Raw genomic sequence first — 115343 nt, forward strand, 5'->3', positions numbered from 1 at the left:
CACCTTAGGCTTGGTGTTCTACACCGCTATCAGTACCAAAGTACATGGACCATTAGCAGCCGTTGAAGCGCAGCCACAGCCAGCGCAAGACATCCCTGAGCAGCCACCGAGCAACAGCAAAGCTCGATACATGCTGGTGCCACTGTTGGTGATGGTATTGGGTATGGTGGCCTTTATGATCGGTACCGGTGGCGGCGATATTACCCAAGGTAACGGCTCTAAATCAGTACTTTATGCTACTGGTTTAGCCTGTTTGGTGGCCTATTTAATGCTGCTATTAAGCAAACGCAACCGTCATACCGAGCTGGTCAGCATGGGCTTTAAAGGTATGAGCGAGCTGCTGCCGCTAGTGACTATAGTGCTGCTCAGTCTGGCTTTAGGCAGCAGCTTAAAAGAGCTTGGTACTGGGGTATTCTTAGCTGGCTTGGTAGGTGACTTTCTACCGGTCATTTTAATTGCGCCCATGCTGTTTATTGCTGGTGCGCTGATTTCGTTTACCACCGGCACCTCGTGGGGTACTTTCGCTATTTTAATTCCTATAGCTGCACCGCTAATTATTGCACTGGATTTACCGGCCCCACTGATGCTGGCCGCTGTGCTTGGTGGCGGGGTTTTTGGTGATCACTGCTCTCCAATTTCCGACACAACTGCGGTATCATCGTTAGCCTCAGGTTGTGATTTGCTTGAACACGTGCGTACGCAGTTGCCGTATGCACTGGTGGCGGGCGCTGCAGCCGTGATCCTCTACCTCGTGGCCGGCATGGTCATGCTGTAACTGCTACTACGGAACCCACTAATTTATGGCCAATGGCGTGCATTTTCGTACCACTCGCGCAGAAATTAACCGTGCTGCGCTCACCCATAATGCAAAGATTATGCAAAGCCTGAGCGCGCCAGCTCACCTGCTTGGCGTGGTCAAGGCCGATGCCTATGGCCATGGTATGTTAGTTGCTGCGCGTGCTATTGATGAATACGTTGACGCCTTTGCCGTGGCTTTTATTGACGAAGCTCTACTGCTACGTGAAGCTGGCTTTATCAAACCTATTGTATTACTAGAGGGCTGTTTTTCTGCAGCCGAGCTACCTATTTGTGCGCACTACAATTTGCAGCCGGTGGTGCATGAACAAAGTCAACTAGACGCTATCGCCACCGCTAAACTGGTGCGGCCGTTGTCGGTGTGGTTGAAAGTAGATACCGGCATGCACCGCTTGGGCTGGGACCCAGAGCGCGTGGTTGCTGTTTATGCCGAACTCAGTGCCTGCCCACAGGTGACCTCTATTACGCTGATGTCTCACTTTGCCAACTCCGGTGAGGATGAACATCCAGTCACCCAATTACAACGCCAACGATTTGCTGCGGCCTGCGCACAAACCAAAGTACTGCATCAGAGCTTAGGTAATTCCGCCGCCTTGACCAGCAGCTTGAAAGACTATGAACAGCTGAGCGGCCATTGGCTGCGGGCCGGCGTTACTTTGTACGGGGTCAACCCGGATATGCAAAAGCAGGTGCACGCAGAACTGCGACCAGTGATGCGTTTAGTTGCCCCGGTGATAGCACTGCGGCACATCGCCGAAGGGGAACGGGTTGGTTATGGTAGCGGCTGGATTGCCGAGCGACCATCGCTGATAGCTACCCTAGCCATTGGCTACGCCGATGGCTATCCGCGCCACTGCAAAAGCGGCACTCCAGTGTTGATTCATGGCCAAAAGGCGCCTATTGCCGGCACCGTGTCGATGGATATGATCACCGTGGACGTGACCGATATTGAAGGCATTCAGGTGGGTGACGAGGCCGAACTGTGGGGACCACATTTATCGGTGCACGAAATTGCCGAGCATGCGGGTACTATCGGTTACGAGCTGCTGACCCGGGTCTCAGCCCGGGTACCACGGGTCGAAGTTTAATCGTCGCTTTTACGGGTGAGTTTATCCAAATAGCCCATTGCGAAGGCTGAGCCGACAAAAGTCAGGTGGATAATCACGTACCACTTGATGGTGTCATGGCCCATGTTTTGGGGGTTCATAAACACTTTAAGCAAGTGAATGGACGAAATAGCTACAATGGATGCCGCCACTTTATTTTTTAAGCCGCCTGAGTCAATTTTGCCCAACCACGCCAGCTTTTCTGAGTCGCGATTGATATCCAAGGTCGAGACGAAATTCTCGTAGCCACTGAGCATCACCATCACCAGCAAACCACCGACCAGCGCAATATCAATTAAGGTCAAGGTGAGTAGAATGAGATCTACTTCTTTGATTTCGAAAATAATAGGGACCACATGAAACACTTCTTGGAAGAATTTCAGGCCGAGTAAAATAACCGCCAAACTTAAGCCAAGATAAATAGGAGCTAGCAGCCAGCGCAGACTGTACATTAGGTTTTCTAGGAATCGTTCCATCGGTTGTCTCTCATTAACTGCCGAAAAGTAGGCTCATACTACCAAGCAACACCGCATATCTGCTAGCCTTTCCGATCGTCACCAATAGCAAAAATAGCGCTGCATTGACCCGCATCATACCCGCTACGAAAGTTAGCGCATCGCCAACCAATGGCGCCCAAGTCAGTAGTAACGACCATTTGCCGTAGCGCTGAAACCAGCGCTCCCCACGCTGCAAGCCTTCCGCCTTGAATGGAAACCAACTACGGTCTTGGTAACGCAGTAAATAGCGCCCCATCACGTAGTTCAGCACCGAACCCAGCACGTTGCCGCTGGTGGCTACAGCAAGCAGTAACCACGGGTCATAACCACGCTGCTGAGCTGCTATCAGCAAAATTTCTGAGCTACCGGGCAGCACGGTGGCGGCCAAGAAGGCCGCCAAAAATAGGCTAATTAACATAGTTTACGGGTTCTTACGATAGAGCTTAAACCACGCCAAAGTATGTTCAATTTTGCTGATCATCTGCGATGGCCGCGCGGTGACATTATGCGACGCTCCTGGTACCCGCACCATGGCGGTATCTATTTGGCGTAATTTCAGCGCTTGATAGAACTGTTCAATTTCCGACATTGGCACGCGGCGGTCATTTTCCCCGCTAAACAACAGGGTTGGGGTGGTTACATTGCCGACTAGTGACAGCGGTGAACGTTGCCAATAGTGAGCAAAATCCTCCCACGGCATAGCCGGAAACTGATTGCCGATCTGGCCAATGGAGCTATCTGCAGTGAGGGTCTTACTGATCCAGTTAATAACCGGATTGGTTGCCGCTGCGGCGTTGAAACGGTTAGTCAAACCGACCGCGTAGGTGGTGGCAATACCGCCGGCTGAACCGCCGGCAATAAATAGGTTATTGGCATCAACAAAGCCCTTAGCAATCAGCGCATCAATACCAGACATGTGATCGGCATGGTCACGCTCGGACGAATAGAAACCATCCAACAGCAAGGCGAAGGCTTCGCCGTACGAGGTGCTGCCTCGATAGTTGTTGTAGAACACCACATAGCCTTCAGCAGCGTAGCGTTGTAACTCGGCGCTGAACATCGGCCCGTAGGCTAAATGCGGGCCGCCATGGATCTCCACCATCAGCGGATACTTTTTACTGGCATCAAAATCAGGCGGCGTGAGGTACCAGCCTTGGATCTCGGTGTTGTCAAAGCTTGAGGCATAACGAATTTCATGCACTTCAGCGAGTTCCCGCTGAGTCAAAATGTCTTCATTGAGCGCGGTCAGGTTACGTGCTTTACCGGCTTGCTTGCCGGTGGTGGCAAGCACCGCCACATCGGCCGGACGCTGGGCGCTGCCACGAGTGTAGGCGAAGGTGCCGGTAGCTGGGGCAATAGAATACATGCCGCTGAGATACGGTCGACCCACCGACACACCGCCCACGTCATCGGTCCAGTCACGCAGCTTGCCTTTGCGGGTAACCGTGGCCAACTTGCTGCGGCCCCGATCGCTATACTGAATAACCAGGGTATCGTTGCTCAACCACTGCGGATCATCCACCGAGCGATCAAGCTCAGTGAGCAACTGACGTTGGCTCTGATCGGCCAAATTCAATAACGTTAAACGACTGTTTTGGTACGGTACGGGTTCATTGTTGCGATTTAAAAATGCTAGGGTTTTGCCATCGGGGCTGAGTACTGGGTTCCATTCTCGGCCTGCTGCCTTAGTGATTTGCGTCAGCTCACTGGTAGCAAGGCTCACTTGCCACAGATCACTTTCATTGGGCTGGTATTCCCAATTTGGATGGCGGTTGGTGGAGAATATCAACGCCTGATTATTGGGTAGCCAGGCAAGTGTGCCGCCATGATTGAACTGACCGCTGGTTAATTGACGGGCACTACCGCCCTCGCTGGGAACCACAAAAATCTGCCGATAGCTATTGGGCAAAATACCAGCCCCGTCTTGCTGATAATAGGTACGCTCAATCACTCGTGCTGGTGCTGCCCACTGCGCTTTTTCTGGCTTTTTGGGCTTTTGAATGGCCTTTTCAAAAGCGCTCTTTTCAGCCTCAACGGTCATACTGAACGCTAATTGTTTGGCATCAGGCGACCACGCAAATTGGCTTGGGCTAGACGGCACCTTGGTAACTTGCGCGACAGTTTGTGTCGCAACCCAGTACACGTGGATCTGATTTTGACCGCCACGGTTTGAGCTGAACGCCAACCGGCTGCCATCGGGAGACCAGCTCGGATTGCCGTAACTGAAATTATCAGCGAATAACGGTGTGTGCTGACCGCTGGCCACGTCAATTAACCACAAACTGCGTACGGTACTATCAGTCATTACATCAAAACTGTTGCGCACGTAGGCAATGTGCTTGCCATCTGGCGAGATCTGTACATCATTAGCGAATTCCAGCTGGAAAATATCCTCAGCTTGGAACGGTTTGGTGGTGCTGTGACGATGGTCGTCAGCAACATCGGCTGATGCGCCGAAGCTCATCACCGATACGCCCAATAACAGTGCTATTGTGGTAGCTAATCGCATAGGATCCTCATAAAGTGAACCAAATTGTTAAAGCGGTTGTATCATGGGTATGCTTACAGATACAATGAATTCAGACCAAACTGACAAAAAATCAGAGGTATAGCTCATGCGTGCCAGTCAAGTTTACAGCCTTGCGTTGCTCTGTATCGGTGTGACCACCTTGACGCTCAGCGCTTGCCAACCAGCGCTTGACGCACCAGTGCCTGAAACCAGTGCGGTAACGGCGATTACCAACGTCACCATTGTTGATTTTGATGGCCGCCAGGCACAACTCCTGCCGGGCCAAACGGTACTGGTAGAGGGTGACCGTATTCAAGCCGTGGGCAGCGATCTTGCCATACCGGCGCACGCCACAGAAATTATCGGCACCGAACAGTATTTACTGGCTGGCTTTACCGAAATGCATGGTCATGTACCACCCGCCGCCAGTTTTGGTCAACTTCCCGAGCGGTACTTAAACGATGTGTTGTTTCTCTATGTCGCCAACGGTGTCACCACCGTGCGCGGAATGCTTGGCTATCCGCACCAATTACAGCTCAAACAAGACATTGCCAATGGTCAGCGGCTTGGTCCTACGCTGTACTTGGCGGGGCCAAGCTTCAGTGGTAATTCGATAGAATCGGTGGAACAAGCCACCCAGCGGGTGATCGATCAGCGCGATGAAGGCTGGGATTTGTTGAAAATCCACCCCGGGTTAACACTGGAGCAATACCAAGCACTGGCCTCCACGGCAGCTGCGGCAGACATGGACTTTGCCGGCCACGTACCGGCTGCAGTTGGCTTAGAGCAGGCCTTAGCTGCCGGCCAACGCACCATTGATCATCTCGATGGTTACTTAGAATATGTCGATGCCACGCAGCGCCCCATTACTGCCGCCGAAATCAATCAGCTGGTTGAACTCAGTCTGCGCCACGGCGTGACTGTGGTACCCACCCAAGCACTATGGCAAACCTTGATTGGTGCGGGCAATGCCGAGGCGCTCACTGCCTACCCGGAACTAGCCCTAGTACCTCCGCAAGTACGTCAAGGCTGGCTCGATTTTCTCGACAATCCGCGCACCAGCTATTTCAATGCTGACACCGCACAAATCCAGCATAATAACCGCCAGCAACTGCTGCTGGCCTTGGTTCGCGCCGGTGTGCCTATGGTGTTTGGCACCGATGCACCCCAGCTGTTCAGCGTACCCGGCTATTCCATTCATCGTGAAATTGCCACCTTGCAACAAGCCGGATTTGGGATTGACGAAATTATCTACAGCGCCACCGTGGCCGCCGGTGATTATTTTGCCGAGCAGGACCATTTTGGCCGTATTCAGCCAGGTGCGCGGGCTGATTTTATGCTGTTACCAAGCAACCCACTGACTGATGCGAGTGCTATTGAGCGGCTTGAAGGCGTCATGCTGCGCGGGCAATGGCTTGATCGTGGCACCCTCGACACCCGTATAGCTGAGATTCAGGCGGCCTATCAAGATACAGCGCAGAACTGAGGTTAATATGTCAGCGACCAAATCATGGCTCACCCTGCTCAGTAACGCCTTGTTAGCGTTTGCTTTGCTGCTGTCCAGCTCCGCAGCGGCCCAAGTTGCCAGTGCTGTTGTGGAGCAGCCGCAACTTCGCGCGCAATTGCTGAGTGAAGCCCAGCAGGTTGCCGCTGGCGAGCGCTTTACCGTGGCAGTCAAACTGATGCCGGACGCCGGTTGGCACACCTATTGGGTCAACCCAGGCGACTCTGGTCTAGCGACCACATTGGCGTGGCAATTGCCCGCCGGTAGTGAAGCCGGCGCCATTCAATGGCCGATTGCCCACAAATTTAGGATTGGTCCGCTCGCTAATTATGGGTTTGAAGGTGATACCTATTTATTGACCGATATTGCTGTTCCAGCTGATTACAGCGCCAGCGACTATACCCTGGCGGTACGGGCCGATTGGTTGGTGTGCGAAGACTACTGCATTCCTGGCTTTGCCGAATTGTCGGTGACACTCCCGGTTGGCGCAGAAACCAGCTTAGCACCAAGCCAGCGCGATAGTTTTGCCAGTGCACGAGCGCAACTGCCTGAACGTGCTGATTGGCCAGCAGCCTTTGATATTCAAGCCAAGCAAGTCACTATCGCGGTGCGACATGCTGATGCCGCGGCCATGGCCAGCGATGACAGTTTTTACGCCTTTGTTGGCGCCGGCGAGCTGGTCGAGCACGCCACCGATGGTACGGTCTTTGTCAGTGACGACACCGTCTTCATCCAACGCCCACAGAACACCTTTTACAGCGGTGTTGCCGACACCATTCCCCTGCTACTAGTCAGCGACCAACGCGCCGTACTACTCAACGCCACCCAACAAGCTAAGGGGCAGGCACTTAACGTTAAGGGGCTGGCAGTTAACGCCGCGGTTAAACCGCCTGCCCCTTTAACAAATTTGCCACTGATGCTGTTGTTTGCGGTACTCGGCGGACTGATGCTGAACCTGATGCCGTGCGTTTTCCCAGTGTTATCGTTAAAAGCGCTGAGCATGGCCAATAGCGGCGACCAACGGCGCAGCCATGCGCTGTGGTATAGCGCTGGGGTCATCATCAGTTTCTTAGCCATTGCGGCCGTGCTGTTGGCACTGCGGGCAACCGGCGCAGCCTTGGGCTGGGGTTTTCAATTACAAAATCCATGGCTGATAGCCGCTATGGCATTGCTCTTTACCGCCATCGGTTTGAATTTGAGCGGATTGTACCAAGTAGCCACGCGGCTCATGGGCCTTGGCGGTTCCAGCCAGCCTGAGCATGGCCCGCGTGGCTCATTTGCCACTGGCGTGCTGGCGGTGGTCGTTGCCAGCCCCTGTACCGCACCCTTTATGGGCGTAGCGCTAGGCTTTGCCATTGTGCAGCCACCGCTGGTGGCACTATCGGTTTTTGCCGCGCTCGGCTTCGGTTTGGCCCTGCCGTTCTTGCTGATTGCCTGGATACCGGCGCTAGCTAAGCGGCTACCCCGCCCCGGCCAATGGATGGAGCGTTTTAAGCAATGGATGGCCGTACCCATGTACCTGACCGCGGTGTGGCTGATATGGGTGTTTGGCCGGCAAACCGGGGTGGATAGCATGGCATTACTGCTCATCGCCGCCGTACTAATGGCCACCATGTTGTGGTGGTTGGGCCTACGCCAACTGCAACCGCAACCGAGCATTACCGGCGGACTGCTAACACTGGCATTGATGAGCTTGAGTTTGCTGGCATTGGCCGCTTCATTGCAGTTTGCACAAGCACCAAGTAAAACTGCGACAGCTGCCGATAGCGAGCAGAACTGGCAGCCTTGGAGCGCCGCCAAGCTCAGTGAATTGCAGCAAGCTGGGCAACCAGTGTTCGTGAATATGACCGCCGATTGGTGTATCACCTGTTTGGCCAACGAAAAAGTAGCATTAGACACAGCGGCCACACGAGCGCTGTTCGCCGAACACACTATTGCCTATCTCAAAGGCGACTGGACCCTACAAGATCCCGCTATTACTGAGTATTTGGGCCAATTTTCGCGCAATGGCGTACCGTTATATGTACTTTATTGGCCCGGCCAAGAACCGCAGATACTGCCACAATTGTTAACCCCGGCGATAGTGCGTGAGCATATCACCCAATTTGTATCACCATGAATTTGACCTTGAGGACACGACCCATGTTGAAGCAACTACTGACCCTATTAACCGCAGCCCTGATCACCACCAGCGCTTGGGCTACCCCCGAAATTGGCCAGCCGGCACCAGCTTTTACCGTGATTGACAGTAAAGGCGTCACTCATAGTTTAAGTGACTTTGCCGGCAAAACTGTGGTGTTGGAATGGACCAACCATGACTGCCCGTTCGTGAGAAAGCACTATGAAACCGATAACATGCAAAGCTTGCAGCGCGAAATGACTGGGCAAGGCGTGGTGTGGCTGAGCGTTATATCGTCCGCTCCAGGCACCCAAGGCTTTGTCTCGTCAGCGCAAGCCGACCAACTAACCGCCGATCGCAACGCCGCACCCACCGCAGTGTTATTGGATAGTGATGGGGTAATGGGGCGCGCCTATGACGCCCGTGTGACCCCGCACATGTACGTGATCGATAGCAACGGCGTGCTGCGCTATGCCGGTGGTATTGATAGCTTGCCGACAGCAAAGCATGAAGACGTTGCTAAAGCCGACCCGTACTTTGCCACTGCGGCACGCGCAGTATTGGCTGGTGAAACCGTTGAGCGCAGCATCAGCCGCCCTTATGGCTGCACGGTGAAATACGCTGACTAACTTCACGACCCTGCTGGCGACCGTCGCCGCGCCCACCGTGTTGGTGGATAAGCGCAAAGCGGTGGCTAATATTAGCACCATGCAAGCAACCGCAGCGGCTGCTCAGGTAGCCCTGCGCCCGCATTTTAAAACCCATCAATCGGTGCCTATTGGGGAATGGTTTGGGCCAGCCCCCAGCACCGCTATCGCGGTGTCATCGGTCGCCATGGCTACGCGGTTCGCCACCGCCGGCTGGCGCGATATACTGCTTGCGATTCCGCTCAACCCGGGCGCGCTCAGCCACTATCAACAACTCGCCCAGCAGCTACGATTGGGTCTCACCATAGAGCATGAAGACGCGCTAGACACTGTGGCCGCTGTGCAAGCACCGGTAGACATTTATGTTGAACTAGATGCCGGCTATGGGCGCACTGGCCTAGCGATAACCCAAGTAGCACGCATTGATGCCCTGCTGCACCGCGCTCAGGCGCTCAGCAATGTTCGTCAGTTGGGGCTACTGCTGCATGCCGGCAACAGTTATAGCAGCCGTGGCGACGACGCTATTGCCGCCGTGCATCAGCACAGCCTCAGTGCCCTTGCGCAGCTGCTGGATCAACTCAGCTTTCCGCGCCAGCAATTACGCATTAGTGTGGGTGATACCCCTACCTGCAGCCGTATGCGCGAATTCCCCGGAGCCGATGAAATTCGCCCTGGTAACTACGTGTTCTATGATTTGATGCAACAGCAAATTGGCGCCTGCAACTGGTCGCAGGTAGCCTTGGCACTAGCCTGCCCAGTGATAGCCCGTTACCCAGAACGCGGTGAAGTGGTGGTGCATGGCGGTGCGGTGCATTTTAGTAAGGATTTTGTGCTGATCAACGGCCAGCCGGTTTATGGTCAAGTGATGCAAACCAGCCCCGATGGTTGGGGTGAACCGCTGCCACAAGCACAGCTAATTGGCTTATCACAAGAACACGGCAAAATACGTATGCCGGCTGAACAGATTGCGCAATTGCGTTTAGGTGAGGTGTTGGTGATTGTGCCAGCGCATTCCTGCTTGGTCATGGACGCCAGCCAAGGACAGTGCCAGATCATCAACTGATCTGGCACCGTATTTCTGAATTACTCTGCCGTTGCTGAGTATAATTTGACCCACTCAGTTAACAAGCGTACGCCATAACCATTGGCACCCGCTGGCGCTAAGCCACTGGCGCTCTCACTAAAGGCGCTACCGGCCATATCAATGTGTACCCACGGGGTGTCTTTGGCGAAGTGTTGCAAGAACAACGCACCCGCTTGCGCTCCCGGTGAACCGGTATTTTTGATATCGGCTAAATGGCTACGAATTGGGTTGTTATATGGCCCTAATGGTAATTGCCAAACAATTTCACCCGTCGCTTTGCCCGCCGCGGTGATGGTTGCAAGAATATCGTCATGTGCAGTAAACACCGCCGAATATTCACTGCCCAACGCGCCTACTTTTGAACCCGTTAAGGTGGCGATATCAGCAATGGCACGCGGCTTGAATTTGTCCCGTGCGTACCAAATGCCATCGGCCAAGATCAATCGGCCTTCAGCATCAGTGCTGGCCACTTCAATGGTGGTGCCATCACCCGCTTTAAGCACATCACCAGGCAAAATCGCTTCGCCAGAAATCAGGTTGTGTGACAATGGCACCACACCCACCACATTCACCTCGGCCTGCTGACGCGCTAAAGCTAATACCGCACCAACTACCGCTGCACCGCCAGCTTTATCAGTTTGCATGCGTAAAATAGAACCGCCTGAGGTTTTCAGGTTATAGCCACCGGTATCAAAGGTATTGCCCTTGCCAACCAAAGCAATGGGTTGGTCGTTGCTGCCCTCATAATGCATCACCAACAAATGCGCTTTATGCTGGCTGCCTTGGCTCACCCCATACAAAGAGCCCATACCCGCAGCTTTCACTTGCTCAGGGTTCAACACCGTGACTTTCACTCCAGCAGCTTTACCTGCCGCCGCAGCCATGTCAGCAATGGCTTTTGGATAGCCATCACCACCCGGCAAGTTAGTAATGTCGCGGGCTACAAATACACCCTCAGCAATGGCTGTGGTTTGCTGGTAGGCCGAAGTTGCCGCATCTGGGTCGGCAACCTGCCAATAGATGCTCTGACTTGGCCGCGCTTCTGGTGTGCTCTTGTACCGATCAAAGCGGTAATTACGTAGATCCATGCCGTGCGCAATGGCTGCCGCTAAAGTACTGCTGGTCGCCACATCAGCTACTAAACGCGCCTCAATTTGAACGCGCTCAATACCCTTGCTGCCAGCCATCTTGGCAGCCAAGGTAGCACCCAATAGTTCGGCATCGGCACGGCTCATAGCGCCGCCTTCACCCACACCGACCAACCATACGCGGCTATTAGCCAGGTTAACGGGCGCCAGCACTTCAACTACTTGCTTGGCTTTACCGGTGAACTCAGCAACCGACGCAGCACCTTTGATGTGGTTTTGGGCATTGCTCGGCCAACGCGCAACTACCGGCTCGACGCCCTCAGGAACCAACACAATTAAGGTATCTGAATTACGCTGGTGCACATCACCAAACACATGTTTGGTATTCAAATAATTAGCACTTACTGGCGCCACTAAGGCCAATGCCAGTAGCGCACTAATTGCACGAATGAACTTCATACGGAGCTTCCTCTAGTGATATTTTGTCGCCAAGATTGCGTAATTTGGTCGCTAAAGACAAGCAAATTCGTATGCACACGCGATTAATTGCGTACTCGGTGCGATAGTTATCCGACGCCCTAACATTGCAACCACACGCCGTGATCGGTATGTTGAAGCACCAACCTCTGGGTGAAGGAAAAACTCATGCGTAAGTTAGTTGTGGTGCTACTCGTCGTGGCGCTGGCGGTAGGGATTTTTTATCCGCGCCAGCCAACATCATTTTCGGTACATAGCGTGCGTGACAACGCCCAGCGTGCGCTGCACGATTTTACTATTCCCGGCCTTGCGGTGGTGGTAGTGAAAGATGGCAAGGTGTTAGTAGCTGAGGGCTTCGGTATTCGGAATGTCCAAACCGGCGATCCAGTCAACGCCGATACCCTGTTTGGCGTAGCCTCCCACACCAAAGCTTTTACTGCTGCGGCCATAGCGCAGCTGGTTGAGCAAGGTAAGCTAAATTGGGATGACCGCGTGGTACAACACATTCCCGAGTTTGCCCTGAGTGATCGCACCATCAGCGACCGTATCACCGTGCGCGATCTGCTTAGCCACCGTACCGGTCTGGGCTTAGGCGCTGGTGATTTGATGATTTGGCCGGCCACCGATAAGACCACGGCTGATCTTTTGACCGGGCTTGCCCATGTACCTATGGCCCGCGATCTGCGCCAGGGTTTTGCCTACAACAACCTGATGTTTGTGGTAGCTGGCGAAGTGATCAGCCGAGTGAGTGGCATGCCCTACGCTGACTATGTGCAGCAGCATTTACTGCAACCGGCGGGCATGCAACGCTCGGTGATTGGCTTTTCAAAAATACCCAGCGGCGAGCAAAACTTTGCCATTGGCCACGCCGAAATTCGCGCTGAACAAGGCGATGAACTGAGGCCTTTTGCCCTCGATTATCTAGAAGACTTTGCCGCGGCCGGCGCGCTTGCCAGCAGCGCCAACGACTTCAGCCAGTGGCTGCTGACCCAACTCAACGAAGGTGAGAGCCCAACCGGCAACGCACTTTTTACCCCAGAATCGCAACGAACTATGTGGCAACTCACTACACCGCTGTCCGTTGGCCCCAGCATGGCCGCAGATGGCACTTACTTTCGTGGTGTGGGCCTAGGCTGGTTCGTGAAAGACTTCCATGGTGTGCGGCACATCTCTCACAGTGGCGGTATTCTCGGTATGCTATCGCTGACGACCATCATTCCCGAGCATGACTTTGCCATTACCGTGATGAGCAACCAACAGGCATTTGATGCGTTAACCGCCATCACCAACGAGGCCTTAGAACAGTTGCTGGACTTGCCGGACTACGATCATTTCGCCAGCGCCAAAGCCAGCTACCAAGACATGATGGCAGAGAAAGGGGAATTTGTACTTGCTCCGGGCGATGGCAGCGCAGCGAGCTTAGACATTGCTGACTATAGCGGTTTGTTCAGCGACAACTGGTATGGCGACATCATTATTGCCCAGCATGGCGACGACCAATTGACCATTCGCTTTGCTCATTCGCCGTTGCTACTCGGCACGCTCGAGCACTATCAAGGCGACACCTTTGTTGCACGCTGGAACGAGCGTCTGTTAGAAGCCGACGCCTTCGTCCATTTTGAGCTGCAAGACGGCGAAGTACGCGGCGCCCGCATGGAAGCAGTAGCCCCCTTTACCGACTTCAGCTTTGACTTTCACAATCTTAAGCTGATTAAGCGCTAGTAGCCGCTGCAGCGAACGAATTAGTGGTGGCGAAACTCCATTGTGTTGTATGCTGATGCTCATATCAACATGATGGAGTTTCGTGTTTGCATTTACCCACACTAATTGGCGTCACCTTACTGATTAACCTGTTGCTAGGTGCTTTCATGCTGGTGGTGTTTCAGCTGCGCCGGCAAGTGTGTTTTCGCTACTGGGCGTTTTCATGTTGGGTGTTTGTGCTCGCTGGGATCTTTGTGGCGGCACGAAACTTTATCGACCAGCCATGGTTAACCTACTGGCTGGCCGATTTATTGCTGATTAGTGCGCCGCTATTGGCGCTGCTTGGCATCCTGCAATTTTTCCAAAAACCGCTGTTGCACGCTGCCCGCATCAGCGTTGCCGTGCTGCTTAGCAGCGCCGTCATGTTAGCACTGGTTATTGACGAACTGCGTTACCTAACCAGCTTTGCCTCGCTGGTGATTGCCGGTTGCTTTATTAGCGGCGCATGGCTGGTGCGCTATCAACCGAGTCGCTCTAACTTATCGTTGCACTTACTATTTTGGGTGTACGTGGCGCATGCGCTGGTGATGGTTGGCCAAGCTGTGTTCATGTTGGTTGGTATTACCGAATGGTTCCACGCGGCGGTAGTTAGCCACATTATTTTGACCACCGCCACGGCGTTGTTATTCCCATTGTTGACCTTTGTTCAGCGTGAAGACAGCCTGGCCCGACTGGCCCATTTAGACGACCTCACTCAGCTCTCCAACCGGCGTGCATTTTTTACTGAAGCACCGCTTTTACTGGAGTTGGCCTACGCCAATCAGGACAATGTGAGCCTGATGATGATCGATCTGGACCATTTCAAAGCCATTAATGATCAGCATGGCCACGCCGTTGGCGACCGCTGCTTACGCTGGGTGGCACGGCGCTTAAAGGCGGAATTGCGTGAACACGATCTGATTGGGCGTATTGGCGGCGAAGAATTTGCGGTGTTACTCGGCAAAGCCGACCATGCCCGCGCGCAAGCCATTGGTGAACGCCTCTGTCAGCGCATTCACGCTAGCCCCTATCGCCACGGCGACACCATGATTGCCCTTAGCATCAGTATTGGCGGCGTTTGGGCCGGCACCACTGCGCGGTCGCTGCAAGCGCTGCTAGCCGATGCCGACCAAGCTCTATATAGCGCCAAACAAGCTGGCCGTAATCAATTAGTGATGGTAACTGCGGCCGAACACAGCGAAAACTAGCTGCGCACCAGCGCCAATTGCGAGCTAGACGGTAGACAGCAGCGCGACACGACACTATAATGCCGCTCTCGCTTAATCAACAGGTTAAGCGGCTCCTTTCTAAGCACCCGTAGCTCAGCTGGATAGAGCGCTGCCCTCCGGAGGCAGAGGTCAGAGGTTCGAATCCTCTCGGGTGCGCCATACATAGTAAGTCATTTCAAGATAGTAACCACTAACACTTGTTTTATTGTTTATTCCTGTCGTCTTTTTCCTTTTGCTTCCGGCGTTTTGGCTCTATCACGACGCAACTATTGCCACAGATTCCTGGCGTTGGAAACCATCGATGTTGAAGCACTTTGCCATTGTACCGGTGGTGTTGTGTCTGAGCATTGCGCTCGCACTACTTCCTAGCAGCGACTTTCAGCAGATGTTTTTCTCTTCAGAGCCGGTCGAAACACCATGGCTTATCACGTTAGCTATGGCGTTTGCTTTCTTCTTAGTGGTCTGGTTCATACTCAGTTGCGGCTACGTGTTCAGTATTTTTAGTCGGACACTGGCTTACCACAAAAACATCCGGCTTATCTACGCCGTGGCCAGCAAGAAAATCAAGTGACGCATGTTTAACTATCCTTGTGGCGACACATCACCGTTCCGACCCACACGAACCAAACGATTTGAGTTAATCCAAAGGCTTCTTTCATAAAAGGCAAACTTGGAAAAACCGTAAGGACGCCAAATGCGCCGACGAATAAGCCTACAATACATAGCAACCTTGAAAATATAGGCGAACGCAGCCCAGCAATACTTAAAAGAAGCACCCACATACCGCCGACCACTTCAATTCCACCGCCAAGCGCATTCACAATCATGGTGTAGCTATAAAATAGGACTGCCGCCGCCTGTGGGTCTTTTGCGTACATTGTGATCATGGTGTTCATACCCACCAAGGCAATCATTCCTGCGCACATCATGAGCACGACCCAGATGAAGCCAAATAGACTGGAGCTGTTGAGTAAATGCCGACTTACGCCCGACAACCTGTTATGGATAGCTTGCACCGCAACGAGTAATAAAAATCCAAAAATGAAGTAGCCCAACAGGTAAGCAATACCAATGAGATCCTGCTCGGTCATTACATAAATAATTCTCTCGTTGATATCCGGGCCTTGGGGAATCGCAAGCAATGCGCCAAAGATAATAAACATACCGAGATAGCACACTGGCATTAAAAAGAATGCGAGCGCCCCAAAGCGAGATAGTTTCGAATCACTTACCTGACTGTGACGCATCGTTTCAATCGACATACTGAACCTCATATTCGTTACTAAAAATCAACGTTCATGAGACGATAATACGAGATGGTTGCAGCCCGTTCGTCCTTCCCACGTAGGAAAGACAGTTTGGGCAAGCTCTGTGCTATGCTGATTTTTTTCAGGTAGGTGTACCGACATTTATGTTAGCTATCTTTTTTTCTTCGATAGCCATGGCTGTGGCAGGCTTTGCTATTTTTCATATTCCTAAGCGCCGATCGAGGGGACCTCTGCTCCTGCTTCTCAGTTGTCTTTTTTATTTATCCTCGGGTGCTGTGGTGTTTGAGTTAGCGCCAAATCTTGTACACCTTTACGTGAGTTTTATTCCTGTCGTCTTTTTCCTTTTGCTTCCGGCGTTTTGGCTCTATCACGACGCAACTATCGCCACAGATTCCTGGCGTTGGAAACCATCGATGTTGAAGCACTTTGCCATTGTACCGGTGGTGTTGTGTCTGAGTATTGCGCTCGCACTACTTCCTAGCAGCGACTTTCAGCAGATGTTTTTCTCGTCAGAGCCGGTCGAAACACCATGGCTCATCACTTTAGCTATGGCGTTTGCTTTCTTTCTAATGCTCTGGTTCATACTCAGTTGCGGCTACGTGTTCAGTATTTTTCGTCGGACGCTGGCTTACCACAAAAACATCCGGCTTATCTACGCCGACGAGTCAGGACGCAAACTCAACTGGGTCATTATCACCGCGGCTCTGATGTTCCTGACCTGGATGTACGCTTTGATTGTGCTCACCGTAGAGAATCGACTTGCTCACTTCGGTTTCTCAGAAACCGGAGTGTTAATTCTGTTGTCGCTTATCGTGTGGTTAGTCGCTCACAACGGTATCAAACAGCACCCTGGGTTCAGTGAGACACAGGAAACGAATACTGAAATAGCGCAAGTGATAAAAACACAAGCCTATGAACGCTCGGCACTGCGCAAAACCGATTTGCTGCGAATTGCAGCAAAGATAGAAACCGCAGTAACGCAAGACAAGGTTCATCTGGAATCAGACTTAAGTCTGGTCAAACTGGCGAAACATGTCGCTGAACCACCCCAGTATATTTCCCAAACATTGTCGCAACACCTCGGTACCACCTTCTTTGACTTTATAAACAAAGCCAGAATCGACAACGCGTGCCAGTTGCTAACAACGTCAGATCACTCCGTGCTGGACATTGCCTACGCGACAGGTTTCAACTCCCGCTCGGCTTTTTATAAAGCGTTTAAAAACTACCTGAATCAGACCCCAAGCAAATACCGAGCGAATTGCCCCTAATGCACGCTGTCCTTCCTAGGTGGGAAGGACGAAACGCCTGTTTGCACCCCGTACTATCGCTTCACAAAAAACTGACATTTGCTATGCCACACTCACCGGCTCGCGAAACCGATAAGAAAGAATCATGAAAAAAGTAATCTTAGTTATTCTGGCCTCTACCCTGCTTCAAGCATTGCCAGCAGCCACCCAGACAACCACTCCAAAGGACACTTTTACGCAAGCCATTATCGAGAAAGTGATCGCGGCCTATGGCGGTGATGTGCTCTTACAGGCCGACAGCATTAAAGTAATTGATTACAACAAAGGCCCGTGGCCTGGCGAAGGTGAAACGCCCACTATTCCCGAGTTATGGCGAATCAATGAAGAACTGACAATAGACTTCGTGGGACAGCGCAAAAGCTTGCTGTCTTACCGCGTGCCGCGAACCACCATAGATTTGGAAAAGTGGATTCAGCAAGGTGATCAAACCATCGTTTTCGACATCCTGCATAAAAAATATTCCGAACAAAACTGGGCTACTTTTGCACGCCTTGGAGCGTCACTAGAACGCAGTAGCGATACGTTGCATGCTCGACGCTTGGCGAGTCTGAAAGGTGAGCTAGACTATGCTGGCGATGACTATTTCCGTGGACGCTTGCAACAAAAACTGACCTACGTAACCGACTCCGGCGAGCGCTATACCTACTTCATTGACAACGCAAATGGGCTTATCCACAAGCTGCTGCGCCAGCACCCTCGCGCCGGCGATCTGCTTTATGTTTTTGCCAATCACAGTACCGATAGCAAAGTCGCTTTTGCTCGCGACATGAACTTCTTTGTCAATGGCGAACTGCGCTTAACTTCAGTTCACCGTGCCATTGAACTTGATCCAGATCTCGAAACCGCCTTTCAAGGCTTTGACGATTTTACCCCTTGGGGCGAAACGATTGACGCTTCAGAGTTAACAGCCAAAATGATTTCCGATGGCGTGTATCAAGCTGGCTCAGGTCGCGCACTTACGGTGTTTATTGAACAGCCTGATCATTATATTGCGATGGGTTCCGCAGATGCCTTAGCAGAGAATTTCGCTGCGGTGAAAGAGCTCTCTCAACAAGCGAAACCTCTTAACTACTTTGTCGTCACACATCATCATAATGCCAACGTTCGCGGCTTAGATCACGCCATAGCGCTGGGTGCGACAATAGTGGTTGCTGAACAACATCGAGCGACTATTTTAGGCCATGTGGCTGTAGATGTGACTGACAGCCAAGTCATTGTCGTCCCGCCACGAGCCACATTTTCGTTAGGTGATTTGAAGCTAATTGATATCGCGACCGCACACGCACGCCATTACTTACTAGCCTACCTGCCGGCAGCTAAAATGGTGCTGGCAGAAGACCATTACGTTACCGACTTAAAAACCGCAAAACCACGGATCTATCACGACATGGTGCGCTTTGCTGACGCTCTCGATGAGCTCAATATTGCAGTAGAGACGCTAGTAGATATTCGTGGTTGGCGCCAATTCAGCATGGAAGAATTAACGCAATGGACACGCGATTTTACGCCGAAAACCTGCCCACCAGGCTACACGATTTGCGTAAACGGTTAAGATGTTAGCGATAGGAGCACAAATGAACAAACTGATCTGGGTTGTCGATTCGCCATTCTCACGCTCAATTAAGTGGTTAATGTTGCAAAGAGAAATGGATCATAGTGAGCACTTGCTCACTTGGGATACTCTGAAAAGTGACCGCTTGCTGCTTGAGCATAATCCTAAGTTACAAGTTCCCACGCTCATCACTAAAGAGGAAGTCCTTAGCGACTCGCTGCTGATTATACTGCGGTTGTTGGGACACGACTGGCACCGCACCACGGACGCCAAACTTTTTCGCCTGGGCGATTGCGACTTTGAAGCGACACTGATTTTTTTGTTTCGCGCGAACCTGCTGGAGCGCCAATTTGGCCCCAGCCAAGAAAGTGACTTCATGCGTGAGGCCGGCGTAACGAACTACCAAAAAAGCGTTGATGTACTGCTTGACCATTTGTTGGTTAACACAGGGAAGGTCGAAGTGAACGTGGGTTTAGTTTTGGTTTTCTCGATGATACTCATTGCACGTTTTATCGGCCAATCTGATGCTTTGCATGATTATCGCTTTGAGGAATTACTGCAGCTCAATGATGCGCTAACTGCTGATCCCTATTATCAACAGCTCACGCAAAATTACACTGGTCATAAGGGCCAGCAATGGCCGTTTTTTCTCGTCGCCTAACGCAAAGTCAGCTCCAACGCGCGACAGCGTTCACGAATACGGTCCGTTATCGTTGCGTACATTTGGTCCGGTAGCGGCGTTCGAAAACCACTTTCGATCACCTTTAATAGCTTACCCATGAGCTGTTTGAGTTGTTTCTCCACGAGTGCTTGCGGTAAGCCTATATTCACACCAAGCTGCACGAAGTCGCTTTGGGTATAAAAGCCAAACTGCTCGCAGGAGTCACTGAAATAACCCTCATCACCTTCTTCGGTTGCGAGAACACCAATCGACATAAAGCAAGCGCGATCAAAATTGGGATAGGGTGCGAGGCTAAGTACGTCATAGATGGGCGTTAAATTAACCATCGTTGCGTCTTGTCCGGAAGGTTTGCGCATCAAAGAAAAGTTCTTTAAGTGCAAATCATTGTTCGCAACAAGGTATGAAAAAACGACTTGTAAGAATAGGTTGAGCGTTACCGCTTTGCTGTTTCCTGAGGTCTCACTTAGCCTTTTTAAAACGGTTTCATAACTTAACGCATCGCTGTCCTTATGCTTTGGGTGCACCAAGCATAAAGAAGCGCCATCCTCGACAAAGTAACGCTCATCCTTGCTGAGAATATCGAAACGCTTCGTCACATAAGCGAGTTCCCCGTTTTCAAAGGGTACAAGGCCACATTCAGCCGTCTTCAGGCCAATCTTATTGGCTAAGCTCATGACAAAAAACTCGTTTTCAGGGCAATGCGGAACACCTTCGGGGGCGGGTTTGACAATGTATTGTCCGCCACGCGTCGTTGGCACCAGTTGTTGACCCTCAAGTTTCATCATCAGCTTTCGCTGCACACCTGATATGGAGTGTCCGTTGGCGTGGTCAACAGCGTAGTCATTGAATGAGCGTGACGTGCCAACAATGGTGACGCCTTTGTCTTTCAATGTGCTTGGTTTCGGTATTGGCAGTTGAACAAATCGCTGCCTTGGTAACGTTTCAACCTCACCCGCGACTACTGATACGGCACCAATGAGTTCTTCGCCATTGGCGCACAACAACCCAAATTCATCGCTTTTATCAAGTCGTGCCTTCTGTGCTTGGTGAGTTCTTAGCCAACCTTCTGAGAGTAAATTGGTAAAGAAAGGCGGTAAGGAATCAAACTCATACTGGGCCTTTGCGAGCGGAAGATGATGCCCAATTGGTGCGCCGCCCAGTAAGTATTCTGGTGCATACTCAAACGTATAAGACTCACGAGCAGATAAGTCCTGCGAGGCCCGATATTCGGTGAGTATGCCCGCCTTTACACCGTTGACGAAAACGGTCGCGATACGATTAACGTGCATCGGAGCGGCCAACATACAATTTATAGTTGCCAAATACAGCGATAATTGACTCAATGGTTGAGCACTTTGTTGAGCTTGGTGAATTAAATGCAGCGTAGAGTGTTGTCTTGCTTATCATCGCCAAGTCGCAAAAGGTGTCGATGGTAATATCGTTTTCTTTCACATACTGAGTCACACGATCCTTTAATTCAGACAGCGGAAATAACTCTTTATTTTCAAGCTCGGCTGCCTCGATTCGCTCGAGCTCTTGCAAAAGCCTGCGCGTCTGCTGTTTTAAATCTGTGATGTGACTTTTCATATACTTCACCAACTAAAGTTGTTTTTAATGAACTATGTTATAAATATCTACTATTTAGTTTAATATAGCAAACTTATATTGTATGAAGTACATTAAAGCGTATTTTTATGCGTGAATCTCTATTTTAGTCATTTAAATTGAACTATTATCCGAAAAATTGGCGGCTCAACCACTGTCTCAAGCTGCCATTGCGTGAGCTGACAGATTCGCTTCACTAAATGTAGTCCTTGCCCAAGACCTTGACTAGCAGGCCCTTTTACGCTGGTTTCAGTGACATTTTCTGGAGTTTGATCGCCTACTGGATTGGTCCAATGCAATGCGTGTTCCTTCAGCTCAATATGCAGCATCTGTTCGCTCGCATGCTCTATTGCGTTATTGATGAGGTTGGTCAGCATTAGCTGCAGCAGATTCTGGTTGGCATGAATACGATAGCTACCAGGTACATTGATAGTCAGCTCAAAATCGTCGCGACCTGATAATTTTCGATGCCTCACTACGCAGGCTTCCAGCTCAGCCAACAGGCCTAATGATTCAGTTTTTACCGATTCTTCGCGTGCTAGTGCGAGCAGCACTGTGGTGGTTTCTTCAATACGCGCAACCATTTCTCTCAGCTGCTTGCCCTGCTGTTCACTCAGCCCTTTCGCGTCATCAAGGCGCTCAACCAGAAACCTTAAAACGGTGGTTGGCGTGCGCAGCTCATGACTAATATCGCGGGTAAAATCGGCTTCACGTTGCAGTGCAGCCTGCAGTTTATCGACGCTGCTTTTTACCACCTCTGCGAGATAACCAATTTCGTTAGGTGGTAAATGCGCGGGCAGCATTATCGGCGTGGCGGTGTCGCTTGACGTTTTAAAGCTGTTGGACAAGCGCGTTAATGGTTGGGTGATGCTGCGCCCTAAATAGAAACTCAGTAACCACGCGGCGCCGAGGACGGTGGCAAAGATCAAGCCGATCCAGGGCACCAAGCGTGGTAAATAATCTCGCGACACTTCAAAGCCAGTCACGTCGGCGGCAAGAATCCATTCGTTGCCGCCTAATTGTAGGGCTTGCACATGCAGCGTCCCACCAGTTTCGGTCGGAAACTCAACGCGTTCAGGTGAGCGTACGTGCAGCTCTTGCACGCTCGCCGGCAACTCTTGCCAACTTGCGTAAACCGTCATAAACGGAAAGCGTGGCTGGGCAACCCGGTCCTCCTCGACATAAACTTGCTCAAGATAAGTCGCTTCGCTATTTACGAGTCGATTAAAGACATTGTCCTCAACCACATAGGCGTAGGCGATAAGCAAGCCCACCAAACAGACTGCAAGTATAAGCGCGAAGCTTACGACTGCGGTCTGTAAAGTACGATTGATACTCGTGCTTTTTCCGGTCACATTCACTTTGCTATTCACTCTCACTGGTTTGCAACCGAAAGCCCACCCCATGTAGGGTAGCGAGCATCGGCGTGGCGAAGGGCTTATCCAACGCTTGCCGCAAAGTATAAATATGCGAACGCAACACATCGCTATCAGGCATATCATCGCCCCAAACCTTGCTAATAACTTGCTGCCTACTTACCGCATTTGGATAGGCTCGGACCAACAACAGCAAAATCGCAAAATCCGTGCTGCTCAACTTGAGTAATTGCCCCTCACGTTGCGCCCACTGCTGCCGCTCATTGACTTCGAGTTCGCCTATTTTCACCGTTTGCGCTTGGTGTAATTGTTGCCGACGCGAAAGCGCCTGACAGCGCAGGTAGAGCTCTTGCAAATCAAACGGCTTGGTTAGATAGTCATCGGCACCCGCCGCGAAGCCGACAGACTTATCGGAAATACTGTCACGCGCAGTGAGCAACAGTACCGGCGGTATTGGGTCGCAGGTCAGCTTAATACTCTCGCAGACCTGAATTCCGGTCATGTCGGGCAACATCACATCCAAAATCACCACATCGTAATTTTGCTCTTGCGCTAATTGCAATCCATGCCGTCCGGTCGCGGCAAAGTCGACTTGCACGCCTTGCTCTTCAAGGTAGTCACAAACCTCAGTTGCTATAGCCAAGGTATCTTCGACTAGCAAGACCGTTAATGTGGTCATTGCATCAGCTCCTTTATTTTTGTCAGCGCTGTATCGCTGCCGCTTGCCATGTCGGGCTGTACCATTACATCAGGAACAACAGGCGTAACCTCAGTCGCGCCATTCGGGCGCACCAACAGTCGGGTGGCCACATACGCGCGCAGCTGCGAGTGCGGCAGGTTAAATAAATTCCCTTGTGCGGTTTGATTAGCATAGCCGCCAGTTGGCTCACCAACGAGTGTAGCCATTTCGTTGTCCTGCACTGTCGTTGCGAAAACAATGGCTGCTGAATAGGTTACCGGCCCAATCAGTACATAGACATTGCCGGTAAAGCGCCTTGCTTCGCTTTTGGGACTCACTTCATCAGTCCATGGCGTGCGAATCATGTCACCTGCACTCCCTTTATAGCCGAACCAGCCGCGATTGTCCTCGTTGAGTCGTTCGGTAACGTGCGACACTAGCTTGAAGGGTGCCTCGGCAAGGTAGCTTGCAAGCTCAGTCGCGGTATCGGTGTTACCGCCGGTGTTATCGCGAATATCGATGATCAGATGCTGAATGTTTTGCTGCTTGATAGTCGAAAAGTGATCAGCAATGTCATCAGCGAATTGCTCTGGATCGACATCGAATGAACCCACGCGCAAATAGGCCAGATTAGGTTCTCGGATTTGCAATTCTAAATCGGTGTTAGCAACTTGCCCGGTTTGCGACTGCCACTGTTGATCTCTGTTCACGTCAACCGAGTTTACTTGGGTTTCGTGTTGCACCACCAATTCGAAATCACCAATCATGCCGAACACTGCCCATAGAATATAGGGAAAGCGTGCTGCCACAAAAGCTTCTCGAAGGTGTTGCGTTTCACCGCCGACGAAGTGCTGACCTTGCGCTATGATTTGTTCAGCTGACACGCCATTTATCGAGATAATCCGGCTTCCAGATACAAGCGTTTTAGATTCATTATCAGCAACTAAATTATAATCTCGAGCCAGATACAAAGAACCATCTTGCTCCTTTACCGCAAAAGGAAATGGCTGGATTCCGGCGTCGACTGCTGCAGCGTATTCTTGATAAGGCCAAATTAAAAAACTGTGGCCATCATTAAACAAATGCGACAGTTGCCCGACATAACGAAAAAACTCGACACGAGTTAGTGGTTGATCGATTTGTTGCTTAAGTTTAAGCACACTCTGCTGTATCGCTTGCTGGTCAGCATAGCTGTCGAAATCAGGATGCCTTGCCTGAACACCAGCCACGAATGCTTCAATATCTTGATGAAGTTGTGAGACCGAGATTTTTCGGTCCATTAAGCTAGGGTCTTCTAGCTCCGGAAAAATATCCAAATGGGATTGCGCGCAGCCACCAAGCAGAAAAATTGTGAGAAATAGTATCGCTTTAAATGTGTTCATGATCGTCTCCTGTAGCTTGGTGCATAAGCTACACAAACGTATGTGAAGACTTTGTCGAGGCTGAACAAATTCTCTTCACATTCTCACGACAGCTTCCTAACTAAGATGCTCGAGAATCTTAATCAGGAGACATTCAATGAAAAATGTAATCTTATTTTTAACCGGAATAGCATTGATGCTGGGCAGTTGTTACCTCAGTAGTGCCATGGCACAAACCGCCAGCAAAGAATCTAGTGACAAGCGCGTACTTATGCTGATTTCGAGCAACGGAACTGAACAGGCGCCGGAACTCAGTTATGATCTAGAAGAGCTCGCCCAAGCTTATTTGGTGCTGCACGACAATGGTATTCGGATCGATATCATGACCCCCAAAGGTGGCGCGGTATTGGTGAAGAATAACAAAGACGACTTAGCGTATATTCAGCGATTCAAAAAGCTCGCTTTGAATCAACTCGAGAATACTCTAACGCCGACAGATGTAGACCTTAGCGATTACCATGCGGTCTTTATTATTGGTGGTTCAGGCGCCATGATTGATCTGCCTGCAGATGCCGCAACGCAAAAGCTACTCAGATCAGTGGTCAATAGCGATATGACTATTGCTGCGGTCTGTCACGGCCCGGCCGCGTTGGTGAATTTGCAAAACAACGACGGTAGTTGGTTTGTCGATGGCAAGCGCATGAATAGCTTCACGAATACCGAGGAACATGCATTTTCAGCAGAGCATATCGAGCATTTCCCGTTCTTGCTTGAAGATAAGCTAAAAGAACGCGGATCTATCTTCGTCAATAATGCACCGATGCTGCCCTATATTGCGGTAGACGGAAATTTAATCACCGCGCAAAACCCTGGTTCCGTCGCCAAAGCAGCTGAAGCCACAGTGTTAGCTCTTGACTTGCCACTGCAAGCGCGTCAACCATTCCATGACGAAGCAACAATGACGCTTATTTCTGCTGCTCGCGAGACGGGTTCTGCAACGCTCGACCTAGCACTCGCCCGCAATGTTGATAACTACGACATGAACTATCTGGCTCTGTACGGGTTTTACGCTTACCGCATAGCCGATGAACCGGACAAGCCTCGCGAACTTGTGCTAATGCAAACTATTCGCAAGTACTTCTCGCATCCGGAGTACGACACGCAACTCATTCTTAACTTGCTTGAGCAAGGTCAGCGTGAGCCCGCTCTCGAAATCTTCGAAGAGTTTAAAGCTAAGTTTGCAGGGCATGCGAATCTCGAAAAACTTGAAGCGCTTTTTTGATTTCGGTCTGCCTAGACTCGAATTGCGAAGTACGATCCTTGAAATACATATCAGCGGTGTTTACAGGTGGAATTCATTCCACCTGTAAACTCAGATTTTTCGAAATTCAGAAAGTTTTATATCGCGAGGCAGAGGTCAGAGGTTCGAATCCTCTCGGGTGCGCCATTTACCGCTACAACATAAAGCGCGCATACAGCGGGTTGTGATCAGACACCGTACTGGTATCAATTGCTGCTGCTTGCAGTAGCGACAGGCCACGGTAGAAGATAAAATCCAGCGGATGTTGCCGATAGGCTTTAATGTGCTGTGGGTCTGCCATGATGGCGCGCTTAAGGCCGATACTGCGGCAAAACTGCAGCAAGCGTAGACGGCGTTGACGGCTCCATACGTTGAAATCACCGGCCACAATCAGTGGCCCTCGGTGTGCTAATAACTCGTGTTTGATTAGCTCCATTTCTTGCGAAAACTGCTGGGTACCAACAAAGTTAATGGCGTGCACATTCACCACCAACAATGAACCGCCGGCTGCCAATGCGTGATGCGACAGCATATAGCTTTTATGAGTAGCGAACATGCCTTCGCGTTTTTTACTCAGCCGCGCATGCGCCTCGGTAAACAGATATTGGCTGGCGGTCAGCACGCCATAGGTAAAGCGCCGGGTTTGCATATTCGGTGCCACCGCATACGACCAATGCGGGTGTAGCCAATTTTCTTTGGCGCTCAGCTTAGTCTCTTGCAGCAATAAGAATAAACTCGGAAAGTCAGCTAAAACCCGCGCCAAAGTCCGCTGAAATTGCGGTGTCTCAGTAAGTTTCTGGGTATTCCAGCACAGCACGCCAAAGGCTTCACCTTGAACAATGGGGTGCTCGTGCCGGAACTGCTGAGGGATCACTACTTTGGGTTTGAGCACATTGCCACCTTGTTGAAAAATTAAGCCTTTACCTACGCTTTACATAACCAACGCGGAATAACTCGTCAGGTAAATCGTTATCCTGATGTCATTGTGACATAACAGGAGAAAGACCATGAATACGTTCATTAAACCTAGTGTTTTAGCCTTATCGTTAGCGTTTACTTCTACCTCTGTATGGGCTGACATTGGTTCAGCATCGATCAATGCCTCAGTAACTGGCTCAGCCACGGCTTCGTCTGAACAGTCGGTGCGGGCCGACAGCCAAGACGACCAACAACTGAGCGCCCAAGGTGAAGCCAATGCTTCAGTGCAAGCACAAGCCGCTGCCGATGTTGAAGGCGACGTTGAAGGTGATGGCAGCGATGAGATGGAACAACCCATCGAGCAAGATAACCCTCAACCCGTTGCCCCAGCTCCGCTATTAGATGGCTCAGAGGTATCTGAACTTGAACTATCTGAACTTGAGCTACCAGAACTTGAGCTACCCGATACGGCACTGGCTACTGATGCCTTGGCATCAGCGACCGCAACCACCGCCGTTGCGTTAGATGGCGTCAACGCTGCTATCAACAATAACGTTGATGCGGTTGTTGAATCAACGGTTAATACTGCATCCACTGTAGCGGTGCAAGAACTCGTTGGTGAAACCGTTCAAGGCACCGTCAATACCGTCGTGGAATCAACCATTGATGCCACAATTCGCAATACCATTCGCGGTGGCCTAGGCATCTAACTCGCTCTTGAATCAGGCAGCCGACCACGTTGTCGGCTGCCACTTATCTGCGGAGGTTTTTATGAATCGCCAACTTATTGTTACCGCCACCAGCTCACTACTAACCCTGTTGGGAGCACACACTCTCGTTCACGCCAATGAACCGAATATTGACTGGAACGCTCAGGCCCAACTGGGTTATCAATACGATAGCAATGTGAACATTCGCGAACTTGACCAAAATACCGAACGGGCTGACCAAGCGTTCGTCAGCGAAGCGCAAATCGGTGTGCAATGGCGCCCATGGCAAGCACTCGAAGTCAAAGCGGGTGTTCACCACAGCAACTATGCTTATCAACAATTCGATGAGTTTGACCTAGCCATTACCACGATTAACAGTGACATTAGTTACGACTTAGACTGGGTTAAATTAGGGGTAAGTCGTCACCATGCTAAGGCTAAACTGGCCGCTGAAGACTTTCTTCGCTACCAACAAGATAGCTTTTATCTATCGCGGATTTGGGGGCAACAATGGTTCACCCGACTCGCTTACGACGCCATTGATAAGCGCTTTGCTAACCTGAGTGAGCGGGATGCTACCGCAGACGCCGTCAGCGCAGATATTTATTGGTTTACTGAGTCAGCCAAGAGCTTCATCACCGCGGGCTACAGCTACCACGACGAACGCGCTACTAACCCGCAATTTGACTATACCGGAACCAGCGTGCGTGTGCGTTGGCAGACTCAGGCGCCGCTGTGGGGGCGCGAGCATACCTGGCAGCTGGGTTGGCAGTTAGAACAGCGCGACTATCTTCAATCGATGCCGGATGAAACTTTCGCGCGCACCGAGCAACGTCATACAGTGTCAGCCAAGTGGCAGATCCCGCTGAATGATTCATTTCAACTCATACCGCAGCTGGACTATGTCGACAATCAATCAAACTTTGCTGATGCCGACTATCAAGAAACCACGGCCAGCCTCAATCTAAAAGTGCAGTTTTAGCTGGCAGCAGGCCATGGCCAAAGACTCGGTCATGGCCTGGCTGCCCAACATCCTCGGCAATGCCTTCAAGAAATTCACGTACGTCGGCCAGCGTGGCTTGCGGTTGTTCGGTTAACCAGCAGGCGGCAACTGCTGCGACCACAGGAGCCGCCATTGAGGTTCCACTTTCAACACCAATTTTGCCATCCCGCCTTGCCGTCACTACCCGCACACCGAGGCTGGTGAAATCAATGTGATCACCCTGATTAGCCCATCGATAAATGGCACCATGACCATCACTGGCCGACACCGCGATGACCTCTGGATAAGCCGCTGGGAATAACGCGGGAGCCGCGGGGCCCTGATTTCCAGCCGCCGCTACTAACACTATGTCTTGGCTCGCCAGGTGGCTAACCGCAGTAGCCAAAAGCGGACTATGCGGCCCGGTCAATGACATATTAATGACCTTCAAATCGTGTTCGGCTAGCCAATTCAACGCCTCAAGCAGCGATATCAGGGCAGCTCCCTGTTGCAGCGCATCATGACGATGAAAGATGGCACCGTTATAAACGGTGGCGTTAGGAATTAAGCTCGTGAAACCATCATCACGACCAACCATCAACCCGGCTACTGCGGTACCGTGCGCTTTAGGCTGTTGCAGTCTGCTATCAATAAATGAACGTTGCACAATAGGTTGATGTGCAAAGGCGCCATGCTCAGTCATGATCTGAGTGTCAACCATGCCAATCTTTAGTCTGCTCGCGCAGGCTTGGTTTTGTTCCAGCACTGGCCCGTTGCCATCCGCTGGCGCGGTTTGGCTTTGATAAACGAAATGCCTGCTTAAACTAGCGTGCCCACTGTCCGGCAGATAGTATTTCAGTTGGGCGGCCGAGTCGAGATGCTGTGGCACCCGAAAACGAATCACACGCAAACCAAGTGATCCCAATTGCTTATCACTGACCAAGTCAGCACCAAGGGCGATAAGCGCTGCGTACACCTCAGCGTTCGCTGCAATTAACCATTCTTGGGCAATCACAATATCATCGTTAGCCTGTGTTACCTCCGTCAGTAATGCGTTACCGACATTGTCCCGCAACGTTCTCACGGCACTATCTGTGAGCAATTCCACCACCTGAATTGGGGTTGCCAAACGCTGTTCCAATTCTTCGTTATGCCGCCTTTGATCGCGAATCAAACGCTCGGTTTGCCGACCAATTTGCTCAGTCGTTTTAATCACCTCCGGCAACAACGGTGGTAACGCTTGGGCGCCCGCTAGAGGCACCATAAAAATCGCTATGACCTGGCTGACCGCCAAGGCTATGCCAAGCATCTTTTGCCGTTTTAATTGAGCATCGTTCATCATGTCCCCCAAGGTGCTTTGGTGATTTTAGTCAAAGGATAACGTGCCGGCAGCAAAAAAATTCCCGAATAGTTGGAATAAGTGGTTCACTTAAACGTTATCACCATAGCATAGTGACAATATGCAATGACTGTGAGGCGAAGCAATGAACACCACACCACAATTAAAACAACAGCTCCGTGAACTGCTGCCAGCGCTAAGACGATTTGCCATATCGTTGTGCGGAAGCGCCGCCGATGCCGATGATTTGGTGCAATCGACACTAGAGCGCTTGCTCAGCCGAGGAGTGCCCGAGCAAGCCGAGTTAATGGCTTGGGCATTTACGGTTTGTCGCAATCTCTGGCTAGACGAACATCGAGCGCGGCAAGTACGAGAAAAAGCCGCATTACAACCGGAATTACAAGAAGCCACCTGCGCTGACGGTGAAGCTCAACTCAGCGAACAGCGGGAATTACGCCAAGTCGACGTGGCACTCAATCAATTACCAGCAGAGCAACGCACTATTATTGCTTTAATTGCGGTACAAGGACTGAGCTATCGTGAAGTGGCAGACATACTGGGGGTTCCCACCGGAACCATTATGAGCCGCCTGGCGCGAGCTCGTGTCAAGTTAGCGGAAGTGATGGGGCTAACCACGAGTAGCCCGAATGCACACCAATTAGGAGCCTCGTCATGACTATTGATGCCGAAAAATTATCTGCATTTCTCGACAACGAGCTCGATGCTGAACAAACCAAACACGTCCGCCAATTACTGGAGCATGATGAGCAAGCGGCGGCGTTGTTAGCAGCCATGGTGATGGTGGATGAGCGCATTTACCAACATGTCGAGCAGCAACAGCAAATTCCGATGGCCGATAGCATTCATCAATTGTTGGCAGAACACCAGCCGGCACAGGTTATTGTTGGACCATGGCAGAAAGCACGCCAACTGGCGCAACGTCACCTTGCTATGGCGGCTAGTTTAACCATGGTCGTTGGCCTTGCCGGTGGCTTAGGCTTGGCGCAGATGGCAAACCCCAATAATGATCGACGCATAGCTCAAGCCGTTGAACAGGTCTTAGAAACGCAACCCAGTGGGCAATCGTACCCGCTTGGATCAACGTTAACCATGACACCGAAACTACTGTTTAAGCATCATAACGGCCAGTACTGCCGTCACTATGAACTGGAGAATCAGCAACAACAGAGTATAACCACCGCTATTCAATGCCGTGATAACGGCACTTGGCAGACCGTCGCGTCAGCAACACGCTTTCAGGTGATGGTCAATGAGGGGTATCAAACCGCGTCGAGCGACCAAATGCTTGACCCGGTTTTAGATTCAATAATGGCCTCTGCGCCTTTTACTGAAGCAACAGAAAACGCTGTTATTAACGCCCAATGGGGTGCCAACGCAGCCAAGGAGGAATCACTATGAAAATCATCCAACTGATGTCTGTAAGTATTATAACTATGCTGTTGATGGCTTGTAGTTCGCAACCCGAGTATCGAGCCGCACAGGGCTCTGGCTATGGCTATCAAGCGACTAAGCTCAGTGCTACGCAGCTACGCGTCAGCTTTAAAGCGCGCGGCTCCGATGCTGAAAAAGCCATGGACTATGCGCTATTACGGGCCGCTGAAGTGACGCTAGAGCAAGGCTACGACTGGTTCATCATCACCCATCGCGAGACCCTGTTGAATAATGAGCGGCTCACCACGCGCGCTGGTTTAGGATATAGCAACTCGCGCGATGTGGTGACGCGGTGCGGCTTAGTGTCTTGCACAACCGCCTCATATCCGAGCCAAGAATTTAGCGCCGGTATCCACATTGGCGGCGACCGCTCGGGCGATATCCAAAGTATTATTGAGATAAAACTCGGCCAGGGTATTCGCCCAGATACCGATGCCAGCTTTGATGCCATTGAAGTCATTCGACATCTCAGCCCAAGCGCACAAAGCGAATAAATGCTCTCTATTGATGCGCTAGGTTTAACAACCTAGCGCATGTTATCGACACTGTTCAATGTCCAGTCATAATCCACAAAGCGTAATCGCGTGGTGATTGGCAATTGCGATAATTGCTCATCGGTTAAGATCCGGGCATAAGGCTGAAAATACTGCAACAAGCCAAGCCGACCGCCGGTTTCAAAGTCGTCGTTATACCAGTCAAAAATCTTCGACAGATACAACCCATCGGCGTCGAAGCCGTGATAATCCCGATCACTTAAAAAAGTCACCAGTTGGTCTTCGAGTTGTGACTGTAACACGTCAGCCTGATAGGCTTCTGTACGCAATTTAGGGCAGCTTAAGGCGGCACACACGAGCGCGGCATGAATACGCGGCTCGGTGAAATCGACGCGAATTTTCTCGTGCTCTAGCCAATCTAAACTGCGTTGTTGCCCCAGTAATACAAAGAACTCTTGCTGCCACGGTGAGCTAAACAGCCCACCCAAATCACGAATGGAATCAGCCTCACCGGAGGCGAATTGATCATAGTTTTGCACAATGAATTGCAAGGTGAAGGCGTTATACGCATTGATTAAAAACGCGAGCTGTTGAGCATCGGTCCATTCGTCATAGTGGCCGCTTGAAACCGCCGATAAGCTAGTTAGGTAGCGCTGCAATTGCGTGCTATCAGCCGCTAAGGCGGCATAATCCACCGCTGATTTGCGCTGCTCATCATAGCTAACCACATGCTTCTGCAGCAGTTCTGTGAACTGCTTATGCTGGTGGTCAAAGGCATCTGCCAGGGCCGTGTTAGCGACCAGCAGTAGCGCAAGAATGACATAACGCATACGCCTTAAACCGACAACTTGGTATCGTACTGACGCAACATAAATAATGCGATACACGCCGCCAACATAGGCCATGCCGCGAAGAATAAGAGGTTGTTAAAGGCATCGAGGTAAAGCGGGAACGATGATAATGTTGAAACACCGTGCAACACCAAAATTAGGCCATAGGTGAAGGTTTTCCAGGCACCCGCTAAAAATGCTAAACACAGTGCAATCTGCAAGCCACCTAAGACATTAGCCAAGGTACTCGATAGGTCGCTGATCCCGTAAAAACCTGCAAAAACAGCAGCCGCATGAGCGGGGTTGATGATTTTGTCCAGCGCCCAAATAAACATAACAATGAAAATACCGATACGCAGTCCCAGTAAAGCCCAAGCCAATTTTCGTTCAAGAATACTCGTCATGATGGTTGCTCTTACTGTGGATAATACATAAGTGTTAGTGATACATGGGTATAGCTGCTGATGGGCATTTGTGCAAGCTACGCGTAATGCGCTGCGGCCACATCAGGGTGTGAACGCAAACGACCTTTGAGGACGTTCTCGCCCACTTGCCGAAACAGCGGGTTGGCAGGGTCACTCGCAGGGCCACGGGCTAACTGTTGTAGATGCTCTGGTAGCGCCAACAAGGGTACCTCCGCCGACAACTGCGCGGCCATGAAAAACGCGCACGACAGCCGCTCACTCGCTTCAGCGGGGCTCACTACGCGGTGTGTGGTGGCGCGCAAGTAGCCATTAGAAGCCAGTTCCAGCAATTCACCAATATTCACTACAAAGGCGCCATCGAGCGGTGCCACCGCAAGCCAACCATCGTCGGTGGCGACTTCCAGCCCCGATTGCGTGTCTTGCAACACCAAGGTCAAATAGCCTGGGTCTTTGTGGGCACCTACGCCTTGGGTCTGTTCGGTGCTGGTACGTTGCGGATAGCGAATTAATTTGGTGTGCGTATACGGGCCACCGGCCACAGTGTCGGCAAAGGCGTCGGCCGGTTGCTGCAAGGCCAAGGCAAAAGCTTCGAGCAAGTGCAGGCTGATATCACTGAGCTGTTGCTGCCATGCCAACAGCTCAGAACGCAACTGGGGTAATGCGTGTGGCCACTGGTTAGGCCCGATCATGGCTTGCCACGGAGCGGTTTGCTCGGCACCAGCTATGGCTTGCTGCTCAGCCATGTAATCAAACTGCTCACGCAGATCAGGGGCGCCGCCAGTGCGCTCCTGTTGCACACCGGTGTAGCCGCGAAAATGCGCTGAATTAACCATGGCAATGGCGTGTTTATCTGCATGTGGCAAGGCAAAGAACTGTTTGGCGAGAGCCAGAACATGTTGTTGCTGCGCGCGCTCAACGCCATGTTCAGTGAGATAGAAAAAGCCGATATCGCGCGCTGCCTGGCCCAACTGCGCAATGAATTGCTGCCGTGCAGCGCCACCTGCGTGCCACTGCGACAAAGCCAAAACCGGTAATGACGATGGTACTGATGTGTGACCCATAACCAAGCATGCTCATGACAATAAGGGTCATCATAATAATCCCCGCGTTCATAACTCGTTAGGATTCTATTTTGATTTGATATAGCGTTTAGCTATAACCAGATGGCTAAATGGCCATAATCACCCTAACGCGAATTACTCCGTGGTGGCCGGGGCCCTGCGCCGGCAGGTTTCGGCTTGGGTTTGGGGCGGCGGCTGCGGTGGCCCTCTGGGGCTAAGCCGCTAGAGTGCTCAATGGATTTCATCAGCTCCGCCAGTTCAGCGTCAGTGAGGTTGCGCCATTGCCCGACTTGTAGCTTGCCGAGGCGCACATTCATGATGCGAGTTCGCTCCAACTTGCGCACCTCATAGCCAAAGTATTCGCACATGCGGCGAATTTGCCGGTTTAAGCCTTCAATCAGCGTCAGCCGAAAGCTAGTGGCGGTTAACGCCACCACTTTACATTTTTTGGTGCGGGTACCGAGAATCGGCACGCCAGCGCCCATACCTTGAATAAATTCGCTAGTGATGGGCTTATTAACGGTCACCACGTACTCTTTTTCGTGCTGATTGCCGGCGCGCAGGATCTTGTTGACCAAATCACCGTTGCTGGTCAAAAAAATTAGCCCTTGGGAGTCTTTGTCGAGCCGTCCAATCGGGAAAATGCGCTGCTTGTGGCCCACAAAATTGGTGATGTTATCGCGTTCAGCAGGATCGGTGGTAGACACCACCCCGACCGGCTTATTGAGAGCAATAAAGACGAAGGACTGCTTATCTTGGGCGCCGACTAAACGACCATTTACCCGCACTTCATCGCCGCTGCCGACTTTATCACCGACCACCGCTTTGCGGCCATTCAGCGTGACCTGGCCTTGCTCAATGAATTTGTCGGCTTCGCGCCGCGAGCACATGCCGCTTTCACTAATAAATTTGTTGAGCCGCACGGCTTCACGTTCTTGCATACTGCCTCAAATCTATGGGGATGGTGATAAACCGTTAGCATAGCATTAACTGCCCCGTCGGCGTTACCCGGGTAGGGCTACTATCAGCAATACCGCCCAATATACGGCTAGGCCCATTTGTATTGCAAAGGCGCTAAATCGCAGCGTGACCGCCGGGCTACTCGTAGAGCACAAATGTATCAGCGATTGACTAATGCGAGCTAGGAGAAATATAAGCGCCGTTGGGTCAGTGAGCACCTGCTGGTTGAGCAATATCGCAATCAGCAGCAGCCCGCCAAAGACCAGCAAACAAAGCCCAAAAGAGCCATTAAGGTTGATTAACTGTTTTACTATAGCCCCAAGCTACCCAATCGCAAGTCAGTGCACTCATAAAATAACCTTGCAAAAACGAACAACCGTTCTATATTAATTACATACCAATTTCGTTGCGAGTTGCTATGCCTAAGTTATCTGACCAAGCTACCGAACAGCGCCAGCGTCATATTCTGAATGCGGCGATGCGCTGCTTTAGTCACCTCGGTTATCACGCCACCACCATGCGCCATATTTTGGCTGAAGCGCAGCTCAGTGCCGGTGCGGTGTATAACTATTACCCCAGTAAAGAGGCGATTTTGCAGGCCATTGCTGAGCGCGACCTGCAGCGCAGTCAGCAGGCGATCGAGCAACTGGCGCAGCATAGCAACAACGCCATTGACGCTTTGGTGGGTATTTTGCTGGCGGATTTAAAGCGAATTGAATTGCTCGGCCAGGCAAAAATGAAAGTGTGTATTGCTGCTGAGCAAGCTACTAACGGTGATCTGCAAGCGGCTCTGGCGCCACTGCAACAAGCGCAAATTGCAGCCGTGGATCAGTTACTCAAACAGCCAAGGGCAACCGCACCAAGCCAGGTGCTATTTATGCTGTACTTCGGTGCGGTACAGGCGCTGGCCATTGGCCAAACCATTGATTACCAAGTGCTGCAACAACAACTGCTGCAACTACTAAACGGCTGAGGCTTACAGCGGCAAATGCCCAGTTTTCACGTAGATAATGGTTTCTTGTTCTACCCGCGGGGTATGCAAACTGGCATGCGGGCTGCGCAACCAAGTACCGGCTGGATAGCGGCCATGCTCATCAATGAACTCGCCACTTAACACCAAAATTTCCTCACCACCAAAGTGCCGATGCGGTTTAAACACCTCGCCCGCTGGCCACTTCACCAAGGCCACATGTTCGCCACCGAAATCATGTAATGGCATCACTTGCAGACCACCGTAGCCCTGCAGCCACTCAGTTTGAGAGGTGTTAATACGCACCGTGGTTAAATCGTCCGCGGCAAATTGGTGCAATTTCACAAACAGCACACAGCCTGGCTCACTAAATGGCGCATGAGACGTGCCCGGCGGATTACGCAAATAGCTGCCGGCAGGATAATCGCCCGAGTCATCCGAAAACACCCCCTCGAGCACAAAAATTTCCTCACCCAAGGGGTGTTGGTGGGTGTTAAAACGTGAGCCTGGCTCATAACGCACAATACTAGTGGCGCGGCCACGCTCGGCCTCTTCGCGCTCGAGCAATTTGCGCAACACGCCCGGCGACGGGCTCGGCTGCCATTCAGCGCTAGCGGTTTCAATCACCACCCGCTGGGCAAAGTCCATATTCAGCATAATGGCATACTCCTCCACAAAAACTGCTGTCAGTTACCCGTGGGTAACGGTTTAGGCCATCTGTTACGCCGCGCACGCCAATCTGGTTTACTCTTTACTTTTGCTCGCCACTCAGTAACGATGAATTCATCATTCAAGGAGGCGTCCGTGCACTATTTATCCGCAAGCGACATTGCCGCTGCCATTGCGCGCAATGAACTGACCTCGGTAGCCGCTACCGAGCATTATTTGGCGCGTATTGAGCAGTATAATCCGCAGTTCAATGCGTACGTGCAAGTCTACGCCGAGCAGGCGCTGCAACAAGCCCAGCAACGTGACCAACAAGGCGAGCAGCGCGGGTCGTTGCATGGTGTACCGATCTCGATTAAGGAATGCTATTTACTGGAAGGTACCGGCACCAGCTTAAATTACCCACCGCTGAAGAACTATGTCGGCCAAACTACATCGCCGCTAGTACAGCGTTTGCTTGACGCCGGAGCGGTGATTTTAGGCAAGACCAACGTGCCGCAATTGCTGGCTGATAGCCAAACCTTCGGGCCGCTGTATCCCACCGCTAATAATCCGTTTGACCCGAAGCGTACACCCGGTGGCAGCACCGGCGGTGGTGCGGCAGCGTTAGCGGCAGGCTTAACCAGCTTGGAATTAGGCAGTGATATTGGCGGGTCGATCCGAAATCCATCCAGCTATTGTGGCCTGTTTGGCCTCAAGCCCACCGAGAATGGCCATGCCCATGATGGCCATGTGCCGCCGTTGCCGGAACATCGGCTGGGTATGAGCGTGATGAATTGTACCGGTCCACTCGCGCGCAGTGCTGACGATTTAGCGCTGGCGTATCAGGTGCTTTATCAACCTGCGGCGCCCACCCAACCGCTGCCCACCTTGAAGAATCTGCGAGTGGGTTTACTGTCGAGTTTTCATGGCTTACACCCAGGCCAAGCCGTGCAGCAAGGCCTCAACCGCATGCAACAGCTGCTTGAACGCGCTGGTGCCAGCGTTACCCCGGTGCAGCTCGAGCACTACTTAGCCCAACGCATCATGGCCAATTGGGCTGAACTATTCGGCTATTCGATTGCGCAGAACCTCAGCTGGCCGATTCGCCAACTGTTCTATTGGAAATTCCGCCCAGCCCTGCGCGACAGCTCGTTGCAGGTCATTGCGCCGCTCAAGCGCGGCTTAAGCATGAACTTTAAACACTACAGCCGTGTGTTATTCGAACGGGCGGAACTTATCAGCGAAGTACAACGCAGCTATCAGCAGGTTGATGTGGTGATGAGCGCAACGTCCATGGGGCCGGCGTTTGAGCATAATCATCACCATGGGCGTATCCAATTAGATGGAGAGGCCATCCCTTACATGGATTACTGCTTCCCCTATGTGGCGCTTTATAACCTCACCGGACAACCAGTACTTACGGTTCCCAGTGGCCTCAGTGAGCAAGGTTTACCGGTTGGCATTTCGTTTGCTGGCCGTCATCATAACGAGGCGTTATTGCTTCATCTTGCGCAATTGCTCAGTGAGCATGGCGTACAATTCACCGCACCGGAGTTATCATGAGCTTACAGTTACAGGTCATTATTTGTAGCACTCGCCCGGGCCGCGTGGGCCCGACTGTGGCGGGTTGGTTTCAGCAACAAGCCGCACAGCATGGCGGCTTTAGCAGCCAACTAATCGATTTGGCAGATTACAATTTACCGCTCTACAACGAGCCCAAGCACCCTATGGCGCAACAATACGAACATGCCGCCACCAAACAATGGTCCGCCAGCGTTGCTAAAGCCGACGCATACGTTTTCGTGCTCCCTGAATACAATTTCTTCCCGCCACCGTCGTTCGTCAACGCGGTTGATTTGCTCTTCAAAGAGTGGAATTACAAGCCTTGCTCGTTTGTCAGCTATGGCGGCGCCTCGGGCGGCTTGCGCTCAGTGCAAGTAGCGAAACAGCTGGTCACCACGGTCAAAATGATGCCAATTCCAGAACAGGTGATGGTGCAAGGCGTAGCGAACTTGGTCAAAGACGGCTCATTTCAGGCCCAAGACCCGCATCTGCAATCGGCCAAAACAGCACTCGATGAATTGCACAAATGGGCCACTGCGTTAAAAAGTATACGAGACTAATATCCATTAATTTGTATTTTAGATTTTTCTAAAATACGTGTTATGCTATAGCCCATATGCTATTACGGGGGTTATCTGATGTCACATTGGTCACGAATTACACTACTGAGTGCGAGTCTACTTATCACTGCCAGCGTATCTGCACAGCAGTGGCTCACCGTGGAACAAACGCTGCAGCCGCAGTGGTTAGAGCTACCCAGCCGGGTTGAAGCGGTGGCACACGCCACGGTGTCGGCGCAAACTTCAGGTCGCATTGTTGAGTTGCCGTTTGATGTCAACGATGTGGTGCCGCAAGGCGCGGTGATTGTGCGCTTTACTGATGTAGAGCAACGCGCGCGCTTTAATCAAGCTGAGGCGGCGCTCACCGAGGCCCAAACGCGTGGTGATGAAGCCCGCAAGGAACTTGCCCGAATCACTGAGTTACGTGACCAAGGTTTGGTCGCGGTATCCGCTTTTGATAATGCTAAAGCTAACTTTGATGGCGCCGTTGCCCGTATCAAACAGGCCCAAGCTGCGCTCGCCGCGGCCGCCGAGCAACTTGAGCAAACCGTGGTTCGCGCACCTTATGCCGGCATCCTGCAACAGCGTTTTGTTGAAGTGGGTGAGCTGGCCAGCCCCGGTACCCCGCTGCTACGCGGCTTAAGCTTAGAAGACCTGCGCATGGTCAGCCAGCTGCCGCAATCGCACTTAATGGCCGTCAAAGACAGTTCTGCGGTGGCGTTACGCTTAGCTGATAATCGCATTGTGACGCTCGGCGCCGCGGATATTACCGTGGCTCCAGAAGCCAATAGTGCCAATCACAGCTTTCAGATGCGGGTGCAATTACCGCCAGCCGATTACAGCCAATACGCTCTCTACCCAGGCAGTTGGGCGCGCTTGCGGATACAAATCGGTGAACAACCGCAGTTAATTATTCCACAGCAAACAGTGCTGTGGCGCGGCGAAGTCAGCAGTGTGTGGCTACAACAGGGCGACAACGTGGTACTACAACCGGTTCGTGTGATCCCGCATAACGCCGACAGCTATCAGGTACTATCAGGCTTAACCGCAGGGCAACGCATTGCCAGCAATGGTCTTGCCCAGTTACAAAGCGTAAAGGGCCACAGCAATGACTGAACAACAGCAACCGTTAGGTCTGTCAGGTCGTCTGGCTGACCTGTTCAAGCAAAATCAAATCACGCCGCTACTTGCTTTGGTGGGATTCTTACTGGGGCTGTTCGCAGTGTTGGTAACGCCACGCGAAGAAGAGCCGCAAATTGAAGTCACTTTTGCCAATGTGTTTATTCCTTACCAAGGCGCATCGGCGGCTATGGTGGAACGCCAAGTGGCTATTCCCGCTGAAAAAATTGTCGCCGAAATTGCCGGTATTGAGCATATTTATTCCATTTCTGAGCCAGGTATGGCGCTGTTAACGGTGCAATTCACTGTTGGTGAAGACCGCACCGAGGCGCTGGTGCGGCTGTACAACGCTTTTTATGCCAATGCTGACTGGCAACCACAGGATGCTGGTATCGGTCCGGTGTTGATCAAACCTAAAGGCATTGATGATGTGCCGGTATTTGCGCTGACCTTATGGAGTCGCAATCCTGATCGCAGCTCGGCCGACCTACTCGCTGCCGCCAAGGGGCTTGAGGAGCAGCTGCAACGGACCAACGGTAGTCGTGATATTTACACCCTGGGCGGCTCACAGCCACGGGTGCTAGTGCGGTTTGATAGCGCGCGGCTGCACACCTATGGTTTAGATCTCGGCAGCATTCAGCAAGCGCTGTTGCTAAGCAATCAAGTACAACAGAGCAGCGGATTACTGCAAGCCGACCGCGAAATACAGCTGCACACCGGTGTATGGCTGCGCTCCGCTGAACAGGTGGGAGAACTGATTGTTGCGGTGCGCCAGCAAGATGGTAGCGCTATGCCGGTATATTTGCGCGATGTCGCCACCGTGAGTTTCGCCAGCGGCGAACCACAACACTACGTGCAACACTGGCAGCGCGACGCTAACGGCAGCCTATTACAGAGTCCGGCAGTCACGCTGTATGTGGCGAAACAGCCTGACACCAACGCGGTAGAGGTCACGCAAGCCCTGCAGGCACAACTCGCGCAATTACAACAGCAGTATATCGCTGACGATATTGAGCTGACGGTGAGTCGCAACTACGGCGAAACCGCCGAAGATAAAGCCAATACACTGATTCAAAAGCTGGTGTTTGCGACCATTTCGGTGGTGGTGCTGGTTGGCTTCGCGCTGGGCTGGCGCGAAGCCTTTGTGGTTGGTATGGCGGTGGTGATTACCCTAGCGCTGACCCTATTCGCCTCGTGGGCCTATGGCTTTACCTTAAACCGCGTGTCACTGTTTGCGTTAATTTTCTCTATCGGTATTTTGGTTGATGACGCGATTGTGGTGGTTGAAAACCTGCATCGGCATATGCTGATGGGCAAAAAATCACTGCTGGAAGCGATACCGCATGCGGTGGAAGAAGTTGGTGCCCCCACTATTCTGGCCACCTTTACGGTGATAGCCGCGCTGCTACCCATGGCCTTTGTCAGCGGTTTAATGGGCCCCTACATGAGCCCTATTCCGCTCAATGCCAGTATGGGTATGCTGATTTCACTATTAGTCGCATTTATCTTCACGCCCTGGTTGTTTTATCGGGTGTTTATCAACCACCAAAGCCATAGCGATGCAACTGCAGATGATGACAACGGCGGCCGCGCGGAAACGCTATTCCGCCGGCTAATGAGCCCTTTTTTAGCGGCTGCAGCGGGTCGCGGTAATCGTATTAAATTACTCGTCAGCTTGCTGGTCTTAATTGCCGGTTCAGTGCTGTTGGTGGTGAATCAGAACGTGGTGCTGAAAATGCTGCCGTTCGACAATAAATCTGAGTTTCAGGTGGTGGTCGATTTACCAGAGGGCTCAACCTTGGAGCAAACCCAAGCGGTACTTAACCAAATCAGTACCATCATGCTGGCTGAGCCCGAGGTCACCCATGTGCAGACCTACGCCGGTACCGCGGCACCAATCAATTTTAATGGTTTAGTGCGGCAGTATTATTTGCGCCAATACCCATGGCAAGGCGATGTGCAGGTCAATCTAGCGCACCGCCTTGACCGTGAACAGCAAAGTCATGCTATCGCGTTGCGGGTGCGCCCGGCGTTACAGGCTCTTGAACAACAAACCGGCTATAGCATTAAGCTAGTTGAAGTGCCGCCTGGTCCACCGGTGCTGGCACCGCTCGTTGCTGAAGTGTATGGCCCAGACTACGCTCAACAATTAGCTGCAGCCGAGCAATTTAAAGCGGTGTTTGCCGGCGCCGAGCAAGTGGTTGACATCGACTCCACTATTGAAGCACCACAAGCGCTTTGGCAACTGCGTGTGGACCAACAAAAAGCGGCTGAGTACGGCGTCTCTGTGGCGGCCATCAATCAGGCTATTGCGATTGCTATCGATGGCCAGAATGGTGGTTATTTGCGTGAACCAACCAGCTATCAACTGATCCCCATTGAGCTCAAGCTGCAAAGCGCTGATAGCGCCAATTGGCAAGCCTTGGGGCAATTACCGGTAATGAGCCAAGCTGGTGAACTGATTGCCCTATCGGAGCTGACCTACCGCGTTGATGGGGTGCGTGAAAACGCTATTCACCGCAAAGACCTGCGCCCGGTGGTATATGTCACTGCTGACCTAGCTGGCGGGGTCGATAGCCCGTTATACGGCATGATCGACATTCATGCGCAATTAGCGCAACAAGGGGTCACGCAGAATTTGATTGCAGCGCCTAATAACACCGATGAAATCAGTGTGAAGTGGGATGGCGAATGGCAAATTACTTACGAGACCTTCCGCGATATGGGCCTGGCTTATGGCGTTGGCTTGATCATGATTTACTTGCTGGTGGTGGCGCAATTCCATTCCTATGGCGTGCCGCTCATCATTATGGCGCCGATACCACTCACCCTGATCGGCATCATGCCTGGCCATTGGTTGCTTGGTGCTCAATTCACTGCAACTTCAATGATTGGCATGATTGCCCTTGCCGGTATTATCGTGCGTAACTCAATACTGTTGGTGGACTATATTCAGCAGCAAACGGCGCTTGGAGTGAAACTAGAAACCGCAGTGATCCATGCCTCGGCGGTGCGCGCGCGGCCTATCATTTTGACCGCATTAGCAGCGATGATGGGGGGCTTCTTTATTCTTGATGACCCGATTTTTGGCGGCTTAGCGGTATCACTGATCTTCGGTATTTTGGTGTCGACCTTACTGACCTTAGTGGTGATACCGGTGGTGTATTACGCCTATAACTATCGTAAGTACGTGAGCTAAACGCTCACGTACTGATCGTAATGCGCCAGCAATAAGCTTTGCGCACGTTGTAAGGGTTCAGCGTGCGCAATAATTTGGTCTTTGTGCGCTGCCAGCAAGCGAATCATCACTTCGTTATCTTCATCACCTTGCCACATTTTCACATAGGTGCCCTGCTTATAGCCGCGCAATTGGCGCACATTGTTCAAAGCGTTCTTACCGATATAGGTTAAATATACGCTATCGGCATCGCCATAGGCATCAATCAGCATTTGCATCAGCACCGCAAAAAACTTATCTCCGCAGCGTAGTGGGTGCTTACTATCACCATCTTCTGCCAGAGCCGATACCAGCTCCTTGGCATCTTCAATCAATAGCTCTTCAGCCGCACCTTGTAGAATCAAATCCCCCACCGCTTGCGCTGGCTCTTGCCCTGCTGCACACGCATGCTCAATGGCATCGGACATGGCAAAATGCAGAATATCAATCAGCTCCATATTGGCCTGCGCCCAGTCAGCCGTCTGCTTTTTCCACCACTTGTAGCCGGTGTGATCAAAGTACTCGCCCAATTCAACCAAAATGGCTTTCACATCATCACGTTTTACTTTGGGTGCTTGCGGGTAGTCTGGGTCAATCACCTGGTTAAAGGCAATTTGCATTGCCACCAACTGCTGGGCTTGTTGTGGGGTCATGGAGAGTCCTTAAATTACGCTATATTTAGCATGCTGCTGAGAGTTTTTACCTTACCACGAAAGGCATGAAAACACCTACGCCAATATGACAAATGGTATACTTGTCCTTGCCTCTCAATATGCCTATTGTAGTCACCTAACGCATGACGCCAGAATGGCGGCTCACCTTTCTGCAGGAGGTCATTATGGCCTGGCAAGCAATAGTGCCCATCATCATCGCCTCGGTGCTGGTGTTTGCTGCGTTGTTTATTTATTTAATTCGCTTGCAAAACTTCAATCAGCAAATCCAACAAGCCAATAAACGTCTCGCCTTAGCTGAGCATGAGTTGCGCGAAAAAAATGTGCTACTCCACCAAGTATCGGTCACCGATAAGCTCACTGGTGTCTATAATCGGCACCACCTCGATACGGTTTTAGCGGAAGAATTTGAACATGCGCGCCGCTACCACCGCCCACTTTCGCTGGTACTGTTTGATCTGGATCGCTTCAAACGTATCAACGACCAACATGGTCATCAAGTGGGTGATTATGTCCTCACCCAGTTTGCTCGATTAGGCCGTGATAATGTACGTCGAAGCGATACCTTTGGCCGTTGGGGTGGCGAAGAATTTCTGCTGATCTGTCCCGAACTCACCGCGCCGCAAGCCGCCGAAGTTGCTAACAAGATACGGCAGTTGCTCGCCGACCGCCAATGGCAATTAGGCTTCACGCAAACGGTCAGTGCTGGGGTGTGCGAGCGCGGCGATTTACAATCCGTAGACCATTTTATTTCTGCCGTTGACCGGCAACTCTACCGAGCCAAAGCCAGCGGACGTAACACCGTATGTTCTGACAGCAATCAGCCTGTTCCTCACTAATTTTCGTCGTTAAGTTTAGCTTAAGTTTTGCGCGCTACGCTGCACCCATCTTAGTTGATGAGGTGTTTTATGTTGTCGTCTACCGTTGTTAGCGCAAATAGCTCATACCCGCAGTCCATAACTGCCCAGTATGGTTTTCACTATATCGGCCCAAGTCATCCACTGCGGGCGACCATTGAACAATTCATTTGCGCCAAATACTGGCTGTCGTTCGCCGCCTGCCTAGAACAGCTCCCGCTACACCTGATTGCTATTCTTGATCAGCAGCAACAACCGGTTGCCGCCTGTGCTCTAACGCCAGCCGCCGAGCAATCGCTATTCTGTGAACATTATTTACCCCAGCCCGCTGAGCAGCTGATTACTGCTTCGCCACAACAGCCAGTAAGCCGTCAACAGCTGCTGGAGGTAGGCTCCATGGCCTGTGTGGACCACCGTTACTTACCGCTGCTGTTCACCGCGGTCATTCACGCTGCCAATGAGTTGCAACGGCCATGGTTGGTATTTACCGCCACCACGCCGCTGCGCCGTCATCTCAAGCGCTTCAATTTGCCCACCACCGTACTCGGGCAGGCGCTCGATAGTGCGTTACCAACCACCCAACACCAACAGTGGGGCCGTTATTACAGCACCCAGCCATTAGTGGTGAGCGGACACGTTGCGGCCGGTCAATGGCTCTATCAACAGCTTAGCGATCAGGTTGTGTGGGAGTCGTTATGACGCGTGACCAATTTTTCAGCGCTTTACAACGTCACCGCAGCAGTCCAGCAAGACTCTCTGATGACCAGCGCAGCATCAGTTACCAACAGCTGCTGGAGCATGTTGCTCAGCTAGCTGACTGGCTACAAGCACAGCAAATAGAACGCCTCGGCCTGCTCGCTGAAAACAGTCTGGACTGGCTGATCCTCGACTTAGCAGCGTTACAGGCAGGCATTACCTTAGTGCCGGTACCGCCATTTTTTACGCCGACACAGCAGCATGAATTGCTTGAACATGCACAGGTATACCACCTGTTTAGCGACCAATGGCATCGCACTGATCATTGGCAAGCCAGCGCGGCGCCAGCACCGCTCGCTTTAACCTTATGGCATCAAGGCATTTCGAGTGCAGCGGCAGATAGCTGTAAAGTCACCTACACCTCGGGCAGTACCTCGGCCCCCAAAGGTGTGCGCCTCAGTGCGCAGGTGCTGCTACAGACCGTCAGCGCTATTGATCAGGTGCTCCCAGAAGCTATCGCCCAGCGACATTTATGTGTGATGCCGCTGGCGGTGCTGCTGGAAAATATTGCCGGCTGTTGGCTGGCGTTATGGCGCGGTATGAGTATTCATCTGCCGGCGCCGCAATCGGTGGGCTTACTCGGCTCGTCGCAGCTCAATGTCGGGCAATTTTGGCAGGCCATTGCGAACTTTAATGCTGACAGTCTGATCACCACCCCAGCGTTGGCGGCAGCTTTACTTCATGGCATAGCGCAAGGCCAATTAACCGCACAACAGTTTGGTTTTATCGCTGTAGGCGGCGCGGCCGTGCCGCAGCAATTATTAGCCCAAGCGCAAGCGTTACAGGTACCGCTTTATCAGGGCTATGGCCTGTCTGAATGTGGCTCGGTGGTGTGCTTGAATACTCCTAGCGCAAACCGTCCTGGTAGCGTTGGCAAGGCATTACCCGGGCTTTGCTTGAGGTTACACGAGGGCGAATTATTGGTCACCGGGAAGAGTATGGATGGCTATCTGGGCAGCACCAATGAGCCAGCTACCACCCTAGCAACTGGCGATATCGCCAGCATTGATGATGACGGTTATGTCAGCATTCAAGGGCGCAAAAGCAATCTACTTATTACCAGCTTTGGTCGCAATATCTCACCGGAATGGGTCGAAAACTTAGCCGCCCACTCAGCACTATGGTCACAGTTTATGGTGTGTGGTGATGGCTATCCGGGCGTGGTCGCACTGCTCACGCCGACACCAAGCGCTAACCACCAAGATATCGACAGCGCCATTGCAGCAATTAACCATCAGCTGCCTGACTATGCGCAGATCCTGGCATGGCTACCAACCCGCGAACCCTTTAGCGAACGCAATCAACAACTCACCTTTAACAATCGCTTTCGGCGTCAACACATCGTTGCCGCGTATCGCGACTCAATCAACCTGATTTTTGGAGTGTAATATGGCCTTTTTTGAGCAACTTTGTCAGCAAACTAGCACTGAGCAAAACTATCTTTTAGCCGCACCAGCTATTACTGATGCACTGAATGGCACTATTTCAGTAGAGCGCTATGTGGCTTTTTTGACCCAAGCCTACCACCACGTTAAACACACCGTGCCGTTACTCATGGCCGCCGGTGCACGTATGGCCGACCATGAAGAATGGCTGCGTGCTGCCATCGTTGAGTATATCGATGAAGAGTACGGTCATCATGAGTGGATCCTCAACGATATCAAAGCCTGCGGCGGTGATGTTGAGGCGGTACGAAAGTCACAACCACATGCTACTACAGAGCTGATGATTAGCTTTGTTTACGACCAAATCAACCGCAGCCATCCAGCCAGCTTTTTTGGTATGGCGCATGTGCTTGAAGGCACCAGTGTGGCCTTAGCCAGCCAAGCCGCGGCACAGATTCAACAGCAGCTTGGCTTACCTAAGGGCGCCTTTACCTACCTGAATTCTCATGGCGCACTGGACCAAGATCACGTGGCATTCTTTGCTGATTTGATGAACAAATTAACCGACCCGGTGGCACAAAAAGCCATCGTACATACCGCCAAGCGGGTGTATCAGTTGTACGGCGATATGTTCCGCGCCCTACCGCAATAAGGAGATGTGCTGATGAGCCAACTCGATTTTAGTCAACATCATGTGTTGCTCACTGGCGCCAGTGGCGGTGTTGGGCAAGCCCTAGCGACTGAATTGGTGCGCCGCGGTATGCGGGTCACCTTGGTTGCCCGCCCCAGCAGCGCACTGCAGGATTTGGCACAACGGTTAAACCAACAGGTTATTGAACTAGACTTACTCAACGCTGATGCGGCGCAGCAATTACGCCAGTATGCACAACAGTCATTGTCTACCACCCGACCGGTTACCGGCATTATTCATAATGCCGGCAGTGCTTACACACGGTTATTTGAGCACAGTGATTGGCCACAACAGCAGCGTCTGCTGATGCTCAATTTGATGTCTCCCATGGCGATCACGCATGCGTTATTGCCTTATTTAAAGCAGCGCCCTGAAGCCCTAGTTATGACCATTGGCTCAGTCTTTGGTGCTATTGGCTACCCGAGCCAAGCCGCTTACTGTGCCAGTAAGGCCGGCTTGCAACGCTTTACCGAGGCATTGCACCGTGAGTGCAGCGATAGCACCGTGCAGGTATTTCATTGCCAGCCGCGCGCCATCGAAACTGCACTGAACCACGGCGCTATGGCGCAGTTAAACCAGCAACTCGGTAGTGCTGTAGATAGCCCACAATGGGTTGCCCAACAAATTTGCCAACAGCTTCAGCACGGCAAACCGCGCCGAGTGCTTGGCTGGCCAGAGCGTATTTTTGTGCCATTAAACGCGTTATTTCCACGACTGGTTGATGGCGCTTTACGTAAGCCCTATCGGCTGATTTCACAACTACTTAAGGAGCATTACTCATGAATCGTTTGGGTCATTTCATCATTGCTATCGGCCTTAGCTGTGGCGTGTTTTCGAGCTCTGCCAATGAGACCTTTGCGCAGCAACTCCTGCAACTACAAACCGACTGGGCTATCGCTAATTACCAGCAACGCGATGACGCGCAAGAAGCGGCTTTTCAACAGCTGCAACAACAAGCTGCAAGCTTTGTCGCTAGTTATCCGGAGCGTGCTGAAGCCTATATTTGGCAAGGCATTATCTTAAGCACCCAAGCTGGCGTGGTGGGTGGTCTTGGGGCATTGGATTTAGCCGAACAATCGAAGGCCGCGCTTGAACAAGCATTAACTATCGATCCGCTGGCATTAGACGGCTCGGCGTATACCAGTTTAGGCACACTGTACTTCAAAGTACCGGGCTGGCCATTTGGTTTCGGTGACGATGAACTTGCCGCTCAATACTTACAAAAGGCCTTAACCGTCAATGCTAACGGTATCGACGCCAATTACTTTTATGGTGAATTTCTCTATGAAGAAGGTGACTATGCAGAGTCTGCCAAGCACTTAGAAGCAGCGCTTGCAGCTCCGCCGCGGCCGCAGCGCGAGCTAGCCGATCAGCAGCGGCAGCGGGAAATTCGTGAGCTATTAGCCAAGGTTGAAAAAAAGCTCAACAAAGGAAAAGGCAGAAGCTAAGCCCAATGGGCTTAGCTTTTTGGCATTGGACAGGTCGACACGCCAAGTAGCTTATACAAGCCACAAAAGCGAAATACTGCTGTGCCCAAAATCACTAAGCCCAAAATCCACCAGTAATTCCCGTAGACTACGCCGAAAGCAATTAGAGCAAGACCAACAATGGCTCGCAACAGCCGATCAATACCGCCAACATTTGCCATAACAGACCCCTTTAAATTGGTTAACTACCACACCATATATAGCACATAATACCGACTACTATCATCGTGACTGAGGATTATTTATGGCGACTATGATCGTTGCGTGCCCACACTGCCACAGTAAAAATCGCTTACCTGTTGATAGGCCCAAAGCTGACGCCCAATGCGGTCGTTGCAAGCAACCGCTATTTACCGGCAAAGCCTTTGCCGTGACGGCTGATCAGTTACCGGCACATCGCGATAGTGATTTACCCGTGGTGATTGATTTTTGGGCGAGTTGGTGCGGTCCCTGCCAGCAACTTGCGCCGATATTCGAACAAGTTGCAGCTAAATTTTCCGAACAGGCGCGATTTATCAAGATCAGTACGGAGCAACAACCAACCGTAGCTCAGCATTTTGGTATTCGTAGTATTCCAACCTTGTTAGTGCTTAAGAACGGTCAGGAAATTGCCCGTCAAGCAGGAGCTATGTCGGCTAGCCAGTTCAGCCAATGGTTGGGGCAGGTATTACGCTGACCGCGTCGGTATCGCACTGCGGATGATAAATGGCATAACTATAGCCGCCCACCTGTGCCAGCGAAGCATGCGCCAGCAGTGGCTCTGATTGACGTTGTAACACCTCAAGTAACTTACCCTGCTCAGCCTTAACCACCGCTTCAGCCAAATTCCAGCGCTGGGCGCGCGCCAAAGAACTACTGCCGACGTTGTGCATCATGCCGTGCTGATATTTAGCCACGACTGGGCTAGTTTGCCAGCGCGCGGCATCAACACGTTCAATATCAAGCCCAAAGGGCTGCTGGCCATCACTCAGTCCCACCAGTACTGCATTATCGGTGTGCGCAATTGAGCAACTCAATAGCTGTTCGCCGAGCAGCAAATAGGGCGCTCCACTGGGGTATTTGCGGATCTCTAACGGCAACTCGGTGGTGACGAATTCAGATACCAGCCAGCGCAATAGTGCACGTGCAGCAAGAAACTGCTGTTGCCGCGGTGGGTGGGTATAGCGCTGTGCCTGCTGCTGATCAGCGGCGGTGAGGTGACCACCAAGCCAGGCTTGCTGCGCCGCAATATCAATACAGTAGCACGCCATAATGGCCATAATCGAAACACTCAGTGGCTGCAAATATGCGCCTAAACTAGCGGCTTCGGTAGCTTGTGGTCAAGTCTCTATTCCCAGCGCAAGGTAATACCAAGTTTGATGAGCTGCTTGGTCTCGGCAGCTAAGTCAGCAATCAACGTTGGATTAGCCCGCCCCTGTGGCGTTAACGTCAGTAACAGCACATCTTTGCTGGCAAAGGTTTTGAACAATAACTGCGAGGTTTGTCGGTCGGTATTAAAAATCACCGCTAAGCGCAACAGGGCTAATAAGCGCAGCACATCATGTTGGTGATACAGTTGCAGCTCAGGAATATCAATCAGCTCAACTTTCTTACGATAATGGCGCACCAACGCCGCTAACAACGCTTGCTGTTCTTTGTTAAAGCCCGGCATATCACTGTTCTGTAAAATATACCCAGCATGACGCTGTCGCGCACTAAAGTTAATTTGCAAACCAACCTCATGCAGCAGTGCACCCCAACTGAGTAATTGCCGCCATTGACTATCCTGCAAACGCCATTCTTTAGCCACTTGTTCAAGTAAATCTAAGGCGGTTTGTTGCACCCGCGTAGCTTGCTCGCGGTCAATACTGTAGCGCAGTGCAAGGCTTTCAATGGTGCGTTGACGCACATCATCGTGATGCAGCACCTGCTCGGCCAACTCATACAATACACCTTCACGTAACGCCGCATCATGTGGTTCCAACTGGTCAATATCGAGCTCTTCCATAAGACCTAGCAAAATCGCCAGACCACCGGCAATCACGCCAATACGCTCGCCATCTACACCAGCTAGTTGCATGCCCTCAAGTTGGCTATGCGATAGCAATTCTTCGGCACAGCTATGCAGCCCCTCACGGGTAATCAAATGACTAGTTTGCCCAGCTTTACTGCCGGCCCACTGGGCAATAGCACGAATAGTACCTGAGGTTCCGATCACCTGATCTTTGGCGAATTTGCGCAGTTCAGCGGCCACTGGCTCAAGGGTTCGGCGCGTTGCTACCAAGGCTTTATCAAAGCGCTTTTTGGTGATTTTACCGTCGGCGAAGAAGCTCTCGGTATAGCTGATACAGCCCATGCTCACCGATACCAACTTAGTCGCATTGAAGCCTTTACCGCCGGCGAACTCGGTACTGCCACCGCCAATATCAATGACTAAGCGCTTACCCTCACTGACCGTAGTTTGCGCCACCCCGGTATAAATCAAACGCGCTTCTTCGTGACCAGAGATAATCTCAATGGGAAAGGCCAGTACGCTGGCCGCTTTCGCGAGAAAAATATCGCTATTGAGCGCCTCTCGGAAGGTATGTGTGGCAACCACCCGTACTTGCTCGGGACTGAACCCTTGCAGCTTTTGCGCACACACAGCCAGCGCTTCAAGACCACGCTGCATGGCTTTATTACTGAGCTGTTGGTGCTTGAATCCAGCCCCCATGCGCACTCGCTGCTTTAAGCGCAGCAACGGCTGCAAGCTATGATTATCAACCCGCGCAATTAGCAAGTGAAAGCTATTTGAACCTAAATCAAGCGCCGCAAACTGCGGTAAATCAGAGTTATCAAGGCTAGGCAGGTGTGGGTCGGTCATGATTTTGACTCTGTCAGTTGGCGTTTTAACAGGCTATAAATGGCTTTCTGCGCGCGAACCTTACGTTTTTTCGGCGTCACATAGGCATTACTTTGCTCAGCATCAATGACTCGTGCTTTGCAGTTGTCATGCCATTGCAACTCCATAATGCTCTCTATTGTAGCGCGGGCCTGCTCGTCATAAATAGGACAACTGGCTTCAACCCGGCGGTCTATATTGCGCTTCATCCAATCTGCCGATGAGATATAGATACGCTGCTGACCGCCATTATGAAACATAAACACGCGTGCATGCTCCAGCAGGCGATCAACGATACTACGCACTTCAATCAGTTCACTGAGCCCAGGAACACCGGCTCGCAAGGCACACATACCGCGCACTAATGCCCGAATACGCACCCCAGCACGGCTAGCGCGATAGAGCCGGACAATTAAGGCTTCATCCACTAAATTATTCACCTTAATGAAAATTTCCGCAGGCTGACCATGCTGCGCTGCGCTGATTTCCGCATCAATGGCGGCCTCAAGGCACTCACGGGTATTGACCGGTGACACTAACAGTTCATGGAAGTCGTAACGCCGGTAGGGCTGCTCTAAATAGTGAAATACTTGCTCAATTTCATGGCAAATGGTTGGATGCGCGGTGAACAAGCCAAAGTCGGTGTAAATTTCTGCGGTTTTCTCATTGAAGTTACCGGTGCCGAGGTAGCCATAGCGCCGAACTTGGCCTTGTTCCATACGCTGCACCAGCAGCAACTTAGCGTGCGCTTTGAGGCCCTGAATACCAAACAGCACACGGATACCCGCATCGGTCATTTCTTTTGACCACTCAATATTGGCTTCTTCGTCAAAACGGGCACGCAATTCCACCATTACCGTAACATGTTTACCGTTTCGCACCGCATCCATAAGCGCATGAATCAAGCGTGAATCACGGGCCACGCGATAGATGCAAATAGCAATACGGGTAACGGCGGGATCGTAAGCCGCTTGGCGAACGAATTCGGTCACCGCAGCAAAGCTATGATAGGGGAAATACAGTAACACATCGGCTGCCGCAATATTGGCAAACACATTAGCGTGCTTGGTCATACCCGGATGCTGCAACGGCTGTTGATTTGGGTTGACTAAATTAGCCGCCCCCAGTTGCTGAAACTGGGCGAAATCACGGGTATTACGATAACGACCACCGCCAACAATCGAGTCATAGGCATCCATATCTAAACCATCGCAGAGAAAACGCAACATCCGGCCTGGCATGCGCTTGTCATACACCAGCCGCACCGGGTCAGCGCGAAAACGTTGTTTGATACCCTCTTCCATGCGCTCCAAAATACTTTGGTCGATATCGTGTGGCACCCGATAATCAGCATCGCGCGTCACTTTGAAGGAAAAATAGGTCAGCTCATCAAACGCCACTATACCGGCAAATAAATCGGGCAAATGACTAGCGACCACATGATCCAGTAGCGTCACACTCACCACTTTACTGCCACGCCGGCGCGGCAACTCGACAAAACGATGCAGATGGTCGGTCGGTACTTCAATGGCGGCGTAGCTGAGCTGTTGCTGATGATTCAGCTCTACAAACAAGTAAATGCGGTCTTGCTTCAGAATTTGCACTAAATCGCTGCGCTCATTCAGCAGCAGCGGTACCACATGACGCTTCACCTTGTCGTGAAAATAGGCGGCGAGCCACAAGCGCTGATTATCGTTGAGTTGGCTGTCGTCGAGTATATGCACATGGTTATCGGCAAGGGCACTCAGCACTTGCGCATAAACCCGATCAAACTGCTCTTGTAGGGTCATTACTTTTTGCTGAATACGGGTGAGAAGCTGACTGGCGTCATCGCGTTCTTCGCTACTTGGCGCAAAGTAAATTGCGCGTCGGACGTCAGCCACCCGCACCTGGAAAAACTCATCCATATTGTTGGAGAAAATGCCTAAAAAGCGCATCCGCTCAATCACCGGAACGCTCACATCGGCCGCTTCTTGCAGCACTCTTTCGTTAAAGGCTAACCAACTAAGTTCTTGCTGATAAAACTTCATGTTACCGCGCTATGCCGCTGAGATAGCACTATCCTAGCGGCTTAAACGTGGATAAATATGACGCTTTTATGACATTTTGCGGATTACTGTGTAATTACAGCTCATTACAATAAATTCAGCGGTAGTTTGAGGTACACCTTGCCGCTATCGTCAGCGGGTGGCAGGTTACCAGCGCGAATATTCACCTGAATTGAAGGCAAGATCAGGCGCGGCATAGGTAAGGTAGCATCGCGCGCTTCACGCATAGTGACAAATTCAGCTTGGCTAATACCCTCTTTGACATGTTTGCTATGGCGTTTTTGTGCACCTACAGTGGTCATATATTCATGACCGCGGTCGGAACCCTCGGGTGGATAGTCATGACAGACATAAATTTGCGTGGTCTCGGGTAGTGCCAGTATTTTCTCAATGGACGTGTACAGAATAGCTGCACTGCCGCCAGGGAAATCACAGCGTGCGGTACCCACATCTGGCATGAACAAGGTATCACCAACAAACGCTAGCTGCTCATCGACAATATAGGCTAAATCAGCTGGGGTGTGGCCTGGCGTATGTAGCACGCGAACCTGTAAATGGCCTATCTGAAAGCGCTCATCATCGGCAAATAACCGATCAAATTGTGCGCCATTGGGCAAAAACTCTTTTTCGAGGTTAAACACCTCTTTAAAGATTTTTTGTACCTCACGAATATGTTCACCAATACCAATCAAACCGCCCAATTGCTGCTTGATAAATGGTGCAGCAGAGAGATGGTCGGCATGGGCGTGAGTTTCTAAGATCCATTGCAGCTGTAATTTATGTTCAACAATATAATCGACCAAACGCTGGGCGCCCTTGGTGCTGGTGCGGCCTGATTTATAATCAAAGTCGAGCACCGGGTCGATCACCGCTGCCTGTTTGGAGTCGGGGCAAAACACTACATAGCTAAAGGTTTCGCTATCATCGTCAAGAAAGGCTTTGACTACGGCATTACTCATGATGGACTCCTTCTGCTGGCTTATGATTAAGGCTACCACTGTCCTAGTTAAGTCAAAACTAAAATAATGGATCAGTCAAAAAAAAGCGACCCGTAGGTCGCTTGGTATCGTCACGCCGATGATTTAAAAGGTATAACGAACACCCGCCATAGCGACTACTGGGTCGATGCGAACATCAACGGTTTGTACTGTAGCACCATTGACTTTCACCGAGCCAACCGTGTCGATATCCATTTTACTGACCATAAAATGTAAGCCCCAGTTATCATCTAACTTCACATTCACCCCAGCTTGCAAGGCATAGCCCCAGCTATTTTTGAGGGTTAAGCTAATATCGTCGGCAGGCGTGGTAGCGCCCAAATCTTGCAAGGCACTCACTAACGCGCCATCGGCTTTTTCACTGAAAAACCAAGTGTAGTTCAGCCCCACCCCAACAAACGGGTCAAAGCGGTCATTGCTCATTGGGAAATGGTACTGTGCCAACAAGGTGGGTGGTAAATGCTTGGTTTTACCAACTTTGAGGCCGGCCAAAGCACCATCTGCATAAATATCATGACTAAATGGCGTTGCGGCAATCAACTCCACCGTCCACTCAGGGCTAACTTTATAATCAAAGGTTAAACCTAGCTGAGTATTGGTATTAACGTTAACGCCGGTCGATCCTGCTGGTAAGCTGGCAAGCTGCTCAACAACATTCAATGAGCCGCTGCTATCATTGGGCATCACCCCAATTGCCCCCACGTTTACGCTAATATCGGCCAGCGCCGGAGTTACGGCAAAGGCTATAGCTAACGCGCCAGCAACATACGATTTTTTCATCTCACTACTCCTTGGGTCACCTAAATGGTTGGTATACCCACATTGTACTTAGGGAAAAGATGCCAGATGTTGATCGCGATCAACTAAATCAGCGGCTTTAGGTAACTTTCACCCAAATATCCGTGCTGATGGTAAAACTAGATTATCAACCCTAACTCGCGCTAGAATTGCTGCCTAAATTTTACCTGAACGCGAGAGTTTGTTATGGGTCGTGCTTATCAAAACCGTAAAGAGTCGATGGCAAAAACCGCCACCGCAAAAAGCAAAGTGTATAGCAAATATGGTCGGCAAATTTATGTGGTGGCCAAACAAGGTGGCACCGACCCATCGGGTAACCTGTCGCTGCGTAGCTTGATCGATAGCGCCAAGAAGGACCAAGTACCTGCCCACGTGATTGAAAAAGCGTTGGATAAAGCCAAAGGTGGTGCCGGCGAAGATTATGCGCCAGCTGTATACGAAGGTTTTGGCCCGGGTAACGTGATGGTGATGGTTGAGGCATTAACCGATAACCCAAACCGTACCATTACCGAAGTACGCAACTGCTTTACCAAAACCAAAGCTAAAATTGGCGCACCGGGTAGTGTTGCGCACATGTTTGACCATGTCGCTATTTTAGTCTTTCACGGTATTGACGAAGATACTGCACTTGAAGCATTGATGATGGGTGATGTGGACGTTACTGACATTGAAGCCGATGGCGATAAAATCACGGTATTTGCTCCGCACACTGAGTCGCATAAAGCCAAATTAGCATTATTTGAAGCGTTTCCAGATTTGAGCTTTGAGGTGGATGAAATTCAGTACTTACCGCACGTTATGACCGATGTCAGCGGTGATGATATTGCTATGTTTGAGAAGTTTTTAGACATGCTCAACGACTGTGACGACGTACAAAACGTCTACCACAACGCGCAATACTAGTTGCTAACCACGCGGTTTCGGCCGCTGGCTTTGGCTTGATAGAGCGCTTTATCAGCCCGCCGTAATAGGTCGGTGGGCTCATCACCTATACTGTACAGCGTCACCCCAAACGAAATGGTTAAGCGGCCAAACTCGCTATGCTGGTGGTGCAAATCCAGTTCTGCCACAGCCAAACGTGCTTGCTCAGCGAGTTGCCGCGCCTGCTCAAGCGCATGCGTTGGCACCAAAACAGCCAATTCCTCACCGCCATAGCGATACACCCGTCCCGCCTCAATACTCTGCACCAAACAACTAGCGATCGCTTGCAAGGCAATATCACCTGCTTCATGGCCGTAGTTATCGTTGTAGCCTTTGAAATGATCGACATCACCCAATAACAAGGCCACTGCATGGCTCGGTTGCTGCGTACATAATGCGTCGATGTCGCGGTCTAAGGCTCGGCGGTTAAATAAGCCGGTTAAGCCATCCAAATGCGCCATCTGCGCCAACTTCTCATTGGCCTGCTGCAGTTGTTCAGTGCGTTTGGTGACTTCACGTTCCAGCGTCTCCTGCTCAATACTGATATGCTGTGACATGTCCCGTAAGGTGCGCGCTAGTAAGCCAATCTCATTGTTGACCGCCACCGGTAAACGAATGTCACCACTCGCTATGGTCTGATAGTGGCCACGACTTACCGCCTCTGCCGCGTGTTGGAGTTGTTGTAACGGGCGACTTATGCGATGCCGAACAAACAGCCATACCACTAATAACACCGCGAGCAATAGCGCCGCACCCAGACCGGCAATGGAGAGAGACGCAGTCATCGCCTCGGTACGAATCATTGCTAGCGGATAGCGCGTGACATGATACCAGTTAGGCCCCGCCACAAAAGTTACGACCAACAGTGATTCACCATCACTACTTTGCAAAAATTGCTGCGGCCCTGAAGCCTGCGGAGGGTTATCACGAATTTGCTGATAGAGCGCTGCTAAGGGCTCAAGACCGGGCTTATTGACATCGATAATACCAATATACTCGTTATTCTCTTGGTAGCGCTGCGGCCCCGCCACCAGCTGGCTTTGTTGATTAAAGATATAATACTCAACGGCCGGGGTTGAATCGCTGACCAAGGCGTTCATGACATCATCCACATAAACATCATGACTCGGTGTGATCAAGTGACGGCCCTGATAATCCACTGGGCGTTGATAGGTGATCACCCAATGCCCTGCTGACTCATCAAAATAAAGACCTGTCCAGTTGGGTATGCGCTGCGGATTATTCGCCTGCAGCGTAGAGCCAACAACCGCATATGCAGTGATATCCAAATCAGCTCGAGCCAATAAGCCCCACGCACTCTCTGGCCAATAATTCAACAATACGTTTTCGGGCATGGTGACATGGGTATTGGCAAAGCGGTGCTGCCAGGCTGGACCAAGCTGATTGAGCAATTCTAATGCTAACATAATCCGTGCTTGTAACTCCTCGTCACGAGGTTTCGACCACGGCCCAATAAAAGCGCTCAAGGCCTGCCAATACACGTTATCGAGGGTAACTCCAGTATGAAAGCGTTGCTGCAGCCGCCGCACTCCGGGTGACGTTTCGTCAGTCCATTGCTGATAGCGTTGCAGTAATTGTGGATCGTTCTGGCGAGCGGTATACGCTGACACAAACAACTGCGCAAAGGTTGCAGTTGTTTGTTCAGCTTCAATAAAGAAGTTACGCCCAGCTTGCACGCGTTGCTCAGCAAGCAGGGCCATATTAGCGATTTGCTGGTCACGTGTTTGCGCCATTGAGGCCCAAAATACCGCACCCGTGACCAATGTCACCAATAATGCTGACCAGACAAAAATTTGCCTTAACAGCTGCCTACTGAGCGCAAACTGCTGCACTAATCACTCACTTTTGTTCCAATAAGTTAAGGATAAAGGCATATTCTTCAGCGATTTCTTTCAGTCGCGAGAAACGCCCCGATGCGCCGCCATGGCCAGCCGACATATTGGTTTTAAACATCAATGGGTTGCTATCGGTTTTGTGCTCACGCAATTTCGCCACCCATTTGGCCGGCTCAAAGTACTGTACTTGCGAATCATGCAAGCCGGTAGTGACTAAAATAGCTGGATAAGCCTTTTTACTGACTTGGTCATAGGGCGAATACGACAGCATATAATCGTAATACTCTTTTTGCTTCGGATTGCCCCACTCGTCAAATTCATTGGTGGTGAGCGGTATGCTCTCATCTAACATAGTGGTGACCACATCAACAAAGGGTACATGTGCCATTAAGCCGCGATATTTCTCCGGCGCCATGTTAGCCACTGCGCCCATCAATAAGCCACCAGCACTGCCACCCATACCAAATACTTTATCGGCCGCTGCATAGCCTTCTTTGACCAAGTGGTCGGTGACATCAATATAGTCGGTAAAGGTGTTAATTTTCTTCAGTAATTTGCCATCTTCGTACCAATGACGACCCATTTCTTGGCCGCCACGAATGTGGGCGATGGCGTAAACGAAGCCGCGATCAACCAGTGAAAAGACCGTACTGCGGAACGATGGGTCAGACGACGAGCCATACGAGCCATAGGCATACTGATACAGCGGTGCTGTGCCATCAAATTTAGTCCCTTTACGGTACAACAAGGTCACTGGAATCATGACGCCATCACGCGCTGTAGCCCAGGTACGAGTGGTTTCGTAGCGACTGGCGTCATAATTGGGTACCGGGGCCCGCTTCAACAGCTCTTGCTCAGCGGTTGCCATGTTGTAGGCGTACACCGTGCGTGGCGTCGTCAGCGATGAATAGGTATAGCGTAAAATCGGCGTATCTTGCTCGACGTTCACTTCGAAGCTGGTGACATAGGCCTCTTCATCGGTGGCGATCACTGTGGCTGCGGCCATATCTTGCCACGGCAAAATACGAATTAAACGCAGGCCATTACGGCGTTCATTGAGCGCTAGGTAATCTTTGAACACCGTCATGTCTTGAATAAACACCGCATCATCATGAGCGACTAACGGCTGCCAGTTAGCACGGTCGCCTAGGGCGTCGGTGCTGACCTGCATGATTTGGTAGTTCGGTGCATTCCAATCGGTACGGATGATCCAGCGCCCATCAATGTGGTCGGCGCTGTAACTAAAGTGGCGCTCACGTGGCGCTATGACTTGAAACTCGCCATCGGGCTGGTCTGCATTCAATACCAGCATTTCATCTGACACCGTGGCACTCAAATTGATCACAATGTAGTTGCCATCGGTAGTGTTATTCACCCACATATAGAAGCTGGTATCGGTATTTTCATAAACCAATTCAGCGCTATCTACCGGAGCACCAACTTTATATTTCATCACGCGAGTAGACAGCAGCGTCTGCGGGTCATTCTCAATCACGAATACCGTTTCGTTGTCTTTGGCCCAAGCGATTGCGGCAGACAAACCAACCAGTTGCTCTTCATAGTCGAAACCGGTGGTTAAATCACGAATGTGCAATTCATACTGGCGACGACCGGTGGTGTCGACCATATACGCCAATAATTGTTGGTTCGGGCTAATCTGCAGATTACTTACCTGCATGAACTTTTTGCCATCAGCGAGTTTGTTAACATCTAGAATGATTTGCTCGGTGCCTTCCGCAATATGGGTACGCACATAAATTGGATACTCTTTACCGGCTTCATAACGTTGGCTGTAGCTATAATCGCCGCGCACGTAAGGTACCGAGGCATCGTCCTGAGCAATACGGCTAATCACTTCCTGCTCAAGTGTTGCAGTCAGGTCAGCGTAGCTGGCGCGGTAGGCATCGTAATAGGCATTTTCAGCTTCGAGGTGGGCAATCACGTCGGTGGCAGCGCGCTCATCATCACGCAGCCAATAGTACGGGTCGTCACGGTCACCGTTGGGTGAGGTCACCGTATATGCGACCTTTTTCGCCACCGGTGGGGCTATGGCCGATTCTGGCGCCGGCTTATCGCTGCATGCGGCAAGCAAAGTTGCCACCATGGTAAGACAGCATAGATTGATAAATAACCGTTTAAACTGTGTCATGATCTCGTCTCTCAGGCTGAAATGTGCTATTAAAGATGAACTAATTCTATCCTATAGAGTTGCTCTGCAACTCACAACTAGAACGCGTAGCAAAGTCTATTGATGAAACCATCGTCGCCGTTATTGATTTTACTGTTTACCCTGCTGTTGCCGCTCTATTCGGCTACGGTAGCGGTAACCCCTGCTATCGCGCAACAAGTGGCGGTTGTCGATACCGCCATAGAGCAACAGTTAGATCAATTGCTGCGCGCCGATCTCAGTAACGACCAGCGGCGTCAAGCCTTTCATACGATAGCCAACGACATGGCGGAAAGTGCGCCTATTGCGACTCGGGTTCGGGTGCTTGCTTATTTGGCGATGGAATATGCCTATATTGAGCAATTTGATGAAGCCTACCGTCGCCTTGCCGAAGTGCGTCAATTAGCCGAGCAATACGGTACGATTGATAGTCTGACCGAAGTACGCGCCACCTATATCGAGATCAAATTAGCCGAGGGTAAGTTCACCGAAGCGCTCAGCTTAGTTGGAGAAACTGAGCTCGGCTTGGCACAAACCCAGTCGCCTCGCATTCGCTACTACAGCCACACCTTGATTGCCTCGGTTTACAGTAACCGTAACCAGCTTGAAAAAGCGCTTTCACATTTAGTGTCCGCCAGCGAAGCAATCATGGAGACCAACGATAGCCGCACCACCATCCGCCGCTTACATGTGATGCTGCAAATTGCCCAAATACAATCCCAACTGCACAACAATGAGGCTGCTTTAGCGCGGGTTAATGAAGTACTGGAGCTTGCCGCCAGTGCCGGTCTGACCGACATGTTTTATCACGATGCCATGCTGCAGAAAGCGCTGATTGAAACCAATGCAGGTGATTATGAGCAAGCATTGCGAACCTATAGCGCGCTGAAAGCGAGTCTAACCGAACAAACTACCACGAATAGCCACTGGTATCTCAGTACCGTACTAAACAACATGGGCGACTTAGATATTCGTACCGGTCGTTATGACGAAGGCCGCGAGGTGTTAGCAGAGGCGCGTGAACTTGCGCTTGCTAATGGTGATGACGATAGCGTCAAACTGACCGAATTTAACATTGCCTTTATTGACGTGCATCAAGGCCTGCATCAACAAGGTCTGGAACAAATGAGCGCTCTCGTTGAGCATTTTCAACAGCGTTGGCCCGAAACCGACTTTGAACAACTGCTCGGTGAATATGCTGAAGCACTTGGTATCGCCGGCGACTATCAACGTCAAGCGCAGGTGCTTCTGCAGCAACGAGATATCCGCGATAGACTGTTTGACCGTGAGCTACAGCGCAATTTGACCGAGCTTCAAACAGTATACGATAGTAAAGATAAAGAGCAGCAAATCAAGCTACTGCAACAACAGAATAGCCTGAAAGAACAGCTGCTCACCAACGAAGAACAACGACAAACCATTTTAACCCTGCTCATTGCGCTGTCGGTATTTGCCGTTATCATTGTATTTTTTCTGTACCGCGCCGCACGACGGGCAAACCGACAGTTAAAGCATGCCAATGCCAAGTTGGCCGATCAATCATTGCGTGACCCGCTCACTGGTTTGCTCAACCGCCGCGCCTTGCAACAACAGCTGGCGAAACCTCGCAGCAGTGGCAGTGGTTGTGATGCCATGATTCTCTTAGATGTTGACCAATTTAAACGCATCAACGACCACCATGGCCATCAAGCCGGTGACCAAGTTCTGGTTGAATTAGCTAAACGCTTACGCAAGGTGTCACGCGACCGCGATCAGATTATTCGCTGGGGTGGCGAAGAGTTTTTAATCTATGTGGTGAATACCAGTAACGAAGCACTGCCGAATCTGGTCGAACGGGTGCTGTTCGAGATCGGTCGAACGCCTATCGCGCTGGCTGATTCGGAACTACAGGTCACCGCTACAGCGGGCTTTATTAGCTTTCCGTTTGCCAACCCAGATAGCCAGCCAATCGGCTGGGAAGAAACCCTACAGCTCGCCGATATGGCGCTGTATGCCGGTAAAGTTCATGGCCGTAACCAAGGCTGGGGTATCATGCGCTTGAATGTCCCTTTTAGCCAGGCGCGCCAGCGCTTGGAGACCGACCTACCGGGGGCTATCGATGATCACTTGGTTGACGTAGTCACCGTGATGGGTCCACAGTTGTCTTAGCTCTCGAAAAAAGTCGCGGTAAAAGTCACCGATAAAAAAGCCCCGCAAGTGCGGGGCTTTGCTGTTCTGACGAGTTATTTACTCAGTGATACCCATGTTAAACAAGGTGAAGCCATAAATGTCAGCCCATTGTTCAATGGTTTTTGAGATGGGTGTGCCGGCGCCATGACCCGCGTTAGTTTCAATGCGAATCAGCTGCGGCCATGGGCCATTGTTCTTGGCCTGTAACTCGGCGGCAAACTTGAATGAATGCGCCGGTACTACGCGGTCATCATGGTCACCGGTGGTGATCATAGTGGCCGGATAGCTGACGCCATCTTTAACGTTATGCACTGGCGAGTAGCCCTTCAAGTAGGCAAACATCTCGGCGCTGTCATTGGCGGTACCGTAGTCATAGGCCCAACCCGCACCTGCGGTAAAGGTGTGATAACGCAGCATATCGAGTACCCCTACCGCGGGTAGTGCTACGCGCATTAAGTCTGGGCGTTGCGTCATCACCGCACCAACCAATAAACCTCCGTTAGAGCCGCCACGCAGCGCTAACCGCTCACTGGAGGTATAGTTTTCAGCAATCAAGTATTCCGCTGCAGCAATAAAGTCATCAAACACATTTTGCTTTTGCTGCTGCGTACCGGCTCTATGCCAAGCTTTACCGTACTCACCACCACCACGAATATTCGGCACCGCGTACACACCGCCAAGCTCCAACCATACCGCGTTGGCGACACTGAACGACGGCGTTAAGCTGATATTGAAGCCACCGTAACCATACAACATGGTTGGGTTGCTACCATCGAGCTTAAGGCCTTTTTTGTGAGTAATGATCATCGGTACCTTGGTACCATCTTTCGAGCTGTAGAATACTTGCTTCGACTCATAAGCGCTGCTATCAAACTGTGCTTTAGAGGCCTCATAAACCGTCGATTCACCGCTTGCTGGTGCGAAGCTGTAGATAGTGGTTGGTGTGCTGTAATTAGCAAAGCTGTAATACAATTGCTCGGCATCTTTCTTACCGCTAAAACCACCCACACTACCTACCCCCGGTAGCTCAATATCGCGGACAAATTTGCCGTCATAGTCGTACTGTTGCACCATGGCAATAGCATCGACCATGTATTCAGCAAAAATGAAGCCACCACCAGTGCTGGGACTTAAAACCTGCTCTTGTTCAGCAATCAGGTCAACCCAGTTATCTGCACCTGGGCTCGCTGCATCAACGGTCACCACGCGCTTATTCGGCGCATTTAAGTTGGTGACCAAGTACAGTGTGCTACCACGGTTATCAAGCAACGAGGTATCTGAGTCAGTGTGATCTAACACTGTGACCAATGGCGCATCTGGCTGACTTAAATCACGTAAAAATAGCTTGTTGCCTGATGTTGAGACCGCTGCATAAATCAGTAAATAGCGGTCATCATCGGTCACTTGCGCAGAAATATAACGATGCTTCTCAGCCTCGGTGCCACCAAATACCACCGGATCATCGGCTTGCGCCGTGCCAAGCTTATGGTAGTACAACTTATGCTGATCGGTCATAGCTGATAGTTCGCTACCATCTGGCTTATCATAGCTGGAGTAGTAGAAACCATCATTGCCGTACCACGAAATACCACTGAACTTAATGTCCACCAAGGTCGGTTCAAGCTGCTCTTTGGTGGCTACGTCAATGACAATGATTTTACGCCAATCACTACCACCTTCTGAAATTGCATAAGCAGCAATCGAGCCGTCACGCGAGAAGCTGATATCGGCCAGCGAGGTGGTGCCATCGGCACTGAAGGTATTCGGGTCAAGGAATACCTCGGTGTTGCCTTCCGCATCAGTGCGATATAACACCGACTGATTCTGCAGACCATTGTTGCGGTAAAAATAGGTGTAATCACCTTCTTTGAACGGTGCACTTGAGCGCTCATAGTTCCATAATTCGGTGAGCCGTTGTTTGATGCTCTCACGCATTGGAATTTGCGCCAGATAATCAAAGGTCACAGCATTCTGAGCTTTCACCCAAGCTTCTGTTTCGGCGCTACGATCATCTTCCAGCCAACGGTATGGGTCAGCAACTGTAGTACCGAAGTATTCATCCATGACGTTACCGCGCACGGTAGTTGGATAAGTTATTTGTGCTGCCATTTTTTCTTCTACTTCCGGTTCAGGTGCACAGCCGGCGATAACAGCCAAGCCAAGCAGCCAAGCAAATTGTTTCATTGCATAGTCTCCAGTTGAACGATTAACCAAGCGCAGGATGCGTATTGGCAAACCAAGATTGATTATTTAGACCCGCTAAAAATTGCATTAAATTTGGCCATGGCGTCAAGTCCAGACGTTGACGGAATAGTGCCCAGCTGAGCCAGCAACCTAAGCGAATTTGGCCATCGGTATAGCCGCCTTCGATGGTCCAATTGCGTTGGTCAAGCTCAGTCAAAATTGCTTCAACGCGAGCACGTTGTCGCGCCAAATAGGGTACTTGCTCGGCAGTGAAACCATCACGCTCCAACAGGAACAAGTTGATTTCAGTATCTAAACCGGTGCTCGCCATGCAGTACAGATCGTAATCGGCGGCATCAGGGCAAAACGGTTGTGCCGCCAAGCCACGCAGGTAGCGTATAATGGATGATGAGTCGGTCAAACGCACATCGCCATTTTCAAAGTACGGCACTCGCTTGGTAGGCGTCTGCACGGCGCTGGTGGCATAATCCGCTGGAACAAAATCGAACGCTTGTTGATTCTGTATCAGCACAATGCGGCAGTGACGCACAAAAGGTGAGGTAAAACTACCAAATAACTTCATACTGGCCCTCTAAAGACGTTAAGCTATGGTATCAATCTGCTTGAGATTATCACAATGAAACGCGCCATTCAGTATTTGCTTCGCGGCCTCACGATATTATTACCCTTAGTCATCACCATTGCCTTGACGGCATGGTTATTGACCACCATTGAAACCTGGCTGAGCCCAGTGTGGATTGCTATCCTCGGTGAGAATTTTTATTTTCACGGCTTAGCCTTTATCAGCTTTCTGTTGGTGGCTGTGTTGGTTGGTTTTAGTGCGCGCTGGGCCTTAGTTAATACCATTTGGAGCTTGCCCGGCAAGATCATGGGGCGCATGCCGGTATTGCGCACCTTGTATAGCACCGTGACAGATGTTTTCGACTTGATGTCAGGGACCAATTTTACCGATGAATCGGTGGTGCTAGTGACCATGCCCGGCAGTGAAATTCGGCTGATTGGTATCGTCACCAAAAAAAGTGGTGACGCTGACGACCAGTTATCGAAACTACTGGATGATGACCATATCGCGGTATTGCTACCTATGAGCTACAACGTCGGTGGCTATATGGTGATCGTGCCACGCAGTGCAGTTGAACCGCTCGATATGAGTCCGTCAGAAGCGATGCAATTGACCATCAGCGGTGGCTTGGGTAAGAATCGCATGAGTACCAGCAAAAAGGATTAAGCCGTGACCGATACCCTCTTACCTTGTGTTGAAATTGAACCGCCACAGCCCGCCAATCGCGCAGTAATTTGGCTGCATGGCCTCGGCGCCGACGGTAATGACTTTGCGCCGATTGTGCCGCACCTAAAAGTCGCCGCCAACGTGCACATTCGTTATGTGTTCCCACACGCACCGAAGCTGGCAGTAACCATTAATGGCGGCATGGTGATGCCCGCTTGGTACGATATCCTCAGCATGCATATTGAACGTGAGGTGGATACCGCCCAGTTGCGGCAGTCAGCACAGGCCGTCAACGCGCTGATTGCCCGCGAGGTGGCGCGTGGTATCAAACCTGAACACATTGTCTTGGCTGGCTTCTCACAAGGTGGCGCGGTGGTCTATGAAGCGGCGTTATCGCACCCGCAACGACTAGGTGGGCTGTTAGTGATGTCGAGCTATCTAGCGACGGCGGCTTCGGTGGTTTGTCATGCCGCTAATCAGCAGCTACCGATACTGATCCAGCATGGTAGCCATGACCCAGTGGTTGCCGAACAACTGGGTCAGCAAGCACAGCAATGGTTGCTAGCGCGGAATTATACGGTGAGTTACCAGCGTTACCCCATGCAACATCAAGTGTGCGCAGAGCAAATTGCAGCCATAGCCAAATGGCTTAATGAGGTGCTGGCTTAACCCTAAGCCAGCGTTTGCAGGCGCTCGGCCCAGGTTTCTACCCAGCCCACCGCGCTCTCTAAATCATCAATCTGCACGTTCACATGACCAACCTTACGGCCTGGCTGCGGGCTTTTGTTGTACCAATGACAACTGGTTTGTGGGTGATGCCACAATCCAGCTGGAATACCGTCTACACCGATAACATTAAGCATCAGCGTAGGCTGCACGCGCAGTTGCGGCAGCGGCATGCCGGTTAGAGCACGGATATGCAAATCAAACTGGCTGCACGAGGCACCATTCATGGTCCAATGACCTGAATTATGCACCCGCGGAGCAATTTCATTGATCAGTAACTGCGCCTGATCGCCAGCACCGACCACAAAAAACTCTATCGCCAGCACGCCAACATAATGCAGTGCATCGGTAAGTGCCTGGAAGCAGCGCTCTGCCTCGTGTTGTAAAGCCGCTGGTATAGCTGTGGCTCCGGCTACGCTATAGCTCAGAATACCCTGCCTATGGACATTGGTGATCAACGGATAACACACCATGCTGCCGTCTTTACCGCGTGCGCCCACCAGCGATACTTCATGGTCAAACGCAATCAGCTGTTCGGCAATACCGGCCTGTTGCCCAGCTTCTGCAGCCAGTGCAACAGCATCATCGCCGCTGCGGAAGCGCCATTGACCTTTACCATCATAACCACCACGCGCCGCTTTCAGCACCAAATCATGCGGGCTGCGCTGTAGCAATTGCTCGAGCTCGGCGACAGATTGATAACTTTGCCATGGTGAGGTTGGTACGCGGCAATCATCAAATAACTTTTTCTCCGCACGCCGGTCAGTCAAGCGCTGAATTCGCGCTGGGTCCATCAAGAATTTGTGTTGCGCCAAGGTCATCACCTCAGCAGGAATGTCTTCATGTTCCCAGCTCACCACATCAGCCCAATCAATCGCTTCGGCGAGCGTCATAGCTAATGGTAGTTGCGCCGACAACGGCTTTACTTGCTGGCTACGGGTGCTGTACAGCAAGCATTCGTGGCCGTGTTGTATGGCGCTGGCGCCCAACATCTGTCCAAGTTGCCCATCGCCGCTGAACAAAATCTTCATTGCGGCAGTTCCAAGCTTGGTCCGTTCATGACGTGCTCACGCTGAGCAGCGCGAAACGCTTGTACGCGCTGACGCACAGCAGCATCAGTCACGCCAATGATTTGCGCTGCTAACAGGCCGGCGTTAGCCGCGCCAGCTTCGCCAATAGCTAGGGTGCCTACGGCAACGCCTTTTGGCATCTGGACAATCGACAGTAAGCTATCGAGGCCCTTCAATTGCTTGCTCGATACCGGTACACCAAGCACTGGTATGGCAGTAAATGCCGCCAGCATACCGGGTAAATGAGCGGCACCTCCGGCGCCAGCTATCACCACCGGCACAGCGTCACGCTCAGCCTGTTGCATGGCACTTTGCAGTAAATCGGGAGTTCGGTGCGCGGAGACCACACGCGCCTGCCACGGCACGCCTAAGTCGTTTAACATTGTGGCCGCATGTTGCATCACCGGCCAGTCAGATTGTGAGCCCATTAAAATGAGAACTGGGGTCATGCGCTGCTGCTCCTTTGAGAAAGGTGCGAATTGTAGCCAGAGCGGGGTTATGGTGCAAATTTATTGCGCAACTTTCAGCCGATTGCGGCCTTGACTCTTCGCTCGGTCCATGGCGGTATCCACTGCTTCAATCAGGTCTTGCCAGTTTTTGCCGGTTTTATGTTGGGCAATACCAGCACTCGCCGTAACCGTGGTCATCATGGTTTTGACCATGAATGGTTCATGACGAATACGGTTGAGCACATCGCTGCCAATTTCTACCGCTAACTTTAATGGCGTATCCGGCATGATGATACTGAATTGCGCGCCATTGCTGCGCACAATAATATCGGTAGCTCGAACCACGCGCTTAATGCGGGCAGCGGTTTCTTGCAATACTCGGTCACCGAACATGTAGCCATACTTGTCGTTGACCAGTTTGAAACCATCTAAATCGAGTTGAATCACGCTTAATGGCCGCTCTAAGCGTTCATTCTTGGTGATTTGCTGGCGTAATATTTGCTCAAGGTAATCGCGATGATAACAGCCAGTGAGAGTATCAGTGGCATTGGCTTGAATGAGATTACGCTGCATACCCGCCATCATCACTAAAAACACCGTACCAACACCAATCAATACCAGCATCGAGATAGCAATTTGCCAAGCATATTCAAACGGTAGAAACTGGTACATCACCGCCGCAAAAGCGGCGTAAATCAGCATGATCACCAGCACAAATATCGCTTTGTCGAACATGAAAAATACCATGGCCAAGATCGGGTACATCCAATAAACCCCGGCTATACCGCTTGATTTCATGGCCAAACTTGCCAGCACGCCCAGCGATACAATACAAATAAAGTTGATCCACTGTGGCGCTAACCGCTGCCGGTAGAGTATGCCAATCGCAAAGAATCCCAGTGCCACCAACAATACCGCCGAACTATGCAACCACTTGTGCTCAAAGCCCTTTAATACGGTGATCAGCAATAACACCAAGGCGACACCGAAATAAATCATGCGCATGGCAAGCAAGCGAAAGTGTTGCCAGAGATTCACATGAGTTGATAGAGGGGCGGTTCCGATCGAGTCCATGGGCGCTATCCAAGTAAACAATTACTTCACACTGTACCCTGAAAGTTCGCGTCTGACCAGATACCAACTGGCCTTTACCTCAAGGATATTTTTACGGCACACTGGCGTTAACCCGTTCGCTGCATAGAGACCAAGACATGCTCATACAAGCCAACTTAAGTGCGCTAGTCATTATAGATGTGCAGGGCAATCTTGCCCAGGTGATTGACCAGGGCGCTGCGGCGGTAGCACGCATCAAGTGGCTCGCCGAGATTGCCTCTGAGTTGCAGGTACCTCGACTGATCACCGAGCAATATCCACGCGGACTCGGGCCCACTGTCGGCGAGCTGAGCGCTATCGCAGAGCGCGCTACGGTGCTACAAAAAAGCCACTTCAGTGCCATGCAAGAAAGCGACTTTGTCACCACCCTTACGCAGTTGGGCAAGCCACAGATCGTCATCTGTGGTATGGAAACCCATGTTTGTGTGCTGCAAACCGCCGTTGAACTCCAGGCCGCTGGCTATCAGGTGTTTATTGTTGAAGATGGTTGCGGTTCACGCCGTGCCAGCGATAAGCAAGCGGCATTGCGACGGCTAGCCGCGCTCGGTATTCAGCGCGTCACCAGTGAGATGGTGGCGTTTGAATGGCTCCATGATTCGGCCACGCCGCAGTTTAAGCAAATCAGTAAGAATTGGCTGCGCGCCCTGTAGTTGACCGCTAACCCTGTGTGTTGCCTCAGAAAAGTTTATTTGACAGGGTCTAGATTGAGCGTATACTGACCACCGCTAGAAAAATTCGGCTGTCTGATTGTGGCCTGTTACGAAGTCTATTGCTGTACCTCGTTTTGTAAGTCCCAAGGAATACACGTATTTTTATTAGCAATACCCTGATTTTTTACATGCACTACGAGGATTTCAAGCATGGCAACTGTAACTGGTAAAGTAAAATTCTTTAACGAAGCTAAAGGCTTCGGTTTCATCGAGCAAGAGCAAGGCGCTGACGTATTCGTTCACTTCTCTGCTATCCAATCAGACGGTTTCAAAACCTTAGCTGAAGGCCAAAAAGTTCAGTTCACTATTGAACAAGGTCCAAAAGGCCCACAAGCTTCTAACGTAGTACCTATGTAATTTAGGTTTCGCGTTACAAAAAAGCCGCTCATTGAGCGGCTTTTTTTATACCTTCGAGGTTCTTACTGTTGCTGAGACCGTTCAGCTGCAGCTTGCTTCTCAGCACTAATAATATCTTCGTCTTCAATGGTGACCTGCGGAATTTCATCGCAGACATTACCACCCAAGTGATTCACCGCTTTACACAAATCGGCTACTTTCTGATCCAGCACATGCACGTGATCCAACATACGGCCAATAGCGGTTGCTACCGGGTCAGGATTGTCCGCAGCTATTGCATACGCATCAAAACCATACTCTTTGGCCATCGCCGCGCGTCGTGCACTCGCCTCATGGTCCTGCGGAGAACGCACAATTCGGGCTGGAATACCGGTGACTGTTGTCGCTGCCGGTACCGATTTCACCACCACCGCGTTAGACCCAATGCGCGCATCGTCACCCACCTCGATCGGCCCGAGCACCTTGGCGCCAGCACCAATCACCACACCATTGCCCAAGGTCGGGTGACGTTTGCCTTTAGCCCAACTGGTACCACCCAAGGTCACGCCATGATAAATGGTCACATCATCGCCAATTTCAGCAGTTTCGCCAATCACCACACCCATGCCGTGATCAATGAAGAAGCGCCGCCCAATTTTTGCCCCAGGATGAATTTCTACCCCAGTAAACCAGCGTGCCAAGGTTGAAATAAAGCGTGCCAACCAGAGTAACCGCCAGCGCCACAACTTATGACTGAGGCGGTGATACCAAATAGCATGCAGCCCGGGATAAGTGGTCAAAACCTCAAACCAATGACGCGCTGCTGGGTCGCGTGCATAAACACTACGAATATCTTCGCGAATACGAGAAAACATGACACCTTCTATGGTCAGACCCTGAAATTAATCACAGTATACCAAGAACCGCTGGTGTGCGTTAATTGAACCTATTTCTGCGTTGCACGGTGGCTCTGGTGGTTGCACTCAAAGCTAGCACGGGCGTATGGTAGACCAACCTGTTGATAATAAGGATTGTATTATGCGTAAACTACTGGCTATTGCGGTCACCGCCGCCCTGTCATCGAATGCCTATGCCGACACCCTAGTGTATGCTGGCACCCTTATTGATGGCACCCAAGCCAAACCACGAAATAACGTGACCTTAGTGATTGATGAGGGCCGTATCAAGGCGATCAACACAGGCTTTACTAAGCCTGCACAAGGCGATGTGGTTGTTGATCGGCGCAGCGGCACAGTGATGCCTGGATTCATTGATATGCATACCCACCTAACGTCACAAATGGCGGCAGGTAGCTATATGGATCGGTTCACCAAGAATGCACCCGATATCACCCTAGACGCAGTGCACTATGCGGAAAAAACGCTCCATGCTGGCTTTACCACAGTGCGTGATCTCGGCGACTCTTTCAATGCCAGCTTGGCCTTACGCAATGCCATCAATGCTGGCAAGGTTCAGGGCCCGCGCATCTTTTCCGCCGGCAAGTCAATTGCCACCACCGGTGGTCATGCCGATCCAACTAACGGTACCCGCGACGGTATTCACGATTCTCCGACCCCTGCTGATGGTGTGGTTGATGGCCCCTATGAAGCACGCAAAGCCGTGCGAGCGCGCTATCAAGATGGTGCTAATCTAATCAAATTGACGGTAACTGGCGGCGTACTGAGTTTAGCGACTAGTGGTCAAAATCCACAATTTATGACAGACGAGCTGGAAGCTGTTGTTACCGCGGCGAAAGATTACGGCATGAAAGTGACGGTGCATGCTCATGGTAAAGAAGGTATGTTGCGTGCCATTGCTGCTGGTGTCGATTCCATTGAGCACGGCACCTACATGGACGCCGAAGTCATGACCGCCATGAAAAAAGCCGGCGTGTATTACGTACCGACTATTACTGCCGGCAAGTCAGTAGCAGAACGCGCTGAAATACCTGGTTATTTCCCCGAAGTCGTGCGCCCAAAAGCAGCCGCCATTGGGCCGTTAATTCAGAGCACCTTCGCAGAAGCCTATAAAGCGGGCGTTAAGATCGCCTTCGGTACCGATGCTGGAGTATTCGATCACGGCGAGAACTATCGTGAATTCGGCTATATGGTAGAAGCTGGAATGCCGCCACTCGAGGCGATTCGTGCAGCTACGTTTGAAGCCGCCACCTTACTCGGTACCATTGCTGATTTCGGCACCTTGGAAGTTGGTAAACGTGCTGATGTGGTAGCCGTCGATGGCGACCCACTGGCTGATATCAGCCGTTTGGCGAACATCAACTTGGTCATCAAAGACGGCAACATCGTTAAGCAGTTATAAGCTGCGAAACGCCTTTACTAAAGCGCGGGCTTCGGCAACCAAAGCTTGCTCAAGCTCGCGCTCGTAGCCTTCACGTTGCTTATCCATGGCACGAATCTCAGCTTTAGGCCGTTGCTTACGCGCTGAGTGCGTTGGCATGTGCTTTATGCGCTCATACATATCATAGATAGCAGGATAGCGGGCCACATAGTCTTGGTTGCTAGCACTACTGTGATGATCAAGCAGTACCGCTATGCGCAAGGCGCCCTCAGATAACTCGCACTGGCCTTGCTCCATGGCCATGGCAATGGTCACAACGCTCTCGACCACGTGGCTGTCACGCTTGTTTGCGGCTTGTTGCTGCGCCTGCCGCTGCTGTCGTAGCTGCGCCAGCAAACGCCCAGCAATATATGCCAGCACCACAATAATGCCAACCCCGAGCGCAATCAGTAGCCATGCCCACAGCGGTATTTCAGTCATCGTCATCCTCATCCACCTCAAGGCCAAGCAATTCGGCCAGTTGCTCAAACCGTTCAGTACGTGTATCCACGTATCTTAGTTCAGCAGCGGTGAGTTCTTCATCATTATCCAAACGCTCAAGCAGCAGTTGCAGCTTGCTATCATTTTCAAGCTGTGCCAGTTCAGCTTCAGCAGCGGCGCGCTTTTGCGCTTCGCTCACAATCGGTGCGGCTTGCTGCGGCTTGATCAAGGCAATCGGCTGTTTACTGCCATGGCGCGGGTCCTTAGCGCCGCCAGCAGTATTACCGGTAGCCTTTTTAGCACTAGAAGCAACATTAAAACGGCTACCGGGCTTACGCCCTTTGCCTGCATATACGCGGTCTTCAGGAGTCACCCGCTCAACCATGGCTTTAGGCTTTAAGGATGGCGCGAGAGGGCCAGGTTTACGGGATTTCTTTTGGCGAGTCATAGCCTATCCATCATTAGTGGGAGATAAGCTGTAGTTTACCTGAGGGCAAATAAAAAGGCGATGTTGCCATCGCCTGATTGAATTTCTCGTTAGCTCACACAGCGCACCTGCGATTACTTGAGAACGGTTGTCATTGCTTCCCTTTCGTTAATTTTTACGTCCGTGATTTTTATTGTTGTTATTATTATTTGTTTAGCGCATTGACCGGCATGTTAGATTTTTTATTAGAGCTCGGTTGCTTATTAAATATGGCCTCCTGGCCTTTTCATTATTCCCTGGATTAAATCAGTACAGTGCGTCGCAGTGCTGTCTCAGCAGGTTTTGTTGCGATTTAATTGTGACTCAGACTACTGATTCAGAAATATTTCGCAACAACTTTTATGCTCTAAAAACTAGTTTCTTTATAACTTTTCGTCTTTACCGCTATATTTTTTTAACTTTTATAGCGGCTTAACGACTCGCTAATAAGCTATTAATATAGGCCCTGTAGGTATTTCGCTAACACTTCCATATCGGCGTCGGTCAGTTTGGCGGCAACGTCGCGCATCATGCCATTTGGGTCATTGGCCCGTTGACCAGAGCGGAATTGCTTCAGCTGATCGATGGTATAAGCAGCGTGTTGGCCAGAGATATCTGGGAAGTTCGCTAAGCCCATGCCATCGCCACGCGGGCCATGACAGGCGGCACAGGCAGCAATTTTACGCTCAGCATCACCACCTCGATAGAGCTTCTCAGCCGCAGCGATGACCTCTTCAGGCGCTTCACCGCCTTGCGCAGTTTGCGAAGCAAAGTATGCAGCTAAATCAGCCATATCTTGCTCGCTTAAGAACATCACCTGGGCGCTCATAATGGCGTTGTTGCGGCCTTCGGCACCGCCGGTTTCAGAAGCACGCTTATAATCGAGCAATTGCTTCAATAAATACGATTCGTGCTGACCGGCAATTTTCGGGTACATGTCTGACGGTGAATTACCATTGCTACCGTGACAGGCTGCACATACAGCAGCTTTCGCTTGGCCAGCTTCGGCATTACCGGTGGCCGCTTGTGCGTTACCGGCAAAGGCAAGGTTTAAACCGAAATATAGCCCGACAACCAATGCTACTTTTTTCATGATCGAGGTCTCTGCTCTGGATTATGTGACAGACGCTATTTTACACAAAACTTCTGCGGATTAAATGCCTAATCATGATACTATCCGCTATCTATCACGGTTATGCGCATCTATGAACACCAGTTTAAACTTTCAGCCTACAAAATTTGTCATCAGCGCCGCTGATATTCGTCAACTTCCTGCCGATGAAGGTGTGGAAATAGCGTTTGCTGGGCGCTCCAATGCTGGCAAGTCCAGCGCGTTAAATACCATCACCCGCCAGAAGGCATTGGCACGGACCAGTAAAACCCCAGGTCGCACACAGCTGATCAACGTATTTGAAGTGGCACCTGGCATGCGTCTCATCGATTTACCCGGGTACGGCTACGCCAAAGTACCTATTGCGGTGAAAGAAAAATGGCAGCTGGCGTTAAGTGATTACCTACAACACCGTAAGGCCCTGCGCGGCATTGTCGTCATGATGGATATTCGTCACCCGTTTCGGGATGTCGACCAAGACCTTCTAGAATGGGCCACCACGTCAGGTATTCGCGTATTAGTGCTGCTAACCAAAGCCGACAAACTCAAGCCGGGGCAACGCAAATCAACGCTATTACAAGCGCGTGAAGCAGTGTTGGTATTTGGCGGCGATATTCAAGTCGAAATGTTCTCATCATTGACCAAGCTTGGCTTACCCAATGTCGAAGTTATTTTATCGGCTTGGTTGACCGAGCCAGTCGTCCCTAGTGAACCGAGCGTCGATGACCACAGCGACAGTTGATACGCCACCACTGAAGGCTTGGCTACTGCTGTTGTTACTGGCCTTAATCTGGGGTAGTTCATTTTTGCTGATGAAAAAGGGCTTGTTAGTGTTTAGCCCTGACCAATTAGCTGCACTGCGTATTGGTACTGCTGGCCTGGTGCTGCTGCCTTGGCTCACCCAGCGTATTAAAACCGTACAACGCCAACACCTGCTCAAACTATTCTCGGTCGGCTTGGTTGGCAGCTTTATTCCTGCCTTCTTATTTGCCTTTGGCCAAACCCAACTAGCCAGCGGCGTAACGGGCGTGCTGAACACCTTAACGCCCTTAGCCACACTAGTGATTGGCGTGGTGCTATTTAAGCAAGCGTCGAGAGCACAGCAATGGCTGGGTGTGTTGATGGGCTTGATCGGCACTGTGGTACTCATCAGTGCCAACAGTAGCGGTGATTTTAGCCTCAATAGCTATGCCCTACTGATTGTTGGTGCGACCATTTGTTACGGCATTAACCTCAATGTCATTAAGCACAAAATTGCTGATTTAAGCGCCTTAACGATTACCGGCGTGAGCTTGTTTTTGATGGCACCACCGGCGTTTATCTACTTATTTTTCTTTACCCCGTTCACCCAACAGTTTGACCAGCCACAGTTCTCACTAGCGGTCACTGCCATATTGCTGCTGGCTATTGTCGGTACTGCTGCGGCCTTGGTGATTTTTAATACGGTGGTGAAAATGACCGATACCACCTTTACCAGTTCGGTCACTTATTTGATCCCGATTGTGGCGCTGATCCTTGGCGTGCTCGATGGTGAGCCGTTTTTTATCGAACACGGCTTGGGTATGGCGGCTATTCTCACAGGGGTATGGATTGCTAACCGTAAAAAAAGAAAGCCCGGCACAATGGCCGGGCAAAATTAACTAACAATCCAGGGAGAGAAATCTATGAAAAGCAATAAAAACGTCTACATCATTTCCGTTTACCGCGCCTTTCAATAATTCAGACTGACCCTATCAATAAAAGTTCAGAAAAATACTAAAATTTCATTAATTCAGTAAATGTTATTGATTTTATTATATTTTTAATGGGCTTCATCCCAGTTGTTACCATGCCCTGCTTCAGCGATCAATGGCACATCGAGCTTACAAGTGTGCTCCATGACCGCAACCAGTTGCGGTATTAGTGCCGCCACACGCTGCTGCTTCACCTCGAACACTAATTCATCGTGTACCTGCATGATCATGTACACCTCACCGGGTTCGGTTTGTTGGTGAATAAATGCTGCTACATCAATCATCGCCTTCTTAATAATATCCGCCGCAGTACCTTGCATTGGTGCGTTGATCGCTGCACGCTCGGCGGCTTTTACCCGGCCTTGGTTACTGGCACGAATTTCAGGCAGCTGCAGACGACGCCCAAATAAGGTTTCTACGTAGCCATGCTGCTTGGCCTTTTTACGGGTTTCTTCCATATAACGCAGCACTCCAGGGAAGCGCTCGAAATATTTATCCATGTACAATTGCGCTTCGTGACGCGGTATATCGAGTTGCTGGGCCAGGCCAAATGCTGACATGCCGTAAATCAGGCCAAAGTTTACCGCTTTGGCACGCCGCCGCTGTTCGCTGGTAACCTGCTCTAAAGCCGTACCAAACACCTCTGCTGCAGTTGCCGCGTGAATATCACGTCCTTTTGAAAAAGCTTCGAGCAGCTGCTTATCCTGCGATAAATGCGCCATGATCCGCAGCTCAATTTGACTGTAGTCAATCGCCACAATCTGATAGCCATCGGGCGCAGTAAAGGCCTTACGCACGCGGCGCCCTGCTTCGGTGCGAATCGGGATATTCTGCAAGTTCGGATCACTAGACGACAAGCGCCCGGTGGCAGTAACCGCCTGATGATAGGAGGTATGAATACGATTGGTGCGCGGGTTAACCATTTTCGGCAACTTATCGGTGTAAGTTGACTTCAGTTTGCTCAACCCCCGATGGCGCATGATCACGTCTGGCAACGGATAATTGAGCGCCAGCTCTTGCAATACATCTTCGGCGGTAGACGGCTGCCCAGTTGGGGTCTTCTTCAACGGCGGAATACCCAATTTATCAAAAAGAATCTGTTGCAGCTGTTTGGGTGAGCTCAAATTAAAGCTTTCACCGGCAATTTCGTAGGCTTGTTGCTCTAATTGCTGCAACTCTTTGGCCAGCTCATGACTCTGCCGCGCCAGCAAGGGTGCATCAATTTGTACCCCGCGCTGCTCAATATCCACCAGCACCGGTACCAGCGGCAACTCAATATCACTCAGTACCGACAGCAGCTCGTGATGCGGCGATAATTGTTGGCGCAGCTGCTGGTGCAAACGTAACGTCACATCGGCATCTTCAGCGGCATAAGGGCCGGCTTGCTCCAGCGCAATTTGATTAAAGGTAAGCTGTTTGGCGCCTTTACCGGCGATATCCTCAAAACTAATGGGGTTATGGCCTAAATAATGGCGGCTCAGCGAATCCATATCATGGCGTGTAGCGACACTATCGAGTACATAAGACGCCAGCATGGTGTCATCGGCAATTCCCTGCAGGCGAATATCGTAGCGGCGTAAAATGTGGCTATCGTACTTGAGGTTTTGCCCAATTTTGGCCGGTACCGTAGCTTCCAGCAATGGCTTGAGCTGTTCTAGCACCCACTGCCGCGACAATTGGTCGGGTGCGCCCGGGTAATCATGCGCCACCGGCACATAAGCTGCTTGGCCCGCTTCAATAGCAAAACTTACCCCAACCAGTTCGGCTTCCATGTAATTCAGACTGGTGGTTTCGGTATCAAAAGCGAATGCCGGTGCCTGCTGCAACTGTTGCAACCAGCTGTTGAAGTCCTGCTGGTTGGTCACCAGCTGATAATCCTGTGCCGATACCTTAGCCGGCGGGGCAGTGTCGCTGAGGCTGCTGTCACTTGGTTTGGCCTCAATCGAGGAGTTCATAGCAGCTGCGGTGGCTTTACCGGCATGACCCACATAAGCTGAAACGGCGCCATGCGCTTTGATCTCAGCTAACCAGCGGCGAAACTCACACTGCTGATACAACGCCAATAAGGCCTCGTTATCGGGTTCGGTAATGGTCAGATCATCAGGGTGGAAATCCAGTGGCACGTCCAGCTTAATAGTGGCTAACTCACGTGATAGTAATAGAATATCTTGGTGCTCAATGAGTTTGTCCGGCATGGTCTTGGCACCGCGAAACTCAAGCGCCGCTACCTGCTGCGGGTCGGCGTACATAGCATCAATACTGTTCATTCCCTGTAGCATTGCCAATGCGGTCTTTTCGCCCACTTTCGGCAACCCCGGAATGTTATCCGAGCTGTCCCCCATTAAGGCCAGAAAATCGATCATTTGCTCCGGGCGTACGCCATATTTCGCCAGCACACCGGCTTCATCCAGCAGGGTATCGGTCATGGTGTTAATTAACATCACATGATCATTGACCAATTGCGCCATATCTTTGTCACCGGTACTGATCAGGGTGAAGCGGCCGCTGTCGGCAGCCTGCTGCGCCAAGGTACCGATCACATCGTCAGCCTCTACCCCGTCAATACAGAGTAACGGTAACCCGAGCGCTTGAACGATTTTATGTAACGGCTCTATTTGACTGCGCAAGTCATCGGGCATCGGCGGTCGATTGGCCTTATAGGCATCGTACATGTCATTGCGAAAAGTAGGCCCTTTGGCATCGAAAATCACCGCCATGTGAGTTGGCTGGTATTTAGTGATCAAGCTGCGCAGCATGTTCACCACACCATAAATTGCACCTGTGGGCTGGCCAGCTGAGTTGGTGAGATGCGGCGGTGCGTAATACGCCCGAAATAGATACGACGAACCATCCACGAGAATAAAGGGATTGGTAGGTACTGTTGCAGTCATAATTACTCTACTTGCGAAAGGGACACATGGCGCTAAGAATGCCACAGCACTGCGCTGCAAGCCAGCGTACCAGGGACATTACTAACGGGACAAAAATGTGGATATGCTGTGGACAAGTCTGTTGACAAGATCTTTTGCACCAGTGAAAGAAGCCAAAGCTCTCTGGTGTTTTCAATAAAAAACTGCTTATAATACAAGGAATTGCGTAACTTGAAATTCCTGACAGCTTATTTTTTTGTTGTTGTGTCAGTTGTGGAAACTGAAAACTGGGGTAAACCCGACGTTCGTTAAAGAACGTGTTAAGACTACCATAATGTCGGCCGAAAGCTAGTACCGATTTAGGTTTTTTTAGATCAATTTTTGCGCAACGCTTACATTCTTTAGATGCAAATGTAATCAATAAATAATTTTTATTAAGCTATACTAATGATCATATTTTACTGGCGCTTTTAAGGTTTTTTACCTACGCTCAGAGCAGGGTTACTATGGATGTACAGCCGATGAAGCTTACCAAAGAAGAGTTACAACAACTCGAGGATTTCGAGCGCCGCCGTATTGCGTTAAATCAATCCGAGTGGTGGGAACGTTTGTCGATGGATCAAAAGTTTGGCGTGTATCAGCTGCAAAAATTCGGCTACGACCTGGCTTTTATCCGCAATCACCCTAAAGGTGCTATCGCGGTAGTTCGCCGTGGCGTTGAATTCGCTACGGTCAATAGCGAAGGTGATGTCGATTTAAACCCCGATATTGTCATTCGCGATTAATCGCCTGTCAGCGCTTAAGACTCGCTCGTAACTGCTGTAATACAGAGTCGGTGTTTGGCGTTAAGCCATCATGCCACAAGGCAAAACTCAGCGCCGCTTGCTCCACTAACATACCGAGACCATCAACACTCCGCTGCGCCCCAGCAGCCGCTGCCTGTTGCAGCAACGGCGTCGGTTGGGCACCATAATTCATATCGTAGACCAATGCTGTGGCGGCCAAGCACTCTGCCGCTATCGCCAGGTTCTGACCGCTCCAAGCCGCACTGGTGGCGTTGATGATTAACGCTTGCTGACACTGCTGCGGTGTCATGTCGGATAATGCCAACGCGGTCAGTTGCCGCGGGTAACTCGGAGTAAATTGTGCGACTAGCTGCTGCGCGCTAGCGAGCGTCCGATTGGCAATTACAATACTGCTGACTCCTGCCTGTAATAGTGGTGCGATCACTCCACGTGCGGCACCACCAGCACCTAACAACACCACCCGCGCAGCACTTAAATCGCCGTACTGACGATGTAAATCGGCCACCAGCCCTATGCCATCGGTGTTATCCCCAAACAGCTGACCGTGTTCGCGCAGTTGCAGGGTATTGACCGCTGCCGCAGCTTCAGCTCGGGCAGATAACTGGCTACATAGCGCCAGCGCCGCTTGCTTAAATGGCACGGTAACATTAGCACCAGTACCACCGTAACGAAAAAATTCGCTCACGGTGCGGGCAAATTTAGCCGGCGACGATAAACTGCGGGTATAACGCAATTCGCGACCAAATTGTTGGGCAAACAAGTGGTGAATCTGCGGTGAAAGGCTATGTGCCACCGGATTCCCAATTACCGTAAACAGTGTCATGTTTGAGTTTCTCAAAAAAATCCAAGTGTCCCGCTACGGCAGCGTCAGCCAGTCGCGCGGGCGCAAGTAGTTGTCATACAGATCGGCCTCAGCGCTCCCTGCCTGCGGCTGATAGCCATATTCCCAGCGCGCCAGCGGTGGCATCGACATCAAAATAGATTCGGTACGCCCGCCGGTTTGTAAGCCAAACAACGTGCCACGGTCCCAGACCAAATTAAACTCCACATAACGACCGCGCCGATACAATTGGAACTGCCGCTCACGCTCGCCGTAGGGAGTATTTTTGCGGCGCTCAATGATCGGTAAATACGCCTCTAAATAGGCATCGCCGACGGCGCGCATAATGGCAAAGCATTGCTCAAAGCCACGCTCGTTCAAGTCATCAAAAAATAGCCCACCGACACCGCGCGTCTCGTTGCGGTGTTTGAGCCAAAAATACTCATCGCACCATTTTTTATAAGCCGGGTAAAGTTCGCGACCAAATGGATCCAGCGCTGCTTTAGCCACTTGGTGCCAATGCTTCACATCATCCATAAAGGGATAAAATGGGGTTAAATCAAAGCCACCACCGAACCACCAGACCGGCTCAGCATCAGCCTTTTCGGCGATAAAAAAACGCACATTGGCATGACTGGTCGGGATATACGGATTGTGCGGATGTTGCACCAAACTCACGCCGCAAGCATTGAAACTGCGCCCTGCCAGCTCCGGCCGATGGGCGGTGGCAGAGGCCGGCATATGTTCGCCGAATACATGGGAATAGCCCACCCCACCTTGTTCTAGTACCGCACCATCACGCAGTACCCGCGAGCGGCCACCGCCCCCACCGGGGCGCTGCCAGCTTTCCTCAGCAAAGTGTGCGCTGCCATCGGCTTGCTCAAGGCCTGCACAAATACGGTCTTGCAATGCAGTGAGGTAAGCATTTACTTGCTCTAGCATCTGGTGTTGCATGATTACTCTCGAATAATTCGTTGTGACATAGGGTCAATAATACGACTTGGGCGCTCGGCGCCACCGGTTGGCTGTTGCATGATCCACCCCAGCTCGTCAGCAAATTGCTCGGCGACCGCGGCTGCATCGCGCAATGCCGGCTCACCACTGCGGTTGGCACTGGTTGAGACAATTGCGCTACCGAGTGCTTTGCAGAGCTGTCGCGCGGGTTCAAACGCGGTGATACGCACCGCTATTTGGTCATGAGCGCCGCGCAGCGCTTCCGGCACACTAGCCGCAGCGGGTAATAGTTGGGTGACAAAACCGGGCCACTGCGAAAAAATAGCAAAGCGCAACTGCTGTGGAATAGCGCGGTCATCCACGAACGGGAGTAACTGGCTGTAGTCTGCCGCTAATAAAATCAGCCCTTTATCTTGTGGCCGCTGCTTAATCGCCAACAATTTTTGTAAGGCGTCTAGATTACGAGGGTCGCAGCCAAAACCGAACACCGCCTCGGTGGGATAGGCTAAAAGTTGACCTTGCCGAAAGGCCTCGCGTGCTGCTTGAAAATCGTCTGTCATCACTGGCGTTCACTAACTCACGGTTGATTTGTAGTCACATTCGGGTTGCGCGCAAATGAGCCGCTCACCGTTGCTGGAACGCTTCTTCAACAACAGGGCAAAACCACATTTGGGGCACGCTTCCGCCACTGGCGGCAGATTAACCGAAAAACGGCAATGAGGGTATTGGTCGCAGGCATAAAATGAGTTACCAAAGCGACTGGTCTTTTGCACTAATTTGCCGTGTTGGCAGGTGGGACAAGACACGTCAGTGCCGGGGTCAAAATCGGCAGCGGTCATATAATCACAGTCAGGATAACCACTACAGCCGACAAACAGGCCGTAGCGGCCCTTTTTCAATTGCAGTTCTCGCTGACACCGGGGGCATGGCACGCCCAGTGGCTGTGGCTCCAGAAACGTATCGTTGCTCATTTAATGCAACAGACCTTCCGCCTGTTCAAACAACAAGCCTTCCATTTGATCATAAGCCGCTTCGTGGCCTGGCACATTGAATAGCACCATCAATACCACCCACTTCAGATCATCCAGAGAGAATTGCTGTGTGTCGAGTTCCATGACCCGGTCAACCACCATTTCACGGGTCGAGAAATCGAGCACCCCGAGATTCTCGAGATACATTAAAAAGCCCCGACTATCGACGTCTAAACGCGCCGTTTCTTCGGCTGTGTAAACACGCGTAGCGCTGTTTGGAGAACGATTTAAGTAGGGTTTGGTTTGGCACTCTTGTAATTCTGTTAGCCGCTCCAACCACACCAAAGCTTTATGAATTTCTTGACGGTGAAAACCTGCCCGCGTCAATTCATCCGTAAGCTCGTCATGGTCTACCACTACTTCCATTTCAGAATGGATATAGTTCTCAAACAGGTACATGAGGATATCAAACATCGTTAGCGCCTCCCCATTTTTATGTAACCACCGGCAACTGAGGTAACTACCCCCGCCAGTTCCAACAATACCAACTGCTCAGTAACAATAGCGACCGGTAGTCCGCTACGTGCCACGATAGTATCTAATGCGGTGACCTCAGTTCCCACATTAGCCAACAATGCGGGGTTTGCCAAGCATTCTGCAGATTTATTTTGTGACGTTTCGGTGACGTCAGGCGGGGTAATCCGCAAACCGAGATCAGCGATGATATCGCCAACCTGTGTTACCAGCTGAGCGCCTTGCTGTAAAAGCTGTAAGCAGCCCGCCATACCGACATCCCAAATTGACCCAGGTAAGGCCCACAAGCGCTTGTTTTGCTCCAGTGCCAAGCGTGCGGTATTGAGTGTGCCGCTTTGCCGTTTGGCTTCAATGACAAGTACTCCCTCGCTGAGTCCACTTAGGATACGGTTACGGCGGGGAAAATGATCGGCCCTGGCACGTGTTCCCGGAGTGAACTCGGTGACCAGCGCGCCAGCTTGGGCAATTTGCTGCTGTAGTTGGCGGTTCCGCGGCGGGTAGTAGCAATCAGCACCAGTACCGAGTACTGCCAATGTGCGGCCATGCTGAAGCGCACTGCGATGAGCCGCGGCATCTATACCAGTGGCTAAGCCACTACTCACGACAATGCCTGCACTGGCAAGTGTGGCGGCAAAATGGGCTGCACTGTGCTGACCCACTGGGCTGGCATTACGACTACCGACTAAAGCGACCTGTGGCTGAGTGAGCAAACTACGGTCACCGCGCACAAACAACATGGGTGGCGGTGCGGCAATATGGCGCAACGCTTCAGGGTAATCGGGATGATACCAATGCACTAAATGCTGCTGCGGCTGCTCAAGCCAAGCCAGGCAGCGGTTCAGCTCACGTTGGTCAATATCGACTGCGGGTAATTGCTGCTGAGCCTGGGCCAAGCTACTACAGCGCATGGCGTGATGACGATTGCGGGCGGGACTGCGCTGCAATTGCAGCAGCGCGGTAAGAGTATCAGCATCCATGCTGAACCACCTTAGGCGCGTTTAGCGCGAATTATTGAGATATTTTGGTACGAAATAATCACCTACTTGCAGCCATTCTTCAGCGTCGACCACCATGGCGTAACTGACATTGGCATCTACTTTCAACACCATTAGTTCGGCGGTGACCGCCGCAGGTAAGCGTGTGGTATCACGCCAAAAACGCGATAAATCATCGGCGGGGTCATAATAATTAACCGCTTTCGGCTGATCACCACCGGTAAATACTTCAACACCGGCACGCACAGCTTGGTACATTTGACCAATTTCGACGCCACTGCTACTGCCATAAGGTAACAATACGATATCGTACAAGCCTTGTTGCTTACGCTCATTAAGGGCGGCGGCAATATAGCCAGTCAGCGGCTGCCCTGAGGTGATTTCAATACGCTCAGGCAACACCGGATCATCGCCCTCCAGCAATACATCACCAAGTTTTACTTCGCGTTGCAGATGGCTCAGCGTGCCTTCTACCAAGTCACCGAAATTCACCGATAAATCAGCTTTTGCCACATACCGCAATAAGGTGTTGTCACCCACCTGCGCCACCGGCGTGTAGACCCGATAGCTACCAAAGGCTGGTTTGCCGCTGACATACACAGGCGCCATACCGTTCACGCGAGAGGCTTTACGGTTATCACCCATGACCTGCGGCAGATCTGTAAGTTGCTCACTGGCTATGACCCGATGATCAATCATAAAGGGTTGCAACCATTCGCCTGGGAACCATGGAATAGCATCGCCTTTCGCTGCCACTTGACCTTCAGGTAAGAGCACCTGTTGGCTCTTGCGGGTAAGCCGCGGTTTACCATCTACCCAAATCAGCGTAAGTCTGTCGCCCGGATAGATCAGATGCGGATTGGCAATATCCTCATTGATTTGCCACAATTCCGGCCATAACCACGGGTCGTTGAGAAATATTTCGGAAATCGCCCACAGCGTATCGCCTTTCTTGACCACATACTGTTGCGGGGCATCAGCGCGCAAACGCAGCACATCGCCTTCATTAGCCAGCGCCAGCGGTATACTGGTGGTGACTAGTGCGAATAACGCTAAACAAAGCAGTCGCCCGATTTTCATGTTGAGCTCCATTGTAAAACCGTGTGTTCAGCCACAAATTACGTTAAAATTGGCCAAGATGAAACTAGTGAATGACAGCTTATGAGTAAATTAACCATTTTAAAATACCCTGATCCGCGTTTGCGCACCGTGGCGAAACCCATTGCGGAAGTCACCGACGCTGTGCGTAAGCAAATCGATGACATGTTCGAAACCATGTATGAGTCCAATGGGGTGGGGCTAGCGGCAACCCAGGTCGATTATCACTGGCGCTTATTCGTTGCTGACTGCAGTAATGATCAGAACGAGCCCTTGGTATTTATTAACCCTGAGATTACTGAAAAAGACGGTTTATTCGGCAACGAAGAAGGCTGTCTGTCGTTTCCAGGGGTGTATACCAAAGTTGAACGCGCTGGCACGGTGACCGTATCGGCGTTAGATCGCAACGGCGAGCGCTTCTCCTTGACCGCCGATGGCTTACTGGCAATCTGCATTCAGCATGAGCTTGACCATTTAAATGGCGTGTTGTTTGTCGATTATCTGTCGCCGTTGAAACGTGACCGTATTCGTAAAAAGTTAGAAAAAGACTACAAACTGGGAGTCAGTTAAGCCCATGCGGGTTATTTTTGCCGGCACCCCCGACTTCGCTGCGCGCCATCTGCAAGCCCTGATTGATAGCGCCGATTTCGATATTGTTGCGGTCTATACCCAACCCGACCGACCGGCTGGGCGCGGGCAAAAACTCCAGCCATCGGCGGTCAAACAGCTGGCGCAACAGCATGGTTTAGCCATTGAACAGCCACCGAGCTTGAAGACTGCCAGCGCCCAGCAACAACTTGCACAATACCAAGCGGATGTAATGGTGGTGGTGGCTTATGGTCTGATGCTACCGCAAGCGGTGCTCGATATGCCGCGCTATGGCTGTATTAATGTGCACGGTTCGTTATTACCGCGCTGGCGCGGCGCAGCACCGATTCAACGAGCGTTGTGGGCCGGCGATAGCGACACCGGCGTGGCCATCATGACCATGGAATTGGGCCTCGATAGCGGGCCAGTGCTCGCCACCGCGCGCTTAGCCATTAGTCCTGAGGATACCTCGGCAAGTCTCTACGATAAGCTCGCCGAACTGGGCCCACAGGCGTTACTGGATTGTTTGCGTCAACTACCAAGCAAACTGAAGCAGGCGCAGCCACAAGACCCCAGTACCGTGACCTACGCGCACAAACTCAGCAAAGACGAAGCGCAACTCGACTGGCAACAACCTGCGACAGTACTTGAACGTTGGGTACGAGCGTTTAATCCTTGGCCAATTTGCTGGTTCATCGCCAACAACGGTGAGGTGGTCAAAGTGTGGCGGAGTAGCGCTGAAACCAGCACCAGCTCAGCATCACCTGGAACTATTCTAAGCGCCGATAAACACGGTATTGTGATACAAACCAGCGCTGGCGCCTTGCGCTTATTGGAATTACAACCAGCCGGGAAAAAGCCATTGAGCGCGGCGGATTTTCTAAACGGCCGCAGCGATTGGCTCGGCGTCGGTAGCTGTTTAGCCGCAGTGGCTGCTGCAGGAGCAGCCCATGGCCGCTAGTGGCGCCGCCAGTCGCGCTGCCGCGGCATTAGCCCTGTATCAGGTACTGGAGCAGCAAAAGTCGCTGAGCCAAGCCTTACCGCCGCTCACCGCAAGCCTTGAAGGGCGTGACCGCGCGCTAACACAAACCATCTGTTACGGCGTATTGCGGGTATTGCCACAGCTCAATTTTATTATTCGCCAGCTGCTTAGTAAGCCCTTGAAAAAAGACCTGCTGGTGCTGCACAGCCTTTTACTGGTCGGCATCTATCAGCTGCTGTACCTGCGTACCAGCGACCATGCTGCAGTAGCCGCCACGGTTGAAGCCACTGTGCTGCTCAAACAAAGCCGGCAGAAATCACTGATTAACGCAATTTTACGCAATGTGCAGCGCCAGCGTGACCAGTTCGAAGCTCAGCTGTGCGACCACCCGGAACTACAACATAATCATCCGCGCTGGTTAGCTGATCTCATTCAGCAACATTACCCAGAGCGCGCTGAGCAGATTTTCGTCGCCAATAATCAACAGCCACCCATGTGGCTGCGGATCAATGAACAGCGCACTCATCGCAGTGATTATCTGGCCTTACTTGAGGCCGCTGATATAGCCGTACAACAAGAATCACCATTGCCCTCAGCAATTCAATTGATGCAGCCCGTCGATGTGCAGCGCTTGCCGCATTTTGCCGACGGCTGGGTATCGGTGCAGGATATTGCTGCGCAACATGCCGCGTGGCTATTGGGTGCCGAGGCCGGTGAGCGCATTTTAGATTGTTGTGCCGCGCCTGGTGGCAAAACCGCGCACATCCTCGAGCATCAACCACTGGCGCAGGTAGTCGCCATTGACGCTGACGCCAGCCGTTTACAGCGAGTGCACGACAATTTACAACGGCTGCAACTGCAAGCCGAAGTGTATTGTGCTGACGCCAGTGACCCAGCCAGTTGGTGGGATGGTCAGCTATTTGACCGCATTTTGCTGGATGCGCCCTGCTCGGCAACTGGCGTGATCCGCCGCCATCCCGATATTAAATGGCTACGGCGGGCAACTGATATCAGTGCCTTGGTCACCTTACAGCAACAGATCCTCACTGCGCTCTGGTCGACACTGAAACCAGGTGGTACGCTGTTATACGCAACCTGTTCGATTATACCCGCGGAAAATGCGGAACAAATTCAAGCCTTTTTGGCCACTCATGACGATGCACAACTGATTTCTCTCGGTATGCAGGGTGGTGCTGATTGGCAATGGCTGCCCGGCGACCTCGCCGGTGACGGCTTTTACTACGCAAAATTGGAAAAGCGGCAATGAAAATTATCATTCTCGGTGGTGGTCAAGTAGGCGGTACGCTCGCAGAAAACCTGGTCGGTGAAGATAACGATATTACAGTCGTCGATTCTAATCCTGACCGTTTATCCACCCTCGGTGATAGTCACGATATTCGGACTATTTTAGGCCACGCCTCACACCCCCGGGTACTTCGTGACGCCGGCTGTGAAGACGCCGATATGCTGATTGCAGTGACTCCCAGTGATGAAACCAATATGCTGGCCTGTCAGATTGCATATACCCTATTCCGCACCCCACGCCGCATTGCCCGCATCCGTTCCGACGCCTTTATTGATTACAAAGATCAGCTGTTTCACAAAGATGATATTCCGGTCGACCATTTAATTTCGCCAGAGCAGCAAGTCACCATGTACATCAAGCGTTTGGTGGATTATCCCGGCGCCTTACAAGTGATGGAATTTGCTGGTGGGCGCGCCAGTTTAGTGGCTGTTCGTGCTTATTATGGCGGCAAATTGGTGGGTCATGCCATCGCCACCTTAAAAGACCACATGCCCAACGTTGAAACCCGGGTGGCAGCTATTTTCCGCCAAGGGCAAGCCATCAAACCCATGGGCACCACGGTGATTGAAGCCGGTGATGAGGTGTTTTTTATCACCGATACACGCTACGTGCGCTTAGTGATGGAAGAAATGCAAAAGCTCGAGCATCAATATCGCCGGGTTATGATTGCCGGTGGCGGCAATATTGGGGCGGGCCTGGCCAAAATGTTGGAAGAAAATCACACGGTGAAGTTAATTGAGCGCGATTTAACCCGTGCGCAAAAACTTAACGAAGCACTCGAGCACACCACCGTGCTAGAAGGTGACGCCTCAGAGTCGCGCTTGCTCAGCGACGAGCACATTGAAGATATCGATGTGTTTATTGCTGTGACCAACGACGATGAAGCCAACATTATGAGTGCTATGTTGGCGAAGAAAATGGGCGCCAAAAAGACCATGGTGCTGATTCAGCGCGAAGCCTATGTTGATTTGGTCCAAGATAACGTCATTGATATCGCTATTTCACCGCAAGCGGCTACGGTATCGGCGCTGCTGTCATTGATTCGCAAAGGCGATATCGTCAATGCCTATTCATTGCGCAAGGGCGCCGCGGAAGCCATTGAAGCAGTGGCCCACGGCGACGAGAAGACCTCTAAGGTGATTGGTCGTACCATCAGCGAAATCAAGTTACCGCCAGGCACCACCATAGGCGCAATTGTACGCGGTCACGAAGTGTTGATTGCGCATGATGACACGGTTATTCAGCCCGATGACCACGTGATCATGTTCTTGGTGGATAAAAAGTATATTCGCGATGTTGAACGCCTGTTCCAGCCGAGCGCCCTGTTCTTCTAAGATTCTTTTAAGTGGCTTAGGAGCGCCAGAAGGTGGGCGTCAGCAGCACTAAGATGGTGAACACCTCAAGGCGCCCAAACAGCATCGCCAGCACCAGTAGCCATTTGGCCGGATCAGGCAAGCCGGCATAGTTCGCCGCGACCTCGCCGAGGCCAGGGCCTAAGTTATTGAGGCAGGCCGCAACCGCAGAAAACGCGGTGAGATCGTCCACCCCAGTGGCTAATACGCCGAGCATAATCACCACAAACACTAAGGCATACGCGGCGAAGAAGCCCCATACCGCCTCCACCACACGTTGTGGCAAGATGCGATTACCCAGCTTCACCGAGAACACCCCCGCTGGATGCACCAAACGGTTGAGCTCGCGCACACCTTGCCGATACAGCAACACCACGCGCACGACCTTTAAGCCACCCGCAGTTGAACTCGCGCAGCCGCCAATAAAACTGGAAAAAATTAATAGCAGGGGCAAAAACAGTGGCCAACTGGCGAAGTCGGTGGTGGCAAAGCCGGCCGTGGTGCTGATCGATACGGCCTGGAACATAGCTTGGTTGAACGCGGTTTCGGTATTGTCGAATACCCCGTGGATAAATACCGTCATGAACACGGTAAGAATGAGCGCCACTTGAATCAGTATAAAGGCACGCACTTCTGGATCGCGCCAGTAATTACTCAAGCTGCGGCCGGTAATAGCGGCATAATGCACGGCAAAATTCATCGACGATAACAGCAGAAATATGACACAGATGGTATTGATGGTGCTGCTATCAAAGTGACCCATACTGGCGTCATAAGTACTAAACCCACCCACTGCAATGGTCGAGAACGAATGCCCGATAGCATCAAACCAGCCCATACCCGCAATGCGATAGGCTACGGCACAGGCCACGGTCAACGCGACATAGATATACCAAAGATGTTTTGCCGTATCGGCGATGCGCGGCGTCATTTTGGCATCTTTGAGCGGGCCTGGGATCTCAGCGCGATAGAGCTGCATGCCACCAATGCCGAGCATGGGCAAAATCGCCACTGCCAGCACGATAATCCCCATACCGCCTAACCATTGCAGCTGTTGACGGTAAAACAAGATACTTTTCGGCAGGAGTTCCAAGCCGGTAATCACCGTCGCGCCGGTGGTAGTCAGCCCTGAAAATGATTCGAATACGGCATCGGTGACGGACAACGGTAATTCCTCGGCGAACCACAGCGGCACAAAGCCCACCATACCGAGCACCGTCCAGAACAATACGGTGAGCAAAAAGCCATCACGCACTTTTAAATCGGAGCGCTCATGGCGATTCGGGTACCACACCACAAAGCCAATGGCTAAACACACCGCAAACGCCAGCATAAAGGCCACACCGCCGCCGTCGCCATAAATAAAAGCCACCACAGCCGGGGGCAATAGCGAGACGCTAAACAAACAGATTAGTAGCCCCAAAATGCGAAAAATGCCGCTAAAGCGCACGCTTCATCCTCATCCTGCTCAGTTATATGCTGTAGATTGCATGAATAACGCAAACTATGCGGCGTTTACGCTAGAACCGCAACCCGAATTTTAGCCTTTTTGTTGCGCTAGCGCCCCGCAGCTTCGGCACTAATTCGCATTGGAATCAGCGGCGTGAAAACCGAATCGGTATTACCGCTTAATTCGCGATAAATCTGCTGGTACGCCAGCACATTTTTCACATAGTCACGCGTCTCGCGAAATGGGATGGTCTCAATCCAGCGGTCAACCTCTATCGGATCCGCCGGTAACCAATCAAATACCCGATAAATGCCAGCATTGTAGGCCGCTGTGGCAAGTACCCAATTGCCGCCTAGGCGCCCACGTAGTTCAGCCAAATAATGGGTACCGAGGCGAATATTAGTGACGACATTTTGTAATTCTCGTTGTGAGATAAACTTGCGCTCCAAATACTCCGCAGTCTTCGGCATAATCTGCATCAATCCATGCGCACCCGCAGAAGAATGAGCATCAAATCGAAATGCGCTCTCACGGCGGGTAATGGCTAAGGCCCAATCTACATCAATGCCAGCATTCTCTGACTGCCGTTTATGTTCATCCAAGTAAGCCAGCGGAAAACGCAATTGCACAGCATTGTAGCCGCCAATTTGTGCCAGCGTGAAAATTGCTTGATCGTGCCAACCCCATTGATCAGCAAGTACCGCCAAGAGTTCTTGACGGCGGCCGTCGGAGCGCTGAGTCAGTGCATACCATTCGCGCCGCGCTTCTACATAACGATCGAGCTGCAACAATTCATACACTCGCTGCACCGCCGGTAAGTCGCGCAGCTGTTGCATCTCTTCAGCGCTATAAAGCACCGGCTCGCGGGTGAGTTGCTTCGGTTGCCCTAAGCGCGCCGCCGCTAAAAAGCCATAATAACTGCGTTGCTGAGCAACCTGTTGCAGTGCCACCTCAGCCGCTACCGTAGCGCCGGTTTCGGCCAGCGCCCGCGCATACCAATAGCTCCATCCACCGCTTTCTGCCGCCGCCGTTGGTAATTTTGGGGTGAAATCTATCAGCGCTTGCCAATTGCCCTGGCGCACCCATTCCGCCAATTGCCACTGTAGTGTCTGTTCAGTGTGATCGGCGGGCTCTAGTTGCGCCAACCAAGTCGCCGCTTGCGGGTGGTTCTTAGCGGTCAAAGCCACGGCAAAGCGTTGTTTAAGCTCGGTGTGCTGTTGCTCCGAAAAAACAATGTGCGATGGTAGACGGGTCAACTGGGTGAGTGCCCGATCAGGATCGCGCCAAATCAAGCGCCCATAAGCATAAGTGACAATATCCGCTTCATGCTGCGGGTACTTCCCGGTCAAGTAGTGCAAGCGCGTGATCAGCGCTGGGTCACGGCGTACCCGATGATAATGCTCGGCCAGATAACGCATCGACTCCGGTAATAAACTACCCAAATAGGGTAACAAGCTGTGTTTGCCACCCTCGGCAGCCAGCTTCACCCGCGCCCATACTAGCTCGGTGCTGCGTTGCCCTGCTTGCTGCCAGGCTGATAGTAATGGATCACAAGCTTTAGGGAGCGATTCACCGGTCTGCCAGAGCTGATCAACGGCGCGATAGATGGCGTCCTCAGGCATGCCTTTGAGGCTTAATTGATAGCGCAAATAATAACATTGCTGTTCGGTGGTCGCCGGCACACGGTAATCGCGAACATAGCGGCTTTTGAGGTCTTTACTCTGCAGATAATTCAGCCAATGACGACGTAGTTGGCTATCCAGTGGTGTGCCTTCGTGAGCGGCCAAAAATTCTAATACCTGCTCTTCATTGGCCAGATAACCGGTTTTACGTAGCCGCTCGAGCTGCAAATAAGGCACTAATGGATAGCCCTCAAGCTGCTCTAACAGCAACTGATACTCGACCAGGCGACCACGGCGCGCGGCAAACTCAGCTTTTGGATACAATTCTCGCTGCTGCGCGCGCACGTCATCAACCGCCCAAACGGGGTCGCTTATTCTTGGTTCGGCCTGGGATTTGCTCGGCAACCCAGTGAACAACAACGCTGCAATCAACGTACCACTGAACACCACTTGCTTTAGCATAATTTCAAACGCACGTTTAAATAATCATTGAAAAATTGGCTGGTTCAAGCCAAACTCATGGGGTTAACACTACCACATTAACCGAACGCAAGCCGAAAATCTGTAGCTACGGAATGTAAAGGAGACCGTTTATGATTTATCAGGGTGATAGCATTCGGGTTGAGTTTGTTGAACAGGGCATTGCTGATTTGCAATTTGCAGCAGCCGGCTCGGTCAACAAGTTCGACCAGAAAACCTTGCAAGAATTCAGTGCCGCATTGACCGCGCTGAAAAATACCGCTGATTTACGCGGCGTGATTGTCACCAGCAGCAAGCCGACCTTTATTGTTGGCGCTGACATCACCGAATTTCTGACCTTATTTGCCGACGTTGAACAAACCAAAAAGTGGGTCGCTATGGCCTCACGGGTGTTCGACCAACTGGAAGATTTACCGGTCCCCAGCGTAGCCGCTATTACCGGCTTTGCTCTTGGCGGCGGCTGTGAAGCGGCACTAGCGTGTGATTATCGGGTGGCCGATACCACTGCCACCATTGGCCTGCCAGAAGTAAAGCTAGGCTTGATTCCTGGTTTTGGCGGCACCATGCGCTTACCGCGCATCATTGGCCCTGATAACGCCATTGAATGTATTGCCACCGGTAAAAATAATAGCGCCGCTGATGCGCTTAAAGTCGGCTTAGTTGACGCGGTGGTGGCCCCAGAAAAGCTGCGTGACGCGGCCCTTGCCATGGCTAAACAAGCCGCCGATGGTGACCTCAATTGGCGCGCCAAACGGCAACCAAAGCTGGAAGCATTGAAAGCTAACGATACCGAACTCACCATGACCTTGGTCACCGCCAAAGCCATGATCGCCGCGCAAGCGGGCAAGCACTACCCGGCGCCACACGCTGCCATTGCCGCCATTGAAAACGGCGCACGGCAGGCTCGTGAAGGCGCGTTAGCAGCCGAAAACGAAGCCTTTGTTGGGCTGACTCAAACCGATGCTTGCCGCGCGCAAGTGGGTATTTTCCTTGCTGACCAGCTGGTCAAAGGTAAAGCCAAGAAAGCCGCTAAAGTTGCCACCAAAGCCATCAATCGTGCCGCAGTGTTAGGCGCTGGTATTATGGGCGGCGGTATTGCCTACCAGTCAGCCTACAAAGGCGTACCGGTAGTGATGAAGGATATTCGCCAAGCAGCGCTTGATTTGGGCATGAAAGAAGCCAGCAAAATCTTAGGTAAGCTGGTAGAAAAAGGCCGTATGGACCACAACAAGATGGCCAAGGTGCTGTCATCGATTACCCCAACGCTGTCTGACGACGCGGTAAAGGGCGTAGACATTGTGGTTGAAGCGGTGGTTGAAAACCCTGAGGTGAAAGGCAAAGTGTTGGCCCATGTGGAAAGCTTGGTCAGCGCCGATACCATTATCACCTCGAACACCTCAACCATCTCTATTGATCGCTTAGCCAAGTCACTGAAAGACCCGTCACGCTTCTGCGGCATGCACTTCTTTAACCCAGTGCACAAAATGCCATTAGTTGAAGTGATTCGTGGCAAAGACACCTCAGACGAAACCGTAGCCGCCGTCGTGGCTTACGCCGCGCGCATGGGTAAAACCGCTATTGTCGTCAACGATTGTCCGGGCTTCTTAGTCAACCGCGTACTGTTCCCGTATCTGGCTGGCTTTGCTGGCATGGTTGATGAAGGCGTTGATTTTGCTGGCATCGATAAGGTCATGGAAAAGCAGTTCGGCTGGCCTATGGGCCCGGCTTACTTGTCTGACGTAGTCGGCATTGATACCGCCGACCATTGCACAGTGGTGATGTCGGACGGCTTCCCAACCCGCATGCCCCGCGATACCAATAGCGCGGTAGCGAAAATGGCGGCAGCAGAGCGCTTCGGCCAGAAAAATGGCAAAGGCTTCTACAACTATGGCGTTGACAAAAAAGGTCGGCCATCGAAAGAAAAAGCCCCTGAAGTGTATGACATGCTTGGTATTACCGGCAAAGAACTCGGCGCTGATGAAATCATCGCTCGCTGCATGATCCCAATGGTGAACGAATGTGTGCGCTGCCTTGAAGAAGGTATTGTCGATAGCGCTGCCGAATGCGACATGGCGTTGCTTTACGGCTTAGGCTTCCCACCGTTCCGTGGTGGCCCATTCCGCTATTTAGAGACCGTTGGCTATGCCAATTTCGTCGCCTTAGCCGATAAATACGCGCATTTAGGCGAAATGTTCCAAGTCACTGACGGCCTGCGTGCGAAAGCACAGAATGGCGGCTCATACTTAGCGGGTTAACGGAGGAATTTATGAAAGACGTAGTGATTGTCGATTGCATCCGCACCCCTATGGGGCGCTCAAAAGGCGGTGTATTCCGCCATGTTCGTGCTGAAGATCTGTCGGCACACCTGATGAACGGCTTACTTGAGCGTAATCCCAGTGTGGACGTCAATGAACTGGAAGACATCTACTGGGGCTGTGTGCAGCAAACTCTCGAGCAAGGCTTCAACGTAGCGCGTAATGCCGCGCTGATTGCGGGCATTCCACATAAAGTCGGTGCGGTCACCGTGAACCGTTTATGTGGCTCGTCCATGCAAGCTATTCATGATGCCGCCCGCGCCATTATGGCCGGTGACGGTGAGGTGTTTATTGCCGGTGGTGTTGAGCACATGGGTCACGTACCGATGGACCACGGCATTGATTTCCACCCGGGTATGAACAAATCGGTTGCCCGCGCGGCCGGTATGATGGGCATGACGGCTGAACTGTTAGCCCGTAAGTTCAGCATTGACCGCGCCCAGCAAGATGCCTTTGGCGCACGCTCGCACCGGTTAGCACACTTAGCGACCATTGAAGGCCGTTTTGGCCGCGAAATTCTGCCTATTGAAGGTCATGACGCTGACGGTATTTTACGCCTGATCAAGCATGACGAAGTGATTCGCCCAGAAACCACCATTGACGGTTTAGCGGCATTACGGCCGGTGTTTGACCCGGTCAACGGCACCGTCACAGCCGGCACTTCATCAGCTTTGTCTGATGGCGCTGCGGCGGTACTGATGATGTCTGCTGATAAAGCCAAAGCCTTGGATTTAACCCCACGGGTACGCATTCGTAGCATGGCTATTGCTGGCTGTGACCCGTCGATCATGGGCTATGGCCCAGTGCCAGCCACCGAAAAAGCACTGAAACGTGCTGGTTTGAGCATCAATGATATCGACTTGTTCGAGCTCAACGAAGCCTTTGCCGCGCAGTCGCTGCCGGTATTAAAAGGCCTCGGCATTTTGGACAAAATGGAAGACCGCGTGAACTTAAACGGCGGCGCCATTGCCCTAGGCCACCCACTCGGCTGCTCAGGTGCGCGTATCTCGACCACCTTGATCAACCTGATGGAAAGCAAAGACGCAACGCTCGGCTTAGCCACTATGTGTATTGGTCTTGGCCAAGGTATCGCCACAGTATACGAGCGCATCTAAACCGCGCTTGCTTACGCTTATCAAAAACCCGCCATTGCGGGTTTTTTATTGCTTGCGGATCACGTAGCGATACGGCGCAGCGCTGGTGTCGGCGCTCACCAGTTGGTGCTCCATGAAGCGGCAAAAGGCCGGCACGTCACGAGTAGTGGCGGGGTCGTCGGCGATCACTTCGAGCAGATCGCCGACTTGCAGCTTGCGTATTTCAATACGGATCAGCATCACCGGTTCGGGGCAACGCAGACCGAGAGTATCGAGTTGAACCGTGGCGCTCATTACAGATACTTTTGCCAGAACTCAGCTAAGCCCATGTCTGGCCCTAACTGATACGGTTTAAAGCCGAATTTCTCATAGGCGATTTTGGCCGGGTGATTGCCCTGCAGTACTTCGAGGGTGAGTTTGCAGCAGCCGCGGAATTGCGCCAGGGTTTCCACTTCTTGCAACAAGCGCTTGGCGATACCCTTGCCGCGATGGCTGGCAATCACCGCAATATCATGAATGTTCATCACCGGCTTAGCGGCGAAGGTGGAAAAACCTTCCACGCAGTTTGCTAACCCGACCGGTTGCTCATCGTCAAAAGCCAGCAGTGAGAACACATGGTCACGTTTGGCCATTTCATCGGCGAGGGTTTGCTTGGTTGCCTCGGGTAACGCTTCGCCACCACCCATAGGGTCTTGGGCATAGGCATCGAGCATGGCAACCACGGCTTGGCGGTGTTTCGGATTTTGAAAATCAGCAAGAATAATTTCTAACATCAGTCTCTACTTAAGTTGACGAAAATGGGTTTTCGAGTTGGAAGGTACGCATCTCTTCGCACACCGGTTCATAGCAATGGCAATGCACATAGTGGTCGTTAACCATGCCGACTGCCTGCATAAAGGCATAACATATGGTGGTGCCGACAAAGTTAAAGCCGGCTTTTTTCAGGGCCTTGGCCATGGCATCAGACACCGCGTCTGAGGTAGGTACATCACCGCCTTGGCGGGCGAAAATACGCGGCTGGCCATCGCTGAATTGCCATAAAAATTGATTAAAATCGATACCTTGATCACGCAACGCTACGTACGCCCTAGCGTTTTTAAATATTGATTCAATCTTTAGTTTATTACGGATAATGCCACTGTTTTGCAGCAGTTCCTGCTGATAGCTGGCTGGCAATTGCAGCAACGCATCGGGGTCAAAGTCGGCATAAGCCTGCTGATAGCTAGCTTGTTTGCGCAAAATGGTGATCCAACTCAGTCCGGCTTGTTGACCGTCGAGGCAGAGCTTTTCAAACAGCTCGCGGCTATCGCTCACCGGCCTACCCCACACAGTATCGTGGTAGTGCATGTAGGTTGGGTCACTGCCACACCAGCTGCAGCGTTGAATTGTCTCAGTCATTTTGCATGGCGTCCTGTCACCGAGCGCAAACACAGGGTATAATTTACGCCAATTTGGATTAAAAATCAGCAAGAGAAGCAGCATGGCGAGCTACGACGTAAAAACCTTTCAAGGCCTGATTCTGGCGCTCCAAGACTATTGGGCGCAGCAAGGCTGTGCCATTGTGCAACCGCTAGATATGGAAGTGGGCGCTGGCACCTTTCACCCAATGACTTTTTTGCGCGCGGTTGGCCCTGAGCCGGCTAGCTTTGCCTATGTGCAACCGTGCCGTCGCCCAACCGATGGCCGATACGGTGAAAACCCCAACCGTTTGCAGCATTATTATCAGTTTCAGGTGATCTTGAAGCCATCACCAAGTGATATTCAGGAGCTGTATTTGGGCTCACTGCAAATGCTCGGCTTTGACCCCTTGGTGCACGATATTCGCTTTGTTGAAGATAACTGGGAGTCGCCTACCTTGGGCGCCTGGGGTTTAGGCTGGGAAGTGTGGCTGAACGGCATGGAGGTGACGCAGTTCACCTATTTTCAGCAGGTTGGCGGGCTCGAATGTAAGCCTGTCGCGGGCGAAATCACCTACGGTCTTGAGCGCTTAGCCATGTACATTCAGGGTGTCGATTCTATTTATGACCTGGTGTGGGCAAAGGGCCCGCGCGGTACCATTTTGTATGGTGATGTGTTCCATCAGAACGAAGTGGAGCAATCGACCTACAACTTTGAACATGCTCATGTTGAAACCTTGTTTGCCCGTTTTGACGCAGCAGAGAAAGAGTGTGAGCACTTACTTGAAGCCGCTCTTCCGCTGCCTGCCTACGAGCAGGTCATGCGTGCTTCCCATGCCTTTAATTTACTCGACGCCCGCCATGCTATTTCAGTGACTGAACGGCAGCGCTATATTTTGCGCGTGCGCACTATGGCCAAAGGCTGTGCCGAAGCCTACTACGCCAAGCGTGAAGCGTTGGGCTTTCCGTTAGTAACGCCACAAGGAGCTTAAGTCGTGCAACAGAATACGTTACTGATTGAAATTGGCACCGAAGAATTGCCACCAAAAGCACTTAAAGGGTTAAGCGAAGCTTTTACCGCAGCGCTACAACAATTACTGAACGATGCGCAGTTTAGCTTTAGCGCGGTCAAGCCATTCGCATCGGCACGTCGGTTGGCGGTGCAAGTGCTGGCGTTAAATTCTGAGCAAGCCGATAGTCTAGTTGAGAAACGTGGCCCCGCCGTGGCAGCCGCTTTTGCCGCTGACGGCACCCCCACTAAGGCCGCTGAAGCCTGGGCACGGTCAAACGGCATTGAGGTGGATCAAGCCGAGCGGCTGGTCACCGACAAGGGTGAATGGTTGCTCTACAAAGCCACGGTAAAAGGCCAGCCACTGGCGGCGGTGTTGCCAGAAATCGTGCGCCAAGCGTTGAAGCAACTGCCTATACCAAAACCTATGCGCTGGGGCAGTTCTGATGCGCAGTTTATTCGCCCAGTTCATACCATCACCATGCTATATGGCGACCAGTTGATTGGCGGTGAAATATTGGGCATTGCGTCGGGTACGCACTTACAAGGGCACCGTTTTCACTGCCCTGCCGGCGTGCAATTAAGCCATGCTGATGACTACGAGAAGGCGCTGCTGGGCGCGCATGTGGTAGCTGACTTTGCGCAGCGTCGCGCACTCATTGTCAGTGCCATTGACAAGCTCGCACAGCAACTCGGTGGCCAGGTGGTTCAGGATGACGCATTGCTAGACGAAGTCACCGCCTTGGTGGAGTGGCCCGTCGCGTTATCGGCACGTTTTGATGAGGGCTTCTTGGACGTACCTAAAGAGCCATTAATCGTCACCATGAAAGACGACCAACGCTACTTTCCGTTGCAGGACGCACAGGGCAACTTGCTGCCGGCGTTTATTTTCATCACCAACATTGATAGTAAAGATCCCGCGCAAATTATTGCCGGTAACGAGAAAGTGGTACGCCCACGCTTGGCCGATGCACAGTTCTTTTTCAACAGCGATAAGAAGGTCAGCTTAGCCCAACGCCGTGAGCAATTAGCCAATGTGCTGTTCCAAAAAGACCTAGGCTCAGTGCAGGCAAAGTCTGACCGTATCGCGCAAGTGGCCAGCGCTATTGCCGAATTGATGGGGGCAGATAGCGCGGTTGCAGAGCGTGCCGGATTATTATGTAAAGCCGATTTGAGTTCAAACATGGTGTCCGAATTCCCTGAAACCCAGGGCGTGATGGGCATGCACTATGCGCGTAACGACGGCGAAGCGCCCGGTGTCGCTGAAGCCATTTATGAGCATTATTTGCCGCGCTTTTCGGGTGATTTATTGCCCGACAGTTTGGCCGGCGCGGCGGTAGCCATAGCCGATAAACTGGACACCCTGGTTGGTATTTTTGGTATTGGCATGGTGCCAAAAGGTGACCGTGATCCCTTTGCATTGCGCCGCGCCGCCATTGGCTTACTGCGGATCATTGTCGAGAAAAAGCTGCCGCTGGACTTAGAGCAGTTGGTGAGCATTGCCGCCAGCAGTTTTGGTTCATTGTTGACCTCTGCTACGGTGCAAGCCGATGTGGTTGATTTCTTGCTGGGCCGCTTCCGTTCGTGGTACCAAGAGCAGCAGATTGATATCGATGTCATTCAGGCGGTGTTAGCGCGCCGCCCCACGCGTCCGCTTGATTTTGATCAACGCGTGCATGCGGTCACCGCATTCCGTAAGTTGCCGCAAGCAAGTGCGCTGGCTGCGGCCAACAAGCGGGTGAGTAACATTTTGGCCAAAGTATCCGGCGAGATTGCCAGCTCCGTCAACCCAGCGTTGTTTTCAGAAAGTGCAGAAACCGCCCTGTATGACGCGCTGACGGCAGCATCTGCTGCGGCACAGGCACACTTAGCCAAAGGTGACTATAACGCCGCCTTAAGCGCATTAGCGGCCTTGCAAGCACCGGTTGATACCTTCTTTGAGAGCGTAATGGTGAACGCTGACGATGATGCAGTGCGTGCCAACCGTCAAGCCCTCCTCGGTCAGCTGCAGCAGCAGTTCTTGCAGATTGCCGATATTTCGCTGCTGAACTAGGCTGGACAACCTACTTCGTAGCCTGATTTCAAGCTAATAAAAAGCCCGAACTGTTGCTAGTTCGGGCTTTTTTGTAGGCGTTGCCTTAAGTGCACTAAAGTGTACTAAAGGCACACTACACGTCGAGGTTTGCCACCCGTAACGCGTTGGTTTCAATAAAGGCGCGGCGTGGCTCAACATCATCACCCATCAGCGTGGTGAACAATTGGTCAGCGCCAATGGCGTCTTCAATAGTCACTTTCAGCATGCGCCGAGTCTCTGGGTCCATAGTGGTTTCCCATAACTGTTCTGGGTTCATTTCACCAAGACCTTTGTAACGCTGAATGTAGATTCCGCGCTTGGATTCGGCAATCAGCCACTCAACGGCTTCAACGAAGTCTTTGATTGGTTTCTCTTTTTCGCCACGGCGAACAAAGCCGCCGGCTTCTACCAAGCCATTGATCTTTTCACCAATAGATACCAACTGGTCATAGTCGCGTGACATCAAGAACTCGAAGCTCAACGGATAATCGGTATCAATACCGTGGCGACGTACGGTCACCACTGGCAAATAACGATTACGCTCTGGGTCATGTTGCACCGACAAAGTATAAGTCGCTGAATTGATTTCACGGGCGGTTAAGTCACGTTGTAACTCTGTCGCCCAACCATCCATAACTGATTGATTAGCCATCATTTCTTCGGTAATACGCGGCGCATAAAGCAAGCGCTGCAAGAAATCTTCCGGCATACGACGCGACAGACGGTTGCGAATGCTGTTCTGGGCTAATTGGTAATCATTGACCAACGCCTCAAGGTGTGGACCACTGATACCAGGGGCATCAGCGTTAACATGCAGTGACGCGCTATCTAACGCTAAGCTGGTTAGATATTGAATCAAGGCTGGGTCATCTTTGATATAACTTTCTTGCTTGCCCTTTTTCACTTTATACAGCGGCGGCTGAGCAATATACACATAGCCACGTTCAATGATCTCAGGCAGCTGGCGATAAAAGAAGGTCAACAGCAAGGTACGAATGTGTGAGCCGTCGACGTCAGCATCGGTCATGATAATAATACGGTGATAGCGAATTTTATCTGGGTTGTATTCATCACGGCCAATGCCACAACCGAGCGCGGTGATTAAGGTGGCAACTTCTTGTGATGCTAACATCTTATCAAAGCGTGCTTTTTCAACGTTGAGAATTTTACCCTTCAACGGCAGAATAGCTTGGAATCGACGGTTACGCCCCTGCTTGGCAGAGCCGCCCGCCGAGTCACCTTCCACGATATACAGTTCAGAAAGTGCTGGGTCTTTTTCTTGGCAGTCGGCCAGTTTGCCTGGTAACCCTGCAATGTCTAACGCACCTTTACGGCGTGTCATTTCGCGCGCTTTTCGAGCCGCTTCACGAGCACGGGCGGCATCAATGATTTTGCCGACAATGATTTGTGCGTCTTTCGGATGCTCAAGCAAGTACTCGTTGAGCTTCTCATTCATAGACTGTTCAACGGCCGACTTCACCTCAGACGAAACCAACTTATCTTTGGTCTGTGAGGAGAACTTCGGGTCCGGAACTTTGACCGAGATAACCGCGGTTAAACCTTCACGGGCATCATCACCGGTTGCGTTGGTCTTGAACTTTTTGTTCAAGCCTTCTTTTTCCATGTAGTTATTTAACGTACGCGTTAGCGCGGCACGGAAACCGGCCAAGTGGGTACCACCATCGCGCTGCGGAATGTTGTTGGTAAAACAGTAAATGCCTTCTTGGAATGAATCGTTCCATTGCAAGGCAACTTCAACGGTAATGCCATCATCGCGTTCTTGCGAGATATAAAACATGTTTGGGTGAATGGGCGTTTTCTTATTGTTCAAATAAGTCACGAACGCACCGATACCACCCTCATACATAAAGTGGTCGCTACGATCTGAACGCTCATCTTGTAGCTTGATCGAAACACCCGAGTTCAGGAATGATAGCTCGCGTAAGCGTTTTGCTAGAATATCGTAGTGGAATTCAACGTCGGTAAAGATAACTGGGCTTGGCCAAAAACGAATTTCTGTACCTTTTTTATCGGTATCGCCAATTTGTTTTAATGGCGCGACTGGGTCGCCGAGCTTGTAGAACTGCTCATAGACGTGGCCCTGGCGACGAATGGTCAGCTGTAATTTTTCGGATAGCGCGTTAACCACCGACACACCCACGCCGTGCAAGCCGCCCGATACTTTGTACGAGTTATCATCAAACTTACCGCCGGCATGCAATACAGTCATGATAACTTGTGCAGCCGATACGCCCTCTTCTGGGTGAATATCAACTGGAATACCACGGCCATCATCGCGAACGGAAACTGAGCCATCGCTGTGAATAGTGACTAAGATGTCTTTGCAGTGACCAGCAAGCGATTCGTCGATAGAGTTATCGACCACCTCAAATACCATGTGGTGTAGCCCGGTGCCGTCATCGGTGTCACCGATGTACATACCAGGACGCTTTCTTACTGCATCAAGCCCCTTCAGGACCTTGATACTGGACGAGCCATATTCATTTTCTGACATAACGATGCTTCTCTATTGTTCCGTGACGGTTCCATGTTCCACGTGGAACATTTTGGTATCCGCGCTCTGTAGTAAGTGAGCAAGCTCACCAACTTCAATGGCTGATACAAAAACCTGTGATTGTGTGGCAACAAGCGCCTCACAAAATTTAGCCTGGCTTGATGTGTCTAATTCGGCGGTAATATCGTCCACCAAATAGATACATTGAACGCCAGTCTTTTGCTGCAAGTACTCGCCCTGCACTAACTTAAGCGCGGCCACCAACAACTTGGTTTGACCTCGCGATAATAAACTACGAACATCTTCGCCATTGGCATGTATTCTCAGTTCGGCCTTATGCGGCCCAACCGTTGAATGTCCATAGCGCATGTCACTTTCCAAATGCTTCTCGAGAGCATCCGCGAGCCCAAGCTCTTTATCCCAACCGTGGCGCATTTGAAAAGTGAATGCATAGTTCGGCAAAAATTCCTTCAGCCGTTCCACCAGTACCGGCAAAAACCCCGCCAAGTAACTTTCTCGGTGTTGCTTAATCCGTTCACCGTAAGCAGCAAATTGCTGGTCCCAATATGCGCGATCAGCGTGAAAGCGCTTCTGCTTCAGCAAACTATTGCGCTGTTTTAACAGCTTGCTGAAGTTGACCCAGTCATTATAAAAGGAATGTTCCACGTGGAACACACCCCAATCGACAAACTGACGCCGCTGCTTAGGGCCGCCTAAAACCAGCTCAATGCTCTCAGGTGTCATGAGCTGCACTGGCACCAAACGAGCCAACGCGGCGATACGTTTTTCTTTCTCTTGGTTAATGCGTAATTCAACCTCACCAGCTTCATCGCGCTGATAACCGACTTGATGACGCTCACCATTCTGTTCCATCACACGAGCAAACACCGTGAACTGTTTTGCCTCGTGTTTGATCAACTGCTTATAGGTGCCGATACGAAACGAACGACCAAAGCCTAAGCAGTAAATCGATTCCAACAAACTTGTCTTGCCACTTCCATTAGCACCAACGATTAAGTTCACAGTCTTGCCTGGTGCAAACTTCGCCGTCTCAAAATTACGAAATTGGCTCAGTGCTAATGCTTCAATATGCATATTACAGACGCATTGGCATAACAACGTACAATGACGAGTCGTCCTCGCTATCTTCAATCAAGCCACTTGCATCTGGGCCCGATAGAGTTAACTTCACTTTGCTGCCTTGTACGGTATTCAATACATCAATCAGATAACTCACGTTAAAGCCAATTTCTAGCGAGTCACCCTGATAGTCCACTTCAATAATTTCTTCTGCAGTTTCCTGCTCCGGGTTATTAGCGGTTAAGCACATTTCACCAGAGCTCAGGCTAACACGTACGCCGCGATATTTCTCATTGGACAAAATAGCTGCGCGTGAGCAGGCATGCTTCAATAACTCGCGATCAGCAATCACCACCTTATCACCACCTTGTGGTAATACCCGGCGGTAATCAGGGAAACGGCCATCCACCAACTTAGAGGTGAAGCTGATGCCGTTGGTTTCTACCCGAACATGGTTAGTGCCAATCGCAATTTTTATCTCGCTATCTGGCGAATCTAAAAGGCGCATCAATTCCATCACGCCTTTACGTGGCACAATCACTTGGCGACCGGTCAAATTCGGTTGACCAATGGCACAGCTGCTCATGGCCAAACGGTGACCATCGGTTGCTACAGTGCGCAGCACGTTGGCGTCGGTTTCAAACAACATACCGTTCAAATAGTAGCGAACGTCTTGATTTGCCATAGAAAAATGCGTGGCTTCAATCAAGCCTTTCAAAATAGTCTGCGAGGTCACCAGCTGAATATCGCTGTCCCAATCATCGATATTGGGGAAATCTTCGGCAGGCAGGGTTGCCAGTGAGAACTTACTGCGACCTGAGCGCACCAGTGCCTTATCTTCAGCCGCGCTAAACTCTACGGTAGCGCCATCAGGTAAGCTGCGAATAATGTCTAAAAACTTTTTGGCCGGAACCGTGACCTGGCCGTCTACCGCTTTATCTACCGCACATCGGGCAACAAGCTCAACTTCCAAGTCCGTACCAGTAAGACGAATCTCGTCGCCGCTGACTTGAATCAGTGCATTTGAGAGAATCGGAATAGTATGTCGACGTTCTACGGCGCCGCTCACAACTTGCAGCGGCTTCAGTAACGCATCTCGGCTAACGGTAAATTTCATCCCCACAGTCCCCTGTTGTTTACGCAGATAACGTACGAATTAAGTTGCGATAATCTTCTTTTATATCATGTTGAGCCTCTTTCAGGCTCTGAATTTGTCGGCATGCGTGCAGTACCGTGGTGTGATCACGGCCACCAAAAGCATCACCAATTTCCGGCAAGCTGTGGTTGGTGAGCTCTTTGGCTAACGCCATGGCTAATTGCCGTGGCCGAACCACCGACCGTGTGCGCCGCTTTGATAACAGATCAGACATCTTAATGTTGTAGTATTCGGCAACGGTTTTCTGAATGTTATCAATGGTTACCAGCTTTTCTTGGGCTGCAATTAGGTCGCGTAACGCTTCACGGACAAAATCGATAGTGATCTGTCGCCCAGTCAAATTAACATTGGCTGCCAAACGATTCAAAGCGCCTTCAAGTTCCCGCACGTTTGAGCGCAAGCGCTTAGCGATAAAAAACGCCACCTCATGAGGCATGGTTATACCACGCTCTTGGGCCTTACGTATTAAAATTGCCACCCGCGTTTCTAACTCTGGCGGCTCAACAGCTACGGTCAAACCCCAACCAAAGCGCGAACGCAGCCGATCCTCAACCCCCTCAATTTCTTTTGGGTACAAGTCAGAGGTCATAATGATCTGCTGGTTGCCTTCAAGCAAGGCATTAAAGGTATGAAAGAACTCTTCTTGCGAGCCCTTTTTGTTGGCAAAGAAATGAATATCGTCAATCAGTAGCGCGTCGACCGAGCGGTAATAGCGCTTGAACTCGTTCATGGTATTGTTTTTTATGGCATTGACCATGTCTTGCACGAATCGCTCAGCACGCATGTAGAACACTTTCGCGTCTTTCTTGTGGGCAATAATGCCGTTGCCTATGGCGTGCAATAAGTGGGTTTTACCCAGGCCCGTACCGCCATACACAAACAGTGGGTTGTATACGCCGCCCGGGTTCTCGGCTACTTGCAATGCTGCTGCGCGAGCTAATTGATTCGATTTACCTTCAACGAAGTTATCAAAGGTGTACTCGGGGTGAATATTGCACTCAAAGATGGGTAGCACCGTACCGTCGTTATCCCACGGCGTTGGCCGCCGGGGCGGTGAGCCAACTGCTGCTGGAGCGCTAGGGCGAACTGGCGTGCGACCAGATGTTTTTTGCGGGGCATCATCGGCTTTAGCCAGACGGCCTACTTCAAAACCAACGTTCGGCGTTTTAATACCTTTGTCTGTCGCGATCTCGCCTAAGAAATGGCTGATCATTGTCAGGTACTTATCTTTCACCCAATCTATGACATAAGAATTCGGTGCATAGAGGATAAGTGTTTCATCGCGCAGTTCAGCCTGCAGCGGTTTGATCCAGGTGTTAAAATGCTGCGTGGTCAACTCGCTTTGTAGTCGTTCAGAGCAATGTTGCCAAAGCGCTTGATTCACCCTTATCTCCCTGCTGATGCTGTTATTATTATTGGCTTGCGCGGACACTTGATGATTCGCCGAATGGTGATGTTGACCACCCGCCAAATACTGCAATGATGACGCAAATAGGATGACTTGATTGTACTGAACTAGTGCTCAGATCGCTAGCCTCAGGGCAAAATAATGCGATGAATTGCTGCTTTGTTATCCACAATCAAAAACCGCCAGAAAGGCTTTCTGTGGATAGCTTTTAGCGTTGACTTTGATCCTTTTTACCGATAGAATTCGCGCTCTTAATTTTAGGCAACCCGAATACGGATTAACGTCATGAAAAGAACATTTCAACCAAGCGTCCTGAAACGCAAACGCACTCACGGTTTCCGTGCTCGTATGGCTACCAAGAAAGGCCGCCAAGTTTTGGCTCGCCGTCGTGCCAAGGGCCGTAAAGTACTGTCTGCGTAATTGAACACGCTTAAGTACGGACGGGAGTTAAGATTGTTAACTCCCGCTCACTTTCAGCAAGTCTTCAACAATCCCCCTGTCAAAGCTGTCACGGCTGAATTGACCTTTTTAGCTGTACCCAATCTACTCAGTCATGCGCGTATTGGTGTCACGATTTCTAAGAAACGTGCTAAACGTGCTGTCGATCGTAATCGCATAAAACGTCAGATTCGCGAGTCATTTCGGCTGAAACAGTATAAAATACCGGCATTCGATATCATTGTGATTGCCAAGAACGGCGTGGTAGAACTCACCAACGACGACTTGCAAGACCGACTGAACTATTTATGGCGAACTATAAGCAAGCGTTGCGAGCAATACCTATTGGCCTCATCCGCCTCTACCAATGGCTAATTAGCCCGTTGTTAGGCCCGCGTTGCCGCTTTCAACCAACCTGTTCGCAGTACGCCATAGAAGCTATCGAAAAGCATGGTATGATGCGGGGCTTCTGGCTTGCCATGAAACGCATCGGCAAATGTCATCCCGGACATCCGGGCGGCTACGACCCGGTTCCACGACGTAACAAAGAGACGAAGGACTTATGAATTCGCCACGTTCCATTTTGTTTATCGCTTTCTTAGTAGTGAGCTTTTTTCTCTACCAAAGTTGGCTGATTGATACCGCTCCTCCTGGCACACAGCCAGTACAGCAACAACAAACGACTGTTCCAACCGCTGATACCGGTGTGCCGATTGCTACTGCCGACACAGCTGTACCAGAAGCAACGTCGCTTGAGCCACAGTCATCCACTCCTGCGGCGAGCACTGTCAGCCAGCAGCGTGTGCGGGTATCGACCGACCTATTAAACGTTGAGATTGACCCACTCGGTGGTGACATCGTCATGGCTCAGCTCACTCAGTTTGGCCGCACGCAAGATTCAGAGGAACGCTTTGAGCTGTTGCATCCAACCGCCAACAATCTTTATGTGGCGCAATCAGGGCTAGTCGGCACCCACGGCACCGACACCAGCGCCGGGCGGCCAACGTTCTATGTGGAACAATCAAGCTACGAAATGCGCGGCGACACTCTTGAAGTTCCGCTGTCTTTGCAATTAGAAGACGGTAGCAGCATTACTAAAACCTTCGTATTCAAGGCTGGCTCATACGCCGTTGATGTGGTTTACACCATCAATAATGCCGGCGCTGAACACAAGCAAATGCAGTTCTATGCTCAGTTAAAGCAAATTATTGCCGAAGCTTCAGGCAACATGATGATGCCAACTTATCGTGGTGCGGCCTATTCATGGGACGAAGAACGCTACGAAAAATACGCCTTTGACGACATGCGCGATGCACGCCTCAACCGCAGCACTGAAAAGGGCTGGGTAGCAATGCTTGAGCATTACTTTGTATCGGCGTGGATTCCGCGTACGGAAGGCGTTAAAACCCTCTATTCTCGCGTGATCAATGGTGACCAAGCCATTATCGGCCTGCAGTACCCTGTCACTATGGTAGCCCCGGGTGCGAGTGCAGAAATTCGCTCAACATTGTTTATTGGTCCAAAAGACCAAGACGCTATGGAATTAGTGGCCGATGACCTCAATTTGACCGTTGATTACGGCTTCTTGTGGTGGCTAGCACAGCCCATCTTCAAGCTGTTGCAATTCCTGCAAAGCTTCTTGGTCAACTGGGGGCTATCGATTGTTGCAGTCACTATCATCATCAAGATGCTGTTGTACCCGTTGACCAAAAAGCAATATGTGTCGATGGCAAAAATGCGCATGATTCAGCCAAAACTTCTGGCACTGCGCGAGCGTTATGGCGACGACCGTCAAAAAATGTCGCAAGCCATGATGAAGCTCTACAAAGATGAGAAAGTAAACCCGCTCGGCGGCTGTTTACCGATGTTGCTGCAATTACCTATCTTCTTAGCGCTGTATTGGGTGCTGTTGGAATCGGTAGAATTACGCCACGCACCACTGTTCCTGTGGATCGAAGACTTATCGGCGAAAGACCCGTTCTATATTCTGCCGATCTTGATGGGCGCATCAATGTTCGTGATGCAGAAGTTGCAACCAACCCCGGCAACCGACCCAATGCAGCAGAAGATCCTGCAATATATGCCGGTGATCTTTACCGTATTCTTCCTGTGGTTCCCATCAGGTTTGGTACTGTACTGGTTAAGCAACAACTTGATTACTATTGCGCAAATGCAGTGGATTTATCGTGGCCTTGAAAAACAAGGCATGATGGAACGCCGCAAAAAGTAACGGTGTAAGCCCATGGCAGATGCACTCAGAAACGATACCATTGTCGCCCAAGCGACCCCACCCGGTCGTGGCGGCGTTGGTATTGTTCGCATCAGTGGCCCCATGGCCAAAACAGTGGCCGAGCGCATGCTCGGTCATTGCCCGCCACCCCGTAAAGCTGAATTTCTCCCCTTTCGCGACCTCGACGGCAACCTGCTCGATGAAGGCATTGCATTATTTTTCGCTGGCCCCAACTCCTTTACCGGTGAAGATGTCCTAGAACTGCAAGGTCACGGCGGCCCCGTATTAATCGACATGATGGTTAAAGCGGTGCTGGATTTTCCCGACATTCGCCCAGCCCACCCGGGTGAATTCAGTGAGCGTGCATTCTTAAACGACAAGCTTGATCTCACCCAAGCCGAAGCCATTGCCGATCTGATTGAAACCACCTCGGAACAGGCCGCTAGGGCGGCTTTGCAAAGCTTACAAGGTGGCTTTTCCCATGAGATCGACAAGCTCGTCGACGCCGTCATTCACCTACGCATGTACGTGGAAGCAGCGATTGATTTTCCCGATGAAGAAATTGATTTCCTCAGCGATGGCAAAGTAGCCGGTGATCTGGACAGCATCATTGACCAGCTGCACGAAGTGACGGTGCAAGCCAAGCAAGGCTCGTTGCTACGCGAAGGTATGAAAGTGGTGATCGCGGGCCGCCCCAATGCTGGTAAATCCAGCTTACTGAATGCCTTAGCGGGTCGTGAATCGGCCATTGTCACCGCGATTGCTGGCACCACCCGCGATGTGTTGCGCGAACACATTCAAATTGATGGCATGCCGCTGCATATCATAGATACTGCGGGCTTACGTGACAGCCCCGATGAAGTGGAGCAGATTGGTATTCAGCGCGCTTGGCAAGAAATTCGCAGCGCCGACCGCGTGCTGTTCATGGTCGATGCCAGTGAAACTAACGCCGTGCACCCAGCCGATATTTGGCCGGAGTTCTTCGCTGAATTGCCTGATGAGCTACCCTACACGGTGATCCGCAACAAGGTTGACCTCAGCGCCGAGCCGGTTGCACTAGACCACATTGCTGGCATTCCAGTGGTGCACTTATCCGCCAAAACCGGTCATGGTATTGAATTATTGCGCGAACATTTAAAGCATTGCGTGGGCTACCAAGCCACCAACGAAGGCAGCTTTATGGCGCGCCGCCGTCACCTTGATGCCCTCGACCGCGCGCGTGAGCACCTACTCCTCGGCCGCGACCAGTTAGAACAGAATCTCGCCGGCGAATTGCTGGCTGAAGAACTGCGCCTCACCCAGCAACACCTCAACGAAATCACCGGCGAATTCACCTCCGATGACCTGCTCAGCAAGATCTTTGGCAGCTTTTGCATCGGCAAATAAAATTTGCCGCTACACTCAATTTATCTTTTGCCCAAGCATTCAAACCGCCAGGACGAGTCAATGAATCACCGTACGGCAACCTTGACAGAAAAGCTGGCTAACTATCGGGTTTCAGCCATTTGATTGGCCCTTTGCGCCGCTATTTTCGCCACCGAACCGCTGACTCAACTGGGCTTTGCTCACGGCTTTTTATACATCCCCATACTGCTGATTTGCGTACGCTATAATTCGCTACGGCGCATGCAAACACTCAGCCTGATTGTGGTGGTGCTCATCATTGCCGGCTATTTTGTGTCACCTCCGCCACCGCCGGGCTTTTCAACCACCTTTGTGGTGTTGAACCGCTTTGGGGCCATGGTCGCATTGATGGTGATTGTGTGGTTGGCCGCTAGTTATCGCCATAAGGTTGCCGAGCAGGCATCAAGTTTAGCCGACGAACAACGTAAACAAGACCAATTTCAAGCATTGGTAGAAAGCCTGCCGGTGCAAATTTGGACCGCAACACCCACCGGCGAAATTGATTATGTTGGGCAAAAGCTGGAGCAATTTGCTGGCTGACCGCGCGCTGGCGTCACGGCCCGAGCTAAAAGTACTGTTTACCTCCGGCTATACCGAGAACGCCATTGTGCATCATGGCCGCCTTGACGCTGGCGTGCACCTGATCAGCAAACCTTATCGGCTCCATGAACTGGCCGCCAAATTGCGTAAAGTGCTTGGTGACGACTAGTTTATGGTCCAACGCACCGCTTCCGTGCGCGCCTTAAGCTCATCCACCCCATCGACCTGGAGTTGCGCCGGCGGGGCCAAATAACTGCCACCTGCCCGCACTTCAACCTGATATCGAATCACCGACTCTCCTGCTGGCAAGTCGGTGTAGTAGTAATACACCGCATTACCTTTTGTGTGTACGTAGCAGTAAAACCAGCACGACCTCGAGCGCTTTAAATTCGTATACCATGAACCCGGTAACACATCGGTGACGGACACCTGGTCAATCTCGGTCGGGCTATTGATGGTGAGCTGAACCTCAATCAAATCACCAACCATCACCTGGTCTGATGGCTGCAAATCATGCCACGTCCCCTGCCGATAAATCCTGTAGGTTCGGCTAAGCGCCAGCCCTTGCTGCACGCTCTGGAGGCTAGTTATAGGCAGGTTATAGCGGGCACTAATAAAGCGCTGGGGTTGGTCAACCTGCACTTGCCAGCGACCAGACTCTGATGCGCCAAGCGCACTCACCGATACTCGCCCTGACAACTGGTGCGGTGGTTTAACCGTCGCTAGTATCATTTGGCAAAGACCAAACTCAATATCCCCAGTGGTGGGAAGCGAGATTCCTAGTTGTTGATAACTGGCGTTATAGATAGCTGAATCGGTTGGCTGGGTATACAGCACCAGACAGTGTTGCAGGGCATCGTTCAGAAGCACGCCGGTGGCGGTTTGGTATCCTTGTGTGCTGAGTTGAGAAAGCAATTGCTGCCGCAGTGCTTCGGACTCCGGATATCCCTGCATACTGGCGACATATAGTAGCAACGTGGTTATATCACCGGTGCTACGCACTTGTTCCGCGTAATCGGTAAATTGCTGCCAACTCAGTTGCTGCAATTCAACCAAGGCCCATAACGCCAATACCTGCGCATTACTATCCGTACTCTCGGTGATGATCGTTTCGAGCACTTGCTCGGCATCAACCTGCTGAACAATCTCTCCAGCCAATTGACCGACCGGTAGCTGACTGATTCGATGCAATACTAAAAGACTGTAAGCGGTCAACCAATCATCATTAGGGCGACTGAAATAATCGTACCGATTGAAGCGCTTATCATAAGTATTAAAGTGATAGCTGGTGAGCCTTGCTGCGAGTTGTGTTGAATGCCCGCCAGTACGCTGAGAATCAGCTAGATTGGCCAATCGAAACGCCTCATTCAACTGTTGCGGCCAACTTATTAGCGGCCGCCGTTGCTGCAACTGCTGCAAATCTAAACTGGCAGTACTGGTATACGCAAAGCGCACTCCTTGTGCAGCAGTAGGCAACTGCCACGATTGCGGCCCCAGATGCTGGTTCCAAACAGTTTGCTGCTGCTCTTGTAAGTTACTGAGGACTTGCAAATCAAGCTGGCGTGTCTGTTGCCTATCTGCACTAGTTAACAACACTCTATGAGCACCTTGCGGCAGCGCCGGTAGCGATAGACTTTGACGCTGGGTTTGATTGCCCGCCAAGGTAAACTTAACCACGCCAAGCGGTTGGTCGTTGAGTGATACCGTGACAGCTTGTTGCTGTGGCTGTGCGTCGCGATTAGTCGCTGTAACCGCCAATTGAAGGTGATCGCCGACATAGCTAATGGGCGCCGCGTAGGCACTAAATTCAACGGCCATGACCCGATCAAAAACTTGTTCAACCACGGTTCTTTGAATGCCCGAGGCGGCAACCGCTACCACAGTCCAACGAGTAGCTCGGGGCGGTAATGCGACCTCAATCACTTCCGGCTGATTTGCTTTCAACTCTAGCTGCGGCTGCCAAAGAATCAGTCGCGGGTCTTCCGAGTTTGATAGGCTATCGTGCAGCGCCATATCAGCGGACGGACTCATGGGAGGGGGCACGCGGTGGCGTCGTGAGTAAGATTGTTTATAGTTAGTGCCGCCAAACCAGCCATAAAAACCATTGGCAATGCTTTGCTTCGGGTAATCAAGGCTACTACTCTGACTAAATGATAGATCGCGCTGCCAGTGATACGCATCCAAGGTACCAAAATACTTAGCAACAGGTATGCTTGCAAACTCACCTACTAAGGCACTTTCATCAATCAGCCACAACTGTACCGTACTGTCGTGATTACTGGTCACGGTAATGGTTTGTTGCCCTTGCTGAGTCAATTGGGCTTGCTGCACCGCCACACTTACCTGCAGTGGTGCACTATTGGTCACTAACAGAACCTGTTGTTCAGCATAAGCCAGCGTATTATCTTGCCAATAACTCAACCCAAAGGTAACAGCAGTACCCCAGCTTTGCTGCGGTGATACGTGAAGATATTGAGCTCCCGCCACTAATTCCAATCGGCGCGCTTCTATGAGCTGATCGGAGAAAATCCACAAAACCGCTGTTTGGGCGATGTCACTGTGCACCGTGATCTGCTGCTCGCTGCCCCACATCATGCTAGTGGGGGCCTTCAATACGAGTTCTTTGCCTTCAACCCGATTACGCTGAGAGATAGTATCGGTAAACATATAGTCGGCAGTCACTATGCGTAACTGCGACTGAGCCTTAGGCGGTAAACGACAGTGAGCCCGAGCACCATCAACGACACAGCTATTGAGCAATTCACTCGGCTCGTCATCTCGGGTCCAGAGTTCTACCCGATGGCCATCGCTGGGAAAGCTATCAAGCCACTCGCCGTCACGATTTAATAATCGCACTTCAATGCTGTCATCGGAGCTATAGCGCCATCCAACATAGTACGGTAAACCATAAATAGAGAGTCGATTAGTGCTTTGTACTACTTCACCGTTGGGTAAACTTGCTTGTACGTTCTGTGTGGCTCTAACGTGACGATTGGGAAAAGGATTTTTAAAGTCCCCGATGAACACCCCAGCGGCATCGGTAGAGTGGGTTTCTGTCAGCTTGATTGC

At 51.4% G+C, this 115343-nt stretch carries 108 protein-coding genes and 1 tRNA gene (2 of these 109 only partly in view); 56 read left to right on the plus strand and 53 right to left on the minus strand.

What is annotated here, in order from left to right; genetic code table 11:
• Window positions 1-775: the 3' portion of a Na+/H+ antiporter NhaC family protein gene (locus EFO84_RS06395; RefSeq protein ID WP_127347218.1), read on the plus strand. The gene continues 599 nt to the left of window position 1, outside the view; 775 of the gene's 1374 nt are visible here — the last part of the coding sequence; its start codon lies off the left edge, out of view; its stop codon occupies window positions 773-775.
• Between the two features lie 25 nt (window positions 776-800).
• Window positions 801-1904, plus strand: coding sequence for an alanine racemase (alr, locus tag EFO84_RS06400; protein WP_240642656.1), 1104 nt, complete (start codon window positions 801-803; stop codon window positions 1902-1904).
• Here the strand turns inward: alr and EFO84_RS06405 are convergent.
• From EFO84_RS06405 to EFO84_RS06415, 3 genes are read right to left on the minus strand one after another with little or no spacing between them, the layout of a single operon-like run.
• Window positions 1901-2398 carry a TIGR00645 family protein gene (locus EFO84_RS06405; protein WP_127347219.1) on the minus strand — a complete coding sequence of 166 codons (498 nt, stop codon included), beginning with the start codon at window positions 2396-2398 and terminating at the stop codon, window positions 1901-1903. The two genes, alr and EFO84_RS06405, sit on opposite strands and share 4 nt — an antisense overlap.
• 13 nt (window positions 2399-2411) lie before the next feature.
• Window positions 2412-2837, minus strand: coding sequence for a YqaA family protein (locus EFO84_RS06410; RefSeq protein ID WP_127347220.1), 426 nt, complete (start codon window positions 2835-2837; stop codon window positions 2412-2414).
• Between the two features lie 3 nt (window positions 2838-2840).
• Entirely contained in the window at window positions 2841-4928 is a 2088-nt protein-coding gene (locus EFO84_RS06415) for a S9 family peptidase (protein WP_127347221.1), read from the minus strand.
• 106 nt (window positions 4929-5034) lie between these two features.
• On the opposite strand from EFO84_RS06415, the gene EFO84_RS06420 reads away from it, so the two are divergent.
• Genes EFO84_RS06420 through EFO84_RS06435 form a run of 4 tightly spaced genes read left to right on the plus strand, consistent with a single transcriptional unit; the run spans window position 5035 to window position 10261 of the window.
• On the plus strand, window positions 5035-6414 hold the full coding sequence (locus EFO84_RS06420; protein WP_127347222.1) for an amidohydrolase family protein: 1380 nt from the start codon (window positions 5035-5037) through the stop codon (window positions 6412-6414).
• A gap of 7 nt (window positions 6415-6421) precedes the next feature.
• On the plus strand, window positions 6422-8551 hold the full coding sequence (locus EFO84_RS06425) for a protein-disulfide reductase DsbD family protein (protein ID WP_127347223.1): 2130 nt from the start codon (window positions 6422-6424) through the stop codon (window positions 8549-8551).
• Between the two features lie 23 nt (window positions 8552-8574).
• Window positions 8575-9180: a redoxin domain-containing protein gene (locus EFO84_RS06430; RefSeq protein WP_127347224.1), complete on the plus strand. Its 606-nt coding sequence runs from the start codon at window positions 8575-8577 to the stop codon at window positions 9178-9180.
• A gap of 37 nt (window positions 9181-9217) precedes the next feature.
• Entirely contained in the window at window positions 9218-10261 is a 1044-nt protein-coding gene (locus tag EFO84_RS06435) for an alanine racemase (protein WP_164742392.1), read from the plus strand.
• A gap of 20 nt (window positions 10262-10281) precedes the next feature.
• On the opposite strand, the gene EFO84_RS06440 is transcribed toward EFO84_RS06435, so the two are convergent.
• Entirely contained in the window at window positions 10282-11829 is a 1548-nt protein-coding gene (locus EFO84_RS06440; RefSeq protein WP_127347226.1) for a leucyl aminopeptidase family protein, read from the minus strand.
• 186 nt (window positions 11830-12015) lie between these two features.
• On the opposite strand from EFO84_RS06440, the gene EFO84_RS06445 reads away from it, so the two are divergent.
• The 4 genes from EFO84_RS06445 (at window position 12016) to EFO84_RS06460 (ending at window position 15387) form a co-directional block, all read left to right on the plus strand.
• Window positions 12016-13569: a serine hydrolase gene (locus EFO84_RS06445; RefSeq protein WP_127347227.1), complete on the plus strand. Its 1554-nt coding sequence runs from the start codon at window positions 12016-12018 to the stop codon at window positions 13567-13569.
• 86 nt (window positions 13570-13655) lie between these two features.
• On the plus strand, window positions 13656-14795 hold the full coding sequence (locus EFO84_RS06450; RefSeq protein WP_127347228.1) for a GGDEF domain-containing protein: 1140 nt from the start codon (window positions 13656-13658) through the stop codon (window positions 14793-14795).
• Window positions 14796-14898: 103 nt separating this feature from the next.
• Window positions 14899-14975: transfer RNA gene (locus tag EFO84_RS06455), tRNA-Arg, on the plus strand.
• Between the two features lie 142 nt (window positions 14976-15117).
• Complete coding sequence (locus EFO84_RS06460) at window positions 15118-15387, plus strand: hypothetical protein (RefSeq protein ID WP_127347229.1); 270 nt, start codon at window positions 15118-15120, stop codon at window positions 15385-15387.
• A gap of 7 nt (window positions 15388-15394) precedes the next feature.
• Here EFO84_RS06460 and EFO84_RS06465 read toward each other — a convergent pair whose 3' ends face one another.
• Window positions 15395-16078, minus strand: coding sequence for a hypothetical protein (locus EFO84_RS06465; protein ID WP_127347230.1), 684 nt, complete (start codon window positions 16076-16078; stop codon window positions 15395-15397).
• 149 nt (window positions 16079-16227) lie between these two features.
• On the opposite strand from EFO84_RS06465, the gene EFO84_RS06470 reads away from it, so the two are divergent.
• From EFO84_RS06470 to EFO84_RS06480, 3 genes are all read left to right on the plus strand, one after another.
• Window positions 16228-17355, plus strand: a complete 1128-nt coding sequence (locus EFO84_RS06470; RefSeq protein ID WP_127347231.1) for a helix-turn-helix transcriptional regulator — start codon at window positions 16228-16230, stop codon at window positions 17353-17355.
• A gap of 124 nt (window positions 17356-17479) precedes the next feature.
• Entirely contained in the window at window positions 17480-18946 is a 1467-nt protein-coding gene (locus tag EFO84_RS06475; protein ID WP_127347232.1) for an MBL fold metallo-hydrolase, read from the plus strand.
• A gap of 22 nt (window positions 18947-18968) precedes the next feature.
• Window positions 18969-19607, plus strand: coding sequence for a glutathione S-transferase N-terminal domain-containing protein (locus EFO84_RS06480; RefSeq protein WP_164742393.1), 639 nt, complete (start codon window positions 18969-18971; stop codon window positions 19605-19607).
• On the opposite strand, the gene EFO84_RS06485 is transcribed toward EFO84_RS06480, so the two are convergent.
• The 5 genes from EFO84_RS06485 to EFO84_RS06505 form a co-directional block, all read right to left on the minus strand.
• Entirely contained in the window at window positions 19604-20917 is a 1314-nt protein-coding gene (locus EFO84_RS06485) for a type II toxin-antitoxin system HipA family toxin (RefSeq protein WP_127347234.1), read from the minus strand. The genes EFO84_RS06480 and EFO84_RS06485 overlap by 4 nt on opposite strands.
• Entirely contained in the window at window positions 20907-21215 is a 309-nt protein-coding gene (locus tag EFO84_RS06490) for a hypothetical protein (RefSeq protein WP_127347235.1), read from the minus strand. Before EFO84_RS06490 ends, EFO84_RS06485 begins: the two co-directional genes overlap by 11 nt.
• A gap of 128 nt (window positions 21216-21343) precedes the next feature.
• Window positions 21344-22588: a sensor histidine kinase gene (locus tag EFO84_RS06495; RefSeq protein WP_205701953.1), complete on the minus strand. Its 1245-nt coding sequence runs from the start codon at window positions 22586-22588 to the stop codon at window positions 21344-21346.
• Between the two features lie 10 nt (window positions 22589-22598).
• On the minus strand, window positions 22599-23288 hold the full coding sequence (locus tag EFO84_RS06500; protein ID WP_127347237.1) for a response regulator transcription factor: 690 nt from the start codon (window positions 23286-23288) through the stop codon (window positions 22599-22601).
• Window positions 23285-24670 (minus strand): S41 family peptidase, encoded by a 1386-nt coding sequence (locus tag EFO84_RS06505; protein WP_127347238.1) that lies wholly within the window; start codon window positions 24668-24670, stop codon window positions 23285-23287. The genes EFO84_RS06500 and EFO84_RS06505 overlap by 4 nt, the downstream gene beginning before the upstream one ends.
• A gap of 136 nt (window positions 24671-24806) precedes the next feature.
• Here EFO84_RS06505 and EFO84_RS06510 point away from each other — a divergent pair, with 136 nt between their 5' ends.
• Entirely contained in the window at window positions 24807-25931 is a 1125-nt protein-coding gene (locus EFO84_RS06510; protein ID WP_127347239.1) for a type 1 glutamine amidotransferase domain-containing protein, read from the plus strand.
• Between the two features lie 172 nt (window positions 25932-26103).
• Here EFO84_RS06510 and EFO84_RS06515 read toward each other — a convergent pair whose 3' ends face one another.
• Window positions 26104-26841, minus strand: a complete 738-nt coding sequence (locus EFO84_RS06515; RefSeq protein ID WP_127347240.1) for an endonuclease/exonuclease/phosphatase family protein — start codon at window positions 26839-26841, stop codon at window positions 26104-26106.
• Window positions 26842-26956: 115 nt separating this feature from the next.
• Here EFO84_RS06515 and EFO84_RS06520 point away from each other — a divergent pair, with 115 nt between their 5' ends.
• Complete coding sequence (locus EFO84_RS06520; protein WP_127347241.1) at window positions 26957-27577, plus strand: hypothetical protein; 621 nt, start codon at window positions 26957-26959, stop codon at window positions 27575-27577.
• 61 nt (window positions 27578-27638) lie between these two features.
• Window positions 27639-28559 carry a surface lipoprotein assembly modifier gene (locus EFO84_RS06525; protein WP_127347242.1) on the plus strand — a complete coding sequence of 307 codons (921 nt, stop codon included), beginning with the start codon at window positions 27639-27641 and terminating at the stop codon, window positions 28557-28559.
• On the opposite strand, the gene EFO84_RS06530 is transcribed toward EFO84_RS06525, so the two are convergent.
• Entirely contained in the window at window positions 28537-29901 is a 1365-nt protein-coding gene (locus tag EFO84_RS06530; RefSeq protein WP_127347243.1) for a S8 family serine peptidase, read from the minus strand. The two genes, EFO84_RS06525 and EFO84_RS06530, sit on opposite strands and share 23 nt — an antisense overlap.
• Before the next feature lie 142 nt (window positions 29902-30043).
• Here EFO84_RS06530 and EFO84_RS06535 point away from each other — a divergent pair, with 142 nt between their 5' ends.
• The 3 genes from EFO84_RS06535 to EFO84_RS06545 are packed head-to-tail and all read left to right on the plus strand — an operon-like array spanning window position 30044 to window position 31844.
• On the plus strand, window positions 30044-30574 hold the full coding sequence (locus tag EFO84_RS06535; protein ID WP_127347244.1) for an RNA polymerase sigma factor: 531 nt from the start codon (window positions 30044-30046) through the stop codon (window positions 30572-30574).
• On the plus strand, window positions 30571-31317 hold the full coding sequence (locus tag EFO84_RS06540; RefSeq protein ID WP_127347245.1) for an RT0821/Lpp0805 family surface protein: 747 nt from the start codon (window positions 30571-30573) through the stop codon (window positions 31315-31317). The genes EFO84_RS06535 and EFO84_RS06540 overlap by 4 nt, the downstream gene beginning before the upstream one ends.
• Window positions 31314-31844 carry a CC0125/CC1285 family lipoprotein gene (locus EFO84_RS06545; RefSeq protein WP_127347246.1) on the plus strand — a complete coding sequence of 177 codons (531 nt, stop codon included), beginning with the start codon at window positions 31314-31316 and terminating at the stop codon, window positions 31842-31844. The genes EFO84_RS06540 and EFO84_RS06545 overlap by 4 nt, the downstream gene beginning before the upstream one ends.
• Window positions 31845-31876: 32 nt before the next feature.
• Here EFO84_RS06545 and EFO84_RS06550 read toward each other — a convergent pair whose 3' ends face one another.
• The 4 genes from EFO84_RS06550 to rluF form a co-directional block, all read right to left on the minus strand.
• Window positions 31877-32674: a DUF547 domain-containing protein gene (locus EFO84_RS06550; RefSeq protein WP_127347247.1), complete on the minus strand. Its 798-nt coding sequence runs from the start codon at window positions 32672-32674 to the stop codon at window positions 31877-31879.
• Window positions 32675-32679: 5 nt separating this feature from the next.
• Complete coding sequence (locus tag EFO84_RS06555) at window positions 32680-33078, minus strand: hypothetical protein (protein ID WP_127347248.1); 399 nt, start codon at window positions 33076-33078, stop codon at window positions 32680-32682.
• 77 nt (window positions 33079-33155) lie between these two features.
• Window positions 33156-34160 (minus strand): isopenicillin N synthase family dioxygenase, encoded by a 1005-nt coding sequence (locus EFO84_RS06560; RefSeq protein ID WP_127347249.1) that lies wholly within the window; start codon window positions 34158-34160, stop codon window positions 33156-33158.
• Window positions 34161-34285: 125 nt separating this feature from the next.
• Entirely contained in the window at window positions 34286-35101 is an 816-nt protein-coding gene (gene rluF, locus EFO84_RS06565; protein WP_127347250.1) for a 23S rRNA pseudouridine(2604) synthase RluF, read from the minus strand.
• Between the two features lie 437 nt (window positions 35102-35538).
• On the opposite strand from rluF, the gene EFO84_RS06575 reads away from it, so the two are divergent.
• The gene (locus EFO84_RS06575) at window positions 35539-36093 is read left to right on the plus strand and encodes a TetR/AcrR family transcriptional regulator (RefSeq protein ID WP_127347251.1); all 555 of its coding nucleotides are present in this window, start codon (window positions 35539-35541) and stop codon (window positions 36091-36093) included.
• 3 nt (window positions 36094-36096) lie between these two features.
• Here EFO84_RS06575 and EFO84_RS06580 read toward each other — a convergent pair whose 3' ends face one another.
• A complete protein-coding gene (locus tag EFO84_RS06580; RefSeq protein WP_127347252.1) occupies window positions 36097-36747 on the minus strand; it encodes a cupin domain-containing protein in 651 nt (216 codons plus the stop codon).
• Window positions 36748-36894: 147 nt separating this feature from the next.
• Here EFO84_RS06580 and EFO84_RS06585 point away from each other — a divergent pair, with 147 nt between their 5' ends.
• The 4 genes from EFO84_RS06585 to EFO84_RS06600 all read left to right on the plus strand — a co-directional run bounded on the left by EFO84_RS06585 (window position 36895) and on the right by EFO84_RS06600 (window position 43179).
• The gene (locus EFO84_RS06585; protein ID WP_164742394.1) at window positions 36895-38301 is read left to right on the plus strand and encodes an amidase; all 1407 of its coding nucleotides are present in this window, start codon (window positions 36895-36897) and stop codon (window positions 38299-38301) included.
• Window positions 38298-38861: an NADPH-dependent FMN reductase gene (locus EFO84_RS06590; RefSeq protein WP_127347254.1), complete on the plus strand. Its 564-nt coding sequence runs from the start codon at window positions 38298-38300 to the stop codon at window positions 38859-38861. The genes EFO84_RS06585 and EFO84_RS06590 overlap by 4 nt, the downstream gene beginning before the upstream one ends.
• A 78-nt stretch (window positions 38862-38939) precedes the next feature.
• On the plus strand, window positions 38940-39977 hold the full coding sequence (locus tag EFO84_RS06595; RefSeq protein ID WP_127347255.1) for an efflux RND transporter periplasmic adaptor subunit: 1038 nt from the start codon (window positions 38940-38942) through the stop codon (window positions 39975-39977).
• The gene (locus EFO84_RS06600) at window positions 39970-43179 is read left to right on the plus strand and encodes an efflux RND transporter permease subunit (protein WP_127347256.1); all 3210 of its coding nucleotides are present in this window, start codon (window positions 39970-39972) and stop codon (window positions 43177-43179) included. The genes EFO84_RS06595 and EFO84_RS06600 overlap by 8 nt, the downstream gene beginning before the upstream one ends.
• Here the strand turns inward: EFO84_RS06600 and EFO84_RS06605 are convergent.
• Window positions 43176-43850 (minus strand): dUTP diphosphatase, encoded by a 675-nt coding sequence (locus EFO84_RS06605; RefSeq protein WP_127347257.1) that lies wholly within the window; start codon window positions 43848-43850, stop codon window positions 43176-43178. The two genes, EFO84_RS06600 and EFO84_RS06605, sit on opposite strands and share 4 nt — an antisense overlap.
• 185 nt (window positions 43851-44035) lie before the next feature.
• Here EFO84_RS06605 and EFO84_RS06610 point away from each other — a divergent pair, with 185 nt between their 5' ends.
• The 6 genes from EFO84_RS06610 (at window position 44036) to EFO84_RS06635 (ending at window position 49005) form a co-directional block, all read left to right on the plus strand.
• Window positions 44036-44707 (plus strand): GGDEF domain-containing protein, encoded by a 672-nt coding sequence (locus EFO84_RS06610; protein WP_164742395.1) that lies wholly within the window; start codon window positions 44036-44038, stop codon window positions 44705-44707.
• A gap of 69 nt (window positions 44708-44776) precedes the next feature.
• Window positions 44777-45424, plus strand: coding sequence for a thermostable hemolysin (locus EFO84_RS06615; RefSeq protein ID WP_164742396.1), 648 nt, complete (start codon window positions 44777-44779; stop codon window positions 45422-45424).
• A complete protein-coding gene (locus EFO84_RS06620; protein ID WP_127347260.1) occupies window positions 45421-46869 on the plus strand; it encodes an AMP-binding protein in 1449 nt (482 codons plus the stop codon). The genes EFO84_RS06615 and EFO84_RS06620 overlap by 4 nt, the downstream gene beginning before the upstream one ends.
• Before the next feature lies 1 nt (window position 46870).
• Window positions 46871-47518, plus strand: a complete 648-nt coding sequence (locus EFO84_RS06625; protein WP_127347261.1) for an iron-containing redox enzyme family protein — start codon at window positions 46871-46873, stop codon at window positions 47516-47518.
• Window positions 47519-47530: 12 nt separating this feature from the next.
• Window positions 47531-48340 carry an SDR family oxidoreductase gene (locus EFO84_RS06630; protein WP_127347262.1) on the plus strand — a complete coding sequence of 270 codons (810 nt, stop codon included), beginning with the start codon at window positions 47531-47533 and terminating at the stop codon, window positions 48338-48340.
• Window positions 48337-49005: a tetratricopeptide repeat protein gene (locus EFO84_RS06635; protein WP_127347263.1), complete on the plus strand. Its 669-nt coding sequence runs from the start codon at window positions 48337-48339 to the stop codon at window positions 49003-49005. The genes EFO84_RS06630 and EFO84_RS06635 overlap by 4 nt, the downstream gene beginning before the upstream one ends.
• A gap of 11 nt (window positions 49006-49016) precedes the next feature.
• On the opposite strand, the gene EFO84_RS06640 is transcribed toward EFO84_RS06635, so the two are convergent.
• Window positions 49017-49205 (minus strand): YgaP family membrane protein, encoded by a 189-nt coding sequence (locus tag EFO84_RS06640; RefSeq protein ID WP_127347264.1) that lies wholly within the window; start codon window positions 49203-49205, stop codon window positions 49017-49019.
• An 83-nt stretch (window positions 49206-49288) separates the two neighbouring features.
• Between EFO84_RS06640 and trxC the strand changes: the two genes are divergently transcribed.
• Window positions 49289-49720, plus strand: a complete 432-nt coding sequence (gene trxC, locus EFO84_RS06645; protein WP_348534532.1) for a thioredoxin TrxC — start codon at window positions 49289-49291, stop codon at window positions 49718-49720.
• Here the strand turns inward: trxC and EFO84_RS06650 are convergent.
• From EFO84_RS06650 to EFO84_RS06670, 5 genes are all read right to left on the minus strand, one after another.
• On the minus strand, window positions 49689-50303 hold the full coding sequence (locus EFO84_RS06650) for a 4'-phosphopantetheinyl transferase family protein (protein WP_164742397.1): 615 nt from the start codon (window positions 50301-50303) through the stop codon (window positions 49689-49691). The two genes, trxC and EFO84_RS06650, sit on opposite strands and share 32 nt — an antisense overlap.
• Window positions 50304-50371: 68 nt before the next feature.
• Entirely contained in the window at window positions 50372-51886 is a 1515-nt protein-coding gene (locus EFO84_RS06655; protein ID WP_127347266.1) for a Ppx/GppA phosphatase family protein, read from the minus strand.
• Window positions 51883-53934: a polyphosphate kinase 1 gene (ppk1, locus tag EFO84_RS06660; protein ID WP_127347267.1), complete on the minus strand. Its 2052-nt coding sequence runs from the start codon at window positions 53932-53934 to the stop codon at window positions 51883-51885. Before ppk1 ends, EFO84_RS06655 begins: the two co-directional genes overlap by 4 nt.
• Window positions 53935-54038: 104 nt before the next feature.
• A complete protein-coding gene (locus tag EFO84_RS06665; protein ID WP_431355323.1) occupies window positions 54039-54914 on the minus strand; it encodes an MBL fold metallo-hydrolase in 876 nt (291 codons plus the stop codon).
• 120 nt (window positions 54915-55034) lie between these two features.
• Window positions 55035-55730 carry an OmpW/AlkL family protein gene (locus tag EFO84_RS06670; protein ID WP_127347269.1) on the minus strand — a complete coding sequence of 232 codons (696 nt, stop codon included), beginning with the start codon at window positions 55728-55730 and terminating at the stop codon, window positions 55035-55037.
• A gap of 204 nt (window positions 55731-55934) precedes the next feature.
• On the opposite strand from EFO84_RS06670, the gene EFO84_RS06675 reads away from it, so the two are divergent.
• Complete coding sequence (locus EFO84_RS06675) at window positions 55935-56651, plus strand: YebC/PmpR family DNA-binding transcriptional regulator (protein WP_127347270.1); 717 nt, start codon at window positions 55935-55937, stop codon at window positions 56649-56651.
• On the opposite strand, the gene EFO84_RS06680 is transcribed toward EFO84_RS06675, so the two are convergent.
• Both EFO84_RS06680 and EFO84_RS06685 read right to left on the minus strand, forming a co-directional pair.
• Window positions 56648-58522 (minus strand): GGDEF domain-containing protein, encoded by a 1875-nt coding sequence (locus tag EFO84_RS06680; RefSeq protein WP_127347271.1) that lies wholly within the window; start codon window positions 58520-58522, stop codon window positions 56648-56650. The two genes, EFO84_RS06675 and EFO84_RS06680, sit on opposite strands and share 4 nt — an antisense overlap.
• A 7-nt stretch (window positions 58523-58529) precedes the next feature.
• The gene (locus EFO84_RS06685; protein ID WP_205701954.1) at window positions 58530-60674 is read right to left on the minus strand and encodes a S9 family peptidase; all 2145 of its coding nucleotides are present in this window, start codon (window positions 60672-60674) and stop codon (window positions 58530-58532) included.
• 102 nt (window positions 60675-60776) lie between these two features.
• Between EFO84_RS06685 and EFO84_RS06690 the strand changes: the two genes are divergently transcribed.
• Window positions 60777-62840 carry a GGDEF domain-containing protein gene (locus EFO84_RS06690; RefSeq protein ID WP_127347272.1) on the plus strand — a complete coding sequence of 688 codons (2064 nt, stop codon included), beginning with the start codon at window positions 60777-60779 and terminating at the stop codon, window positions 62838-62840.
• 78 nt (window positions 62841-62918) lie between these two features.
• Here EFO84_RS06690 and EFO84_RS06695 read toward each other — a convergent pair whose 3' ends face one another.
• Both EFO84_RS06695 and EFO84_RS06700 read right to left on the minus strand, forming a co-directional pair.
• The gene (locus EFO84_RS06695; RefSeq protein WP_127347273.1) at window positions 62919-65045 is read right to left on the minus strand and encodes a prolyl oligopeptidase family serine peptidase; all 2127 of its coding nucleotides are present in this window, start codon (window positions 65043-65045) and stop codon (window positions 62919-62921) included.
• A 22-nt stretch (window positions 65046-65067) separates the two neighbouring features.
• Complete coding sequence (locus EFO84_RS06700; protein WP_127347274.1) at window positions 65068-65628, minus strand: glutathione S-transferase family protein; 561 nt, start codon at window positions 65626-65628, stop codon at window positions 65068-65070.
• Window positions 65629-65682: 54 nt separating this feature from the next.
• On the opposite strand from EFO84_RS06700, the gene EFO84_RS06705 reads away from it, so the two are divergent.
• Together EFO84_RS06705 and EFO84_RS06710 are read left to right on the plus strand one after the other, a co-directional pair.
• A complete protein-coding gene (locus EFO84_RS06705) occupies window positions 65683-66294 on the plus strand; it encodes a DUF502 domain-containing protein (protein ID WP_127347275.1) in 612 nt (203 codons plus the stop codon).
• 3 nt (window positions 66295-66297) lie between these two features.
• Window positions 66298-66963: an alpha/beta hydrolase gene (locus EFO84_RS06710; protein WP_127347276.1), complete on the plus strand. Its 666-nt coding sequence runs from the start codon at window positions 66298-66300 to the stop codon at window positions 66961-66963.
• A 2-nt stretch (window positions 66964-66965) separates the two neighbouring features.
• On the opposite strand, the gene EFO84_RS06715 is transcribed toward EFO84_RS06710, so the two are convergent.
• Genes EFO84_RS06715 through EFO84_RS06725 form a run of 3 tightly spaced genes read right to left on the minus strand, consistent with a single transcriptional unit; the run spans window position 66966 to window position 69613 of the window.
• A complete protein-coding gene (locus EFO84_RS06715) occupies window positions 66966-68051 on the minus strand; it encodes an ATP-grasp domain-containing protein (RefSeq protein WP_127347277.1) in 1086 nt (361 codons plus the stop codon).
• Window positions 68048-68539 (minus strand): 5-(carboxyamino)imidazole ribonucleotide mutase, encoded by a 492-nt coding sequence (gene purE / locus EFO84_RS06720; protein WP_127347278.1) that lies wholly within the window; start codon window positions 68537-68539, stop codon window positions 68048-68050. The genes EFO84_RS06715 and purE overlap by 4 nt, the downstream gene beginning before the upstream one ends.
• Before the next feature lie 60 nt (window positions 68540-68599).
• Window positions 68600-69613: a GGDEF domain-containing protein gene (locus EFO84_RS06725; protein ID WP_127347279.1), complete on the minus strand. Its 1014-nt coding sequence runs from the start codon at window positions 69611-69613 to the stop codon at window positions 68600-68602.
• Between the two features lie 137 nt (window positions 69614-69750).
• On the opposite strand from EFO84_RS06725, the gene EFO84_RS06730 reads away from it, so the two are divergent.
• Both EFO84_RS06730 and EFO84_RS06735 read left to right on the plus strand, forming a co-directional pair.
• Complete coding sequence (locus EFO84_RS06730; RefSeq protein WP_127347280.1) at window positions 69751-70302, plus strand: hydrolase; 552 nt, start codon at window positions 69751-69753, stop codon at window positions 70300-70302.
• Between the two features lie 210 nt (window positions 70303-70512).
• Entirely contained in the window at window positions 70513-70719 is a 207-nt protein-coding gene (locus tag EFO84_RS06735) for a cold-shock protein (RefSeq protein ID WP_127347281.1), read from the plus strand.
• Between the two features lie 62 nt (window positions 70720-70781).
• Here the strand turns inward: EFO84_RS06735 and cysE are convergent, their stop codons facing one another.
• Complete coding sequence (cysE, locus tag EFO84_RS06740; protein ID WP_127347282.1) at window positions 70782-71573, minus strand: serine O-acetyltransferase; 792 nt, start codon at window positions 71571-71573, stop codon at window positions 70782-70784.
• Window positions 71574-71736: 163 nt separating this feature from the next.
• Between cysE and EFO84_RS06745 the strand changes: the two genes are divergently transcribed.
• Entirely contained in the window at window positions 71737-73017 is a 1281-nt protein-coding gene (locus EFO84_RS06745; protein ID WP_127347283.1) for a metal-dependent hydrolase family protein, read from the plus strand.
• On the opposite strand, the gene EFO84_RS06750 is transcribed toward EFO84_RS06745, so the two are convergent.
• The 3 genes from EFO84_RS06750 to EFO84_RS06760 form a co-directional block, all read right to left on the minus strand.
• Window positions 73012-73476 carry a DUF2489 domain-containing protein gene (locus EFO84_RS06750; RefSeq protein WP_127347284.1) on the minus strand — a complete coding sequence of 155 codons (465 nt, stop codon included), beginning with the start codon at window positions 73474-73476 and terminating at the stop codon, window positions 73012-73014. The genes EFO84_RS06745 and EFO84_RS06750 overlap by 6 nt on opposite strands.
• On the minus strand, window positions 73469-73924 hold the full coding sequence (yihI, locus tag EFO84_RS06755) for a Der GTPase-activating protein YihI (RefSeq protein WP_127347285.1): 456 nt from the start codon (window positions 73922-73924) through the stop codon (window positions 73469-73471). Before yihI ends, EFO84_RS06750 begins: the two co-directional genes overlap by 8 nt.
• A gap of 472 nt (window positions 73925-74396) precedes the next feature.
• Window positions 74397-75035 carry a c-type cytochrome gene (locus tag EFO84_RS06760; protein ID WP_127347286.1) on the minus strand — a complete coding sequence of 213 codons (639 nt, stop codon included), beginning with the start codon at window positions 75033-75035 and terminating at the stop codon, window positions 74397-74399.
• Between the two features lie 112 nt (window positions 75036-75147).
• Here EFO84_RS06760 and yihA point away from each other — a divergent pair, with 112 nt between their 5' ends.
• Window positions 75148-75795, plus strand: a complete 648-nt coding sequence (gene yihA, locus EFO84_RS06765; RefSeq protein ID WP_127347287.1) for a ribosome biogenesis GTP-binding protein YihA/YsxC — start codon at window positions 75148-75150, stop codon at window positions 75793-75795.
• Window positions 75776-76693, plus strand: a complete 918-nt coding sequence (locus EFO84_RS06770; RefSeq protein WP_127347288.1) for a DMT family transporter — start codon at window positions 75776-75778, stop codon at window positions 76691-76693. Before yihA ends, EFO84_RS06770 begins: the two co-directional genes overlap by 20 nt.
• A 161-nt stretch (window positions 76694-76854) precedes the next feature.
• On the opposite strand, the gene polA is transcribed toward EFO84_RS06770, so the two are convergent.
• Entirely contained in the window at window positions 76855-79677 is a 2823-nt protein-coding gene (polA, locus tag EFO84_RS06775) for a DNA polymerase I (RefSeq protein WP_127347289.1), read from the minus strand.
• A gap of 485 nt (window positions 79678-80162) precedes the next feature.
• Between polA and EFO84_RS06780 the strand changes: the two genes are divergently transcribed.
• Entirely contained in the window at window positions 80163-80441 is a 279-nt protein-coding gene (locus EFO84_RS06780) for a hypothetical protein (RefSeq protein ID WP_127347290.1), read from the plus strand.
• 7 nt (window positions 80442-80448) lie between these two features.
• Here the strand turns inward: EFO84_RS06780 and aroE are convergent, their stop codons facing one another.
• Genes aroE through EFO84_RS06815 form a run of 7 tightly spaced genes read right to left on the minus strand, consistent with a single transcriptional unit; the run spans window position 80449 to window position 85816 of the window.
• Entirely contained in the window at window positions 80449-81285 is an 837-nt protein-coding gene (gene aroE, locus EFO84_RS06785) for a shikimate dehydrogenase (protein ID WP_127347291.1), read from the minus strand.
• A 33-nt stretch (window positions 81286-81318) separates the two neighbouring features.
• Window positions 81319-82236 carry an oxygen-dependent coproporphyrinogen oxidase gene (gene hemF / locus EFO84_RS06790; RefSeq protein WP_127347292.1) on the minus strand — a complete coding sequence of 306 codons (918 nt, stop codon included), beginning with the start codon at window positions 82234-82236 and terminating at the stop codon, window positions 81319-81321.
• 2 nt (window positions 82237-82238) lie between these two features.
• Window positions 82239-82796, minus strand: coding sequence for an L-threonylcarbamoyladenylate synthase type 1 TsaC (gene tsaC / locus EFO84_RS06795; protein ID WP_127347293.1), 558 nt, complete (start codon window positions 82794-82796; stop codon window positions 82239-82241).
• Window positions 82797-82808: 12 nt separating this feature from the next.
• Window positions 82809-83207, minus strand: a complete 399-nt coding sequence (locus EFO84_RS06800) for a DNA topoisomerase family protein (RefSeq protein ID WP_127347294.1) — start codon at window positions 83205-83207, stop codon at window positions 82809-82811.
• Complete coding sequence (locus tag EFO84_RS06805) at window positions 83208-83681, minus strand: DUF494 family protein (RefSeq protein ID WP_127347295.1); 474 nt, start codon at window positions 83679-83681, stop codon at window positions 83208-83210.
• Window positions 83682-83683: 2 nt separating this feature from the next.
• The gene (gene dprA / locus EFO84_RS06810) at window positions 83684-84718 is read right to left on the minus strand and encodes a DNA-processing protein DprA (RefSeq protein ID WP_127347296.1); all 1035 of its coding nucleotides are present in this window, start codon (window positions 84716-84718) and stop codon (window positions 83684-83686) included.
• Between the two features lie 21 nt (window positions 84719-84739).
• Window positions 84740-85816 (minus strand): LysM peptidoglycan-binding domain-containing protein, encoded by a 1077-nt coding sequence (locus EFO84_RS06815; protein ID WP_164742398.1) that lies wholly within the window; start codon window positions 85814-85816, stop codon window positions 84740-84742.
• 81 nt (window positions 85817-85897) lie between these two features.
• Between EFO84_RS06815 and def the strand changes: the two genes are divergently transcribed.
• Genes def through trkA form a run of 4 tightly spaced genes read left to right on the plus strand, consistent with a single transcriptional unit; the run spans window position 85898 to window position 90044 of the window.
• Window positions 85898-86404: a peptide deformylase gene (gene def / locus EFO84_RS06820; RefSeq protein ID WP_127347298.1), complete on the plus strand. Its 507-nt coding sequence runs from the start codon at window positions 85898-85900 to the stop codon at window positions 86402-86404.
• A 4-nt stretch (window positions 86405-86408) separates the two neighbouring features.
• Window positions 86409-87383: a methionyl-tRNA formyltransferase gene (fmt, locus tag EFO84_RS06825; RefSeq protein WP_127347299.1), complete on the plus strand. Its 975-nt coding sequence runs from the start codon at window positions 86409-86411 to the stop codon at window positions 87381-87383.
• On the plus strand, window positions 87373-88671 hold the full coding sequence (gene rsmB / locus EFO84_RS06830; RefSeq protein ID WP_127347300.1) for a 16S rRNA (cytosine(967)-C(5))-methyltransferase RsmB: 1299 nt from the start codon (window positions 87373-87375) through the stop codon (window positions 88669-88671). Before fmt ends, rsmB begins: the two co-directional genes overlap by 11 nt.
• On the plus strand, window positions 88668-90044 hold the full coding sequence (gene trkA, locus EFO84_RS06835) for a Trk system potassium transporter TrkA (RefSeq protein ID WP_127347301.1): 1377 nt from the start codon (window positions 88668-88670) through the stop codon (window positions 90042-90044). Before rsmB ends, trkA begins: the two co-directional genes overlap by 4 nt.
• Window positions 90045-90060: 16 nt before the next feature.
• Here the strand turns inward: trkA and EFO84_RS06840 are convergent, their stop codons facing one another.
• Together EFO84_RS06840 and EFO84_RS06845 are read right to left on the minus strand one after the other, a co-directional pair.
• The gene (locus EFO84_RS06840; protein WP_127347302.1) at window positions 90061-91512 is read right to left on the minus strand and encodes a TrkH family potassium uptake protein; all 1452 of its coding nucleotides are present in this window, start codon (window positions 91510-91512) and stop codon (window positions 90061-90063) included.
• A gap of 107 nt (window positions 91513-91619) precedes the next feature.
• Window positions 91620-93596 carry a transglycosylase SLT domain-containing protein gene (locus EFO84_RS06845; protein ID WP_127347303.1) on the minus strand — a complete coding sequence of 659 codons (1977 nt, stop codon included), beginning with the start codon at window positions 93594-93596 and terminating at the stop codon, window positions 91620-91622.
• Between the two features lie 131 nt (window positions 93597-93727).
• Between EFO84_RS06845 and fadB the strand changes: the two genes are divergently transcribed.
• Both fadB and fadA read left to right on the plus strand, forming a co-directional pair.
• Complete coding sequence (fadB, locus tag EFO84_RS06850; RefSeq protein ID WP_127347304.1) at window positions 93728-95869, plus strand: fatty acid oxidation complex subunit alpha FadB; 2142 nt, start codon at window positions 93728-93730, stop codon at window positions 95867-95869.
• Between the two features lie 11 nt (window positions 95870-95880).
• Window positions 95881-97044 (plus strand): acetyl-CoA C-acyltransferase FadA, encoded by a 1164-nt coding sequence (gene fadA / locus EFO84_RS06855; protein WP_127347305.1) that lies wholly within the window; start codon window positions 95881-95883, stop codon window positions 97042-97044.
• Window positions 97045-97089: 45 nt separating this feature from the next.
• Here fadA and tusA read toward each other — a convergent pair whose 3' ends face one another.
• The 3 genes from tusA to EFO84_RS06870 are packed head-to-tail and all read right to left on the minus strand — an operon-like array spanning window position 97090 to window position 98421.
• Complete coding sequence (gene tusA, locus EFO84_RS06860) at window positions 97090-97317, minus strand: sulfurtransferase TusA (RefSeq protein WP_127347306.1); 228 nt, start codon at window positions 97315-97317, stop codon at window positions 97090-97092.
• Entirely contained in the window at window positions 97317-97796 is a 480-nt protein-coding gene (locus tag EFO84_RS06865) for a GNAT family N-acetyltransferase (RefSeq protein ID WP_127347307.1), read from the minus strand. Before EFO84_RS06865 ends, tusA begins: the two co-directional genes overlap by 1 nt.
• A 10-nt stretch (window positions 97797-97806) precedes the next feature.
• Window positions 97807-98421 carry a DNA-3-methyladenine glycosylase I gene (locus tag EFO84_RS06870; RefSeq protein ID WP_127347308.1) on the minus strand — a complete coding sequence of 205 codons (615 nt, stop codon included), beginning with the start codon at window positions 98419-98421 and terminating at the stop codon, window positions 97807-97809.
• An 82-nt stretch (window positions 98422-98503) separates the two neighbouring features.
• Here EFO84_RS06870 and glyQ point away from each other — a divergent pair, with 82 nt between their 5' ends.
• A complete protein-coding gene (gene glyQ / locus EFO84_RS06875) occupies window positions 98504-99412 on the plus strand; it encodes a glycine--tRNA ligase subunit alpha (RefSeq protein WP_127347309.1) in 909 nt (302 codons plus the stop codon).
• 3 nt (window positions 99413-99415) lie between these two features.
• On the plus strand, window positions 99416-101482 hold the full coding sequence (gene glyS / locus EFO84_RS06880; RefSeq protein ID WP_127347310.1) for a glycine--tRNA ligase subunit beta: 2067 nt from the start codon (window positions 99416-99418) through the stop codon (window positions 101480-101482).
• Window positions 101483-101597: 115 nt separating this feature from the next.
• Here the strand turns inward: glyS and gyrB are convergent, their stop codons facing one another.
• The 4 genes from gyrB to dnaA are packed head-to-tail and all read right to left on the minus strand — an operon-like array spanning window position 101598 to window position 107638.
• The gene (gene gyrB, locus EFO84_RS06885; RefSeq protein WP_127347311.1) at window positions 101598-104018 is read right to left on the minus strand and encodes a DNA topoisomerase (ATP-hydrolyzing) subunit B; all 2421 of its coding nucleotides are present in this window, start codon (window positions 104016-104018) and stop codon (window positions 101598-101600) included.
• Between the two features lie 12 nt (window positions 104019-104030).
• Window positions 104031-105113 (minus strand): DNA replication/repair protein RecF, encoded by a 1083-nt coding sequence (gene recF, locus EFO84_RS06890; protein ID WP_127347312.1) that lies wholly within the window; start codon window positions 105111-105113, stop codon window positions 104031-104033.
• A gap of 1 nt (window position 105114) precedes the next feature.
• The gene (gene dnaN / locus EFO84_RS06895; RefSeq protein ID WP_127347313.1) at window positions 105115-106215 is read right to left on the minus strand and encodes a DNA polymerase III subunit beta; all 1101 of its coding nucleotides are present in this window, start codon (window positions 106213-106215) and stop codon (window positions 105115-105117) included.
• Window positions 106216-106234: 19 nt separating this feature from the next.
• Window positions 106235-107638 (minus strand): chromosomal replication initiator protein DnaA, encoded by a 1404-nt coding sequence (gene dnaA / locus EFO84_RS06900; protein ID WP_240642657.1) that lies wholly within the window; start codon window positions 107636-107638, stop codon window positions 106235-106237.
• 309 nt (window positions 107639-107947) lie between these two features.
• On the opposite strand from dnaA, the gene rpmH reads away from it, so the two are divergent.
• From rpmH to EFO84_RS06935, 7 genes are all read left to right on the plus strand, one after another.
• Window positions 107948-108082 carry a 50S ribosomal protein L34 gene (gene rpmH, locus EFO84_RS06905; RefSeq protein ID WP_127347314.1) on the plus strand — a complete coding sequence of 45 codons (135 nt, stop codon included), beginning with the start codon at window positions 107948-107950 and terminating at the stop codon, window positions 108080-108082.
• On the plus strand, window positions 108083-108475 hold the full coding sequence (rnpA, locus tag EFO84_RS06910; RefSeq protein WP_127347315.1) for a ribonuclease P protein component: 393 nt from the start codon (window positions 108083-108085) through the stop codon (window positions 108473-108475).
• Window positions 108409-108666 carry a membrane protein insertion efficiency factor YidD gene (yidD, locus tag EFO84_RS06915; protein ID WP_127347316.1) on the plus strand — a complete coding sequence of 86 codons (258 nt, stop codon included), beginning with the start codon at window positions 108409-108411 and terminating at the stop codon, window positions 108664-108666. Before rnpA ends, yidD begins: the two co-directional genes overlap by 67 nt.
• A complete protein-coding gene (yidC, locus tag EFO84_RS06920; RefSeq protein WP_127347317.1) occupies window positions 108663-110330 on the plus strand; it encodes a membrane protein insertase YidC in 1668 nt (555 codons plus the stop codon). The genes yidD and yidC overlap by 4 nt, the downstream gene beginning before the upstream one ends.
• 12 nt (window positions 110331-110342) lie before the next feature.
• Complete coding sequence (gene mnmE / locus EFO84_RS06925) at window positions 110343-111716, plus strand: tRNA uridine-5-carboxymethylaminomethyl(34) synthesis GTPase MnmE (protein ID WP_127347318.1); 1374 nt, start codon at window positions 110343-110345, stop codon at window positions 111714-111716.
• Between the two features lie 240 nt (window positions 111717-111956).
• A complete protein-coding gene (locus EFO84_RS06930; protein ID WP_127347319.1) occupies window positions 111957-112274 on the plus strand; it encodes a hypothetical protein in 318 nt (105 codons plus the stop codon).
• Entirely contained in the window at window positions 112264-112443 is a 180-nt protein-coding gene (locus tag EFO84_RS06935; protein ID WP_127347320.1) for a response regulator, read from the plus strand. The genes EFO84_RS06930 and EFO84_RS06935 overlap by 11 nt, the downstream gene beginning before the upstream one ends.
• Here EFO84_RS06935 and EFO84_RS06940 read toward each other — a convergent pair.
• Window positions 112440-115343, minus strand: partial view of an alpha-2-macroglobulin family protein gene (locus EFO84_RS06940; protein ID WP_127347321.1) — the 3' portion only. Its footprint extends 2382 nt past the window's final position; 2904 of the gene's 5286 nt are visible here — the last part of the coding sequence; the start codon falls outside the window, past its right edge; its stop codon occupies window positions 112440-112442. The two genes, EFO84_RS06935 and EFO84_RS06940, sit on opposite strands and share 4 nt — an antisense overlap.

The sequence above is a fragment of the Pseudidiomarina mangrovi genome (genome assembly GCF_003999375.1).
Classification (GTDB): Bacteria; Pseudomonadota; Gammaproteobacteria; order Enterobacterales; family Alteromonadaceae; genus Pseudidiomarina; species Pseudidiomarina mangrovi.

Excerpts from the sequence above, each read along its gene's own strand:
- yidC (WP_127347317.1), top strand. The coding sequence starts at position 108,663 with ATGAATTCGCCACGTTCCATTTTGTTTATCGCTTTCTTAGTAGTGAGC.
- EFO84_RS06415 (WP_127347221.1), bottom strand. The coding sequence starts at position 4,928 with ATGCGATTAGCTACCACAATAGCACTGTTATTGGGCGTATCGGTGATG.
- yidD (WP_127347316.1), top strand. The coding sequence starts at position 108,409 with ATGGCGAACTATAAGCAAGCGTTGCGAGCAATACCTATTGGCCTCATC.
- EFO84_RS06760 (WP_127347286.1), bottom strand. The coding sequence starts at position 75,035 with ATGAAAAAAGTAGCATTGGTTGTCGGGCTATATTTCGGTTTAAACCTT.
- EFO84_RS06865 (WP_127347307.1), bottom strand. The coding sequence starts at position 97,796 with ATGTTAGAAATTATTCTTGCTGATTTTCAAAATCCGAAACACCGCCAA.
- EFO84_RS06595 (WP_127347255.1), top strand. The coding sequence starts at position 38,940 with ATGTCACATTGGTCACGAATTACACTACTGAGTGCGAGTCTACTTATC.
- EFO84_RS06705 (WP_127347275.1), top strand. The coding sequence starts at position 65,683 with ATGAAACGCGCCATTCAGTATTTGCTTCGCGGCCTCACGATATTATTA.
- EFO84_RS06930 (WP_127347319.1), top strand. The coding sequence starts at position 111,957 with ATGCAAACACTCAGCCTGATTGTGGTGGTGCTCATCATTGCCGGCTAT.
- EFO84_RS06510 (WP_127347239.1), top strand. The coding sequence starts at position 24,807 with ATGAAAAATGTAATCTTATTTTTAACCGGAATAGCATTGATGCTGGGC.
- EFO84_RS06730 (WP_127347280.1), top strand. The coding sequence starts at position 69,751 with ATGCTCATACAAGCCAACTTAAGTGCGCTAGTCATTATAGATGTGCAG.
- EFO84_RS06650 (WP_164742397.1), bottom strand. The coding sequence starts at position 50,303 with ATGGCCATTATGGCGTGCTACTGTATTGATATTGCGGCGCAGCAAGCC.
- EFO84_RS06725 (WP_127347279.1), bottom strand. The coding sequence starts at position 69,613 with ATGGACTCGATCGGAACCGCCCCTCTATCAACTCATGTGAATCTCTGG.
- EFO84_RS06745 (WP_127347283.1), top strand. The coding sequence starts at position 71,737 with ATGCGTAAACTACTGGCTATTGCGGTCACCGCCGCCCTGTCATCGAAT.
- EFO84_RS06800 (WP_127347294.1), bottom strand. The coding sequence starts at position 83,207 with ATGAGCAACGATACGTTTCTGGAGCCACAGCCACTGGGCGTGCCATGC.
- trkA (WP_127347301.1), top strand. The coding sequence starts at position 88,668 with ATGAAAATTATCATTCTCGGTGGTGGTCAAGTAGGCGGTACGCTCGCA.
- EFO84_RS06410 (WP_127347220.1), bottom strand. The coding sequence starts at position 2,837 with ATGTTAATTAGCCTATTTTTGGCGGCCTTCTTGGCCGCCACCGTGCTG.
- EFO84_RS06780 (WP_127347290.1), top strand. The coding sequence starts at position 80,163 with ATGGATGTACAGCCGATGAAGCTTACCAAAGAAGAGTTACAACAACTC.
- EFO84_RS06465 (WP_127347230.1), bottom strand. The coding sequence starts at position 16,078 with ATGTCGATTGAAACGATGCGTCACAGTCAGGTAAGTGATTCGAAACTA.
- rsmB (WP_127347300.1), top strand. The coding sequence starts at position 87,373 with ATGGCCGCTAGTGGCGCCGCCAGTCGCGCTGCCGCGGCATTAGCCCTG.
- EFO84_RS06505 (WP_127347238.1), bottom strand. The coding sequence starts at position 24,670 with ATGAACACATTTAAAGCGATACTATTTCTCACAATTTTTCTGCTTGGT.
- EFO84_RS06545 (WP_127347246.1), top strand. The coding sequence starts at position 31,314 with ATGAAAATCATCCAACTGATGTCTGTAAGTATTATAACTATGCTGTTG.
- EFO84_RS06620 (WP_127347260.1), top strand. The coding sequence starts at position 45,421 with ATGACGCGTGACCAATTTTTCAGCGCTTTACAACGTCACCGCAGCAGT.
- EFO84_RS06470 (WP_127347231.1), top strand. The coding sequence starts at position 16,228 with ATGTTAGCTATCTTTTTTTCTTCGATAGCCATGGCTGTGGCAGGCTTT.
- recF (WP_127347312.1), bottom strand. The coding sequence starts at position 105,113 with ATGCATATTGAAGCATTAGCACTGAGCCAATTTCGTAATTTTGAGACG.
- EFO84_RS06655 (WP_127347266.1), bottom strand. The coding sequence starts at position 51,886 with ATGACCGACCCACACCTGCCTAGCCTTGATAACTCTGATTTACCGCAG.
- EFO84_RS06675 (WP_127347270.1), top strand. The coding sequence starts at position 55,935 with ATGGGTCGTGCTTATCAAAACCGTAAAGAGTCGATGGCAAAAACCGCC.
- dprA (WP_127347296.1), bottom strand. The coding sequence starts at position 84,718 with ATGGATGCTGATACTCTTACCGCGCTGCTGCAATTGCAGCGCAGTCCC.
- EFO84_RS06670 (WP_127347269.1), bottom strand. The coding sequence starts at position 55,730 with ATGAAAAAATCGTATGTTGCTGGCGCGTTAGCTATAGCCTTTGCCGTA.
- EFO84_RS06460 (WP_127347229.1), top strand. The coding sequence starts at position 15,118 with ATGTTGAAGCACTTTGCCATTGTACCGGTGGTGTTGTGTCTGAGCATT.
- tusA (WP_127347306.1), bottom strand. The coding sequence starts at position 97,317 with ATGAGCGCCACGGTTCAACTCGATACTCTCGGTCTGCGTTGCCCCGAA.
- EFO84_RS06485 (WP_127347234.1), bottom strand. The coding sequence starts at position 20,917 with ATGCACGTTAATCGTATCGCGACCGTTTTCGTCAACGGTGTAAAGGCG.
- EFO84_RS06600 (WP_127347256.1), top strand. The coding sequence starts at position 39,970 with ATGACTGAACAACAGCAACCGTTAGGTCTGTCAGGTCGTCTGGCTGAC.
- EFO84_RS06475 (WP_127347232.1), top strand. The coding sequence starts at position 17,480 with ATGAAAAAAGTAATCTTAGTTATTCTGGCCTCTACCCTGCTTCAAGCA.
- yihA (WP_127347287.1), top strand. The coding sequence starts at position 75,148 with ATGAACACCAGTTTAAACTTTCAGCCTACAAAATTTGTCATCAGCGCC.
- EFO84_RS06420 (WP_127347222.1), top strand. The coding sequence starts at position 5,035 with ATGCGTGCCAGTCAAGTTTACAGCCTTGCGTTGCTCTGTATCGGTGTG.
- alr (WP_240642656.1), top strand. The coding sequence starts at position 801 with ATGGCCAATGGCGTGCATTTTCGTACCACTCGCGCAGAAATTAACCGT.
- EFO84_RS06530 (WP_127347243.1), bottom strand. The coding sequence starts at position 29,901 with ATGATGAACGATGCTCAATTAAAACGGCAAAAGATGCTTGGCATAGCC.
- rpmH (WP_127347314.1), top strand. The coding sequence starts at position 107,948 with ATGAAAAGAACATTTCAACCAAGCGTCCTGAAACGCAAACGCACTCAC.
- EFO84_RS06605 (WP_127347257.1), bottom strand. The coding sequence starts at position 43,850 with ATGACCCCACAACAAGCCCAGCAGTTGGTGGCAATGCAAATTGCCTTT.
- EFO84_RS06805 (WP_127347295.1), bottom strand. The coding sequence starts at position 83,681 with ATGTTTGATATCCTCATGTACCTGTTTGAGAACTATATCCATTCTGAA.
- tsaC (WP_127347293.1), bottom strand. The coding sequence starts at position 82,796 with ATGACAGACGATTTTCAAGCAGCACGCGAGGCCTTTCGGCAAGGTCAA.
- trxC (WP_348534532.1), top strand. The coding sequence starts at position 49,289 with ATGGCGACTATGATCGTTGCGTGCCCACACTGCCACAGTAAAAATCGC.
- EFO84_RS06555 (WP_127347248.1), bottom strand. The coding sequence starts at position 33,078 with ATGACGAGTATTCTTGAACGAAAATTGGCTTGGGCTTTACTGGGACTG.
- EFO84_RS06635 (WP_127347263.1), top strand. The coding sequence starts at position 48,337 with ATGAATCGTTTGGGTCATTTCATCATTGCTATCGGCCTTAGCTGTGGC.
- EFO84_RS06845 (WP_127347303.1), bottom strand. The coding sequence starts at position 93,596 with ATGCTAAAGCAAGTGGTGTTCAGTGGTACGTTGATTGCAGCGTTGTTG.
- gyrB (WP_127347311.1), bottom strand. The coding sequence starts at position 104,018 with ATGTCAGAAAATGAATATGGCTCGTCCAGTATCAAGGTCCTGAAGGGG.
- polA (WP_127347289.1), bottom strand. The coding sequence starts at position 79,677 with ATGACTGCAACAGTACCTACCAATCCCTTTATTCTCGTGGATGGTTCG.
- EFO84_RS06520 (WP_127347241.1), top strand. The coding sequence starts at position 26,957 with ATGAATACGTTCATTAAACCTAGTGTTTTAGCCTTATCGTTAGCGTTT.
- EFO84_RS06480 (WP_164742393.1), top strand. The coding sequence starts at position 18,969 with ATGAACAAACTGATCTGGGTTGTCGATTCGCCATTCTCACGCTCAATT.
- EFO84_RS06735 (WP_127347281.1), top strand. The coding sequence starts at position 70,513 with ATGGCAACTGTAACTGGTAAAGTAAAATTCTTTAACGAAGCTAAAGGC.
- EFO84_RS06770 (WP_127347288.1), top strand. The coding sequence starts at position 75,776 with ATGACCACAGCGACAGTTGATACGCCACCACTGAAGGCTTGGCTACTG.
- EFO84_RS06625 (WP_127347261.1), top strand. The coding sequence starts at position 46,871 with ATGGCCTTTTTTGAGCAACTTTGTCAGCAAACTAGCACTGAGCAAAAC.
- fmt (WP_127347299.1), top strand. The coding sequence starts at position 86,409 with ATGCGGGTTATTTTTGCCGGCACCCCCGACTTCGCTGCGCGCCATCTG.
- EFO84_RS06425 (WP_127347223.1), top strand. The coding sequence starts at position 6,422 with ATGTCAGCGACCAAATCATGGCTCACCCTGCTCAGTAACGCCTTGTTA.
- hemF (WP_127347292.1), bottom strand. The coding sequence starts at position 82,236 with ATGCAACACCAGATGCTAGAGCAAGTAAATGCTTACCTCACTGCATTG.
- EFO84_RS06525 (WP_127347242.1), top strand. The coding sequence starts at position 27,639 with ATGAATCGCCAACTTATTGTTACCGCCACCAGCTCACTACTAACCCTG.
- EFO84_RS06560 (WP_127347249.1), bottom strand. The coding sequence starts at position 34,160 with ATGGGTCACACATCAGTACCATCGTCATTACCGGTTTTGGCTTTGTCG.
- EFO84_RS06490 (WP_127347235.1), bottom strand. The coding sequence starts at position 21,215 with ATGAAAAGTCACATCACAGATTTAAAACAGCAGACGCGCAGGCTTTTG.
- EFO84_RS06575 (WP_127347251.1), top strand. The coding sequence starts at position 35,539 with ATGCCTAAGTTATCTGACCAAGCTACCGAACAGCGCCAGCGTCATATT.
- EFO84_RS06440 (WP_127347226.1), bottom strand. The coding sequence starts at position 11,829 with ATGAAGTTCATTCGTGCAATTAGTGCGCTACTGGCATTGGCCTTAGTG.
- yihI (WP_127347285.1), bottom strand. The coding sequence starts at position 73,924 with ATGACTCGCCAAAAGAAATCCCGTAAACCTGGCCCTCTCGCGCCATCC.
- EFO84_RS06615 (WP_164742396.1), top strand. The coding sequence starts at position 44,777 with ATGTTGTCGTCTACCGTTGTTAGCGCAAATAGCTCATACCCGCAGTCC.
- EFO84_RS06715 (WP_127347277.1), bottom strand. The coding sequence starts at position 68,051 with ATGAAGATTTTGTTCAGCGGCGATGGGCAACTTGGACAGATGTTGGGC.
- EFO84_RS06640 (WP_127347264.1), bottom strand. The coding sequence starts at position 49,205 with ATGGCAAATGTTGGCGGTATTGATCGGCTGTTGCGAGCCATTGTTGGT.
- ppk1 (WP_127347267.1), bottom strand. The coding sequence starts at position 53,934 with ATGAAGTTTTATCAGCAAGAACTTAGTTGGTTAGCCTTTAACGAAAGA.
- EFO84_RS06590 (WP_127347254.1), top strand. The coding sequence starts at position 38,298 with ATGAGCTTACAGTTACAGGTCATTATTTGTAGCACTCGCCCGGGCCGC.
- EFO84_RS06610 (WP_164742395.1), top strand. The coding sequence starts at position 44,036 with ATGGCCTGGCAAGCAATAGTGCCCATCATCATCGCCTCGGTGCTGGTG.
- EFO84_RS06500 (WP_127347237.1), bottom strand. The coding sequence starts at position 23,288 with ATGACCACATTAACGGTCTTGCTAGTCGAAGATACCTTGGCTATAGCA.
- EFO84_RS06750 (WP_127347284.1), bottom strand. The coding sequence starts at position 73,476 with ATGACTGAAATACCGCTGTGGGCATGGCTACTGATTGCGCTCGGGGTT.
- purE (WP_127347278.1), bottom strand. The coding sequence starts at position 68,539 with ATGACCCCAGTTCTCATTTTAATGGGCTCACAATCTGACTGGCCGGTG.
- cysE (WP_127347282.1), bottom strand. The coding sequence starts at position 71,573 with ATGTTTTCTCGTATTCGCGAAGATATTCGTAGTGTTTATGCACGCGAC.
- dnaN (WP_127347313.1), bottom strand. The coding sequence starts at position 106,215 with ATGAAATTTACCGTTAGCCGAGATGCGTTACTGAAGCCGCTGCAAGTT.
- EFO84_RS06405 (WP_127347219.1), bottom strand. The coding sequence starts at position 2,398 with ATGGAACGATTCCTAGAAAACCTAATGTACAGTCTGCGCTGGCTGCTA.
- EFO84_RS06695 (WP_127347273.1), bottom strand. The coding sequence starts at position 65,045 with ATGAAACAATTTGCTTGGCTGCTTGGCTTGGCTGTTATCGCCGGCTGT.
- EFO84_RS06700 (WP_127347274.1), bottom strand. The coding sequence starts at position 65,628 with ATGAAGTTATTTGGTAGTTTTACCTCACCTTTTGTGCGTCACTGCCGC.
- EFO84_RS06445 (WP_127347227.1), top strand. The coding sequence starts at position 12,016 with ATGCGTAAGTTAGTTGTGGTGCTACTCGTCGTGGCGCTGGCGGTAGGG.
- EFO84_RS06535 (WP_127347244.1), top strand. The coding sequence starts at position 30,044 with ATGAACACCACACCACAATTAAAACAACAGCTCCGTGAACTGCTGCCA.
- glyQ (WP_127347309.1), top strand. The coding sequence starts at position 98,504 with ATGGCGAGCTACGACGTAAAAACCTTTCAAGGCCTGATTCTGGCGCTC.
- mnmE (WP_127347318.1), top strand. The coding sequence starts at position 110,343 with ATGGCAGATGCACTCAGAAACGATACCATTGTCGCCCAAGCGACCCCA.
- EFO84_RS06630 (WP_127347262.1), top strand. The coding sequence starts at position 47,531 with ATGAGCCAACTCGATTTTAGTCAACATCATGTGTTGCTCACTGGCGCC.
- rluF (WP_127347250.1), bottom strand. The coding sequence starts at position 35,101 with ATGCAAGAACGTGAAGCCGTGCGGCTCAACAAATTTATTAGTGAAAGC.
- EFO84_RS06540 (WP_127347245.1), top strand. The coding sequence starts at position 30,571 with ATGACTATTGATGCCGAAAAATTATCTGCATTTCTCGACAACGAGCTC.
- EFO84_RS06870 (WP_127347308.1), bottom strand. The coding sequence starts at position 98,421 with ATGACTGAGACAATTCAACGCTGCAGCTGGTGTGGCAGTGACCCAACC.
- EFO84_RS06685 (WP_205701954.1), bottom strand. The coding sequence starts at position 60,674 with ATGACACAGTTTAAACGGTTATTTATCAATCTATGCTGTCTTACCATG.
- fadB (WP_127347304.1), top strand. The coding sequence starts at position 93,728 with ATGATTTATCAGGGTGATAGCATTCGGGTTGAGTTTGTTGAACAGGGC.
- EFO84_RS06430 (WP_127347224.1), top strand. The coding sequence starts at position 8,575 with ATGTTGAAGCAACTACTGACCCTATTAACCGCAGCCCTGATCACCACC.
- EFO84_RS06550 (WP_127347247.1), bottom strand. The coding sequence starts at position 32,674 with ATGCGTTATGTCATTCTTGCGCTACTGCTGGTCGCTAACACGGCCCTG.
- def (WP_127347298.1), top strand. The coding sequence starts at position 85,898 with ATGAGTAAATTAACCATTTTAAAATACCCTGATCCGCGTTTGCGCACC.
- aroE (WP_127347291.1), bottom strand. The coding sequence starts at position 81,285 with ATGACACTGTTTACGGTAATTGGGAATCCGGTGGCACATAGCCTTTCA.
- EFO84_RS06815 (WP_164742398.1), bottom strand. The coding sequence starts at position 85,816 with ATGAAAATCGGGCGACTGCTTTGTTTAGCGTTATTCGCACTAGTCACC.
- EFO84_RS06690 (WP_127347272.1), top strand. The coding sequence starts at position 60,777 with ATGAAACCATCGTCGCCGTTATTGATTTTACTGTTTACCCTGCTGTTG.
- EFO84_RS06580 (WP_127347252.1), bottom strand. The coding sequence starts at position 36,747 with ATGCTGAATATGGACTTTGCCCAGCGGGTGGTGATTGAAACCGCTAGC.
- fadA (WP_127347305.1), top strand. The coding sequence starts at position 95,881 with ATGAAAGACGTAGTGATTGTCGATTGCATCCGCACCCCTATGGGGCGC.